The 115,343-nt window shown below is 41.5% G+C and carries 115 protein-coding genes, 2 tRNA genes and 3 pseudogenes (2 of these 120 running past the window's edge); 59 read left to right on the forward strand and 61 right to left on the reverse strand.

Features of this window, described 5'->3' with window-relative positions:
• The 3 genes from ACEYW6_RS05585 to ACEYW6_RS05595 form a co-directional block, all read left to right on the forward strand.
• Positions 1-328: the 3' end of a hypothetical protein gene (locus ACEYW6_RS05585; RefSeq protein ID WP_412978940.1), read on the forward strand. It extends 524 nt beyond the left edge of the window; only the last 328 of its 852 coding nucleotides appear in the window; its start codon lies beyond the left edge, outside the window; the stop codon is at positions 326-328.
• 2 nt (positions 329-330) lie between these two features.
• Positions 331-582 carry a hypothetical protein gene (locus ACEYW6_RS05590; protein WP_412978941.1) on the forward strand — a complete coding sequence of 84 codons (252 nt, stop codon included), beginning with the start codon at positions 331-333 and terminating at the stop codon, positions 580-582.
• Positions 583-821: 239 nt separating this feature from the next.
• Positions 822-1,724, forward strand: a complete 903-nt coding sequence (locus ACEYW6_RS05595) for an ABC transporter ATP-binding protein (protein WP_412978942.1) — start codon at positions 822-824, stop codon at positions 1,722-1,724.
• 2 nt (positions 1,725-1,726) lie between these two features.
• Here the strand turns inward: ACEYW6_RS05595 and ACEYW6_RS05600 are convergent, their stop codons facing one another.
• On the reverse strand, positions 1,727-2,407 hold the full coding sequence (locus ACEYW6_RS05600; RefSeq protein WP_190894007.1) for a tetratricopeptide repeat protein: 681 nt from the start codon (positions 2,405-2,407) through the stop codon (positions 1,727-1,729).
• Positions 2,408-3,092: 685 nt separating this feature from the next.
• Here ACEYW6_RS05600 and ACEYW6_RS05605 point away from each other — a divergent pair.
• Both ACEYW6_RS05605 and ACEYW6_RS05610 read left to right on the forward strand, forming a co-directional pair.
• On the forward strand, positions 3,093-3,419 hold the full coding sequence (locus tag ACEYW6_RS05605) for a YbjQ family protein (protein ID WP_412978943.1): 327 nt from the start codon (positions 3,093-3,095) through the stop codon (positions 3,417-3,419).
• A gap of 354 nt (positions 3,420-3,773) precedes the next feature.
• Positions 3,774-4,409 (forward strand): hypothetical protein, encoded by a 636-nt coding sequence (locus tag ACEYW6_RS05610; RefSeq protein WP_412978944.1) that lies wholly within the window; start codon positions 3,774-3,776, stop codon positions 4,407-4,409.
• Between the two features lie 75 nt (positions 4,410-4,484).
• Here the strand turns inward: ACEYW6_RS05610 and ACEYW6_RS05615 are convergent, their stop codons facing one another.
• Entirely contained in the window at positions 4,485-4,943 is a 459-nt protein-coding gene (locus ACEYW6_RS05615) for a YbhB/YbcL family Raf kinase inhibitor-like protein (RefSeq protein WP_412978945.1), read from the reverse strand.
• Between the two features lie 377 nt (positions 4,944-5,320).
• On the opposite strand from ACEYW6_RS05615, the gene ACEYW6_RS05620 reads away from it, so the two are divergent.
• Positions 5,321-5,650 carry a KGG domain-containing protein gene (locus ACEYW6_RS05620; RefSeq protein WP_196513010.1) on the forward strand — a complete coding sequence of 110 codons (330 nt, stop codon included), beginning with the start codon at positions 5,321-5,323 and terminating at the stop codon, positions 5,648-5,650.
• A 181-nt stretch (positions 5,651-5,831) separates the two neighbouring features.
• On the opposite strand, the gene ACEYW6_RS05625 is transcribed toward ACEYW6_RS05620, so the two are convergent.
• Both ACEYW6_RS05625 and sufR read right to left on the reverse strand, forming a co-directional pair.
• Entirely contained in the window at positions 5,832-6,092 is a 261-nt protein-coding gene (locus tag ACEYW6_RS05625; RefSeq protein ID WP_412978946.1) for a hypothetical protein, read from the reverse strand.
• A gap of 66 nt (positions 6,093-6,158) precedes the next feature.
• Entirely contained in the window at positions 6,159-6,842 is a 684-nt protein-coding gene (gene sufR / locus ACEYW6_RS05630; RefSeq protein ID WP_196513012.1) for an iron-sulfur cluster biosynthesis transcriptional regulator SufR, read from the reverse strand.
• Between the two features lie 241 nt (positions 6,843-7,083).
• On the opposite strand from sufR, the gene sufB reads away from it, so the two are divergent.
• The 6 genes from sufB to ACEYW6_RS05660 all read left to right on the forward strand — a co-directional run bounded on the left by sufB (position 7,084) and on the right by ACEYW6_RS05660 (position 13,026).
• Positions 7,084-8,523: a Fe-S cluster assembly protein SufB gene (gene sufB / locus ACEYW6_RS05635; protein WP_412978947.1), complete on the forward strand. Its 1,440-nt coding sequence runs from the start codon at positions 7,084-7,086 to the stop codon at positions 8,521-8,523.
• A 130-nt stretch (positions 8,524-8,653) separates the two neighbouring features.
• Positions 8,654-9,445, forward strand: a complete 792-nt coding sequence (gene sufC / locus ACEYW6_RS05640) for a Fe-S cluster assembly ATPase SufC (protein WP_412978948.1) — start codon at positions 8,654-8,656, stop codon at positions 9,443-9,445.
• Entirely contained in the window at positions 9,445-10,806 is a 1,362-nt protein-coding gene (sufD, locus tag ACEYW6_RS05645) for a Fe-S cluster assembly protein SufD (protein WP_412978949.1), read from the forward strand. The genes sufC and sufD overlap by 1 nt, the downstream gene beginning before the upstream one ends.
• 57 nt (positions 10,807-10,863) lie before the next feature.
• On the forward strand, positions 10,864-12,126 hold the full coding sequence (locus ACEYW6_RS05650) for a cysteine desulfurase (protein WP_412978950.1): 1,263 nt from the start codon (positions 10,864-10,866) through the stop codon (positions 12,124-12,126).
• Positions 12,127-12,185: 59 nt separating this feature from the next.
• On the forward strand, positions 12,186-12,392 hold the full coding sequence (locus ACEYW6_RS05655) for a hypothetical protein (protein ID WP_412978951.1): 207 nt from the start codon (positions 12,186-12,188) through the stop codon (positions 12,390-12,392).
• 1 nt (position 12,393) lies between these two features.
• Positions 12,394-13,026, forward strand: coding sequence for a Uma2 family endonuclease (locus ACEYW6_RS05660; protein WP_412978952.1), 633 nt, complete (start codon positions 12,394-12,396; stop codon positions 13,024-13,026).
• Positions 13,027-13,350: 324 nt separating this feature from the next.
• On the opposite strand, the gene ACEYW6_RS05665 is transcribed toward ACEYW6_RS05660, so the two are convergent.
• Positions 13,351-14,028, reverse strand: coding sequence for a Uma2 family endonuclease (locus ACEYW6_RS05665; protein ID WP_412978953.1), 678 nt, complete (start codon positions 14,026-14,028; stop codon positions 13,351-13,353).
• Between the two features lie 113 nt (positions 14,029-14,141).
• Here ACEYW6_RS05665 and ACEYW6_RS05670 point away from each other — a divergent pair, with 113 nt between their 5' ends.
• The gene (locus ACEYW6_RS05670; protein ID WP_412978954.1) at positions 14,142-15,716 is read left to right on the forward strand and encodes a type II CAAX prenyl endopeptidase Rce1 family protein; all 1,575 of its coding nucleotides are present in this window, start codon (positions 14,142-14,144) and stop codon (positions 15,714-15,716) included.
• A gap of 248 nt (positions 15,717-15,964) precedes the next feature.
• On the opposite strand, the gene ACEYW6_RS05675 is transcribed toward ACEYW6_RS05670, so the two are convergent.
• The gene (locus ACEYW6_RS05675) at positions 15,965-16,192 is read right to left on the reverse strand and encodes a hypothetical protein (protein WP_230966850.1); all 228 of its coding nucleotides are present in this window, start codon (positions 16,190-16,192) and stop codon (positions 15,965-15,967) included.
• 172 nt (positions 16,193-16,364) lie between these two features.
• Between ACEYW6_RS05675 and ACEYW6_RS05680 the strand changes: the two genes are divergently transcribed.
• From ACEYW6_RS05680 to ACEYW6_RS05695, 4 genes are all read left to right on the forward strand, one after another.
• A complete protein-coding gene (locus ACEYW6_RS05680) occupies positions 16,365-16,640 on the forward strand; it encodes a TM2 domain-containing protein (protein ID WP_190894018.1) in 276 nt (91 codons plus the stop codon).
• 453 nt (positions 16,641-17,093) lie between these two features.
• Positions 17,094-17,273: a hypothetical protein gene (locus ACEYW6_RS05685; protein WP_412978955.1), complete on the forward strand. Its 180-nt coding sequence runs from the start codon at positions 17,094-17,096 to the stop codon at positions 17,271-17,273.
• A gap of 135 nt (positions 17,274-17,408) precedes the next feature.
• Positions 17,409-19,859, forward strand: a complete 2,451-nt coding sequence (locus ACEYW6_RS05690) for a heavy metal translocating P-type ATPase (RefSeq protein ID WP_412978956.1) — start codon at positions 17,409-17,411, stop codon at positions 19,857-19,859.
• 203 nt (positions 19,860-20,062) lie between these two features.
• Complete coding sequence (locus ACEYW6_RS05695; RefSeq protein WP_190894021.1) at positions 20,063-20,560, forward strand: FHA domain-containing protein; 498 nt, start codon at positions 20,063-20,065, stop codon at positions 20,558-20,560.
• A gap of 71 nt (positions 20,561-20,631) precedes the next feature.
• On the opposite strand, the gene ACEYW6_RS05700 is transcribed toward ACEYW6_RS05695, so the two are convergent.
• Positions 20,632-20,979: a hypothetical protein gene (locus tag ACEYW6_RS05700; RefSeq protein ID WP_412978957.1), complete on the reverse strand. Its 348-nt coding sequence runs from the start codon at positions 20,977-20,979 to the stop codon at positions 20,632-20,634.
• A 153-nt stretch (positions 20,980-21,132) separates the two neighbouring features.
• On the opposite strand from ACEYW6_RS05700, the gene ACEYW6_RS05705 reads away from it, so the two are divergent.
• Positions 21,133-22,053: a TIGR01777 family oxidoreductase gene (locus ACEYW6_RS05705; protein ID WP_412978958.1), complete on the forward strand. Its 921-nt coding sequence runs from the start codon at positions 21,133-21,135 to the stop codon at positions 22,051-22,053.
• A gap of 138 nt (positions 22,054-22,191) precedes the next feature.
• On the opposite strand, the gene ACEYW6_RS05710 is transcribed toward ACEYW6_RS05705, so the two are convergent.
• The 3 genes from ACEYW6_RS05710 to ACEYW6_RS05720 all read right to left on the reverse strand — a co-directional run bounded on the left by ACEYW6_RS05710 (position 22,192) and on the right by ACEYW6_RS05720 (position 23,491).
• Positions 22,192-22,437 carry a hypothetical protein gene (locus ACEYW6_RS05710; protein WP_190894024.1) on the reverse strand — a complete coding sequence of 82 codons (246 nt, stop codon included), beginning with the start codon at positions 22,435-22,437 and terminating at the stop codon, positions 22,192-22,194.
• A 121-nt stretch (positions 22,438-22,558) separates the two neighbouring features.
• Positions 22,559-22,981 carry a tetratricopeptide repeat protein gene (locus tag ACEYW6_RS05715; protein WP_412978959.1) on the reverse strand — a complete coding sequence of 141 codons (423 nt, stop codon included), beginning with the start codon at positions 22,979-22,981 and terminating at the stop codon, positions 22,559-22,561.
• A 153-nt stretch (positions 22,982-23,134) separates the two neighbouring features.
• Entirely contained in the window at positions 23,135-23,491 is a 357-nt protein-coding gene (locus tag ACEYW6_RS05720) for an iron-sulfur cluster assembly accessory protein (protein ID WP_152588670.1), read from the reverse strand.
• Positions 23,492-23,819: 328 nt separating this feature from the next.
• Between ACEYW6_RS05720 and ACEYW6_RS05725 the strand changes: the two genes are divergently transcribed.
• From ACEYW6_RS05725 to ACEYW6_RS05740, 4 genes are all read left to right on the forward strand, one after another.
• Positions 23,820-25,466: a DUF6930 domain-containing protein gene (locus tag ACEYW6_RS05725; RefSeq protein ID WP_412978960.1), complete on the forward strand. Its 1,647-nt coding sequence runs from the start codon at positions 23,820-23,822 to the stop codon at positions 25,464-25,466.
• Positions 25,467-27,196: 1,730 nt separating this feature from the next.
• Positions 27,197-27,373, forward strand: a complete 177-nt coding sequence (locus ACEYW6_RS05730) for a CopG family transcriptional regulator (RefSeq protein WP_174710394.1) — start codon at positions 27,197-27,199, stop codon at positions 27,371-27,373.
• A 276-nt stretch (positions 27,374-27,649) separates the two neighbouring features.
• Positions 27,650-29,089, forward strand: coding sequence for a 9,9'-di-cis-zeta-carotene desaturase (zds, locus tag ACEYW6_RS05735; RefSeq protein ID WP_412978961.1), 1,440 nt, complete (start codon positions 27,650-27,652; stop codon positions 29,087-29,089).
• 94 nt (positions 29,090-29,183) lie between these two features.
• Complete coding sequence (locus ACEYW6_RS05740) at positions 29,184-29,627, forward strand: SRPBCC family protein (RefSeq protein ID WP_190894029.1); 444 nt, start codon at positions 29,184-29,186, stop codon at positions 29,625-29,627.
• Positions 29,628-29,693: 66 nt separating this feature from the next.
• Here the strand turns inward: ACEYW6_RS05740 and ACEYW6_RS05745 are convergent, their stop codons facing one another.
• The 5 genes from ACEYW6_RS05745 to ACEYW6_RS05765 all read right to left on the reverse strand — a co-directional run bounded on the left by ACEYW6_RS05745 (position 29,694) and on the right by ACEYW6_RS05765 (position 32,775).
• On the reverse strand, positions 29,694-29,912 hold the full coding sequence (locus ACEYW6_RS05745; protein ID WP_412978962.1) for a type II toxin-antitoxin system HicB family antitoxin: 219 nt from the start codon (positions 29,910-29,912) through the stop codon (positions 29,694-29,696).
• The gene (locus ACEYW6_RS05750) at positions 29,905-30,087 is read right to left on the reverse strand and encodes a type II toxin-antitoxin system HicA family toxin (protein ID WP_412978963.1); all 183 of its coding nucleotides are present in this window, start codon (positions 30,085-30,087) and stop codon (positions 29,905-29,907) included. Before ACEYW6_RS05750 ends, ACEYW6_RS05745 begins: the two co-directional genes overlap by 8 nt.
• A gap of 189 nt (positions 30,088-30,276) precedes the next feature.
• Entirely contained in the window at positions 30,277-30,513 is a 237-nt protein-coding gene (locus tag ACEYW6_RS05755) for a 2Fe-2S iron-sulfur cluster-binding protein (RefSeq protein WP_412978964.1), read from the reverse strand.
• Positions 30,514-30,622: 109 nt separating this feature from the next.
• Positions 30,623-32,107 (reverse strand): cobyric acid synthase CobQ, encoded by a 1,485-nt coding sequence (gene cobQ, locus ACEYW6_RS05760; protein WP_412978965.1) that lies wholly within the window; start codon positions 32,105-32,107, stop codon positions 30,623-30,625.
• A 263-nt stretch (positions 32,108-32,370) separates the two neighbouring features.
• The gene (locus ACEYW6_RS05765; RefSeq protein WP_412978966.1) at positions 32,371-32,775 is read right to left on the reverse strand and encodes an Npun_F0494 family protein; all 405 of its coding nucleotides are present in this window, start codon (positions 32,773-32,775) and stop codon (positions 32,371-32,373) included.
• Between the two features lie 195 nt (positions 32,776-32,970).
• On the opposite strand from ACEYW6_RS05765, the gene ACEYW6_RS05770 reads away from it, so the two are divergent.
• Positions 32,971-33,408 carry a peroxiredoxin gene (locus ACEYW6_RS05770; protein WP_190894035.1) on the forward strand — a complete coding sequence of 146 codons (438 nt, stop codon included), beginning with the start codon at positions 32,971-32,973 and terminating at the stop codon, positions 33,406-33,408.
• A gap of 79 nt (positions 33,409-33,487) precedes the next feature.
• Here the strand turns inward: ACEYW6_RS05770 and ACEYW6_RS05775 are convergent, their stop codons facing one another.
• The 4 genes from ACEYW6_RS05775 to ACEYW6_RS05790 form a co-directional block, all read right to left on the reverse strand.
• Positions 33,488-33,880 carry a hypothetical protein gene (locus ACEYW6_RS05775; RefSeq protein WP_412978967.1) on the reverse strand — a complete coding sequence of 131 codons (393 nt, stop codon included), beginning with the start codon at positions 33,878-33,880 and terminating at the stop codon, positions 33,488-33,490.
• 36 nt (positions 33,881-33,916) lie between these two features.
• Complete coding sequence (locus tag ACEYW6_RS05780; protein ID WP_412978968.1) at positions 33,917-34,804, reverse strand: ABC transporter permease; 888 nt, start codon at positions 34,802-34,804, stop codon at positions 33,917-33,919.
• A 126-nt stretch (positions 34,805-34,930) separates the two neighbouring features.
• The gene (locus ACEYW6_RS05785; protein ID WP_190894037.1) at positions 34,931-35,950 is read right to left on the reverse strand and encodes an ATP-binding cassette domain-containing protein; all 1,020 of its coding nucleotides are present in this window, start codon (positions 35,948-35,950) and stop codon (positions 34,931-34,933) included.
• Between the two features lie 259 nt (positions 35,951-36,209).
• On the reverse strand, positions 36,210-37,679 hold the full coding sequence (locus tag ACEYW6_RS05790) for an aminotransferase class I/II-fold pyridoxal phosphate-dependent enzyme (protein ID WP_412978969.1): 1,470 nt from the start codon (positions 37,677-37,679) through the stop codon (positions 36,210-36,212).
• A gap of 252 nt (positions 37,680-37,931) precedes the next feature.
• Here ACEYW6_RS05790 and ACEYW6_RS05795 point away from each other — a divergent pair, with 252 nt between their 5' ends.
• A complete protein-coding gene (locus ACEYW6_RS05795; RefSeq protein ID WP_412978970.1) occupies positions 37,932-38,639 on the forward strand; it encodes a M15 family metallopeptidase in 708 nt (235 codons plus the stop codon).
• A 5-nt stretch (positions 38,640-38,644) separates the two neighbouring features.
• Here the strand turns inward: ACEYW6_RS05795 and ACEYW6_RS05800 are convergent, their stop codons facing one another.
• Both ACEYW6_RS05800 and ACEYW6_RS05805 read right to left on the reverse strand, forming a co-directional pair.
• The gene (locus ACEYW6_RS05800) at positions 38,645-39,118 is read right to left on the reverse strand and encodes a TspO/MBR family protein (RefSeq protein ID WP_412978971.1); all 474 of its coding nucleotides are present in this window, start codon (positions 39,116-39,118) and stop codon (positions 38,645-38,647) included.
• Between the two features lie 90 nt (positions 39,119-39,208).
• Positions 39,209-39,682 (reverse strand): TspO/MBR family protein, encoded by a 474-nt coding sequence (locus ACEYW6_RS05805; protein ID WP_412978972.1) that lies wholly within the window; start codon positions 39,680-39,682, stop codon positions 39,209-39,211.
• A gap of 310 nt (positions 39,683-39,992) precedes the next feature.
• On the opposite strand from ACEYW6_RS05805, the gene ACEYW6_RS05810 reads away from it, so the two are divergent.
• Entirely contained in the window at positions 39,993-40,562 is a 570-nt protein-coding gene (locus ACEYW6_RS05810; RefSeq protein WP_412978973.1) for a DUF3611 family protein, read from the forward strand.
• Between the two features lie 706 nt (positions 40,563-41,268).
• Here the strand turns inward: ACEYW6_RS05810 and ACEYW6_RS05815 are convergent.
• Together ACEYW6_RS05815 and era are read right to left on the reverse strand one after the other, a co-directional pair.
• Positions 41,269-41,946: a response regulator gene (locus tag ACEYW6_RS05815; protein ID WP_174710379.1), complete on the reverse strand. Its 678-nt coding sequence runs from the start codon at positions 41,944-41,946 to the stop codon at positions 41,269-41,271.
• Positions 41,947-42,097: 151 nt separating this feature from the next.
• Positions 42,098-43,072, reverse strand: coding sequence for a GTPase Era (gene era / locus ACEYW6_RS05820; RefSeq protein WP_412978974.1), 975 nt, complete (start codon positions 43,070-43,072; stop codon positions 42,098-42,100).
• A 282-nt stretch (positions 43,073-43,354) separates the two neighbouring features.
• Between era and ACEYW6_RS05825 the strand changes: the two genes are divergently transcribed.
• Complete coding sequence (locus ACEYW6_RS05825) at positions 43,355-44,437, forward strand: ATP-dependent 6-phosphofructokinase (RefSeq protein WP_190894093.1); 1,083 nt, start codon at positions 43,355-43,357, stop codon at positions 44,435-44,437.
• Between the two features lie 274 nt (positions 44,438-44,711).
• On the opposite strand, the gene ACEYW6_RS05830 is transcribed toward ACEYW6_RS05825, so the two are convergent.
• A complete protein-coding gene (locus ACEYW6_RS05830) occupies positions 44,712-45,839 on the reverse strand; it encodes a succinylglutamate desuccinylase/aspartoacylase family protein (RefSeq protein ID WP_412978975.1) in 1,128 nt (375 codons plus the stop codon).
• A gap of 282 nt (positions 45,840-46,121) precedes the next feature.
• On the opposite strand from ACEYW6_RS05830, the gene ACEYW6_RS05835 reads away from it, so the two are divergent.
• The 6 genes from ACEYW6_RS05835 (at position 46,122) to ACEYW6_RS05860 (ending at position 51,621) form a co-directional block, all read left to right on the forward strand.
• Complete coding sequence (locus ACEYW6_RS05835) at positions 46,122-49,709, forward strand: tetratricopeptide repeat protein (RefSeq protein WP_412978976.1); 3,588 nt, start codon at positions 46,122-46,124, stop codon at positions 49,707-49,709.
• A 319-nt stretch (positions 49,710-50,028) separates the two neighbouring features.
• Positions 50,029-50,241 carry a hypothetical protein gene (locus ACEYW6_RS05840; protein WP_412978977.1) on the forward strand — a complete coding sequence of 71 codons (213 nt, stop codon included), beginning with the start codon at positions 50,029-50,031 and terminating at the stop codon, positions 50,239-50,241.
• A 47-nt stretch (positions 50,242-50,288) separates the two neighbouring features.
• Positions 50,289-50,561: a hypothetical protein gene (locus tag ACEYW6_RS05845; RefSeq protein WP_118164184.1), complete on the forward strand. Its 273-nt coding sequence runs from the start codon at positions 50,289-50,291 to the stop codon at positions 50,559-50,561.
• On the forward strand, positions 50,558-50,977 hold the full coding sequence (locus ACEYW6_RS05850) for a type II toxin-antitoxin system VapC family toxin (protein ID WP_412978978.1): 420 nt from the start codon (positions 50,558-50,560) through the stop codon (positions 50,975-50,977). The genes ACEYW6_RS05845 and ACEYW6_RS05850 overlap by 4 nt, the downstream gene beginning before the upstream one ends.
• Positions 50,978-50,996: 19 nt before the next feature.
• Complete coding sequence (locus ACEYW6_RS05855) at positions 50,997-51,449, forward strand: hypothetical protein (RefSeq protein WP_412978979.1); 453 nt, start codon at positions 50,997-50,999, stop codon at positions 51,447-51,449.
• A gap of 43 nt (positions 51,450-51,492) precedes the next feature.
• Positions 51,493-51,621, forward strand: coding sequence for a hypothetical protein (locus ACEYW6_RS05860; protein ID WP_412978980.1), 129 nt, complete (start codon positions 51,493-51,495; stop codon positions 51,619-51,621).
• Here ACEYW6_RS05860 and ACEYW6_RS05865 read toward each other — a convergent pair.
• A pseudogene (locus tag ACEYW6_RS05865) lies at positions 51,614-51,733 on the reverse strand (pentapeptide repeat-containing protein); the annotation flags it as partial. The gene ACEYW6_RS05860 and the pseudogene ACEYW6_RS05865 sit on opposite strands and share 8 nt — an antisense overlap.
• A gap of 531 nt (positions 51,734-52,264) precedes the next feature.
• Between ACEYW6_RS05865 and ACEYW6_RS05870 the strand changes: the two are divergent.
• The gene (locus ACEYW6_RS05870) at positions 52,265-52,630 is read left to right on the forward strand and encodes a hypothetical protein (protein ID WP_412978981.1); all 366 of its coding nucleotides are present in this window, start codon (positions 52,265-52,267) and stop codon (positions 52,628-52,630) included.
• Positions 52,631-52,895: 265 nt separating this feature from the next.
• Here the strand turns inward: ACEYW6_RS05870 and ACEYW6_RS05875 are convergent, their stop codons facing one another.
• From ACEYW6_RS05875 to ACEYW6_RS05895, 5 genes are all read right to left on the reverse strand, one after another.
• Positions 52,896-53,534 carry a histidine phosphatase family protein gene (locus ACEYW6_RS05875; RefSeq protein WP_412978982.1) on the reverse strand — a complete coding sequence of 213 codons (639 nt, stop codon included), beginning with the start codon at positions 53,532-53,534 and terminating at the stop codon, positions 52,896-52,898.
• Between the two features lie 249 nt (positions 53,535-53,783).
• Positions 53,784-54,305 (reverse strand): hypothetical protein, encoded by a 522-nt coding sequence (locus ACEYW6_RS05880; protein ID WP_412978983.1) that lies wholly within the window; start codon positions 54,303-54,305, stop codon positions 53,784-53,786.
• A gap of 113 nt (positions 54,306-54,418) precedes the next feature.
• Positions 54,419-54,856 (reverse strand): hypothetical protein, encoded by a 438-nt coding sequence (locus ACEYW6_RS05885; RefSeq protein WP_412978984.1) that lies wholly within the window; start codon positions 54,854-54,856, stop codon positions 54,419-54,421.
• A 319-nt stretch (positions 54,857-55,175) separates the two neighbouring features.
• A complete protein-coding gene (locus tag ACEYW6_RS05890; RefSeq protein ID WP_196512668.1) occupies positions 55,176-55,358 on the reverse strand; it encodes a CsbD family protein in 183 nt (60 codons plus the stop codon).
• A gap of 345 nt (positions 55,359-55,703) precedes the next feature.
• Positions 55,704-56,168, reverse strand: a complete 465-nt coding sequence (locus ACEYW6_RS05895) for a hypothetical protein (protein ID WP_190894906.1) — start codon at positions 56,166-56,168, stop codon at positions 55,704-55,706.
• 253 nt (positions 56,169-56,421) lie between these two features.
• On the opposite strand from ACEYW6_RS05895, the gene uvrB reads away from it, so the two are divergent.
• From uvrB to ACEYW6_RS05940, 9 genes are all read left to right on the forward strand, one after another.
• Positions 56,422-58,419 carry an excinuclease ABC subunit UvrB gene (gene uvrB / locus ACEYW6_RS05900; RefSeq protein ID WP_412978985.1) on the forward strand — a complete coding sequence of 666 codons (1,998 nt, stop codon included), beginning with the start codon at positions 56,422-56,424 and terminating at the stop codon, positions 58,417-58,419.
• A 131-nt stretch (positions 58,420-58,550) separates the two neighbouring features.
• A complete protein-coding gene (locus ACEYW6_RS05905) occupies positions 58,551-59,129 on the forward strand; it encodes a hypothetical protein (protein ID WP_412978986.1) in 579 nt (192 codons plus the stop codon).
• Positions 59,130-59,166: 37 nt separating this feature from the next.
• The gene (locus ACEYW6_RS05910; protein WP_412978987.1) at positions 59,167-59,361 is read left to right on the forward strand and encodes a hypothetical protein; all 195 of its coding nucleotides are present in this window, start codon (positions 59,167-59,169) and stop codon (positions 59,359-59,361) included.
• Positions 59,362-59,546: 185 nt separating this feature from the next.
• A tRNA-Met gene (locus ACEYW6_RS05915) sits at positions 59,547-59,622 on the forward strand.
• A tRNA-Met gene (locus ACEYW6_RS05920) sits at positions 59,622-59,696 on the forward strand. Before ACEYW6_RS05915 ends, ACEYW6_RS05920 begins: the two co-directional genes overlap by 1 nt.
• 646 nt (positions 59,697-60,342) lie before the next feature.
• Positions 60,343-61,866: a slipin family protein gene (locus ACEYW6_RS05925; RefSeq protein WP_412979039.1), complete on the forward strand. Its 1,524-nt coding sequence runs from the start codon at positions 60,343-60,345 to the stop codon at positions 61,864-61,866.
• 71 nt (positions 61,867-61,937) lie between these two features.
• Positions 61,938-66,860, forward strand: coding sequence for a DUF4011 domain-containing protein (locus ACEYW6_RS05930; protein WP_412978988.1), 4,923 nt, complete (start codon positions 61,938-61,940; stop codon positions 66,858-66,860).
• A 314-nt stretch (positions 66,861-67,174) separates the two neighbouring features.
• Complete coding sequence (locus ACEYW6_RS05935; protein WP_412978989.1) at positions 67,175-67,291, forward strand: hypothetical protein; 117 nt, start codon at positions 67,175-67,177, stop codon at positions 67,289-67,291.
• A 393-nt stretch (positions 67,292-67,684) separates the two neighbouring features.
• Complete coding sequence (locus ACEYW6_RS05940; RefSeq protein WP_412978990.1) at positions 67,685-67,906, forward strand: hypothetical protein; 222 nt, start codon at positions 67,685-67,687, stop codon at positions 67,904-67,906.
• A 69-nt stretch (positions 67,907-67,975) separates the two neighbouring features.
• On the opposite strand, the gene ACEYW6_RS05945 is transcribed toward ACEYW6_RS05940, so the two are convergent.
• A complete protein-coding gene (locus ACEYW6_RS05945; RefSeq protein WP_190893812.1) occupies positions 67,976-68,515 on the reverse strand; it encodes a DUF2267 domain-containing protein in 540 nt (179 codons plus the stop codon).
• A 287-nt stretch (positions 68,516-68,802) separates the two neighbouring features.
• On the opposite strand from ACEYW6_RS05945, the gene ACEYW6_RS05950 reads away from it, so the two are divergent.
• Positions 68,803-69,600 carry a dienelactone hydrolase family protein gene (locus ACEYW6_RS05950; RefSeq protein WP_412978991.1) on the forward strand — a complete coding sequence of 266 codons (798 nt, stop codon included), beginning with the start codon at positions 68,803-68,805 and terminating at the stop codon, positions 69,598-69,600.
• Positions 69,601-70,053: 453 nt separating this feature from the next.
• On the opposite strand, the gene ACEYW6_RS05955 is transcribed toward ACEYW6_RS05950, so the two are convergent.
• Together ACEYW6_RS05955 and ACEYW6_RS05960 are read right to left on the reverse strand one after the other, a co-directional pair.
• Positions 70,054-70,701 (reverse strand): class I SAM-dependent methyltransferase, encoded by a 648-nt coding sequence (locus tag ACEYW6_RS05955; RefSeq protein ID WP_412978992.1) that lies wholly within the window; start codon positions 70,699-70,701, stop codon positions 70,054-70,056.
• A 385-nt stretch (positions 70,702-71,086) separates the two neighbouring features.
• Positions 71,087-71,707: a tetratricopeptide repeat protein gene (locus tag ACEYW6_RS05960; protein WP_412978993.1), complete on the reverse strand. Its 621-nt coding sequence runs from the start codon at positions 71,705-71,707 to the stop codon at positions 71,087-71,089.
• A gap of 121 nt (positions 71,708-71,828) precedes the next feature.
• Between ACEYW6_RS05960 and ACEYW6_RS05965 the strand changes: the two genes are divergently transcribed.
• The 3 genes from ACEYW6_RS05965 (at position 71,829) to ACEYW6_RS05975 (ending at position 73,952) form a co-directional block, all read left to right on the forward strand.
• Complete coding sequence (locus tag ACEYW6_RS05965) at positions 71,829-72,305, forward strand: MEKHLA domain-containing protein (RefSeq protein ID WP_412978994.1); 477 nt, start codon at positions 71,829-71,831, stop codon at positions 72,303-72,305.
• Positions 72,306-72,434: 129 nt separating this feature from the next.
• Positions 72,435-73,154, forward strand: coding sequence for a rhomboid family intramembrane serine protease (locus tag ACEYW6_RS05970; RefSeq protein WP_196512654.1), 720 nt, complete (start codon positions 72,435-72,437; stop codon positions 73,152-73,154).
• A gap of 126 nt (positions 73,155-73,280) precedes the next feature.
• Entirely contained in the window at positions 73,281-73,952 is a 672-nt protein-coding gene (locus ACEYW6_RS05975) for a rhomboid family intramembrane serine protease (RefSeq protein WP_190893806.1), read from the forward strand.
• 169 nt (positions 73,953-74,121) lie between these two features.
• Here the strand turns inward: ACEYW6_RS05975 and ACEYW6_RS05980 are convergent, their stop codons facing one another.
• The 5 genes from ACEYW6_RS05980 to ACEYW6_RS06000 all read right to left on the reverse strand — a co-directional run bounded on the left by ACEYW6_RS05980 (position 74,122) and on the right by ACEYW6_RS06000 (position 80,988).
• Entirely contained in the window at positions 74,122-76,296 is a 2,175-nt protein-coding gene (locus ACEYW6_RS05980) for a GumC family protein (protein WP_412978995.1), read from the reverse strand.
• A 93-nt stretch (positions 76,297-76,389) separates the two neighbouring features.
• The gene (locus ACEYW6_RS05985; RefSeq protein WP_412978996.1) at positions 76,390-77,748 is read right to left on the reverse strand and encodes a polysaccharide biosynthesis/export family protein; all 1,359 of its coding nucleotides are present in this window, start codon (positions 77,746-77,748) and stop codon (positions 76,390-76,392) included.
• A 212-nt stretch (positions 77,749-77,960) separates the two neighbouring features.
• Positions 77,961-78,683: a cyanoexosortase B system-associated protein gene (locus ACEYW6_RS05990; protein ID WP_412978997.1), complete on the reverse strand. Its 723-nt coding sequence runs from the start codon at positions 78,681-78,683 to the stop codon at positions 77,961-77,963.
• Between the two features lie 106 nt (positions 78,684-78,789).
• Positions 78,790-79,686, reverse strand: a complete 897-nt coding sequence (crtB, locus tag ACEYW6_RS05995) for a cyanoexosortase B (protein ID WP_412979040.1) — start codon at positions 79,684-79,686, stop codon at positions 78,790-78,792.
• Positions 79,687-79,803: 117 nt separating this feature from the next.
• On the reverse strand, positions 79,804-80,988 hold the full coding sequence (locus ACEYW6_RS06000; protein WP_412979041.1) for a DegT/DnrJ/EryC1/StrS family aminotransferase: 1,185 nt from the start codon (positions 80,986-80,988) through the stop codon (positions 79,804-79,806).
• A gap of 562 nt (positions 80,989-81,550) precedes the next feature.
• Here ACEYW6_RS06000 and ACEYW6_RS06005 point away from each other — a divergent pair.
• On the forward strand, positions 81,551-83,104 hold the full coding sequence (locus ACEYW6_RS06005) for a GAF domain-containing protein (RefSeq protein WP_412978998.1): 1,554 nt from the start codon (positions 81,551-81,553) through the stop codon (positions 83,102-83,104).
• Between the two features lie 270 nt (positions 83,105-83,374).
• Positions 83,375-84,793 carry an IctB family putative bicarbonate transporter gene (locus ACEYW6_RS06010; RefSeq protein ID WP_412978999.1) on the forward strand — a complete coding sequence of 473 codons (1,419 nt, stop codon included), beginning with the start codon at positions 83,375-83,377 and terminating at the stop codon, positions 84,791-84,793.
• A gap of 62 nt (positions 84,794-84,855) precedes the next feature.
• Here ACEYW6_RS06010 and ACEYW6_RS06015 read toward each other — a convergent pair whose 3' ends face one another.
• Both ACEYW6_RS06015 and smpB read right to left on the reverse strand, forming a co-directional pair.
• Positions 84,856-85,137 (reverse strand): WGxxGxxG family protein, encoded by a 282-nt coding sequence (locus ACEYW6_RS06015; RefSeq protein WP_196510062.1) that lies wholly within the window; start codon positions 85,135-85,137, stop codon positions 84,856-84,858.
• A 181-nt stretch (positions 85,138-85,318) separates the two neighbouring features.
• Positions 85,319-85,786 (reverse strand): SsrA-binding protein SmpB, encoded by a 468-nt coding sequence (smpB, locus tag ACEYW6_RS06020; protein WP_190893799.1) that lies wholly within the window; start codon positions 85,784-85,786, stop codon positions 85,319-85,321.
• A 646-nt stretch (positions 85,787-86,432) separates the two neighbouring features.
• Here smpB and ACEYW6_RS06025 point away from each other — a divergent pair.
• On the forward strand, positions 86,433-87,116 hold the full coding sequence (locus ACEYW6_RS06025; protein ID WP_190893798.1) for a response regulator transcription factor: 684 nt from the start codon (positions 86,433-86,435) through the stop codon (positions 87,114-87,116).
• 68 nt (positions 87,117-87,184) lie between these two features.
• Here the strand turns inward: ACEYW6_RS06025 and ACEYW6_RS06030 are convergent, their stop codons facing one another.
• The 4 genes from ACEYW6_RS06030 to murC form a co-directional block, all read right to left on the reverse strand.
• Positions 87,185-87,670 carry a low molecular weight protein-tyrosine-phosphatase gene (locus tag ACEYW6_RS06030; protein WP_190893797.1) on the reverse strand — a complete coding sequence of 162 codons (486 nt, stop codon included), beginning with the start codon at positions 87,668-87,670 and terminating at the stop codon, positions 87,185-87,187.
• Positions 87,671-87,732: 62 nt separating this feature from the next.
• Entirely contained in the window at positions 87,733-88,080 is a 348-nt protein-coding gene (locus ACEYW6_RS06035; RefSeq protein WP_069070420.1) for a YbaB/EbfC family nucleoid-associated protein, read from the reverse strand.
• Between the two features lie 193 nt (positions 88,081-88,273).
• Positions 88,274-89,272: a UDP-N-acetylmuramate dehydrogenase gene (gene murB / locus ACEYW6_RS06040; protein ID WP_412979000.1), complete on the reverse strand. Its 999-nt coding sequence runs from the start codon at positions 89,270-89,272 to the stop codon at positions 88,274-88,276.
• A 124-nt stretch (positions 89,273-89,396) separates the two neighbouring features.
• The gene (gene murC, locus ACEYW6_RS06045) at positions 89,397-90,860 is read right to left on the reverse strand and encodes a UDP-N-acetylmuramate--L-alanine ligase (RefSeq protein WP_190893795.1); all 1,464 of its coding nucleotides are present in this window, start codon (positions 90,858-90,860) and stop codon (positions 89,397-89,399) included.
• Between the two features lie 403 nt (positions 90,861-91,263).
• Between murC and nadD the strand changes: the two genes are divergently transcribed.
• Both nadD and ACEYW6_RS06055 read left to right on the forward strand, forming a co-directional pair.
• Positions 91,264-91,890, forward strand: coding sequence for a nicotinate (nicotinamide) nucleotide adenylyltransferase (nadD, locus tag ACEYW6_RS06050; RefSeq protein ID WP_412979001.1), 627 nt, complete (start codon positions 91,264-91,266; stop codon positions 91,888-91,890).
• Positions 91,891-92,006: 116 nt separating this feature from the next.
• Positions 92,007-93,020, forward strand: a complete 1,014-nt coding sequence (locus ACEYW6_RS06055) for a type I glyceraldehyde-3-phosphate dehydrogenase (RefSeq protein WP_190893793.1) — start codon at positions 92,007-92,009, stop codon at positions 93,018-93,020.
• A gap of 101 nt (positions 93,021-93,121) precedes the next feature.
• Here the strand turns inward: ACEYW6_RS06055 and thiL are convergent, their stop codons facing one another.
• Positions 93,122-94,144, reverse strand: coding sequence for a thiamine-phosphate kinase (gene thiL / locus ACEYW6_RS06060; RefSeq protein WP_412979002.1), 1,023 nt, complete (start codon positions 94,142-94,144; stop codon positions 93,122-93,124).
• Positions 94,145-94,233: 89 nt separating this feature from the next.
• Between thiL and ACEYW6_RS06065 the strand changes: the two are divergent.
• Positions 94,234-94,482 (forward strand): annotated as a pseudogene (locus tag ACEYW6_RS06065) (Uma2 family endonuclease); the annotation flags it as partial.
• A 79-nt stretch (positions 94,483-94,561) separates the two neighbouring features.
• On the opposite strand, the gene ACEYW6_RS06070 reads toward ACEYW6_RS06065, so the two are convergent.
• On the reverse strand, positions 94,562-96,136 hold the full coding sequence (locus ACEYW6_RS06070; RefSeq protein WP_412979003.1) for a group II intron reverse transcriptase/maturase: 1,575 nt from the start codon (positions 96,134-96,136) through the stop codon (positions 94,562-94,564).
• Positions 96,137-96,687: 551 nt separating this feature from the next.
• On the opposite strand from ACEYW6_RS06070, the pseudogene ACEYW6_RS06075 reads away from it, so the two are divergent.
• A pseudogene (locus tag ACEYW6_RS06075) lies at positions 96,688-97,041 on the forward strand (Uma2 family endonuclease); the annotation flags it as partial.
• Between the two features lie 62 nt (positions 97,042-97,103).
• Here the strand turns inward: ACEYW6_RS06075 and ACEYW6_RS06080 are convergent.
• On the reverse strand, positions 97,104-98,210 hold the full coding sequence (locus tag ACEYW6_RS06080; RefSeq protein ID WP_412979004.1) for a peptidylprolyl isomerase: 1,107 nt from the start codon (positions 98,208-98,210) through the stop codon (positions 97,104-97,106).
• A gap of 204 nt (positions 98,211-98,414) precedes the next feature.
• Here ACEYW6_RS06080 and efp point away from each other — a divergent pair, with 204 nt between their 5' ends.
• From efp to ACEYW6_RS06095, 3 genes are all read left to right on the forward strand, one after another.
• Positions 98,415-98,972, forward strand: a complete 558-nt coding sequence (gene efp / locus ACEYW6_RS06085; protein ID WP_114083704.1) for an elongation factor P — start codon at positions 98,415-98,417, stop codon at positions 98,970-98,972.
• Between the two features lie 108 nt (positions 98,973-99,080).
• On the forward strand, positions 99,081-99,638 hold the full coding sequence (gene accB, locus ACEYW6_RS06090) for an acetyl-CoA carboxylase biotin carboxyl carrier protein (protein WP_190893789.1): 558 nt from the start codon (positions 99,081-99,083) through the stop codon (positions 99,636-99,638).
• 76 nt (positions 99,639-99,714) lie between these two features.
• A complete protein-coding gene (locus tag ACEYW6_RS06095) occupies positions 99,715-100,062 on the forward strand; it encodes an ArsR/SmtB family transcription factor (protein WP_190893788.1) in 348 nt (115 codons plus the stop codon).
• Between the two features lie 85 nt (positions 100,063-100,147).
• Here ACEYW6_RS06095 and ACEYW6_RS06100 read toward each other — a convergent pair whose 3' ends face one another.
• Positions 100,148-100,759 (reverse strand): GerMN domain-containing protein, encoded by a 612-nt coding sequence (locus ACEYW6_RS06100; protein ID WP_412979005.1) that lies wholly within the window; start codon positions 100,757-100,759, stop codon positions 100,148-100,150.
• A gap of 403 nt (positions 100,760-101,162) precedes the next feature.
• A complete protein-coding gene (locus ACEYW6_RS06105) occupies positions 101,163-102,977 on the reverse strand; it encodes a proline--tRNA ligase (RefSeq protein ID WP_412979006.1) in 1,815 nt (604 codons plus the stop codon).
• A 150-nt stretch (positions 102,978-103,127) separates the two neighbouring features.
• On the opposite strand from ACEYW6_RS06105, the gene ACEYW6_RS06110 reads away from it, so the two are divergent.
• Positions 103,128-104,510, forward strand: a complete 1,383-nt coding sequence (locus ACEYW6_RS06110; protein WP_412979007.1) for a 1-acyl-sn-glycerol-3-phosphate acyltransferase — start codon at positions 103,128-103,130, stop codon at positions 104,508-104,510.
• A gap of 49 nt (positions 104,511-104,559) precedes the next feature.
• Here ACEYW6_RS06110 and ACEYW6_RS06115 read toward each other — a convergent pair whose 3' ends face one another.
• From ACEYW6_RS06115 to ACEYW6_RS06160, 10 genes are all read right to left on the reverse strand, one after another.
• On the reverse strand, positions 104,560-105,141 hold the full coding sequence (locus ACEYW6_RS06115; protein WP_412979008.1) for a Uma2 family endonuclease: 582 nt from the start codon (positions 105,139-105,141) through the stop codon (positions 104,560-104,562).
• Between the two features lie 51 nt (positions 105,142-105,192).
• Positions 105,193-106,341, reverse strand: coding sequence for a PD-(D/E)XK nuclease family protein (locus ACEYW6_RS06120; protein ID WP_412979009.1), 1,149 nt, complete (start codon positions 106,339-106,341; stop codon positions 105,193-105,195).
• Between the two features lie 252 nt (positions 106,342-106,593).
• Positions 106,594-107,136, reverse strand: coding sequence for a (2Fe-2S) ferredoxin domain-containing protein (locus ACEYW6_RS06125; protein ID WP_412979010.1), 543 nt, complete (start codon positions 107,134-107,136; stop codon positions 106,594-106,596).
• Between the two features lie 124 nt (positions 107,137-107,260).
• The gene (gene nifT, locus ACEYW6_RS06130; protein ID WP_114083693.1) at positions 107,261-107,464 is read right to left on the reverse strand and encodes a putative nitrogen fixation protein NifT; all 204 of its coding nucleotides are present in this window, start codon (positions 107,462-107,464) and stop codon (positions 107,261-107,263) included.
• Entirely contained in the window at positions 107,439-107,726 is a 288-nt protein-coding gene (locus tag ACEYW6_RS06135; RefSeq protein ID WP_012407236.1) for a nitrogen fixation protein NifZ, read from the reverse strand. The genes nifT and ACEYW6_RS06135 overlap by 26 nt, the downstream gene beginning before the upstream one ends.
• On the reverse strand, positions 107,713-108,846 hold the full coding sequence (gene nifV, locus ACEYW6_RS06140) for a homocitrate synthase (RefSeq protein ID WP_190893781.1): 1,134 nt from the start codon (positions 108,844-108,846) through the stop codon (positions 107,713-107,715). The genes ACEYW6_RS06135 and nifV overlap by 14 nt, the downstream gene beginning before the upstream one ends.
• Positions 108,847-109,217: 371 nt before the next feature.
• Entirely contained in the window at positions 109,218-109,415 is a 198-nt protein-coding gene (locus tag ACEYW6_RS06145) for a DUF2949 domain-containing protein (RefSeq protein WP_190732974.1), read from the reverse strand.
• A 306-nt stretch (positions 109,416-109,721) separates the two neighbouring features.
• The gene (locus ACEYW6_RS06150) at positions 109,722-109,991 is read right to left on the reverse strand and encodes an Asr1405/Asl0597 family protein (protein ID WP_412979011.1); all 270 of its coding nucleotides are present in this window, start codon (positions 109,989-109,991) and stop codon (positions 109,722-109,724) included.
• Positions 109,992-110,051: 60 nt separating this feature from the next.
• A complete protein-coding gene (gene cysE, locus ACEYW6_RS06155) occupies positions 110,052-110,801 on the reverse strand; it encodes a serine O-acetyltransferase (protein WP_190893779.1) in 750 nt (249 codons plus the stop codon).
• Positions 110,802-111,396: 595 nt separating this feature from the next.
• Positions 111,397-111,768: a hypothetical protein gene (locus tag ACEYW6_RS06160; protein ID WP_412979012.1), complete on the reverse strand. Its 372-nt coding sequence runs from the start codon at positions 111,766-111,768 to the stop codon at positions 111,397-111,399.
• Between the two features lie 228 nt (positions 111,769-111,996).
• Here ACEYW6_RS06160 and ACEYW6_RS06165 point away from each other — a divergent pair, with 228 nt between their 5' ends.
• Entirely contained in the window at positions 111,997-113,376 is a 1,380-nt protein-coding gene (locus ACEYW6_RS06165; RefSeq protein WP_412979013.1) for an AAA family ATPase, read from the forward strand.
• Positions 113,376-114,095 (forward strand): chromosome partitioning protein ParB, encoded by a 720-nt coding sequence (locus ACEYW6_RS06170; protein WP_412979014.1) that lies wholly within the window; start codon positions 113,376-113,378, stop codon positions 114,093-114,095. The genes ACEYW6_RS06165 and ACEYW6_RS06170 overlap by 1 nt, the downstream gene beginning before the upstream one ends.
• A gap of 88 nt (positions 114,096-114,183) precedes the next feature.
• Here ACEYW6_RS06170 and ACEYW6_RS06175 read toward each other — a convergent pair whose 3' ends face one another.
• Positions 114,184-115,131, reverse strand: coding sequence for a glycosyltransferase family 2 protein (locus ACEYW6_RS06175; protein ID WP_412979015.1), 948 nt, complete (start codon positions 115,129-115,131; stop codon positions 114,184-114,186).
• Positions 115,132-115,211: 80 nt separating this feature from the next.
• Positions 115,212-115,343, reverse strand: partial view of an Npun_R2821/Npun_R2822 family protein gene (locus ACEYW6_RS06180; protein ID WP_412979016.1) — the 3' portion only. It continues 888 nt past the right edge of the window; the window shows 132 of its 1,020 coding nt (coding positions 889-1,020); its start codon lies off the right edge, out of view; the stop codon is at positions 115,212-115,214.

Below are 115,343 nucleotides of genomic sequence, written 5' to 3' on the forward strand. Positions count from 1 at the left end.
AGCACAACCTGAGTTAGCAAGGGCAGTTCTTGTGACTGGTGTAGTTCTAATTAGTAAGGAACCGCAGGCAATTATCAAAGTACCAGATGAGCCGACGAGTCGATATGTGCAGGCGGGACAGCGATTGGCGAATGGCGTACTGGTTAAACGTATTGAAATGAATCAGGGCTATAACCCTATCGTGATTTTGGAACAATATGGTATTGAAGTTGCCAAAATGGTAGGGGAAGGGGCTGTCAATTCAACGCCGTCAGCTGCATCTGCTATCGGCAATCCTATTTCAGTGACAACACCCTCCTCAAGTCCTTTTAATGTTGGAGCTTCATAGAGATGGAGACTAAGGAAAAAATTGAATTTGCTGGTTTGCCTTTAGCTGTCTATAGAGAGATAGCAGCTCATTTACATCAAGTTGAAGGGGTAGAAGTGGATTTAATTCCCCAATCATCCCAACAGTTTGATTACAATCAAAGTCAAATTGGTGCCTTGTCCATCTCGTGGACAGTAAATTATGGTTCAGAAAGTCGGCAACGAGTTAACCAAATTTTGGCTTACTATCAAAATCGCTATATGAATCCTATTTGATTTGTGAAAATCGAAGCCTCAGATTCCCGATTTCTTAGAGAAGTCGGGAATTTTGTTGTTCATGAATGATTAAGTAAGACTATGGTGTATAACGACTTCATACTAATTCTTTGTGCAACTGCACAAAATCAAAATGCAGGTCAGACTTGGGGCTTAAGTCCCAATTTCTGTAGAAACCTCACAGGTAATCAGTATAATTACTTCGGTGATTTTAAATTTTTAATTGGAGCAAAGTGACTATGACTGCTGCTGTCTTTCTAGAAAACGTCTACAAGTTTTACAACAATGTACCTGTAGTGAATGACTTATCATTCAAAATTGAAGCGGGGGAAATATTTGCTCTACTCGGTCCCAACGGTGCGGGTAAATCAACCACAATTCGGATGCTGACTACACTAACGAAACCATCGCAAGGACGGATAGAAGTAGGTGGATATGATGTCATGAGCCAAGCCATACTGGCAAAACAAAGTATTGGCGTAGTCTTGCAGCAAATCAGTGTGGATAACGATTTAAGCGTTTGGGAAAATATGGAACTGCACGGAAGGCTACATCACATTAGCAACCCGCAGCGACAAAAGCTCATTAATCGATGGCTAGAGTATGTTGAGCTAGCAGAAAAACGTGATGATTTGGTAAAAACCCTGTCTGGGGGTATGAAACGACGATTGCAGATAGCGAGAGCTTTATTGCATCAACCGCAAATTCTGTTTTTGGATGAACCAACGGTAGGACTAGACCCCCAAACCAGGCGACGCCTCTGGGAAATTATTCGAGATTTGAATAAGCAGGGGATGACGATGCTACTGACGACCCATTATATGGATGAGGTCGAATTTTTGTGCGATGCCTTTGGCTCTACCAAGCCAGGGCGCATCGGTATTATGGATAGCGGTAAGCTGATTTCTTTAGGAACTTTACAACAGCTCCGTTCCGTTCACGGTGAAGGTTTGGTGATGAAGCAATTGGGTGTGTCTGAAGTGGGAAGTGATAGCGCCCGTAGCTGGGAATATTTGTTTTTCCCATCTCTAGAAGAAGCGAACATCTACTTGAATGAACAGCCCGATAAAACCGGAATGATGGTGCGTCCCTCCAACCTAGAAGATATTTTTGTGGAATTAACGGGATGCCAGTTAGATTAACCTCATCCTCCTAACTGTCGCAGCATGGCTTCTACTCTGTCCACCCCTTCTGAGTCATTGCGCCGCTTGTACAAGTCACGCGCTTTCTGAAGCAAGCTGTTGGCTTGTTTGGTTTGTCGCCGCTGTTTATACATCGAACCCATTAACTCATAAGTCTGGGCGTTGTTCTTATCCAAGTCGATTGCTTGTTGATATGCCCAGGTAGCAGCAGTATAGTCTCCCATACGCGATTGCGTCACAGCCAATCCTAAATAGGCATTAACGTTGTTACGGTTCAGCTGTATGGCACGACGGTAGCCTTCCTTTGCCCCAGGTGTGTCGCCCAAATTGGCTTTGATGTAACCCACGGCGTAGTAAAAATCACTATTGTTAGGGTTGATGGCGATCGCACGACGATAAGCTGTTAATGCCGCCTGGTAATTTCCCTGTTGAGCATATAAGTAGCCAATACCTGAATGAATTTTAGCATTTTTGGGATCTAGCCTAGCTGCTTGCTGATAAACTGCGATCGCACCACCATAATCGCCAGTATCCACTAACCTCCGTCCTTCTTCTAGTAGTTGCTTTAACTCTGGGTTTTTGCCTTGTGCCACTAATACCTGAGCCTGAACCACTGAAGGTATAGTGAAGGCAAAACATCCTAATAACACCACACTCAACACAAATGATGTTGGCTTGTACACAGTAAATTTCCTGAAATTTTAGAGGACTTTTTTCTTGTACATTAAAACAAAAATATGGACTTTTGAAAACTGTATTTCCTCGCATTGATTAAGATGTTAATAGTTCATCCACTCTTTCCTTTACAATCAGCACTATAATACAGAGTTTTTACTGAATAATAAAGTGTAAGATATCAAGTTCAGATGAAGTGACCCTACATATAAATCAGTAGAATAGAAAAATGACACTTTTTAGATCAGTAGTTCTACGTGTCATTTAGAAAAATCTAACAGGCATCTAACTTAATCTTAGAGAGGCGATGCGCTAATCTCAGAGGGTTTAACATTCATTACTGTTTGTTATTTAATTTAATAATTTGCTGACTCTGTATCCAATTTCTCTTACATTTATAGTCTTTTATACTACCCTTTATAAAACTGCAATCCAGGCGTTTACACCCTTTTTTGGTCATTACACGGTAAGATCAATTTAACAAGTAAAGTGTTCCTTCAAATTCTAGTTTTTAGTCGGCAGGATACTATCAATGAGAGCGAATTTGCGATGTTACTTCGCTCCCGCTGGAAGCAATCGCAATCTAAACTTGTGTGAGAGGATGTTTATCAAACTTGTATCAACACAAACTAGTTTTGTATGTGTATTCTGAATAATAAATATTAACCTATATGCTATCTGGGAGGCTAATTTATGATTATAACTACCACTGATGTGATTCAAGGAGCCGTTATTGAGTCATATTTAGGCATTGTGACAGCAGAAGTAGTCTACGGCAGCAATTTCTTGCGGGATTTTTTGGCTGGTATTCGAGATATTATTGGTGGACGCACCGGCAGCTATGAACGTCTATTTGAGCAGGGTCAACGCAAGGCATTAGAAGAATTAGAACAACGAGCACAACGCTTAGGAGCAAATGCTGTGATTGGGATTGAACTTGATACTGGCACAATCAATATTGACCAGTCAGGAGTTCTTTTGTTGATTACTGCCACAGGCACTGCTGTAAAGATGCGTTAATTTTTTATTGGCGGTATATATTACTTTTTTATTCTTTTTTAAGAAGGGTTAAAAAGTTTTGTCTTGAGTCTAATTGTTTTGAAAACTCAAGCTAGATTATTATAGAAGTTAATAAATGTAATTTAAATTAAAAAATTCTGTGGGAAATCTCTGCAAAAACATTAAATCATAAATAAATCCTGAAGTCGATTAGTTTTCTTTTCAATCTGTTTGTTTTTTATTACTAAAGATAGATTCATTAACTATTTCTATTGATAGATATAAAAACAGGTGATTTTGCTATTTAATTTTAAGCATAAACATGAATATACCTTGAGAAAAACTTTGCTGAAACAGCACTGGAGAACATAAACTATGTCATACGTAAATCGGACAGGTAATGACGTTATTCCTACTGAGCCTGTGGTAGCAGGACGAGTAGCTGAATATCATGATCTTGTTCGCTGGGGACCTATTATTTCTGGTTTGTTGGTTTCTTTAGCCACTCAATTAATTTTAAGCGCTATAATTGGTGCTGTTGCCGCAGGCGCAGTTGAAGGTTCAGGTGCACCCAGAACAATTGCTCCTAATGCTGCGGGTAATGCAGGACTTTGGTCAACGATCGCTTTACTAATTTCTCTATTTACTGGTGGATGGGTTACAGCGCGTGCTTGTGGCCCGATGAACCGCAATACAGCTCTTCTTAATGGCGCAATTCTTTGGGCAACGACTTTGGCAGTTAGCTCGTGGCTATTTGCAAGTGGAGTATCGGGTGCTTTTGGTGTTGCTGCTTCCAACGCCGGGGAAGTAATAAATCAGGTACAACAGCAAGGTACTACCCCCAACATACCCCAAACAAACGTAACTGCTCAGCAAGCTCGTGAGATTGCAGCAAATGTACGTTCGGGATTGTGGTGGTTTGTATTTGGTTCCTTATTGGGTTTAGTAGCCGCAATGATGGGAGCCGTAGCTGGTGCTCGCAGTCCCCGGACTAACAATTACACTGCTTAAAGAATTGTCTGAAAAATCAAATGTTATTTATTTTAAATTAAAGCACCTTTTTTCAAGGTGCTTTTTGTTGATTATTTAAGACTGGCGTTTGTAGCGTCCAATTAATTCTGCCGTTGCCAAAATATGACTATCAATTGCTGCTAAAAGTTGGTTTTTGCTAGCCCCTGCTGATAAACCCAACTTTTTATCTATGGCATAAAGTTTGAAAAAGTAGCGATGAATGCCACTGGGTGGACATGGCCCACCGTAACCAAACTTGCCAAAATCATTTTTTCCCTGGACTCCGCCATTGGGTAGAGTTTTTACAGTCGCTATATGTTCTGGTAATTGGCGAACTGTCGCTGGAATGTCGTAAACAACCCAATGAACAAATGTCCGTCCGGGTGCATCAGGGTCATCAACAATTAATACTATGCTTTCTGTTTCTATGGGAACTTCATCCCAGGCGATGGGTGGGGAAATATCTTCACCGTCACAGGTGTATTTAGCAGGAATTAAATCATTAGCCTCAAAGACACTGCTTTCCAATTTCATAGTTTTACCTCTTTTTGGGATTTCCACTACTAGTCTGTCAAGTTGAAATTGCTGGGTGAGCCAGTTCGTAGTAAGTAATTTAGTCCTTACTAAAAGCTCCCAAAACTAGCTAGCAAAGTACTACTACGCAGGCTTTAATTCATATATTCATTCTCCATAATGCATTAATTTCTCCTTTTTTATATAGCAAAGAGTAACTTTAGTTGTATATCCAAAGTTAAGCATTAGCCCTTAATATTTCTTTCTAAAGAGCCATGAATAGAGAAGATTTGGTAGCTAAATTTGAAAAGTCAATGAATTGATGAAATCGAAAACTGATATCGGTTTGGACTTGCTGAAAAAGCCAAAAACTCTAGTTAATTACAAGGAGTACTGTCATGGCAGACACAAGCAAACGTGGTTTTGCTTCTATGGATGATGACAAGCAGCGCGAAATAGCAAGCAAGGGCGGACAAGCTGCCCATGAGAAGGGTACTGCCCACGAGTTTACATCGGAAGAAGCTCGTGAGGCTGGGCACAAAGGTGGTGAAACTGTGAGTCAGGATAGAGAACACATGGCTGAAATCGGTCGTGAGGGTGGCAAGAGTTCCCACAGTGGCGGTCGGAAACAAGATAGCGATGATGCCGACAGCGAAGAAAAGGGTACCCAAGGAGGCACACCAGAACAACATTCTAAGGCTGGGCGGCAGAGTCACAAAAATAAATAAATAGACTCATCGTCTGGCATTTAAAAGGTTCTCGCTTTAATATTGGGGTTCAGGCAAAATTGCCAACATATTTTATCTGTTAATATCCCGCTTCTAAGCAACAGAAATGTTTTTTAGAAGCGGGATATTTTACATGGCTATTTTTTTAAATTCAATGAAATGCAAACTTTACTACCAAAAATTACCATTTCAGATATGAACCTTCAATTCCCTCTTCACGGCGGATCTTACCGTCTTTTTCAAACCAGGCAATTACTTGCTGTGCTGTCAAATCTTCAATAGCAACACTATACTCTTGGGCGATATGCTTTAAAAGCTTAAGTGATGAAATTGTTAATCTTGTTAAAAACTTTTCTGGGGAAGACAACAAAGCGGCGTCTACTTTTGATGACTCTTCCAGGGTTAAAAATTGTGCTGATGGTTGTTGTGGTGGTAAGTCCATAAACGCTATCTAAAATTTATTTGGGCATTGGGCATTGAGCATTAGTTCTTAAAAAAGGATAAATGACTAATGACGAGCTTGTACCAAATAGCCACAACGATGTTGTCCATCAATAATCCAGTGGGTGCGTTCTACGGTACAATCTGGTAATACGGCTGCAAACATTTCTAATTCGTGACCACAAATGCTGGGGAAAGACTCGGCAACGTTAGAAATAGCACAGTTATGCTCCATTAAGATGAAGCGATCGCACTCAAAGGAGTCATTCACATCAACAGGGTGACACTCCGCCATGAAGCCTTCAGCTTTTCTCAATTCTACTAAGTTGGCTACCCGTTCTCGCAATGAACCGTTACCGACGCGATCGCGGTATTCTTGGGCTTTGCGCTGCCACTGTTTCTCTAAAATCGATTTGAATTGGTCGTCTCCTACCGTTTCCGCTAAAGTATCTAGCAACGAAACCGCAAAATTTCCGTGGCCATCACCAAAGCGATCGCTCATTGTTCGATGCAAGCGATCGCGTCCCTGACGACTCAGTTGATAAAGGTGCTGCGGACGCCCCATCCCCGCTACTTGCACTGATGTAGAATACAAAACTAGCTCCTCCGTCTCCAAATCTTTGAGATGGCGACGAATCGCTTGCGGGGTAACGTCTAAAACTTCAGCTAGCTCCAAAGCCGTTGCTTTTTCGTGTTTGTGCAGATACTCAAGGATATCTTGCTTGGTTGAGGACTGGTGGGTAGTCGCCATCTTCATTTGGTGCGAGGCGTTCAGCGAACGTCCCAAAAATTTCTTTGAAAATTTGACTTTGACAACATTGTTGTTGTTAATTTAGCGTAAAATGAAGATACATTAAACAACAAAGCTGTTGTTTTACTCTCCACCACTATTCTAGCAGCCGTGTAACCATTCCGTAACTGGAGATGAGAATCGGTTAGCAACAGCCCGCCTCCCATCCTAAAAGAGTTCCGAACACGAGAGATTATTACTGATGAGTGCCACTGTCAAAACCTTAGTCAACCAACCCTACAAGTACGGCTTTGTCACCGATATTGAAGCCGACACTATTCCGCGTGGACTAGACGAGGACGTTGTTCGCTTGATCTCCTCTAAAAAGAACGAGCCGCAGTTCATGCTGGACTTTCGCCTCAGAGCTTATCGCCAGTGGCAAAAAATGACGGAACCAACTTGGCCGAATGTCAAGTATCCGCCAATTAATTATCAGGATATCATTTACTACTCAGCGCCAAAACGCAAGAAAGACAAACTAAACAGCTTGGATGAAGTTGATCCAACCCTTTTAGAAACCTTCGAGAAATTAGGCATTTCTTTATCTGAACAGAAGCGACTGGCAAACGTCGCCGTCGATGCGATTTTCGATAGCGTCTCTGTCGCTACTACATTTAAAGAAAAGCTAGCGGAAGATGGGGTTATTTTCTGCTCAATTTCCGAAGCGTTGCAAGAACACCCAGAACTGATCAAAAAATATCTGGGTAGCGTCGTTCCCATAGCTGACAATTATTTTGCCGCCTTGAACGCCGCCGTATTTAGCGATGGTTCCTTTGTCTACATTCCTAAAGGCGTGAAATGCCCAATGGAATTGTCTACCTACTTCCGCATCAACTCTGGTGATACAGGACAATTTGAGCGGACTTTGATTGTCGCTGAAGAAGGTAGTTATGTTTCTTACCTCGAAGGTTGCACCGCACCGATGTATGACAGCAACCAGCTGCACGCCGCCGTTGTGGAACTCGTCGCCCTCGACAACGCCGAAATTAAATACTCCACCGTGCAAAACTGGTACGCTGGCGATGTCAACGGTAAAGGTGGTATTTACAACTTTGTCACCAAGCGCGGTTTGTGTCAGGGCGTAAATTCCAAGATTTCCTGGACTCAAGTAGAAACAGGTTCGGCAATTACTTGGAAATATCCTAGCTGTGTGTTGGTGGGTGATAACTCGGTGGGTGAGTTTTACTCGGTGGCGCTGACAAATAATATGCAGCAAGCTGATACGGGTACAAAGATGATTCACGTAGGTAAGAATACCCGCAGCACAATTATTTCTAAAGGAATCTCCGCAGGTAATTCTAGTAATAGCTACCGGGGTTTAGTGAAAGTTAACCCGACGGCGAAAGGGGCGAGAAATTATTCCCAGTGCGACTCAATGCTGATTGGGGATAATGCTCATGCCAACACTTTCCCTTATATACAGGTACAAAACAATACTGCGAAGGTGGAGCATGAAGCTTCTACTTCCAAGATTGGGGAAGATCAACTGTTCTACTTTGCTCAACGGGGTATTTCAGCAGAAGATGCCATTTCGATGATGGTTAGTGGCTTCTGTAAGGATGTTTTCAATCAGCTACCGATGGAGTTTGCTGTGGAAGCTGATAAGTTGTTGAGTTTGAAGTTGGAAGGCAGTGTTGGATAGCGCTTGTAGTCAGCACTTTAGTGCTGGGAAATCGCTAGGAACTGAAAAAATTAACGCTTGTAGTCAGCACTTTAGCGCTGGAGAAAAGCGCTAAAGCATCTACTACGAACTAAAAAAGAAGAGAGAAAACATGATTATTGAAAATAGTGAAATTGTGCTGTCAGTACGGAATCTGACGGCTAATGTTGATGGAACACCGATTCTGAAAGGTGTGAATCTGGATGTGCGATCGGGTGAAATCCATGCGATTATGGGGCCGAATGGTTCTGGTAAGAGTACCTTTTCTAAGGTGTTGGCTGGACATCCGGCGTATGAGGTGACTGGCGGTGAGGTAATTTTCCAAGGGCAAAATCTCCTGGAATTGGAACCGGAAGAACGCGCCAGAAGTGGTATATTTTTGGCGTTTCAGTACCCGTTAGAAATTCCGGGTGTGAGCAATTTGGATTTCTTGCGAGTGGCGTACAATTCCCGTCGCAAGGCGCAAGGTTTAGAGGAAATAGACGCCTTTGATTTTGACGATTTGATTGAGGAAAAGCTGGATGTAGTGAAGATGAATCCCAGTTTTCTCAGTCGGAGTTTGAATGAAGGGTTTTCTGGTGGCGAGAAAAAGCGGAATGAAATTCTGCAAATGGCGCTGCTAGAACCAAAGTTGGGAATCTTGGATGAAACAGATTCGGGTTTGGATATTGACGCGCTCCGAATTGTGGCGAATGGTGTAAATCAACTGGCAACTCCAGAAAATTCTACAATTTTGATTACTCACTACCAACGGTTACTCGATTATATTGTGCCTGATTTTGTGCATGTGATGGCACATGGGCAGATTATTACCAGTGGTGGTAAAGAACTGGCGCTGGAATTAGAGTCTCGCGGTTATGACTGGGTGCTGGAAGAATTTGCAGCTGCTGAGGTGGGTGTGTAATGAATATTCAAGTATCCCCTAGTCCAATTCCTAATTCAAATGCAGTCAGTTTGACATCAATGTTAGATAGAGATGATTATCTGACTGGGTTGTTAAATCAAGTAACGGCAAATAAAACAGAAGGTTGGTTGCAGGAATTACGCCAAAGTGCTGCAAATTGGGTACGTCACTCGATTATCCCGACTACCCGCGAGGAAGAATGGCGGTTTACTGATTTATCGTCTCTGCGAAAGGTGCAATTTAATGTAGAGACGTTGCATGCAACGTCTCTACAATTTGATATTTTGCCAGAAGCGGCTAATAGTCGTTTGGTATTTGTGAATGGCGTTTATGCACCGGAGTTATCAGCAGTTTCAGATTTACCATCTGGAATTGTGGTAAGTAATTTGGCTGGCTTACCTGCGGTTGAGCAGCAAGCTTTACAGCAGTATTTAGCTCAAGCTGAGGGAGCGCAAGAAGTTTTTACTGCTCTCAATACGGCTGGGATAACTGATGCCGCTGTGGTGTGGGTGAAGAAGAATGTGGTAGTTGAAACGCCAATTCATTTGGTGTTTATTTCGGTTGCGGGGAAGACTGCGACGATTTCGCAGCCGCGTTGTTTAGTGGTGGCTGAAAGTGGTTCGCAGGTGAGTTTAGTTGAAGAGTATGCAAACTGTAGAGGCGCAGAGGAAGGAGTTTACCTTACCAATGCAGTTACGGAAATTTGGGTTGGTGACAATGCCCAAGTGAGTCACACTAGGGTTGAGCAAGAAGGTGCAGAGGCTTTTCATATAGGCAAAACTGCGATCGCACAAGCTCGTGATAGTCGATATACTTGTCATGCCATAACTTTAGGTGCGAAGTTGTCGCGGCACAATTTGGAGATTTTGCAAACTGGCGAGCAAACCCAAACTACTCTCAATGGTTTGACGATAATCTCTGGTAAACAGTTGGCTGATACTCACAGTGCGATCGCACTCAACTATCCCCACGGTACAAGTGAGCAATTGCATAAATGTATTGTAGGCGATCGCGCTCATGCGGTATTCAATGGTAAAGTTTTTGTACCCAAACCAGCGCAGTTGACAAATGCAGTCCAGCTGAATCGCAATTTGCTGCTATCGTCTAAAGCCAGAGTTGATACCAAACCCCAATTAGAAATTACTGCCGATAATGTCAAATGCGCTCACGGTGCTACCGTTAGCCAATTAGAAGATGATGAAATATTCTATCTGCAAAGTCGGGGAATTGATGAAAACGATGCTCGAAAGTTGTTAATCAACGCCTTTGCTGCCGAAATAATCAACAAAATACCAGTTCCTTCTCTACGAGAAATCTTGTTAAGTACAGTCAATAATCTTAAGTCTCTGACTAATGACTAATGACCATTGTACAGACGCGATTAATCGCGTCTCTAATGACTAATAACTAATCTACCAATGACTTTTACTCCTACCAAAACCCTTGCTGATAAAGTTCGCGCTGACTTCCCGATATTGCATCAGGAAGTCAACGAGAAACCCCTGGTTTATCTCGATAATGCCGCGACATCGCAAAAGCCTTTGTTCGTATTAAATACCCTGCGGGATTATTACGAGCAATATAATGCTAACGTGCATCGAGGTGCCCATACCCTTAGTGCTAAAGCTACTGATGCTTATGAAGGTGCTAGAGATAAAGTTGCCAAATTCATCAATGCTGCATCGCGTCAGGAAATCGTCTATACCCGCAACGCAAGTGAGGCGATTAACCTAGTAGCCTACAGTTGGGGAATGAATAATTTGCAGCCAGGAGATGAAATTATTCTCTCGGTGATGGAACACCACAGTAATATTGTACCTTGGCAATTGGTGGCACAAAAAACGGGTGCAGTACTGAAATTTGTGGAATTAACACCAGAAGAAACTTTTGATTTGGAACAGTTTAAAAAACTGATTTCTGAAAAAACAAAGTTAGTGTCGGTAGTGCATATTTCTAATGCTTTGGGTTGTATTAACCCAGTGGAAGAAATTGGTGCGATCGCTCACAGTTACGGTGCTAAATTCTTAGTTGATGCTTGCCAAAGTGTCCCCCACTTCCCTGTCGATGTGCAGAAAATAGATTGTGACTGGTTGGTAGCATCCGGTCATAAAATGTGTGCGCCAACTGGGATAGGATTTCTATATGGCAAGTTAGAATTGTTAGAATCAATGCCACCATTTTTTGGTGGTGGTGAGATGATTGCAGAGGTGTATTTAGACCATTCAACTTATGCAGAATTACCGCATAAATTTGAAGCTGGTACACCTGCTATTGGAGAAGCGATCGCACTTGGTGCTGCGATCGATTATCTTAGCAATATTGGCATGGATAAAATCCACGCCTACGAAGCAGAATTAACCGCTTATTTGTTCCAACAATTAGAGCAAATTCCCCAAATTAGAATTTACGGCCCCAAACCAAATGCTAAAGGTGAAGGGAGAGCTGCTCTTGCGTCGTTCACAGCGGGAGAAGTCCACGCCAACGACTTATCTACATTATTAGATCAAGAAGGTGTTGCTATCCGTTCTGGACACCACTGCACACAACCATTACACCGTTACTTAGGTCTTGCTGCAACCGCACGAGCAAGTCTCTCTTTCTACAACACCCGTGAGGAAATTGATATTTTTATCAAAGCACTGAAAGAAACTCTCGACTTTTTTGCAGGTTTCCTTGCTTAAAGTTACAAAATATTCAGATACTAATTGTGCCAAATATCAGCAACATATCTTGCTAATAGTTGGCACAATTTAATTATCTGGACTTTAATGAACGCAAGGGCGATAACATTCAAAAAAATTATGGTATTGTCACTACTGGAACTAACTGGAAGTTTCTCAAGCTGATTGAGCAAGTGCTTGAAATTGATTTGGGCGAGTATTATATTAATGACATAGGTAAAATTATCGGGATTTTATCTAACATCCTGATGGAAAAAGGATTGTAATATGCTTGTCAAGTCAAACCTTGCGGAACAAAGAACAGTCCTACATAACGTTAGTTGGGAAACCTTTGAAGCCTTGCTGAGAGATACAGGTGAGCATAGAGGCTCTAGGTTTGCTTACGACTGCGGTGTTTTAGAAATTATGACCCCACTTTTTGAACATGAAAATCCTAAAATTCAGTTTGACCGCTTGATATTTGCTTTAGCTGAAGAAGTGGGAGTAGAAATTAAAAGTGCTGGTTCTACAACACTAAAGCGACGATTAGCACTTCGAGGTATAGAACCAGATAATTGCTATTATATACAGAATGAATTGAAAGTCAGAGGTAGGGTAACGCTAAATTTAGAAACAGATCCGCCGCCTGACTTAGCAATTGAGATTGACATTACTAGCAGTTCAGTTAACAAATTGGGAATTTATTCAGCGTTGGGTGTAACTGAACTTTGGAGATATGATGGACAAAATTTAAAATTTTATCAGTTGATAGAGGGGCAATATGTCGAGTGTCAGTTTAGTATTGCCTTTCCTATAGTTTCAGTGAGTGAGATAAGCAGATTTATTGAGCAGAGTAAAAGTATGGGGGAAATTGCTTTACTCAAATCATTTCGCGTTTGGGTTAAAAATAAAATAGGATAGTTACTTATAAATTATAAAGTAATTTTTTCCATTAATTTTTACAAGACGTTTATTATTCTCTTTGTCTTTAATTTCTACTTGGGCATAATGTAGCATTCTGTGATGATTGGGACATAAAATAACAACATTATTTTCGTCTTGTGAACCTTCTTGAGATAAAAGAGTTAAATGGTGTGCTTACGAATAAAAGAACAAGAATTAGATAGACGCTTGGAGATGCATCGCCAAAATAAAAACCAAGGTTCAACATGGCAATCCATCAAGCAAAAACTAGGTTTATCTGAATGAACTACTAGTTAATTAAAGCGATCGCACCTCACAAAATCAACTCAAAGAATCTGGATCTATCCCTAACTTTCGTAATTCTTGTGCCAGCCTCTCGGCGCGTTGCTCGGCAGCGATCGCACGTTCTTCTGGTGTTAAATATCTGACTCCTTGTTTGTCATACCAATACAACCAATCCCGCGTAATTCCCTGATAGGTTCCCCGTTCATAACCAATTGCTAAACCTATCTCTGATAACCAAACTAAATTTCCTGGTTGCAATACATATTCACCATTTACAAAGCGATAAACTTCTAAAGGTGGTTTTCTCCGGCGTTGGGGATTGTAGACAACATAATACAAAATCTCCATCTCAGCATAAAGTTTCTTTTTGCTGGTGTATTCCCCACGCCGTCTGTGAGAAACAACTTCTAATGCCATAATCGGCATCACCTTTTCTTCCCACAACACATAACTTAAACGCAAGTTCTCATCAAAAACTCGCTCGACTCCTAAACTTAAAAATCCATCAGGCACAATCGGCGGTAATTCGGGATCGTAATATATGCCCATATCAACGCCGAAAAACCAATCCATCCGGGTTGTCCACAGCCAAGCTAAGATGGCTTCTAACAAGCCAGGAATCAAATGTTGTAGTTGATTATCCACAGGTTCATCGTCAGAATCGGGCAGATCCTCGGCGGAGGGTAAGCAGTGCAATGGGTTGTAATTTAACATGGTGGGTGCGATTGCAAACTTATAATATTGATGATATCTATCCACCTCTGACTTTTTATTGCGATAATTCCCAAGGGGGACGCGCTCCCCACTGGTTAGTCAAAGGTGGATAGATGACACTCAAGCGGTTAGTTTTAATTTTTGTGCTGACGCCGATAGCAGTTCTGTTGGCGGTTTCCTCTTTATTCAGTAGTTGGCAACAACCTCAATTTCAAAGTCGCCTGGAACTATATCAAACCAATATTGCTTTACAAGCTCAAGCTTGGCAATCAGAAGATAGGAGCGATGACAATCTCCAAGGGATTCGGGAAGCAATACTTGGTGAGCAACCCCTGGAAAGCGCTACAAAGCAGTATCAGGAGGCGCGTCAATCAGTTCAAACTAATTTGGATAAAGTTAACAATAAACTTACACAATTACGCTCTCAACCTGAAATCACTCCCATACCTCCGAAACCTCTACCTGACGTTCCTCCCACGACTAAAACCTCTAAACAGGGACAGCAACAGTTAGAGCAGTCTTTTAAGCAATTACAAAAATTACTAGCTGAATTAGACCTGCGGCTGGGAATTTTACAAGCACAGCAAGGACAGACGGATACAGCTCTCAAAACTTGGAGCGAATTACAACAACGCTCAGATATTAATCCAGAGTTTGGAGAAACCGCAGCTGTATTAAGTGGACTGTGGAGCAATCCTCCCCGTCTGCTCCAAAATTCTCAAGAACGAATTCAAAAGAATTTAGAAGGTTGGTTTCGCTCTACTGCTTTGGTTCAACTATACCAACTTCAGCAACGACAAGATGCTTTATTAGCAGTTAAAGCTGCACAACAAGAATCTGCTGCTCAAGCAGTGTTGAAATTAGCGGTTATTGGCACTATTCCTACATTGGCAGCTTTAAGTGGTCTAATATTGCTGATTTTCTTATTTGCTCAACGCTTGTTGAAAGGAAAAGCCTCGTTACTAGCTCAAAATGCTGATATCCCTTGGTCAACGCCTTGGGATGGTGAAACGATTTTGCAGGTTTTTGTCGTCGGCTTTTTCTTTATGGGGCAAATTTTTGTTCCTTTAGCCCTATCCCTACTCCCTATCCCGCGTCCCGTCTCTGATGTGCGACTTCAGGCTTTTTCTGTTTTAGTTAGTTACTTATTGGTAGCATCGGGTGCGCTGCTAGTGCTGTATTTTTCTCTTAAGCGCTTTTTTCCACTACCAGAATTTTGGTTTCGCTTTCGTTTTCAAGATAAGTGGTTTTTGTGGGGACTGGGAGGCTATTGTGCGGCTTTACCTATAGTTGTGGTGGTCTCTTTAATTAATCAACAGCTATGGCAAGGACAGGGTGGTAGTAACCCCCTGTTGCAACTAGCCCTGGAAAGTCAAGATGGTATAGCACTTGGAATATTTTTCTCCACAGCAGCGATCGCAGCTCCATTTTTTGAAGAAATTCTATTTCGCGGCTTTTTGTTACCTTCTCTAACTCGTTACTTACCCGTATGGGGATCGATTCTAATCAGTAGTTTACTGTTTGCGATCGCTCACCTCAGCTTGTCAGAAATTCTTCCCCTCACCGCATTGGGGATCGTTTTAGGGGTAGTTTACACGCGATCGCGAAACCTCCTCGCTCCTATGCTTCTCCACAGCCTCTGGAATAGTGGTACACTATTAAGCTTATTTGTTTTGGGTAGTAATTAGCACAAAGATATTACTGTTGCTTAAAACGAAAATATTTGCTTTTATCTCCATAAGTAGGGACAATTTACGAATTACGAATTACGAATTACGAATTACGAATTATTTTAATTGTCCTCCCGAACCATTTTAGCTGTCATGAATTGGATTACAATTCCGTTTTGCGCTCATGGAAGATGCCTCTTGCACTTCTAGATTCCCATTAGCCACACAGTTGGTCTCGTCATTGGTGCGATGGCGTTTCACGCCCACTAAAAGCGATATCTACGACGGGCTACGCCTACGCAAAAAATCCGGAAATAATACTGATGAACTTGTAAAAAGTGGTGTAGCAGTTTTTGCTGATTATTGAGGCTAATTTTTCTCAAGATAAATAAATGTCTTACCTGAAAATCTGCAAAACTGCCATACCAAGGTTTGCGATCATCAAATCCACCAAAAGTTATCAAGGAGCGCCAGATTTTCAGGCTATTCCGCAAGAAACTTTAGCGTTTCCTCTGGTATAGAAGCACGCTGATTTTGGTTATTTGTCTTGGGATTTACTTGTACTAAAAAAATTAAAAATCTATTTATTAAGCAAATACATTTACTCGCTTTCATTACAATAAAGACTTTATTTTTATATCTCACTTATTAAGGAGCAGTACTCATATGGCAAATCTCAACCCTAGTCACCCTACCAAACAACTTCTAGCTGGTTACTGTGGCATTATTCTTGGAGCATTTGGGGTTCATAAGTTTATTCTAGGATACGCTCCAGAAGGCTTTATCATGTTGCTGATTTCTGTAGTCGTGGGTTCTTTCACCTACGGCGTTGCCTTGTTAATTATGCTACTTGTAGGTTTAATTGAAGGCATGATCTATTTGAATAAGTCTCCTGAAGAATTTGTAAATACCTACTTTGTGAATAAGCAGGGCTGGTTTTAAAAACTTATATTTCACACTTGGGTTCCTCTGTGAAGTTATGTATCTTGCGTATAACATTAAAAGATGTGTTATCAATTACTTTTATGAATCTATGTACGTAATACTTAATTGCTTATTTATTTGCTGAATTAGCTAAAATTTGACAATTTATTACTATGAGAGATATGAGGAACCCATGTTGAAAAATATGGGATTGTAGCAAGATACAAAGTGCGGAGGCCGAGACACTCCGCGCTTTGTATCTTGCCGCACTTTCCACTCGATCCAATTCTTTTTTTGACTGCACAATAACCCAGAACTAAAGTTTTCTTCCTTCTTCCTTCTGCCTTTCTTTGTAACAATTAATTAAAGGTGTTGTGTATTTTTTAAAGTATCTTCTGCCTTTCTTTGTAACAATTAATTAAAGGTGTTGTGTATTTTTTAAAGTATATAAAAATTCTGAATCCTACTACTATGCTAACCATCAAACGTAAAAAGCTGATCTGGATATTCTTCTTGCTGTTGGGCTTTGGCTATTTCAGTGCCATGTCTAATTTGGAAATTCACAATTTTTGGAAAAGCCTGATTGTCCTTATGCCAATACAGGTGGTAGCTATTATCTATGTGACTTATCTACGCTGGAGCCGTCATTGACCCTCAGCGAGATCTGATAAATTAAGAAATTTAATAGGGTTGACATACAGTCGTAGTTCCATATTTCGCCTACGCTCAAATTAGAGACGCTTTTAGTCAGGCGTTGAATTTCTGTAGCGAATCTAAAAACTTGCCATGCAACTCGTCCCGAAAACTAAGCTAGCCCCAGAACTTGACCCAATCCTAGAGAAAATTATTCTCGATGTTGGGGGTATGAAGTGTGCTGGGTGTGTGAACGCAGTAGAGCGACAGCTAACCCAACATCCAGGAGTCAAAAGTGCCTGTGTGAACTTGGCCACAGAGGTAGCTGTTGTAGAGTCAGAAACTGGTGTGGTAGATGCAGATGCACTAGCACAGCGATTAACAGCCGTTGGATTCCCGACTCAACCCCGAAAAGCTAGTGGTACAGTAGCAGGCGAGATATCTACTTTACTAGACCCAGCAGAACGACAACGCCGAGAAATGCGCTCTTCTGTATGGCAGTTGGCGATCGCTGCGGTGCTGCTGGTATTGTCGGGAAGTGGGCATTTTGGTAATCTTGGTAGCTCAGTGCTACCAATACTGAATAACATCTGGTTTCACTGTGGACTGGCGACAGTGGCCCTATTAATTCCCGGTCGCCCGATTTTAGTAGATGGCTGGCTAGGCTGGCGGCGAAATGCGCCTAACATGAATACCCTGGTCGGATTGGGAACGCTGACAGCCTACATTGCTAGTTTAGTAGCGCTGCTCTTTCCCCAAATGGGTTGGGAATGCTTCTTTGACGAACCAGTAATGATGCTGGGCTTTATTCTCTTAGGAAGGACATTAGAGAAACAAGCTAGAGGTCGCGCCGCTGCTGCCTTTAGGAAATTGCTAGCACTTCAGCCACAGGTAGCGCGATTGATTGCTAACCCAGAGAAAGGAGGAATAGGATCTTCTAGCGTAGAGATTCCTGCTGAACAGGTGCGTGTTGGTGAATGGTTACAAGTGCTGCCAGGTGATAAAATCCCCGTTGATGGTCAAGTGGTGGTTGGACAAACAACGGTAGATGAATCCATGTTGACTGGGGAAGCCGTGCCAGTGATCAAGCAACCAGGCGATCTGGTGACAGGAGGGACGCTAAACCAGTCAGGAGCGATCGCTATTCAGGCAACCCGGACTGGAAGTGATACAACTCTAGCTCAAATTGTTGCTTTAGTAGAAGCCGCCCAAACTCGGAGAGCACCAGTACAGAAATTAGCAGATACAGTAGCTGGTTACTTTACCTACGGTGTGTTAACAGCATCTGTATTAACATTTATCTTTTGGTACTTTTTCGGTACTCACATCTGGACTGATGTCACCATGTCTGGTGGCATGGAAATGATGAGCCACGCTACACATGAAGCCCACCACTCCCTACTCCCTAGTACAGACGCGATTCATCGCGTCTCTCCCCATTCCCCTTTATTAATTAGTTTAAAACTAGCGATCGCAGTTATGGTAGTCGCCTGTCCCTGTGCTTTAGGACTTGCCACACCAACAGCCATTCTTGTTGGGACTGCTATGGGCGCAGAACGGGGTCTGTTAATCAAAGGCGGCGACGTTTTAGAAAGAGTACACCAATTAGACACCGTAGTTTTTGATAAAACTGGCACTCTGACTACGGGTAATCCCATCGTCACAGATTGTCTGTTAATTTCGGAAATGGACATTGGGAATCCCTACACCCTCATCCAACTAGCAGCAGCCGTAGAAAGCGGTACTCATCACCCCCTAGCAAAAGCGATTCAGCAAGAAGCACAGGGGCAACAGTTATCTATTCCAGAGGCTGTGGACTTTCACACGGAACCAGGACTTGGGGTATCTGCTGTGGTAGAGGGTAAAGTTGTACTGTTGGGTAACTGGGACTGGTTGAGTTGGCACGGTATTGCGATTAACGAAACTGCACAACAGGTAGCACAGGATTTGGCAACAGATGGTAAAACAGTCGTTTGCGTAGCAGTTGGGGGGACTTTCGCCGGGTTAATTGCAGTTTCTGATACCCTGAGACCAGATGCCCAATCCACCGTAGACAAATTGCGTCAGATGGGCTTACGGGTAATGCTGCTCAGTGGCGATCGCAAAGAAGCAGCTAGCGCCATAGCCAAACAACTAGGATTAGACAGCGCTGATGTCATAGCGGGTGTTCCCCCAGCTAAAAAAGCGGCTGCAATACAGTCTTTACAACAAGCAGGGACAAAAGTAACTCCCCACTCGGTAGTCGCAATGGTAGGAGATGGAATCAACGATGCTCCAGCTTTATCCCAAGCAGATGTAGGAATTGCTTTACACTCCGGGACAGATGTGGCAATGGAAACTGCTGAAATTGTCCTAATGCGCGATCGTTTAAACGATGTCGTCGAATCTATTCAGCTTAGTCGCGCCACTTTCAACAAAATCCGCCAAAATTTATTTTGGGCTTTTGCATATAATACAGTTGGAATTCCTTTAGCCGCAGGTGTTTTGTTCCCTAGTCTAGGTTTTGTCCTTAACCCATCTGGTGCTGCTGCATTAATGGCTTTTAGCTCTGTTAGCGTTGTCACAAACTCAATATTATTACGGCGATTAGCTCATCACCCGTAAAATACTCTTTTTCACGTAAAATTTCCAAGCACAAATCTTGGTTATTCCCATATAAAGGTTTTACACAGTCCACAAAGCCTCTTGAGATACTTACCAAAGCTATCATAGCTACTGGAGTAGAACGAACAAGTTCTACTCTTTCAAGGTATTATGCAATTTTAAAGCTTATTTAGATTAGCACCACAGACTTATGGTGCGCGAAAATGGCAAGATACGATACTAAACAAATCTTGATTAATCACAGTTCCAGCGATTTGTCAATGGCAGCAGAAACTAATGAAAACCATCTACTGATTATTGAAGACGATCAAGGTCGCAAAGAATTTTCTCTGGAGCACCCCGTCTACTCTATCGGTAGAGACCGCGAGTGTAATATCCGTTTGATGTCGCAGTTTGTCTCCCGCCGCCATGCCACATTAGTGAGATTGCCACGAGAGCATAATAGTCATAGCTACTATTATCGGATTGTAGATGGCGATGCCAAAGGGAAGCCTAGTTCCAATGGTTTGATGATTAATGGACGCAAAATACCAAATCACGATCTAAAAAATGAAGACGAGATCGTTTTTGGCCCTCAAGTGCGTGCCATTTATTACCTTTTAAGAAACACTCAGCGTTTGGGACAAACGGATTCGAGTGAGTACGATATTACACTAATAAACCCCGGTATGGCCGAGGATTTAGAGGATGTGGGAGAGTGAATTATAACTACCAATAACAGTCTAAGCTCCCACGGATTGAAACCGTGGGAGTATCAATTCAAGCACCAAAGCTATCCTGCAAGACTTTCAATCAGATGCCAATGGCGGCTACTTTCAATAGCCTGCTTGATAAATTCAAACATTTGTCGGCAGTAATTATCTAGTTGGAGTGGTAGTTCTTCATTTTTAATCACAATACTCATTCGGGTTTCTGTTTCAGTAGATTTTGATTTATCAACCAGTACTTCTACTGTGATCAATTTGGGAAAAGGAACATTGCCGGGAATCTCACGAGCGATAATATAATCGCCCGTGTGGTATTGAATATCCAACTGACAGTCTTGTAGAAGTTCTACAAGTAACGGCTGGAGATGGTCACTAGGAACAGAAACAATAAATGAACAGGTATAGCGAGCCATAATAGCCCCACGCCTTGCAACACTCCGTCCATCCTATAATACCGAAGCATCTAAACGGAAAGTGATTAAATTTTGAGATCAGGCATTATCAAGATATACAGTCATGAAAGTTTGATCAAAAACTTTACAATAAAGGTTTGGCTGAGGTAGAAAATGAAAGTCGCAATTACTGGAGCAACAGGATTTGTCGGTAGTCATTTGGTACAACAACTCCACGGGGAAGGTCATAGAATAGTAGTATTAACTCGGAATACCGCCTTTGCTCAAAAGGTTTTTCCATCTGAGGCTTTCCCCAATCTAGAAATTCTTGCTTATACACCACATGCATCTGGTTCTTGGCAAAGTGTCATCGCTAGTTGTGATGGCGTAGTTAATCTGGCAGGAGAACCCATTGGCGAAGGACGTTGGACATCAGAACGCAAACAAGAAATCCTCAATAGCCGGAAGCTAGGTACACAAAAAATAGTTGAAGCAATAGCCAATGCTAACCCCAAACCATCTGTGTTAATTAACGCTTCGGCTATCGGCTACTACGGCACTAGTGAAACGGCAACCTTTGATGAAACAAGTCTATCTGGTAACGATTTTCTCGCCCAAGTCTGCCAAGCCTGGGAAGCAGAGGCGAGAAAGGTAAAAGATGCTGGTGTAAGGCTGGTAATTCTGCGTTTTGGGATTGTTCTGGGCAATGGCGGTGCTTTGGGTAAAATGATTCCGCCTTTCAAACTCTTTGCTGGTGGCCCAATTGGCAGTGGCCGCCAATGGTTCTCATGGATTCATATAGACGATTTAGTTAACCTGATTCTGCAAGCTTTAACTAAACCGGAAATAGAAGGTGTATATAATGCCACTGCCCCTAACCCAGTCAGGATGGCAGATTTAAGCCAAACTTTGGGACAAGTGATGAATCGCCCTTCTTGGTTGCCTGTTCCTGCTTTTGCGATCGAAGCTCTTTTAGGAGACGGGGCTATAGTCGTTTTAGAAGGTCAGCAAGTCCTTCCCAAGCGCACCGTGGAAACAGGCTTTGAGTACAAATATCCTAATTTGCAATCAGCATTAACACAAATTCTTACATAAGTCAAAAGGGAGCAGGGAGCAGGGAGCAGGGAGCAAGGGAGCAAGGGAGCAAGGGAGCAAGGGAGAAGAATTTTCCCCTCTGCCCCCCGCACCCCGCCCCTCTGCCTCTTTACCTATGCCCAATGCCCAATCCCTTAACTATTGACTAGATAGAAATTTTCTTGAAACCCAACTGATAATACCGCTGAGAATGGCACCGCCCATGAGGATGCCAATCGCTGGATTAAACACGGGTTGCCAGAGTTGATGCCACAAATCCAAACCCAGATTTACTCCTACAGAATCACCGATCGCAGCGATCGCTAACCAGACAAAGCCAAACAAAACTAAAAAAACATCTGCGACTAAAATCGTGTTTAGCCAATTTAACAATTTATCTTTCATTTATCCTTTGATCTAATTGCCCCAAATTTTACGACTGGTAACTAAGTGATGGGTAAGTTAGAAGTGAGGATTTGCCAACTTGAATTTCACTCCTAACTCCTCACTCCCAATTCCTAACTTCTCACTCCTCCAACAGCCAATTTTTGACTTTGATCAAACTCTGCCAATCTGGTTTTCTACTTAAACCGTCTTCAATACTGCTTTTTATTTCATCGCGCCATTCTGGGTTGACATAAACTAACTGTTGTACTATGTCAATATGTTCTCGTAAACCTTTTTGACCTGTTTCCAGCATTGCTAAGGCGAGATTGACTCTAGCCTGTGGGTCTTGTGGATTTAACTTGACTGCCTTCTGTGCAGCTTTATAAGCCAAGTTGGGTTTGTTATCGAGTAGATACAACCACGCCAAACAGATCCAAGCAGCACTCGTTTTAGGAGCGCGATCGCACACTTCTTTAAACACAGGGATTAAAGAATCTACTGCTTCTCCTGCTTTATAGCGTTCTAAACCTGTATCAAACAGGGATTCAACTGTTTGAGTCATAGTAAATTTGTCAATAATCATTAGTTAATAGTCATTAGTCATGATTCAATAGTCATAGGTCAATAGTCAAGAGTCAAAAAACCTTGACTCTTGATTCTTGAGGGCGAGTTGACTCAATGGTGGAAACCCTCCCATGCGACCGGCTCCTTTTGACTAAACCCCAAATGACTTGCCGCAACCGCAAGTTTGGTTGGCATTAGGGTTAGTGAATTGAAAGCCACCACCAATCATGGCATCGCTGTAATCGAGCATTAAGCCGTAGAGATATAACAAACTCTTGCGATCGCTGACAATCTTGAAGCCATCATAGTCAAAAACTTCATCCTGCGGGGTGATCTTGCTAGTGTCTTCAAAGTCCATCATGTAAGACATCCCAGAACAGCCACCCTGACGGACTCCTACCCGTAAGCAGAAATCTGTGCCTTGCCTGTCCCGGAGGGATTTTACCTGGTGCAATGCGGCTTCGCTCAACAGAATTCCGCGTTGTTGAGGCTGAATTGCTTGTGTCATCTGCTTTTTCAACTCCTTAATTAATCTAAGCTTTACCCTGTATCGGCTTGTTAATGCCTCTGGGTTGTCCTTGGTGTTTTTGTATTCATTCTAGCGGCTTAGATGTCGCTAGATGCCAAATTGTAAACACTCCGTTAAAAGCAGCCAAAGGTTTTTATTCTAGAATTGAGAGACTCAGTGTGTTTATAGATTCGGTATTTTTGGAGTTCAAGCCTGGCAGCAGTCTGAGAAGCAACTATTTTTTCAGGTGCAGCCATAAAAACCTAATCCGAGGCTAGCTATCCCCCAAAGTTTACTTCCAAATTGCTTCTTTTGATTAACTTACTCTATGACAAGTTTTAATCGCTCTACCAGTCGTCGCTTGAAGAAATTAACTCAAATTCCTTCTGTATGGGAGGGCGATCGCCGTCCGTTGTCATCACCAAACCAGCACTCAGACTCAGAGGAAAAGGGAGAATGCATTCTTTGGGTAGATTACTCCCAAGGTGTAGTTCGAGGAATGGATGTGGTAGCTTCAGATATCGGACCAGAAGCAATAGTTCGGACTTTAATGCGAGCAATGGAGCATCCCCACAGTCCGGCAAGACCTGCTAGACCCCAAAGAATTGTAGTCAAAGATCGTGAGATCCAATTTTACCTGCGGGGGGTGCTGCAAGATTTAGATATTGCCATTGACTACGTACCAGAACTGCCTTTAATTGACGAACTATTTCGCGGATTTGCTGACATCCTCGATAGTCAAACCCCCGACTTACCCCCACAGTATGCACAAATCTTGCGAGAGAAAGCATTTGCAATTTGGCAAGCAGCACCTTGGGAATTTTTGGAAGAACAGCAAATTTTGTCAATCGAGATTAATAAGTGGGATGTTGGCACACTCTACGCCTCAGTTATGGGAATGCTGGGAATGGAGTATGGGATTTTGTTTTATCGCTCAGAAGAGTCTTTAAAACGGTTTCGCGCCGCAGTTTTAAGAGATGAACAATCAACGGAGCATCTAGAAGAAGCGTTCCTCAAGCAAGATTGCCTGTTTCTCACCTTTGAGAGTGCTGACGAAACCGATGAAGATGAGGATGAGGATGAAGAAAGTGATTTGGCGGATCTGCCATTATCAGAAATTGACCCCACGTTCGGTAATATCCACCCCTTAGAAGGACTACGGTCTGTTTTGTATGACGAAGAAGCACTGGTAATCTTCGTTGCGATCGAAAGCCTAAGCCGCTTTATTCGCGATCACCGTCGCCAGCTTCATGAGGACATCTTCCCTACCCTCAGCCGTCGCTATCGCGTTTCTCTACCACAGCCGGAAGAATCAACTAAATCTGTGGCTGTGACAGTCTCTACGATGCCGCAGTTAGCAGCAGAATTAGAGGAAATGGCAGGCTTTGGTGTCGATAACGAGGAGATTGACAACCTTGGCTCACCGAATTTCCAATCATTGCAAGATGACTTGATACCGGAAGATTCCTTCCTCAGCTTAGGTGTAGTGTCCTGGGAAATGTTGGAGTACCTTCGTAAAGGGGTCAGCTACCATAAGGCTGGTGAAATCAAACAAGTGGGTGATGGTTTGCCGGTGATTTTAATTCAAACTTCCCGGCCCAAGGCTAAGACTGTAATTGAAAGAATTGAAGCAGCAGGTGGACTGAGAGCAATTTGCTTTAATCCAGGTGCCGACCCCTTCGATGGCGATCGCTACGACCTGGGTTTATTACAAACGCAAAATGGTGAATTGTTCCTATTCGGTGAATTTTTAGATGAAGATCCTATTCATGTAGAAGCCCGAAAAAAATGGAATCAGCGGTGTAAAAACACTAAGGGCTACTGTGGCTTAATCATTGCCAAAGGACTAACAGGAGCTTCCCGTGGCAATCCTCAGTTACGAGATATGATGGCTTTGTTTGAAGCGCGATCGCTTTCACCTAAAGATTTAGGTATTGGCACTCTCCAACTGATGCCCCAACTTAAATTGGAATAGTTGCACTAATCGCCGTAATCCTAAATGTCAGGTTACGGCTATGAGAAATTAAGTCGATGTGTATTTGATTCACAATATTGAGCAAACTCAGTGCTGAAGAGCAAGTGGTTTTACTGAGTGTTCAATAAATTGAAAAATATTTCGTACTATTCTATTGTATTTAGTACATATCCTGCACGGCAATACGGTCTTTTAACCGGAGCTTTCGGAGTCTCCGACTCCCCTCAGAACTCAGCACTTTTCATCCTTATTCATCCGCGTCTCTCTCAGAGCGCTGGATTTTGTCATGTATATGTCAACTCTAAAGTCAACCAGTGATTAGAAGTTAACTTCACCTAAATTTCATGAAGTATCTATATTTTCATAGTTTTCCAGTAATTTAATTTAAACATTTGACAGTATAAATAATTACGAAGTACTAAAAAATTATTTACGAAGTCCGGTTTAATCAAACCTAAGCGACGCACTTCAATATCAGAATCTTTTTTTAACAAGTTTTTGACCTTAGGATCTTGTTATATATCAATATCATTAAGCAAAAGGTCAGGTAATAAATTTTTCTTTGTAATTTTTTTATAAAGTATGAAAATGAGCTTATTTATAGTCTAAATAAAGTTTATTTAAAGCCCAAAAATCATGGATATAATGAATATACTCCCAAAAAAATTGAAGTATTAAATTATTTTTACGGTACATTTACCAATAAATAATAGTTGTGTTTCAAAATCTTTTTGGCAGTAATTTTTCTCTTACTTTAGATATAAAAGAGCAGTATATGTGGAATTTTTAGCCCAGTAATCAGCGAAAAATTATTTGTATAATCTTCTGATAGATGAATATGAACCATGCAAAAAATATCGTTGAGCTTAAGACAAACTATATCGCTAGGGGGAAGATAAAACACATCTAAAATTTCATCGTCGTATTTTTACGAGAAGTTAGTCTAAAAGCATGAAATAAAACTAAAATATTATTGGCAACAGCCAACTAACACCATATCTATTCTGGGATCATCGTCTATGTAAAATTACAGATAATATTGTTAAAATTCACCAAACAATTGGGCTATTTACACCCAGCGAACTGAGTATTGCCGCCTTTTTTATGGCTACTATATTGCCACAGAAAAACAATCAGCTTGATCGAGAGAAGCCAAAAATCATAAACGTTCAAGCAGATCTTAACTTCTTAGTTACAGTAATGGGTGCACATGGGTATTTGTTCTAGAGCGATCGCTTATTTGCTTGCTTTTAAGTGATTATTCACAATCTATACACACCACTTTAAACCACCTCTAAGCCAGCATTTCAGCATGATAATGATTCTACAGCTTTATTTTCTGATGTTGTATCAGATGTTCTCTCCAAGTGGTTTTGGCGAACTTGGTTAAGAGAGAAGGTCAAATGCTTTCAATGGAGAATAACTTTGTAAATCATCATTGAGTCAACAGTAGGTGTCTCAAATTCATTTATCAAATTTCATTGCCAGGCTTTACTGATGCTGTTAGTAGGGTTATTATCCTCAAAAGCAAGTATGTGCTCTTTCTACTGTCACAATAGTAACAAATAAAGTGTAGTTTTTTGATTTCTTTAGAAAATGATGAATACTTTGACAAAACGAACATTTTTAATATTAATGGTATTACTTGTTTCCTGAGACAAACTCTGATAATCTTATCATTTTCCTCTTTACTTAGACCCTTTCGAACATCTGAATATACAGCAAATAGCATGATAATGACAAATAAAAAATGGGCTGTGAAACGTATAACTGTCAATCTCGCAACACAGGAAGCGGAAAAACTAGAAAAATATTGTCAACAAACAGGTAGACCCGCAACCGATGTGATTCGTGAACTGATTAGAAGTTTGCCTGTCTCTGACGACGGCAAAGATGTAAACAAGTAAGAAGTTACTTTTACGACTTATCCAGATCACTGCTTTGCCACCAACAAAATAGCTATGATACTTTTTTGAGTCCGCTGCTATGGACAAGAGTTTGTCTAGCTGATACAGACGCGTTCTTCTCGCGTCTGGTCAATTACCGGGACTAAAAAGAGTGATCAAAGAGGTTTTAGTATCGACATTGCCATGCCTTGATACACTAATGGAGTTGATATTAAGTAGCAAATTCCGACACCAACCCAGTTACAATCTGTAAAGAAACTGAAAAGGAACGACGGAATGCGCGTTGCAATCGTAGGTGCGGGACTAGCTGGGCTAGCAACCGCAGTGGATCTAGCAGATGCTGGTTGTGAAGTAGAGATTTTTGAGTCTCGTCCATTTGTCGGTGGTAAAGTTGGCAGTTGGGTTGATGGAGATGGCAACCATCTAGAAATGGGATTGCATGTATTTTTCGGCTGCTATTACCAACTATTTGACTTGATGAAGAAAGTGGGGGTGTTAGAAAACTTACGCCTCAAGGAACATACCCACACTTTTATTAACAAAGGAGGGCGCACTGGTGCTCTGGATTTTCGCTTCCTTACAGGTGCGCCTTTCAATGGCTTAAAGGCATTTTTCACGACTTCTCAACTATCGTTGCAGGATAAACTGCAAAATGCGATCGCTTTGGGTACTAGTCCCATAGTTCGCGGATTGGTAGACTTTAACGGGGCGATGAAAACCATCCGCAACTTAGATAAAGTTAGCTTTGCCGATTGGTTTCGCAGTCATGGTGGGAGTAATGGCAGCATCAAGCGCCTGTGGAACCCCATTGCTTACGCATTGGGATTTATTGATTGCGAAAATATGTCTGCCCGTTGTATGTTAACCATATTCCAGTTATTTGCTGTCAGAACTGAAGCTTCAGTTTTGCGAATGCTGGAAGGTTCTCCATCTGAGTATTTGCACAAGCCCATTCTGGAATACTTAGAAGTTAGAGGTGCTAAAGTTTATACCCGCCGACAAGTGCGGGAAATTCAGTTTACTGAGTTAGAGGAACAAACCCGCGTCACTGGTATAGTAGTTGCCCAAGGTGATACAGTAGAAACTATCACTGCTGATGCTTATGTCTTTGCCTGTGATGTTCCAGGAATCCAACGCATCCTACCCCACGAGTGGCGTAAGTGGTCAGAATTTGACAATATTTACAAACTGGATGCAGTACCAGTGGCTACAGTGCAGTTACGCTTTGATGGTTGGGTAACAGAACTGAACGATGGAGAGCAACGTAAACAACTAAATCACGCGGCTGGAATCGATAATTTACTTTACACAGCTGATGCTGACTTTTCTTGTTTTGCCGATTTGGCGTTGACTAGCCCTGCTGATTATTATCGCCCAGGACAGGGTTCATTGTTACAGCTAGTGCTGACACCGGGAGATCCGTTTATTGCCCAAAGTAATGAAGCGATCGCACAGCATGTCCTCAAGCAAGTCCATGAACTGTTTCCCTCGTCGCGGGAGTTAAATATGACTTGGTACAGTGTGGTAAAACTTGCTCAGTCTCTCTACCGAGAAGCGCCAGGGATGGATGCCTATCGTCCCAATCAAAAAACGCCAGTAGATAATTTCTTCCTTGCAGGGAGTTATACTCAGCAAGATTACATCGACAGCATGGAAGGTGCTACTATTTCTGGACGGCGGGCGGCAAAAGTGATTTTAGAGAGTTTGAAGAATTGACTTAGACACGCAGTGACTTGCCGCAGACTACCGCAAAGGACGCGTAGACACGAAGTGGCTTCTCGAAAAGTAGGACGCGAAGGAAAAAGAGAGAATGTCAGATTGGTTAGAGCATACTGTGCAGGTAGAAGTAGAAGCTCCCATAGATTTAGTATGGAGCCTTTGGGCTGATTTAGAGCAAATGCCCCGATGGATGAAATGGATTGATTCGGTGAAAATTCCGCCAGATAATCCAGATATATCTCTTTGGAAATTAAAGACGGGCAGTCTAGAATTTAATTGGAAATCACGAATTCTTAAAGTTGTTCCCAACCAAATTATCCAATGGGAATCTGTTGATGGTTTGCCGAATCAGGGAGCAATTCGCTTTTACGATCGCCACGGTAGTAGCGTTGTCAAAATGACCATTTCCTACGCCATCCCCGGCATGATTGGCAAAATTATGGATAACTTATTTTTAGGGCGGATAGTTGAATCAACGATTCAAGCTGATTTAGAAAGGTTTAAAGAATACGCACTGAATGTTAAAGCTAATTGATATAGATACAAAATAACCTGCGATCGCGCAAATTGTTCAGCATTAGTTACCACCTACTCAATCGCGTTAACGCACTCTACTTACTGTTGGTTCTGGAAGTGGATCACCTACAGCTTCGTAAGCAATAATTAGAGACTCTAAAGCTTCAATTCCATTTACCACAGCCAACTCGTAAGTATCTCCATGAGTCCGCCAGCGTTGTCCTGGAAAATCAGGGAATCCTACTAAGAAGCAAGCATCTTCATCAGACCATTGAATAATCATTTGGTACTTAAGCTTACTCATCTTTTTCTTTCCCTTCTGCTTCCTCAATTGCCTGTTTCACTTCCTTCTCTTGGTAGTGTTTAGCATCTGCTCCGTCTTTGCCTGAAATCGTGATTTTTCCACTATAGAGGGGATGCACCCAGTTAGTATGACTTCCTTTTCCAGGGACTTCTGTAAAACCTACTTGGGAAAGCATTTGCTTCAGTTACCGGATTTTCTTTGGCATTAATTTTCTTAAAAAATGCGATCGCCACAGGCCACAGTAAGAAACAATGGTTCAAATATTCCTTGCTGTCTATCCAAAAAAATCTAATCATTAATTAGGTTTTTATTTATGCATTGACTTGTTTTACTATACTAGTCCTTGTCAATAACAGGGCTGACATTACCAAGTTGGGTCACTAAACAAATTAATCGTTAATTCCTCGCCTGGCGGGACTGCGGTGATACAAGCGCGGATGATCTCTCCATCCTCTAATTCGACGGTGCAAGCGTGACAAGACCCCATAAGACAACCAGTGGGAATAAATACTCCAGCCCGGTCTGCTACATCTAAGAGGGCTTCTCCCACTTCGGCATCTACTATGACATCATCTGGTAAAAAACGGACACGAACAACCATCAATGTTACGCATTTAATTTAGTATGGACTCCTAAGAGTTGTCCTTTGTTATTGGTCATTTGCAAATGACAAATGACCAATGACTAATGACACTTCAACGCATTTTAGCTTAAGACAAAAACAGACTTAAGTCTAAATGGCTTTCAACTTCAGTGGCTAAAGAATCCAAAATCTGCTCTCGCTGTTCCCGATAGTTAGCAACACCTGTGGGCAAAGATTTTAAACCCCGCTGTTGACGGAGGCGATTTAACCAAGCCCGTCGCCAAGGGCCGTTGTCAAAAAGCCCGTGGAGATAACTACCCCACACAGATTGACAACTATCCACTAACCCTAAATTAATATCGTCAAATAGGGCATGATACGATTGTGGATCTATGCCTTGCTGTTCGATGCGCGATCGCCCTTGGTGGATTTCAAAGCCATTAACTGGCAAGCCTTGTTGCGGATAATTTGAGCTAACTTGGCGCTGGCGGGCAATTTTTTGTCCTGTAATTACAGTTCTGATTGGTAAAAGATTTAACCCTTGATACCTACCAGCTTGTCCTTCTATCCCTTCTGGATCGGCGATGATTTGACCAAGCATTTGATAACCACCACAGATACCTAAAACAGTTCCACCAGAAGCAGCATAGTTTTGGATAGCTTCTGCCATACCGCTTTTTTGCAGTAGCAGTAAATCAGCAATGGTGGTCTTTGTACCTGGGATAATCACGGCATCGGGGTGTCCTAAATCTTGCTTAGGACTTAAATATTTAACTGAAACTGTACTTTCTGATTCCAGTGGATCAAAATCGGTGAAGTTGGCAATTCTTGGTAAGCGGATGACCGCAATATTGAGGTCAGTTTGGACTTTATTCGACGACGATTGACGTTCTAGCAGATCAAGGGAATCTTCTGCTGGAAAAACTTCTTGTAGGTAAGGTATAACACCGATAACGGGGATACCTGTGCGTTCTTCTAACCATTTTATCCCCGGATCTAGGAGCGATCGCTGTCCTCGGAACTTATTAATTACTACACCCTTTATTAAGGCGCGTTCATCCGGTTCCAATAACTCTAAGGTTCCAACAACATGAGCAAAAGCGCCACCCCGATCAATATCAACCACTAACATCGTTGACGCGTTCAAATGTTTTGCCACCCGCATATTAGTTAAGTCGCGGTGCTTGAGGTTAATCTCTGCTGGACTACCGGCACCTTCACAAACCAGCAAGTCAAATTCCGTTCCTAAATGCTGTAGCGATTCTTCAATTGTCCGCCACCCCAGTTCAAAATATTGCTCGTAGTAATCGGAGGCACTCACCTTGCCTACAGACCTGCCTTTAATAATTACTTGGGAAGTCATATCCCCTTGGGGTTTGAGTAAAATCGGGTTCATTTCTACCCAAGGTACGACTCCCGCCGCCCAAGCTTGTACTGCTTGGGCATAGCCAATTTCTCCACCACTGGCAGTGACATAAGCATTTAAAGCCATATTTTGACCTTTAAAGGGAGCCACCCGCCAGCCACGCCGCGACAGAATGCGACAAATAGCTGTAGTTAAAAGTGATTTCCCTGCATGGGATGTTGTCCCCACTACCATAATTGATTTCATAGTTGCTATTAGTTAGTTTTCAAGATACAGGGTGAATTTTTAAGAGGAAAAAAGAAACGGGGACATGGGGACACGAGAGAGGATTTGATAATTTTTCCGCGTCCCCGCGTCTCTCCCTCTCCGTGTCTCCCTTCTTTACTTGCTACCAACGCCATCACAAATTTCAATTAGATGATTATGGTAAAGACTTCATGAATAGATGTGATGTTTCCGTATATATTGTTCCCTTTGATTGCCTAATCCTAACTCTTTGGTTTTTTATTCTAAAAAGGTATCCGCAACCAACGAATCACAATATCGGATAAATGATCGCGCCATGAAGGTGTCCGCCAATTTTTTCCCTGATATTGTTCCACCAACTGGCGACCCAAAGGAGTGAGGCGAAAACTATCTGTAATTCCCTGACCATCGACTTCTCGTCGCAATACACCTACTTGGATTAGCCAGCCCAAGGCGTTGTCACAGGCTAATTCTGATAAAGGACGCTTAGTATAGCCTTGTTTGAGTCCATTTTCCAGGGCGATCGCAGTTAATGACACACTCTGGTGTCCCATCACTTCAAATAAAGATAAATTGAAAGGTGAACACACTAGCGATCGCTCGGCTCTTTCTACTGTGCTCTGAGGATAGATAAAAATATTTGGGTTTTGGGAATCAACAGCAGGCATTGTGTATGGGTAGAAATTTTTCTTCTGATAAAGATTAATCTAAGAATATATTTTTTCTTGTACCAACTACCTCATTTAACCAAAAATTGGTTACCTAAAGTATAGTTTTGCTATTTTTTAGTAATTATATTTAAACATTATAAATTAATGTAAAATTTCAAGTGCATCAACAATCTGAAACAGGAAAGGTTAATTATGCCTCTAGCAGTTGGTACGGATGCACCTGCATTTACCGCCAAAGATACAAACGGCAACACAATCTCTTTATCTGATTTTGCCGGAAAGACCGTCGTTTTGTATTTTTACCCCAAAGATGACACGCCAGGCTGCACCAAACAAGCCTGTAGTTTTCGGGATGCCCAGCCTCAATATCAAGGCAAAGATGTTGTAGTCTTAGGAGTCAGTGCAGATGATGAAGTCTCCCATCAGGCATTCACCCAAAAATATAATTTAAACTTTCCCCTACTGGCTGACACCGACAAATCCCTAATCACAGCTTTCGATGTGGATGGCGGCGGTTATGCCAAGCGTGTCACCTATGTAATTGACCCCAGCGGTAAAATTACCCATGTTGACACCAGTGTAAATACTACCACCCATGCTAGCGATGTTTTAGCTGCACTTGGGCTGTAGTTTTTTTACCTGATAACTAAGGATTTTTTAAATAGTCTTAGCCCCGAGCCTCCAGAGGCTTGGGGTTCTTCGTTTGAATTCAGTTACCTGATGCTGGTGTCACTGATGGCGGTGTCACTGATTGTGGTATAACCAGTGGCGAACGGGGAGTTGCTTGCTGTTGATCTTGAATTAGTTTTTCTTGCCTTGCTTTAAAGGCTGCTGCGGCTGAGTCTAGTTGTTCGTTCTGTTGGTCAGAATTCCAGTTGAGAGTCCCGAAATTTGCCCGATGAATCAGGTCAAACATGTTGAAATTATCTGAGTTCGTGCGGGAAAATGGATCGGTATTTTGGTCTGTTGTACTATTACTGGGAAAAGAATCCGCTGGGCTGACTTGAGCCGAACTAGGTTGAGCCATGAGCAAGGAAGCAAAGCTAATTCCTGCCACGGTAGCCACAAATAGTCTAGGAATTTGTAAAAATGGTTTTTTCATGGGATTTTGACCCTAAAATTGCTCTATTTTATCTCTTTAAGCAAGAGTCCGCCGCAGTTGGGGCTGAATACTCAGTAAGGCGACAAGGGCAAAGCCAAACAATATCAGCAATGCTCCCCCAAAGGTAACATCGCCCCAAGGGGCCTGCATCACTACACTACCTAGCCCCCAACTACTGTGGAGATAAAGATAGCGAATTGGTTCGATCGCATAGCTGAGAGGATTTAGGGTAGCCACAACCTGCAACCATTGAGGCATAAAGGATAGAGGAGCCAAGGCAGTACTAGCAAACAATAATGGCAGGTTAGTGACGAAAATTACTGCAATCAATTCAATGTGTCCGGGTAGAGCAAAAGCTAAACCAAGAGAGATTGCTGTTACGCCCAAAGCTAAGAGGAAGACAATTAAAGCGATCGCACTTAAACCCGCTACATCGGGTAACCCTGCCCCCAAGAACGCCGCCGCTGCTACAATCACCGCTGCTTGCAGCAAACTTTGGCTGATGATGAAAATTGCCGAAGCAAAGACAATGGAAAACCTTGATGCTAACGGTGCCACCAGCAAACGATTCAAAAAGCCGAATTCGCGGTCAAACATTACTGGCAAACCAGCATTCAGCGCCCCAGCAAAGGCTGTAAACACAATTATGCCGGCAGCCAAAAATTGACCGTAATTGGTTGTATTGCCAAATATACCCTTAGGAGCATTTTGGAACAAAGCGCCAAACAGTATCAACCACATTACTGGCTGAATAATTCCGGCAACTAAAGATGAAGGACGGCGTTGCAACTGAATAAACAAGCGACGAGTTAAAGCCAACGTCTCTTGTACCAATTCACCGAAAAAGTTAGGTGCAGCATTAGCATCTGCTTGTGGCGATGCTAGCGGCTGCCAATTTATATCAGATTTAGGAGTAACACTCATAGCAATTTTGGATTTTGGATTTTGGATTTTAGATTGGGCATTGGGATTAGGGGAGAGGTGACAGGTGACAGGGAATAATCTGTACCCTGTAACCTGTCACCTATTCCCTTCTTCACTCCCCATTCTCTATCTCATATTCTGCTTCTTCTCAGCCTTGGGATCGCGAGTGGCAACGGCTGCCAGTTCTGCATCCATCAGTGTGCGTCCTGTAGCGGCGAGGTAAACATCATCGAGGCTGGGGCGAGATTGGGCGATGCCAAATATGGGCAAGCCAGCGGTATTCAGCGATTGCTGTATGTTAATCAGAACATCGTTCTGAGGTGTAACTACCAAGTTGAGAGAATTACCTTGAGCGCTGTTGATGATGACTTCTTGGACAAACGGCAAAGATTGCAACAGGTTTTTGGCAATTTCTGCTTCCTCAATGGGGGAAAACTCGCGGATTCGCAAGGTGATGCGATCGCCCCCTACTTGATCTTTTAATTGTGAAGGTGTGCCACTGGCAATCACGATGCCGCGATCTATAATTGCCACACGATCGGCTAAAGCGTCAATCTCTTCTAAATAATGGCTGGTAATTACTACCGTCGTCCCAGAGGCGCGTAATTTTCTCAAGAAATCCCACACCACAAAACGGGTTTCTATATCAAGCCCAACAGTTGGCTCATCCAACACCAGAACATCCGGTGCATGGAGCAATCCAGCAGCCAAGTCTAGGCGCTTGCGTAAACCGCCTGAGTATGTCCCTGTCTTTTTATTGGCGTATTCTTGCAAACCGAGTAAATCTAAGACTGTCTCAATACGTTGTTTGGCTACTGCACCTGGGAGATGATAAAGTGCTGCTTGCAATTGCAGCAATTCTTTTCCAGTCAGTACCTTATCTATAGCGACTTCCTGAGCTACGTAGCCTAGTCGTTGTCTTGCCACTCTTGGATTATCTAACACAGAGATGCCAGATACTTCAATTTTGCCCGCATCCGGTGTGGTGAGTGTACATAAAGCACGCAAGGTAGTAGTTTTACCAGCACCGTTGGGGCCAAGTAAACCAAAAATTTCTCCTGGTTCTACCTGAAAGGAAACATCCTGGACGGCAACCACTGTACCGTAGCGTTTTTGCAGATTTTGAATTAAAACGGCGGGAGCCATGACAGCCTATCCCCAACTATACAAATCTCAATAAAGTCTATCTTTATTGTAGAAGGTAGGGAGCAAGGAAATAGCGCATGAGCGAAAATCTGTAATAAGTTCGCGTCATGCGCCATGCTGCCAAAAATTTCTGATTATTTTAGACAAGTTGCTTGATTGCGTTTGTAGCGAAATAAACCAAACAATACAGCAATTAATCCTAAACCTGGAAATAAATTAAATTTTATCAAAAATAATTAAAAAGCTTGGAGTTTGAAGATTATTTCACAACTTTCAAAGTTTTGAGGCTAGTATCAGCGCAACCGCTGATAAAACCTCCCATCGCCTGAATTTGTTGCAGATAGTCAAGAACAGATTTGGTAATGACTTCTCCCGGCATTAACACAGGAATTCCTGGGGGATAGGGACAGATGATTTCAGCACAGATACGTTTATTGGTTTGTGTCAAAGGTAGTATTTCACTGACAGCAAAAAAGGCTTCACGGGGTGAAAAATGTAAAGCATAATCCAGTGTTTTGCCCAGATTTTGCCAAACCTGGTTTTTAAGAGTCAAGTTGATTCGGCGATATTCTTTGGCAAGGGTGGTAAAACCTTGCACTAATTGCGCAATATCGGTTGGGGTGTTGCCTAAACTAATGATAAAGGTGAGATGTTGCAGTGAGGCGAATTCAGCAGTGACAGCAAATTTTTCATCAAGAATTTCATCTACTTCAAATCCGGTTAAACCTAAACCAGAAACAGTGACAGTTAATCGCGTTTCGTCTAAAGCTACAAAGCCGGGAGATCCCCCCAAAGCCGAGATTTCTAAAACAGATAATCCAGGAATTTGATTGATTCTGGTTCTAGCTTCTTCAGCAAGTTGCAAAGTGCGAGACATCAGTATTTTTCCCTGGAGTGCGATTTGCTGACGCGCTGCATCTAAAGAAGCTAAAAGTAAATAACTAGGACTGGTAGATTGTACGAGTTGCAAAGCTTTACTGATGCGATCGCAATCTATCCTATTACCTTGGACATGGAGCATCGATGCCTGTGTCATCGCACCGAGTACTTTATGGATGGATTGTACAGTTAAATCAGCACCTGCGGCTAAGGCTGGAGTGGGTAATTCTGGATGAAAGGCAAAGTGTGCGCCGTGTGCCTCATCTACGAGTAGAGGGATATTGTATTGATGGGTAATGTTGGCGATCGCACTCAAATCTCCACAAACGCCGTAATATGTTGGATAAACTGTCAACACTGCTTTGGCATCTGGATGTTGTTGGAGTGCAGATTGTACAGCTTCAGGTGTGATACTGTGGGCAATATCTAAAACTGGATCGTATTCAGGATTCAGAAAAATGGGTATTGCACCGGAGAGAATTAAACCTGCGATCGCAGAAGAATGAACATTTCGAGGCAGAATGATTTTATCGCCTGTGCCACAGGTAGCGAGAATTGCCGCTTCAATCCCACAGGTAGAACCATTGACAAGGAACCATGTTTGCGAAGCGCCAAATGCCTCAGCCGCCAGTTGTTGTGCTTCTTGAATAACGCCTTGGGGTGCAAAGAGATTATCTAAATCTGCTAATTCTGTTAAATCAGCACGAAAGACAGCTTTGCCAAATAAATCAGCCAAGGATTGATAAATTCCTTCACCTTGTTTATGTCCTGGAGTGTAAAAAGGCGCATGGGGTCTTGCTGCATTGATTTTTAAGGCATCTAATAAAGGTGTTTGATTTTGATTGAGCATTAAAATAATTCGTAATTCGTAATTCGTAATTCGTAATTAAAAAAAACTGTAAATTTGGTCAACAGCTTAAGGTAGATTGAATATTACCTGATGCAGACGGAATCAGGCTGCGGACAATATGGGAAACTACCGCTAAAAATCCTTATCCACGTTTGATTACATCTTAGTTTTACATTATGATTTGGCAATTGCCTAATGTACAGCATGGGGTAATAATTACGAATTACGAATTACGAATTACGAATTATTCACATGAGGCCTTATCATCAAATCCCAATTTTCGAGTGTTGTGAACCGCTAATGGCGATTCCTTTAGAATTATTTGCCGTGGAATCTCCCCATCCTTATGAAAAATTGGGTGCGCCCTATGGCGATCGCTCCCCTTATTATCTCCGTCAAAGCATTATTGAAAATTTGATCCAAGCGCAAAATTATCTTCAACTGCTGCATCCCAACTGGCGTATTCAAATTTTTGATGCTTATCGCCCAGTAGCAGTCCAGCAGTTTATGGTAGATTACAGCTTCGCCCAAGCAGTGCAGGATAGAGGACTGACTGAGGTGGAGTTATCACCAAACCAACGCCAAGAGGTTTGGGAAGCGGTTTATACAATTTGGGCTGTGCCAAGTTTAGATGAAAAAACTCCGCCTCCTCATAGTACAGGTGCGGCGGTAGATGTAACGCTAGTAGATGATGCAGGGCAAATAGTGAATATGGGTTCGCCGATTGATGAAATGTCAGAGCGATCGCATCCCGATTATTATGCCAATAGCGATCGCCCAGAAGCCCAAAATTATCATGCCCACCGTCAGCTATTGCAAGATGTAATGTTAAAAGTCGGCTTTCAACGCAATCCTAGAGAATGGTGGCATTTCTCTATTGGCGATCAAATGTGGGCTTGGCTGAATAATCAATCTAATCCAGCCAATCCTGCCACAGCACGTTATGGCCGTCTTGCATAGATGCGTTATGCATCTTGAGGATTTAACTCTTTTAACTCGTCGGTAGTGTAAGTACCAATAGGAGTCCAAATTAGATAGGGAAGGAGTAACAGCGCCGCCATTGGAGAAATCGGCAAAATGCAGATTGCCAGGACAACACCTGAAATCAAACCGATTAGCCCAAGAATTTCCCCAGCTTTGAGACTACGAAACCTCAACATTATAGGTATGTAGGCGACGGTGATAATTTCCACCAAGAGGTACAAAGCCATTAGTAGCCAAGTAACTAGGCTTCCAGGATTTTTTTCCCAGACAATATGGGCTGAAGCTGCACCGCAAATAAAAATCACAGTCCAGATGAGGGGAATTAACGGCTCAAAAACTAGCCAGCGAGGGCGACTTAACTTTGCAAACCATTTAACATCACGCGGCGTGATCAAGAAACTACCAAGGGCGATGAAGAAAGTTACAGCCCCAATTATTATCCAAGATGGAATCATAATGCACTCAAGCTTTGTGTATTTTGTCAAGTTATACACTGCAAGTTTGACAATTTAGGGCATAGGTTGAATCATTCGCTGGTGCGAATCTTAGGCATCTTGAGGATTGAGACTAATCATCTGCCAAGTGGTATAAGTACCAATGGGACTCCACAGGAAATAAGGAACTAGTAGCAATGCTGCCCAACCAGAAATGCTTAAGACTGCAAGTATTAATAAAGCACAAATGATAAAACCTGCACCACCAAGAATTGTTCCCACTTTCAGACTGCGAAGCCTAAACATTACAGGCGTATAGGCAATGGTAATAATTTCTAACAGCAGATATAAACCCATGATTAACCAGGTTGAGGTGCTTCCTGGATCTTTTTCCCAGATAATATAAGCCGACCAAGCACCGCAAATAAATATTACAGTCCAAATAATTGGAATCGCACCCTCAAAAGTTAGCCATCTCGGTCGTTGTAAGCGCTTGAACCATTGGCGATCGCTAGGCGTAATCACGTTAGCTGCTAAAGCAACTAAGAAAGCCACACCCCCAATCACCATCCAAGATTTAATCATGCCCGTTAGTCCTTTACAAGCGCTATCTCTCGCTTAATATCACTCTTTATAGTGTGATTTTGTCAATTTAGTTGCTAATTCCTCATCGTCCCTGAGTTTGAAAACTTTTCATCGTTTGGCAGGATTTTCAATTATGGGCACTGGGGACTGGAAAACAACTCTTATCCTAATCCCCAATGCCCAATGCCCATTAAGATTTTATTCCCCAAGATTTTGAGGTGATTATGTCTAGGGGTGGGGGTATAAGGCGAACTGAGGAAATATTCTTGGCAATAGGGGCATAAGGCAATTAAATTTAATGGTAATTTATATGCAAACTGAATCAGAAGCGCGATCGCTAGCACCAGAAACACGAGGAATTGGTAATACTATTCGCCTTACAGGCTGGATTACTTTCTGGGCACAATTGTCAATTGGAGTGGTTTCTGTCTTAGCTTTGTTGTTTGCCTTGACTGGTCGTGAATTTGTTCAGCAACAGAATGCTGGTCTTGGAATTGGCATATTTTGGGCTGTCTGCGGAATTGTACTATTGTTATTCAGTCTCTATTGGAACTTTCGTTACACTCACATAGGCAAAGCTTTAGAAAATTCCAATCCAGCTTTGCATCCCAGTAAGCCAAATACAACTAAAATCCTCCGACTGGGGATAATTGTGGGTTTAGTAGGAATATTATTAACTCTCTTAGGTGCTGGTTCAACCGTGTTCGTGCTAGTGGCAAAATCTATATCCCAACCTCCAGGAGTGGCAATCACCAACCCCTATAACATTATTCGACCGATGGATGTTTTTGTGGTTGTGGCAGACATCACTGGGATTGCTGCTCACTTTGTGGGTACTGTTGCTTCGTTATGGTTACTGGAGCGAGTGCATCAACACTAGTGCAAGAAGGGAAGAAATCTGATCTCAGTAACGACTATGGTAGTGGGCTATGCGCGGGCATAATCTAAGCTGCTGACACATAATAAGTAGCGATCGCATTTAGCGCTAAGGTCGCTAAACAGTTGTTCTTCTACCGCCATTAGGTCAGTTTTAAGTATTCTAACTTTTACCTAAAGATTCAGTTTCAAGGTAGATTCTTATTACTTATGACAGTTTCTTTGAATCATCCTGGTGAGTGAAAGTATATATACTTACATAACTGAGGTTCAAAGCATGGACTCAACAGGTAAGGTTCAAACTGTGGACTCGTCCTGGTCTCTTCCACTGCCGTTGAAAGAGTATGCAATGAGCCGAGTAACTGTCTACTTTTATAGCGACAGATGGGTTCCAATTAAATATTGTTATTTGGAAAAGGCAATTTTGCTTCACCAGAAGGCAAACTTAGAAGGTAAGGAAATTTTATTATTTCCTGCTAATCTAGACCCGAATCAATTCACAAACTCTTTTAACTAAAATGCATTGAGGTAGACTATTTTTCAAAATTCTTGGCAACAAATGAATCGGCTAGAAAGGCGTACATAAGTACGCCTTTACTTGTAAATGGGATTGAAATATTCACTCATAAATCCTACACTTTCTAAGTTTGGATACAGCAGTAATCTGACTTTTGCTGAGGTTTGTCTCTGTATTTTGCTGCATTTGTTTGCTAAACCAATCCAGAACGTAGTGCCACAACTGCTGCTTGCACGCGATCGTCTACTGCTAATTTATTCATAATCCCTCGGACGTGAGTTTTGATGGTGTTGGGACTGAGATAAAGTTTTTCGGCAATCTCTGGGTTACTCAAACCGTCTACCATGAGTTTCAGTACTTCTAACTCGCGCCCAGATAAGTTGGCGTTGTTGCTTGTGGGTGTAGGCGGTTTGAGATTGTCAATCACTCGCCGCGCAATTTGGGGATCGAGATAGGCTGCACCATCAACTGCGGCTGCGATCGCACTTAACAATCGTTCCACACTTGCACCTTTTATACAATATGCATCTGCACCGCTAGATAGTGCCGCAATAATTTCTGTCTCTGTTTGATGAGATGTCAGCATCACCACATGAGTTGCTGGCAACGCCGCCTTAATTTGCTGTGTCGCGGCAATGCCATCCAATCGTGGCAATCCAATATCCATCACCACCAAATCAGGTTTCAGTTGCAGTGCTGCTTGAACTCCCAAATAACCATCTTCGGCTTGTCCAACAATCTCTAACTGAGGATGAGCCATTAACGATTGCTCTAATCCTAGTTGCATCATCGGATCATCTTCGACAATTAACACGCGCAACGGCGGAGCATTGGCTGGTAAATTCAAGGGATAGCGAATATCTAAAGACATTTTTATTATTTAGGAGTTAGGAGTCATTCAATTTTAGATTTTGAATTTTGGATTTTGGATTGAAGGAAAAATCTAAAATTGTCCGAGTTAAGAGTTAAAAGTTATCATAAGTTTTTAGTTTAAAACTACTAACTTTCAACTCCTAACTTTTCTATTCTTCCACGCGATAGCCTAACTCTGCTAAACTGATCCGCGACTGTCGCCATTTTGGCTGGACTTTGACAAACAATTCGAGGTAAACTTTACCAGAAATTAACTTTTGGATTTGTTCGCGAGCTTCGCTACCAATCGCTTTGAGCATTGCTCCGCCTTTGCCAATAAGTATGCCTTTTTGGGAATCGCGCTCAACGTTGATGGTAGCAAGTACACGAGTAATGCTGGGAGTTTCTTCTACTAAATCAATAGCGATCGCTACTGAATGGGGTACTTCTTCACGAGTCAATAATAAAATTTGTTCTCGGATTAATTCACCCATAATAAAGCGTTCTGGCTGGTCAGTTACCAAGTCTGGCGGATAGTATAATGGCCCAATTTCTAAATGTTCAATTAATAATTCTTGAAGTTGCGGTAATCCTGCACTAGTCTTGGCAGAAAATTTCACGATTTCCCATTCATGGGACTGGGCCATCTGAGCGTAACTATCATCTAGAAACTGAGAATCAGCAGGTTGTTGGTCGCTTTTGTTCACGCCCAGAATCACCGGGGTTTTGCTGCGACTGAGCAATTCGGCAATATAGCGATCGCCTGAACCACAAGCCACGGCTCCATCTACCACAAATAAAACTACATCTACCGATTCAATGGCAATTTTGGCATTTTGCACCAGTACTTCACCCAATTGATGATGGGGCTTATGAATTCCTGGTGTATCTACAAATATTAACTGCGCCTCTGGTGTAGTCAAAATGCCGCGCAAACGGTTACGTGTTGTTTGCGCTACTGGTGATGTAATGGCGATTTTTTGTCCTACCAATTGATTCATTAAAGTAGATTTACCGACATTTGGACGACCAACAATGCCGATGAAACCTGATTTAAATTCAGGAGGAGCTTGTGGGATGCTTACTTCTCCTGAAAAAGAGAAAGTGTAATTTTCAATACTAGTCACCTTTGGCTCCACCCTCATATTTTACAGCTGGGATAACTTGGTTTTTTCTTAGACACAAAACAAGCATAAAATTACCCTGGCATTTTTAGGGATTGCTTTTGCCGAGGTTTAATCTACTACTGGCTCTACACCTATATTTTACAGCTGAGATAACTTTGTTTTGTTTTTAGATACAAAACAAACATAAAATTACTTTGGCATTTATAAGGAGTGCATTTGCTTAGATTTAATTTGCTGCTAACTTTGGCTTAAGTTTCATCGACTACTCAATATATTTGAATCAAAATGTCAATAAAAGAGATGGGAGAACGCAAACGCATAGGAATTCTTACCAGTGGAGGTGATTGTTCTGGTTTAAATGCTGTGATTAGGGCTGTAGTAAATTGTGCTGTAGATACTTACGGCTGGGAGGTTTTGGGAATTCGTCAAGCGACTTTAGGATTAATGGCGCGTCCGCCACAATTCACAAAGCTGGAAGTTGATCAAGTTGACTCGCTGTTAACTGCGGGTGGCACAATGTTAGGGACAACCAATAAAGGCGACCCTTTCGCTTTTCCAATGGCGGATGGAAGTTTATGCGATCGCTCCGAAGAAATCATTGCAGGTTATCATGAGCTAGGTTTAGATGCTTTGATTGGTATTGGCGGTGATGGTAGTTTGGCAATTCTCCGTCGCCTCGCCCAACAAGGCGGAATTAACCTAGTTGGTATTCCTAAAACGATTGATAACGATATCGGCGTTACTGAACACGCCATCGGTTTTGATACAGCAGTAAATATTGCCACAGAAGCACTAGATCGATTACATTTTACTGCTGCAAGTCATAGCCGAGTCATGATTTTGGAAGTAATGGGGCGTGACGCAGGACACATAGCAATAGCTGCGGGGATTGCGGGGGGAGCAAATGTAATTTTAATTCCCGAAATTCCTTACACAGTTGAGCACATTTGCCACAAAATCAAAGAACGCCAAGAGAAAGGCAAAAACTATTGTTTGATTATTGTTTCCGAAGCGGTTCGTACCCACGATGGGGAGAATGTGACGGTTACAAATCGCTTAGGTCAATCTCGATACGGTGGAATTGGCGAATATTTAGCAGATAAAATTATTGAACACATCGGTGTAGAAACGCGAGTCACTGTTTTAGGACACATTCAACGAGGTGGAACTGCTTCACCACTAGATAGATTAGTTGCTACAGCCTTTGGCGTTGCGGCGGTTAATCTAATTGCAGAGGGTAAATACGATCGCATGGTGACATGGCAAAATCGCCAAGTATTAAGTGTACCAATTACCGAAGCGATCGCTCAATATAGTGCCGTCGATCCCAATGGCACTTTAGTAAAAACCGCTCGTGGTATGGGTATTTATTTAGGAGACTAAACTCAATACTGTTCGGTTAAGGCAAGAGACGCGATGAATCGCCGTCTCTACAATAATTAGTCTTTTGTAGAGACGGCGATTTATCGCGTCTTTGTGATGATTTATCGCATTTTTGTGATCTAGAATTTTCATTAAAAAACCTTAACTAAACTGTTTTGAGACTAAACTGACTGGAGAGTGGAGAATAGAGAAAAAAATTTTCATGTAAAAATTTTCATGTTTAGTTAGTATGTGATGATAATTACATGAATCTCTATGCCCAATGCCCTATGCCCTAACTTACAATTCCCAATACAAACTCGCCTTCATTCACAGCTTGATTGGTTGCGACATCATAAACCAATCCATCATGTTGAGCGCAGACATCAATTACACTAGGTAACTTACCTTCTTTATTAAAACTGAGAATTTGATACAATTTTTCTCCAGCTTTTACTGTACTGCCTAGTTCAATTCTGGATTGAATCATACCACCTGCGATCGCATAATATTTTTTCCGATTGCTGCTAGATGCAAAAGTCATGTCATGGGTTTTTGTGTCATCCGATAAATTAGGACTTTGTAGTACACCTTTTTGCACTAAATAATTTTTTATACCCCGTACACCTTTAGCGACTGAATCAGGGTTCATTTGCATTCCTGTTCCTAATTCCAGTGTCCAAGCTTCCACATCAAACTTGATTTCTCTACCCAAATCTTTAAAACAAGCTTCCAGTGCTAACCAAGGTTTGATAAAAGCTTCATCAAAAGCATCACCATCGTATTTATCAAGTAAAACTCCGAAATCAAACCCGAAGTATTTTGCACTGTCTTCTCGATTTTGGAAGTAATAAACGTAGTCTAAAGCTTGATTGGTAGAACTATGTAAATCAATTAAGTAGTCTGCATCTAAACTGATATTTTGTAGTTTACTGCTAAAAACTTCAGTGTAAGGAACACCACTAGGAGAATTAATTTTTTCTAAAACTTTTGCAAATTGTTGCTTAATTATAGTTAAATAATTTTGTCGAACAACCTCTAGATCAATATGAAGTTGAGATTTAGTAAAAGCTACTAAATCATCAGCTTCTTTTTCGTAATCCCAAAAGATGCGATTCCAGTCTTTAGCTTCGTAAATACAGTAACGCCCAGGAGAAAAATGATGAGCGCGTTCATTCGTCCCCATTGGATTACAAACGGGAACCAACCAAATTTCTCCAGTTAAATCTGTATCATTTACTGTTAATAAAAACTCAATTAGCTGGTGAATAACGGCATTACCAGCAATTTCTGCACCGTGCAGATTAGATTGAATATAAACCTTTTTACCAGGTTGAGCGCCGATGAATTTGTATAGTTGTAAATAGAGGCGATCGCCCGAAGCCATTTGACGTAATACAATGCTTTCAATAACTGGCAGCATGAAACAACTCGGTGATGATTTGAGTAAATTATCGCTGTATCTGTACTGAATGAAAAGCGTAGTATAACATTTGATTAATTCGTAGCAAATTCTCTGCGCCCCTTTGCGTTTACCTTTGCGAACCTACCCTGCGGGAAGGCGAAGCGCCTATGCGTTTAAATTTAAACCCTCAATTCACCACAATTTGACACAAATTAGCTGATTTCATTTGCGTAATCAGCTAACCTCTGCGTGAATTACAAGGATAAGGTAACATCACATTAACTAGTGTTGGCAGTAGCTATGGCGCAGAATTGGTTGCGGATTACGCATCAAGACGACAAAATCCAACTTTCTTGGCAACGCGGATATGAAAGTCCTCGTTTTGCGTCAGAAGTCGTCTTCCAGCAACCCTTCGATGAAGAAAACGCAGCTGAGTTGCGCTGGTATTTAGAAGATTATCTGAGTTTTCCTTACGGTATTTTTCCTGATAACGCTGTAAAAATTGAACAAAAATTACAGCATTGGGGACAACATTTATTTGAGCTAGTATTTCGCAGTACAGAGAAAGGAAGAGAGTTTTTTCAAGAAGCGACACGGGAAGGACTAGATAACTGTGAACTGGGCATCATTTCTGATAACGCCGAAGTGCTGAATTTGCCTTGGGAGTTGCTATATTCCCCCGATTATCAATTTCTTGCACCTTCACTGGCGGGGATGTATCGCAGTCTCAGCAGTCAGGGCGTAAAAGCACCATTGCCAGCAATGCCCGATGACCAACTGAATATTTTACTAGTTATTGCCCGTCCTTACGATCAGCAAGATGTTGGGTTTAAAACCATTGCCCGTCCACTGCTGGCGGCGCTGCAACCGATACGTCAGCGAGTCAATCTTAAGGTATTGCGTCCCCCTAGCTTGAAAGCATTTGAAGCAGAACTGCAAGCGAATAAGGGTTTTTATCATATCGTCCATTTTGATGGACATGGGAATTTTGACAGCGAGACTCAGGGAGTTTTAGTTTTTGAGGATGAACAGGGAAATGAGCAAGCTGTCAGCGCTAGGGAAATTGCCCAATATTTAACAGATTGCCGTGTGCCAATTTTTGTGCTGAATGCTTGCAAATCTGGACAAGTAGGGGAAGAAGCCTTTTCTTCAGTGGCGGGACAGTTGGTGAAATTGGGGGCTAAGGGTGTGGTAGCGATGGCGTATTCAGTTTACGCCAAAGGTGCAGAACACTTTATTGGACGGTTGTATGGGGAATTAGTCAGGGGCGAGTGTATCGCCACAGCAGTTGCAGCAGGGCGTAAGTCTATGTCTATTGACAAAATGCGCCCCAGTCCCAAAGGAAATTTACCTTTACAAGATTGGCTTGTGCCGGTGTTGTATCAACAGGAACCCTATACGCCTTTCGTTCCTAAAAAGACAGCACCCAGTTTTGCCGATTTGATGGCGCAAGCAGACAACACCCCAGAAAGCAGCAAAGCTGTAGGTTTACCTGATGAAAGTGCTTATGGTTTTATTGGGCGGGATTATGAGATTTTGCGTTTAGAGAGAGCATTTCGGCAAAATCATGTTGTGTTAGTGCAGGGAATGGGCGGCGTTGGTAAAACTGAGTTAGCCGCAGGTTTCGCCCGGTGGTTAAATGACACTCAAGGACGTACAGGCGGTATGTTCTTCACCTCCTTTGAACAGGGTGCGGGGTTGAGTCAGGTAATTAACCAAATTGGTAGGGTGTTAGGAGGTGAGAGATTTTCCCAAATGATGCCAGATAAGCAAGAGGATGTGGTGCGGCAATATCTGCAAACTAATCCTTGCTTGTTGATTTGGGATAACTTTGAACCTGTCAACGGTTTCCCTACGGGGAATGAACCATTATTGACTGGGGAAGAAAGAAACAAGCTGAAGCGGTTTCTTAAGGAATTGCGGGGTGGTAAATCTTGGGTATTAATTACCAGTCGCCGCGAAGAACTTTGGCTTGATTGCGGGTATAGTTTAATCAACTTGCGGGGGCTGTCTCAAGCGGATGCCCAAGAGTTAGCCGCGAAGATTCTGCAAACGGTGGGTGTGGAGAGAAAGAACCTACCAGCAGAGTATTTGGAATTGTTGAAATTGTTGGGGGGACATCCGTTGTCTTTGCGGGTGGTGTTGCCGCATTTAAAGACACAGACACCTGTGCAGTTAATTGAGGCGCTGCGGCGGGGGCTGGATACTTTTAGGGGACTAGAGGAAGAAGGGAGAGAGAAATCTCTTACTGTGTCGTTGGATTATTCCTTTGGTAAGCTGTCAGAACGAACACGCCAGCATTTACCATTTTTAGCTCTGTTTTGTGAGCGAGTTAATGCAGAATGTCTTCCTAATTTCTCTTCAAACAATTTAAATCAGTCTTTTGGACAAGCATATCAAGCTGTATTTGGGGACAACTTACAAAAAGCTGACTGGCTAAGGATTTTTAAAGAAGCAGCAGAAGTAGGAATCTTAGAACATTTTTGTGAAACTCTTTATAAAATTCACCCTGTGCTACCTTGGTATCTACGCCAATGTCTATCTCAATTTCACACTGAAGTTACCATAAGTGAACTGGAAAAAAAATTACTACTTTTTTATGCATTTAATGCTTTAGCATTTGATCCACAAATATGTCAAAATGATGAGCGAGCAACTATATTTCTGCTATTTGAAGAGCCAAATTTGTTGCAAAATCTAAGAATTGCAGAACAATTGCAATGTTGGGAAGAAGCGCGGGTAATTTTAAGAGCTTTGGGACAGGTTTATGATCAGCTAGGTCGTTTCGCTGAATTTCTGGCATTGCGTCAAAGAGCATTCAGTCATATTGGCATGAATTTGGCTCAAGCTAAAGCAAAAGGGCAAAGCGCCCTTGAATATTGGATATATTTACGGGGTATTGATGCTACTGAAGCAGTTCGACTAGGAGACCCTAAAAAATCTAGGATAATTCATCAAGAAATTTTAGATGAATTAACTGCATTAAATGACCCATCCAAGAATAAAGATATTGCTATTGCTAATTATAGTTTAGGTCTAGCAGCAAGGGAAGATGGAGATTTTTATGGAGCTTTACATTACTATCTAAACGCACTAAGAATTTTTGAAGATGCTGGTGATTTTTACAACGCTGCTGGAGTATATTATGAGCTTGGCGTTGCAGCGAGAGTACAATATAATTTTGAGTTAGCATCTCAATATTACCAAAAGGCTTTTCACATATACCAGGATTCTCAAGACTTGTATAGACTTGCAGGCATTTATCAAGAACTGGGTGTAATAGCACGATATAAAGGAGATTATACACAAGCAATTTTAAATTATCAGAAAGCTTTGCATATTTGTGAAAAATTGGGACATGATTATTTTACTGCTGCTATTTTTCATGAATTAGGTGAGGTAGCAAAGCTTCAAGTAAATCTAGATTTTGCAAAACAACTTTACTATCAAGCTCTTCAAATTTATGAAGATAAAGAGGATTGGTATAATGCTTCAGATGAGTACCAAGGATTAGGTGAAATTGCAAAATTAAAAAGGAATTTTGACGAGGCAATAGCCTACTTCCAAAAAGCTCTTGGCATTAGAATAGAACTAAAAATATCGAATAAAATATCGGCAACACTCATAGAATATGGTAAAACTTTAGAGCAGCAGAATAATTACGCTGATGCCTTACAATTTTATATTCAAGTCTTAGGTAATGATATTAAGCATCGGCATAATGAAGAATGGATTTATGAAGATATTCAATGTTTAGCGCGTATGCTCCATCAATTAAAAGAAAGCCAGTTTCAAACCATTTGGCGCGATGCGACGGGTGAAGAATGCACTGGAGAGATGCGAGAGGCAATTTGGACAGCGCGAGATAGGCTAGAAACAGAGTCGTAGGGTGCAGTGCAAGATTTATTGCCAACGTCAAATTATTCATAAGTTTTATTTAAGCATTGCTTGCGATCGCACAGAGCGCACTACCCTAAAGAGCGATCGCATAAGCTTTTGTCAAAAAGTTGTAACCTTAAGCCTTAATGTCGTAACCTTAAGCCTTAATGTTGTAACGTTAAGCCTTAAGGTTATAGCGTTAAGCCTTAATGTTGTAACGTTAAGCCTTAAGGTTATAAGGTTAAGCCTTAAGGTTATAAGGTTAAGCCTTAAGGTTATAGCATTAAGCCTTAATGTTATAACCTTAAGACTTAATGTTGTAATGTTGGTGACGACAAGACATTCACTTATAACTGCGATCGTTGATTCAGGTACTATTTTGCAACTAGTTCCATCCTTTGAGTCACAGCCAGAGAAGCCGAAAAGACAAACAAAAATCAAAGCTTTGCAAGGCTGGTTTGAAAAAACACAACCCACGCCTTCTGATTTTGACCCAGACCAAGCCAGATGGGAAGCTTTAAAAGAGAAACATAAGCTGTGAAATTGCCTGAAATATTATTTAATTATATATAGATGAGGAAAAGCAATATGCAAGCCTATAAGCTAAACGCCACAATTGACGAATCAGGTCATTTAATTATTGACGAACCTCTAAATATTGCTCCTGGAAAAGTGGAAGTGATTATTTTGCAGCCAGTTCCATCCTTGGAAACTTCTACTGAGTCACAGCCAGAAAAGCCGAGAAGAAAGTCTAAAGTAAAAGCATTTGAAGGTTTATTTGAAAATGCCCCACCGACACCACCAGACTTTGACCCAGACCGAGCCAGATGGGAAGCTTTAAAGGAGAAACATAATCTGTGAAAATCTTGTTAAACACCAACATCATTATAGATGATGCCCTTGAACGTGAACCTTTTCTAGAGGCAAGCGAACAAGTATTGGTGCTAGTTGAGCAAGGACAGGTAGAAGGTTATATTTCTGCTTCAACTTTTAGTGATTTGTATTACATCATCCGCAGGGCAAGAGGTCGAGAGTGGACACTTACTTATTTAAGGCAGTTGGTCAACTTCTGCCGTGTCGCTACCGTAGACAGTACCGCAATCAATATGGCACTAAACCTTAACTTTAGAGATTTTGAAGACGCTATTCAATACAGCGCTGCGGTACTTAATCATTTAGATGCTATTATTACTCGCAACCCAAGAGATTTTCCAGTTGCTATTCCTAGAATTATCACACCTGAAGAATTGATTCAGGAACTAACAAATACTCCATAAATAATTAAGTCAAATATATATGAATGCCCAATTAACCCCTATCGAAATCCAAGAACTTCAGCAACTTCTGCCAAATGACACGCCAGCTCAACAAGCACTTACTACCCTGCAACAACACAATGGCAATCTAGAAACGAGTTTTGATGCACTTTGGCAGGAGAAAGTCGGCAAAACAGATTATAGTAGGGGCAAAAAATCTCTCTTGCAACTCACCCTCAATGAAATCCGCGCGGAAATCTGTGGTGATGATGGTTTACAGGGCAAAATCAAAGAATACACCAAGAACCCTGGTAGTGCTTCTCTGCTCAATAGTATCATTGGCTCATTGGTGGCAGTTGCAGCAGTAAATGGAATACCGATGGATGGAGCGATCGCAACAATTGTCGTATTATATATTTTAAAAATTGGGATAAATGTTCTCTGCAAATATACTGATCCAGCAAGTGAGGGGGACAAAGATAATAATTCCTAACTCCTAACTCCTAACATAGTGGGCTTGATGCAAGAAAAAGCCGATGCAAGAAAAAGCCCAAGAACTCTGGCATGTCGTGAATCATCCGCAATGCAATTACTACGTCTGTGGTGATGCCAAGATAGCAGATGATGTATTTGAGGTGTTTATGGCGATCGCTAAATCAAATTAGACCCATTAAAATCCGCCCCTCGGATATCTGCATAACTAAAGTTTGCTCTAGACAGGTTTTGACCTTTGAAAGAACGACCTCTGAGATTTTGACAGGAGAAGTCTGCGGGCATAGCTAGACTGCTGAAAGCAAGGATTTAGACAGAATACATCTCAATACTTGTCGGTTAAGGGGGAAAAGGGAAATAAAAAACCCTTAACCCTTACCCTTTAACCCTTTCCCAAAACCAAACTTTGGGTTCAAAATGCAAAATCCGAGTAGTATTGGAATACATCTAGACTGCAACACCGTGCGGTATGAAACAGAAGAATCACAACAGTGGTAACAGCTACCGTCTCTAAATTGCTGCAAAACTACAAAATACTTGACCAATACAGAGTCAGCAGCATGATTATATTGCTTAACAAAAACAAAAGTAGGAGCCACAAGACACTACTAATTAACCTAAAGTTCACTTGATAAAAATGAGTGTTTTTGATGAATTGCTGCTTCTACCAAATTTGCCAAACTCAAACTTTTTCACATTTAATATAAGTACTTTTAATACTTTTGCATTACTCAAATTTGTGAATTCTGAACTATATAGTTGTTCAACTTAAGTATTAAATAAGATTATTACCAATAGTCTAGGGAAAGCAAAGACGTGAACCGTTTCAAAAAGCTATCCTCAATTGTGTTCCTGCTATTAGCCTTCATATATCCACCTGCTTTGGCTGAAGCCAAGGATAATACTCTAAATAATGTTCTCAATGAACACACTCTTGACGCACAGACAAAATTAGTTGGAGAGCAAAGTGAAGAGCTTTTATTAGCTCACCGACGGACTCGACGACGTTATCATAGACGGCAACGGACTGGAAAATATTACTATCAACGCCAGCGGAATCGACGACATTATTATAGACGACGCTATCGCTCTGTACGTTATCACGGACAACCATATCGTCGTGGAGAATGGGAACTAGTTCGTGATCGTCATGGACGATTAATCTATGATTGGCAGCGTTAATAGTAAACTTTTCAACCAATTCTCCCACAAAATCTTTATGCGTAAATCCTAATGTAGGCAGACTCGTTAGCAAATGCGTCAATCCATTAGTTATTAGTTCAAGTCTTCTTTTCCTCTCCCAAAGCTTGATAAAATCGATGCAATTGTAGTGACTAAAATTGTGATCAGATATGGTTTTTTCTGGTGAAAGGTATGAAATCAATGCCTGTAGCTTTCAATCCCTAAAATGATCCCTTGGTGAAAGCAATGCGATGCAAGTAACCCCTCACGTTCCTGGTAAATTCCGCAACTGCTCATCCAAATGACTACGGTCTGCCAAAAGCTTTAACAGCGGCCCATGTGAGGTAAATTCTACAATACTGACTGAAGCTACAGGGCATCCTAAACGAAAACGGAAGCGTCCCACATCAATCCCTAGTAAACTACACAGAATAATTCTGATGGTTGCTTTGTGTGAAACAACTAAAACATTACCACTAGTGTAATTTTGCTTGATTTCTTCAATCACCTGCAAGGCACGAGAAGCAATTGTAACTGCCATTTCTCCACCAGTTGGAGCATTCCAAGCCGGATCTGCTGACCAGCGAATATAATCATCGTGATATTCACGGCTAATTATTTCTGGCGTTTTTCCTTCCCACTTGCCATAGTTGATTTCCTTTAAACCATCTCTGAGTTGTGGTTCCATTCCTATTGCTGCACATAAGGGTTTTGCTGTCAATACAGTTCGCCGCATTGGACTACAAAATATTTCTGTCCAAGGGATATAACTATATGCGTCAGCAAAAGCCTTTGCCATATCCAACCCTTCTGGGGTAAGTTCTGAGTCTATGGAACCGCAAAAGGAATTATTGCGGCTGCATTCTGTTTGTCCGTGACGGAGAAAATAAAGAGTTAGGCTCACGGTATGTTCTCATCGATTGTAAATTTAAGAGCATTAACAATCAGATGTAGCTGAAGATAGTTAATTACTGTGGTATGTTACTACATTTTTTTGAGATTTTGAATAATTTTTAGGGCAAAGTTGCCGCAGTTAGTCCCATCGTAGAAATTGCCATTGTGCGATCGCTGATTTGGGTCATTTTGATCAAAAATAAAGGTGGGTAATACCCACCTAATCTCTTAGTCATCCTCCAAACTTAAAATTCAGAATTTACTTGCGACTACCTAACCACTTAGCCGCCGCAATTCCAATAATGCCTGCCACTACAGGATTACTGAGAAACTTGATAATCCCTGGTTGCTCCGCCAGCACTTCGCGGAAAATATCGGGATGGTTGTGATAAGCGAAAGACGCTAGTTTGCTAACATCATCAGCAGTCATCCGGTTGGAGTTGTGTGTAGATAGTCCCAACTGTTGCTCTAGATACTTCTCGTCTAGTTTTCTTTCCTTCAAGTGTTTGAAAAAGGCTCTTGCTACATCATCCCGTTCATTGGGTTTAATTTGTGCGATCGCCTGTTGTAATTCTGGCTCCATTTGGCTGGTTGGAATCCGATCTGGATGTAAAGATCGACCAAATAACTGCCGACGTTGATCTGGTGTTGTCCTTTGAGCGAAATCATCAAAATTTTGATATTCTGCTGTTGATTCGGCTGTAGTATCATCTAAAGATTCAACATCGCCCTGAGCCAAATCTTTCATTATTTGACGTTTATACTGTTCGCTGCTGGCCACTTTACTTATCTCCTTTTTGCCGTCAATTTATTTTGAGAGATGGTATTTCCAAGCTATAAATCCAAATCCCAATTCATCAAACTCTCTTCAAGCTCTTATTGCAAATACAGCACTTAGCTATATTTAACTTGATTAGTCTGAGTGTCATATTCGGTAGTCAAAATCAATTGCTTATCAGGCGCATAAATCAAAACCTTTAAGTCTTGATTGGGGAAATTTTTATGAAAACCTTGAACCAAGGATTTTGCTAATGGTCGCACTTCGTTAGGACTAACTTTAGGGGAAATAACAACACCTAATTTGTTGTTATCACGAACATAAGCGTCCTGAACTAATCCGCGAGATGTTTGCACAACCCAGGTACCAAAGGTTTGTCCTCCTGGGGTATTGCCTCGCTCTAACTCTGCATAAGTTACATCTCGACCAATTGCTGAGGGGGTAGTTGGACGCTCAACTTGTGATACCGTACCGCCACAGGCAGTAGTTATCATCAGGACTCCGATTAAAAGGAAAGTCGCCAATATTTTGCGACTTTGCTGAAGCAGAATCATTTATTTACCTCCTAAAAAACACTTTAAACAATAAATAGAATAGGTTGTATTTTCAAACTAATTGATCGCATTTATAAGGTTGGAACTGATAGAGGTTATTCCTCTAATTTGTAATAAAGTTATTCTGGAATGCAGAGACGTAATTTATTACGCCTCTACAATATTTCTCTCAATCCAAGCTAGCCCTTTAACTTTCCACGCTTGCTAAGAAAAGAAGAAAGGGGTATAGCGTTGAATCTTAAATACTTCATCCTTTTTTGCAAAAGTGGAATCCACCCCATTTATATCCCTAAAGTTTCTGCAAAAAAATTATGAATTATTAGTCAATCTTTTTCTTCACATTATCTTTCACGTCTTCAATACCGTGACGGACTTCGCTTTCAGCTTGTTTTGCTTTGCCTTCAGCTTTATCTTTTGGATCGCCGGTAACTTCTGATGCTGCTTCTTGGACTTTACCTTCGATATTTTTAGCAGTTGCTTTAGCCCGTTCTTCTAAGCTCATTTGGTACTCCTTTTTTTATGAAAAGTTTATTTCAAAGCTACAAAACTAACTTTGAAATCCTTTGTTATCACCCTTACACAGTAGCTTAAAGTTTTTGCTAAAGCCTTCCACCACAAGGCATATTCAAGAATTTGTAATTCGTAATTCGGAATTCGTAATTCAGAAAGGTAATTGTAGTAAGCGTTCTGGCTGTTGGTTGAATATAAAATAAAGTAAAGATAGCTTAGTTATCTATGCTAAAAGACATAGAAAAAGTGCAAATATTGAATCTTTACTTTTTTTAGCTAAAAAAAACCAGTTCCATATAGGAACTGGGTTAATAAAGTTATGGGGATATTTTTTTATCTAATCTAGAAAACCCATTAGGCTTTCTGAATTGTCAATCTCATTTGATGCTATTGGACGATTACCGAATGTTGAATAGCTTTCATCAATTACCAATAAACTTGAGCCAATTGGACGAATCCCAGAGAGATTGATACTTTCAACAACTTGGAATGTATTAGCGCCAATTGGACGAATACCCATTGAGTTATAGGTTTCAACTACTTCTAACGTACTGGTGCTAACGGGACGAATCCCAGCAATTGAGAGTTTTTCAGCAACTTCTAAGTCGCTAGGGCCTATGGGACGAATTCCAGAAATTGCAAGTGTTCCAGAAGCTCCCACTGGCAGTTCATTAACTTCCTCGACTTTATCAGCATTCAAGCTCTGGTCTGGTTGATTTTCAACTCCCTCTGTAGTTTCCCCTGGAGACTTGGCATTGTTTTGCCGAGAACTGATTGCTTTGCCAGCGCTGCTAATAGCCATAAACGAAGACCTCTGGTTTGTTAATTGAATTTTACAATAATTAAGGAAAGATGAAATTTTTTCCCATATACTTTAGAGTTTAACCTTAAAAAACCTCATATAGATATAAGTATCTTTAAAACTGATACATAAGTAAATTTTAATTATAAATTTTTGTAAAAAATTATTACCATTTATTTGGTCTAATAAGCCAGCTAGAATAGATACAGGGCGAAATCGTCACCATGAGATCGGGTATTTCCAGCAAAACTGTATGACAGAATTTTGTCTTCAAGCTCCCTTTAGTCCCACAGGCGATCAACCACAAGCGATCGCACAACTAACCGCTAGTATCCAAGCTGGTAATCGTTACCAAACTTTGTTAGGAGCTACTGGAACTGGTAAGACATTTTCGGTAGCAGCAGTTATTGAGAAAATTGGCAAGCCTACCTTAGTTCTGGCGCATAACAAAACCCTGGCTGCACAGCTTTGTAACGAGTTACGAGATTTCTTTCCCAACAACGCAGTCGAGTATTTCGTCAGCTACTACGATTACTATCAGCCAGAAGCGTATATTCCCGTTACCGATACTTATATTGAAAAAACGGCAGCGATTAATGATGAAATTGATATGTTGCGGCATTCAGCGACGCGATCGCTTTTTGAACGCCGTGATGTCATTGTCGTTGCTTCCATCAGTTGCATCTACGGTTTAGGAATGCCAGCAGAATACCTCAAAGCTGCCATCCCCCTTCAGATAGGTATGGAAGTAAATCAACGCCAAATTTTACGAGATTTGGCAAATGTTCAATATAGCCGCAACGACATAGAAATGGGTCGGGGAAAGTTTCGCGTCCGAGGCGATGTCTTAGAAATTGGCCCAGCATATGAAGACCGAATAATTCGTGTCGAATTTTTTGGTGATGAAATTGACGCGATTCGCTATATTGACCCGGTTACAGGGGAAATTCTCAAGAGTTTGGAAGCGGTGAATGTTTACCCGGCGCGTCACTTTGTCACACCAGAAGAACGTTTAGAAGGAGCTTGTCACGACATCGCCGCCGAGTTAAAACAGCAAAAACTAGATTTAGAACAAGCTGGGAAACTATTAGAAGCGCAACGCATAGATCAACGTACACGCTATGACCTAGAAATGCTGCGCGAGGTAGGTTACTGCAACGGTGTCGAGAACTATTCCCGTCACTTAGCAGGAAGGCAAGCTGGAGAATCACCAGAATGTTTAATTGATTATTTTCCCAAAGATTGGCTACTAATTATCGATGAATCTCACGTTACAGTGCCTCAAATTCGCGGCATGTATAATGGTGACCAAGCGAGAAAAAAAGTTTTAATTGAACATGGATTTCGTCTTCCTAGCGCTGCTGATAACCGTCCTTTGAAAGCAGAAGAATTTTGGCAAAAGGTGAATCAGTGTATTTTTGTTTCAGCAACTCCAGGAAATTGGGAATTAGAAATTTCTGAAGATCATGTAGTTGAACAAGTAATTCGACCAACTGGGGTGATTGATCCAGAAATTTCCGTGCGTCCCACAGAAGGACAAATTGATGATTTGTTGGGAGAAATTAAAGATAGAGCCGATCGCCATGAACGAGTGTTAATTACCACATTAACCAAGCGGATGGCGGAAGATTTAACAGAATATTTGCAAGACCGCAGTATAAGGGTACGGTATTTACATTCCGAAATTACTTCTATTGAGCGCATTGAAATTTTACAGAACTTGCGCGAGGGGAAATTTGATGTATTAGTTGGTGTGAATTTGCTGCGGGAAGGCTTGGATTTACCCGAAGTTTCCCTAGTAGCAATTATGGATGCAGATAAAGAAGGTTTCTTGCGAACCGAGCGTTCCTTAATTCAAACTATTGGTAGAGCCGCGCGTCACGTTCAGGGACAAGCGATTTTGTATGCCGATAACCTGACAGGTAGCATGATTAAAGCCATTGATGAAACAGACAGGCGGCGTGGGATTCAAACGGCACATAATCGACTGCATGGGATTACACCACAACCAATTGTGAAAAAATCAAGTAATGCGATTTTGGCTTTTTTAGATGTATCTCGGCGGTTAAATGCAACTGACTTGAAAGTTGTAGATGAACATATAGATGAACTGCCATTAGAACAGATTCCAGGGTTGATTACTTTGTTGGAAGCGCAGATGAAAGAGGCGGCGAAGAAATTGGAATTTGAAGAAGCGGCAAAATTGCGCGATCGCATTAAGCATCTCAGAGATAAAATGTTGGGACGTTAACCTGAATCTTGTGTTCACGGAAATCATGCAATATTAGCCAGCTAAGTGAGATTGAGTATTATCCAATACCAAGTGATTTTTTGTAGGCCATATCTACCACGGACACTGTTGAGTAAACTTGCAAAAATACTATGGCAAAGCGTAAAAAAAGCAATCTCCAGTGGATTAAAGAAACGCTTGAACTAAAACCTGACCATCGCTGGGAATCTCCATCAGGCTACAAAATTTTTGTAGCAGATAGAGGCGCTGTTCGCTTCAACGTTCCCCAGAATTGGGTTTTTGAGCCACAAGAAAAATCCTTCAAGTTCCTTGATAAAAAACCGCCCAACGATGATTGCTGTCTGGAAGTATCTTTCAATCGTTTGCCACCCAATGACTGGAGCCAGTTTCCGTTAAAATCTACTTTAAAGAAAGTGATGGAAGACGACAGTCGTAACATCATTGCTAAGGGAGAAATTTTTACCATCAAGCGCCAAACTGCCAGGATTGTGTGGACAGAGATGAAGTTCATTGACACTCAGGAAGAACCACGGGAAGCTTTTTCACGGACTTGCATTGGTTTGGGGTCAAATGTTCAGTGCTTGATTACATTCGATTATTGGGCAGATCAAGCAGAACAATTAATACCCGTTTGGGATGAAGCGATCCGTAGTCTCACATTAGGGTTGTATATCCGTGACCCCATGACTGGTCTAGCTTTTCCAGACTGAAGCCTAAAAATTATTGCTCCCAACTTTCTTGGCAAATATGATGAAAATGCTATTCATCTTAGTTGGCCCAAAAGGAGCGGGTAAAACTGACATTCAGTTGAGATTTTCTGAGACTAAATATATAGCGATCGCCCATCAAATTATTACCGAAAAACACAATGGTTGTATAGAAGTTCACTTCCTAGTGGGAGCCGGAACTGTTTTTGTACTGACGCTACCTGTTAAATCGTAATAATTTACTGGAGTTTATTCTATGTCTGTCCTCGCTAAACAGTCATCACTCCCAATCCCTTTATGCTAAATTTGGAGCGGAATAGTAACAAAGTTACAAAGCTATAGTTTAGGTTCTATATGCCTAACTGGTGCGCCAAGCTTTTGCATAAGCGTATACCGCCGAGTCCTTTAAACTATACCATCGTTTGATTAGCTCAGTTGGTAGAGCGATCGACTCATAATCGAAGGGTCACAGGTTCGACTCCTGTATCAAACTCCAGGAAGTTAGCTCACTGGTAGAGCAATCGACTCATAATCGATGTGTTGTAGGTTCGATTCCTATACTTTCACCCAAAACCCTGTCCGGGTCAAAAGACAATACCCTGTAAAGGTAGCCAATATGGTACGAATCTCAACAGATTCGAGACCCCTCATTTTCTCAACTCTGCGGTGTAAGTGTTTTGCTGTCGGTCATCACTCGTAAGGGTGATGTTCGGTAGCCACAGTCAAGGAGTAAGCGCAACTGCATTTATCCCTAACTTGAGTATGTTCCTTCCTTTCTACATCTAGTTTTCCTTCAGGATTCTAGATTGGCAAACGAACGGCATATTTGAGCGCGGTTCTTTTTTCTAGATTGCCATTGAGCAGTCTCTTGAAAAGTAACGGCAATCTTAATCCAGCTTTGGAGAAGCTTTTGCCCACACCTGAATTGTAAACACTTGCACTGGCAGAGTTAAAAAATATTTTGTAGTATTATAGTAGTACAAATAGCTAAAATAAATTCTTTAGCCTTTTTCCACAAGGTTGCAAACTCCGATAACTCCAGTACTTAAGCTGTAAGAAAATAGGTGGTATTTGAGTTCAAGGAAGGTTATAAATGTCTTGATCAAATCTTCTTAGCTAGTTGCGTTGGCGTAGCCCGTCGTAGACATCGCTACGCTCGTTGCAAGCATTGCATAGCTTATCTAAAATATCGCGTAAATTATCTATGCAAATTACTATGTGGGAAACATTTTATATCAAACCTAACGAAATCGGCATTTTATATCACCGCAGTGACTTTAAAAAAATCTTGCAGCCCGGTACACATACTTATTTTGGTCGGCATTGGCAAGTTAAAATTTATGACCTTAACCAGCCACAAGCTCAGATTGAAAACCTAGAACTGTTGTTGCGAAATCACGAAGCGGAACTACAACAACATTTATTGATTGTCAGAACCGCATTCAACCAAGCTGCTTTAGTCCGCTGCGGTCAGGATTGGGTAAGCGTTGCACCAAATCAATTGATTGCTTTTTGGCGTGGTTTTATTGAAGTAGAATCTTATGTGTTCAACTTGGAAGAAAGTTTAGAATTGCCTGCTTCTTTTGTGCAGCAATTGCGCTCAGTTACGTTGAATGGACTCAAAAAGTTTCAAATCTCAGAGTATGAGATTGGTTTACTATATCTGCAAAATAATTTTGTGCGACCTCTAGAACCAGGAGAGTATGCTTTTTGGTCGGTAAATAGAGATGTAACAGTCAGGACTCTCAGCCGAATTATCCCTAACCCAGATTTTCCTCTGGAAGATGTACTCATTGAAAAACATCCCGACTTTATTGCTGCTTACTGTGAAACCGTGCAATTACTGTCTTCGCAAGTTGCAATTGTGCGGTATAGAGGTAAAGTGATTTCTATTTTGCCACCTACCAGCCGCAAGCTATTTTGGCAGGGTGTTACAGTGGAAATTCTCGACATCAGCGTTGATGCTCAGTTACAGCCTAGCTTAGTCGCTGAGTTAGTTGAAGGTTCAACAGAAGTGAAATTGCTCAGTCGCAACTGTTTACATATTTGTCAAGTTCCCGCCCAGCACGTTGGACTAGTATACATTAATCAAGAGTTTCAAGGACTGCGATCGCCAGGGGTACATGCTTGGTGGTTATTTGGCCGCTCTTTTCAAACCGAAACCATCGACCTGCGACTCCAAAATATGGAAGTATCCGGTCAAGACATCCTCTCTAAAGATAAAGTACCTCTGCGGTTGAACTTGACGGCTGGCTTCCGCATTCAAGACCCATTGAGGGCAAAAAACGGGTTATCAGATATTTCCGGCTTCTTATACAAAGAATTACAGTTTGCTTTGCGTGGTGCAGTTGGCGAACGCAACTTAGATGCTTTATTAGAAGATAAAGGTGCAATTGATAGAAGCATCTCTGAATACATTCGCCAAAAAGCCGCAGACTATGGAATTGAAGTAGATTCTGTAGGTGTCAAAGATATCATTTTACCTGGTGAGATTAAGACTATCTTGAGCAAAGTAGTCGAGGCAGAAAAAGCTGCTCAAGCAAACGTAGTCAGACGTAGAGAAGAAACCGCTGCTACTCGCAGTATGCTAAACACTGCCAAAGTGATGGAGGATAACCCCGTTGCATTGCGTTTAAAAGAACTCGAAGTGTTAGAACGCATTGCAGAGAAGATTGATCGGATTCAAGTTAACGGTAGTTTGGATAGTATTTTGACAGACTTGATTCGGATGAATCCGTAGCGATCGGGCAAATACTTACGCAGTCAAAGATCAGTATAATAACAGTAAGTCTATTTACGAAAAGAACGAGTATGCGACAGTCAGCTTTAGACTCTCAACAAAACCTTGCTCAAAAAATTGCAAAGTGGAAAGCTGGGCTGGCTGACTTGGGACGACGAAATCCTCTCATCAAGTTTCGGGAAGATAGTCCTCGAACTTTAGAAATTCTGACAGAAGAACCAGATTTTATCTTTACAAAGCTAACAGAAGAGAAAAAATCGCTTCGTTTTCTAATGATTGAGAGCGAACATCAAGATATTAACCAGCAGAAAAAACCTAAAGCATTATCAGGAGAAAAAAATCCTCTCGAATTAATTACTCGTCAAAGAGGAGATGAGCAACTAAAACGGCTAAATAAATTGCGTCTTGAGGCGCGACGCTCATTTGAAGAAAGAGGGGTAAACAGCTTATTTATCGCATTTGGAACCTTGACTTGGTATGACAAGGATAAGCCAGATGATGCTCTGTTATCACCACTAATTTTAGTACCTGTAGAGTTAATTAAAGAACCTAGACGAGATGTTTATAAGATATCTCTATTAGATGAAGATGTTGTATTAAATCCAACCCTGACACAAAAATTAAAGCAAACTTTTGGGATTGAGCTTCCAGAGGGAGAAGCAGTACAAGGAAAAACTTATAACGAATTAATTACCCAGATTCGCCAACTGTTAGCACAAAAGACATGGCAAATTAAAGAGAATCTATTTCTCTCGCTATTTTCTTATGCAAAGGCTGCAATGGTTCGGGACATTATCGAAAATGAAGCTCTAATTTTTGATCACCCAATTTTGCAAGCTATTAGTGGCGATTTAACTACTTATCAGTCTAATTATAGAGAACCCCTATCTGCATCTGCCCTAGATTCACAAGTTAAACCTGAGCGAATATTTCAAATTCTAGATGCTGACTCTAGCCAGCAAGTCGTAATTGAAGCGGCAAAAGCTGGTTCTAGCTTTGTTGTTCAAGGGCCACCAGGAACAGGCAAAAGTCAAACTATTGTAAACATGATTGCAGAACTGATTGGTGATGGCAAATCAGTTTTATTAGTTGCAGAAAAAGAAACAGCGCTGAGTGTAGTTTATAAGCGCATGGCTGAATGTGGTTTAGACCATATATGTCTTAATCTCCATCACAGTGGTACAACAGATAAGCGGGAGCTTGTAAACAATTTATCGAAAACTATTGAATATCTTAAACAGATTTACGGTGAAGAAAATAATCATCTATTTTTTGAGCGGCTTGTTTCTAGTCGTCAATCGCTAAAATTATATCTGACAAGTTTACACTCTAAAGAAAAACCTCTAGATAAATCACCATTTGAGATATTTGGTGAGCTTTTGAAAAAAGAGCGCGAAGCAATTCCCAATATTAATGTCATATTTTCCAACTTTAGCCAATGGAATCCTAGTAGATTACAAGAAGCAAAAGATTTATTAAATCAATTGGCGCAATTTTTACCTTTCTTTAAAGGAGAGAAAACAACTATTTGGGCAAAAAGTTCTCTAAATTCTTATTCTTATGAGATAGAATTGGAAATTACGGAGAAAATAGAGCAATTTCAGCAAGCTATTTTTCTAGTCCAAAAGATTAATCAAGAATTGCAAGAGACTCTCCAAGTTCAACCTTTCTTGAATTTAGAGTCTCTAGATAAATGTTATCCAGCTATCGACTACATACGAAAAGCTCCATTAAATCTGCCAGAAAACTGGACTGGAATAGATATTGCAATTGCTCAGAATGCTTTCACTATTCTGCAAACAGACGTTCAAGAGATTGAAAAAAATAAGCTTTCGCAAGAAGCGCAAAATTTGCTGGATCGGCTATCTTCATTTATACCATTTTTAAGAGGAGAAAAAACAACTATTTGGGCGCAAAGTACTTTAAACTCTTGCTCTGAGACTCTAGAGCTAGAAATTAAGAATAAAATCAATAAATTGAAACAAGCAATTTCTTTGATACAGACAGCTAGCCAACAGCTTCAAATGATTATGAGGATTCAACCCTTATTAAATTTGGAAAATATAGAAGCTTGCTTTCCTGCTCTTAAACATATACTACAAGTTCCAGATAATTTACCCGAAAATTGGCATGAATTGGATATTTCAACTGCTCAGAATGCCTTCAGTAAGTTGAAAGGCGATATTAAGTTACTAGAAGAAACTGAGCCAATTTTAAAACAAAAATATAATCCTGAATTTTTCTCTTCAGAATTACCTGCTTTAGCTAACAGATATCAAAAATATAGTCGCTTTTGGTTGATTAGAATTTTTAATCCCCAATATAGGCGCGATATCAAGCTTTTGAAGAAACTAAGCACTAAAGAGGGACCGATTTCTCACAACGAATTAAAACGTGATTTTACACAAGCCGTTCAAATACAAGCTGCACGAAACAAGCTATATCAAAGCAATTACCCAGCCCGCCAGATTTTTGGATCTTTATTTAACCCGGAAGTTTCTAGTGAAGAAGAATTAAAAGCAATTGAAAAGGCTTTAAGTTGGTTGACTGGCTTACAAAAGTATTCACTTCCTGCTGAGTCAACCCAACTGATTGTAAATTCTCCCTCTGGACGGCGTGAACTGAATCAATTAGTTAAGAAACTTGAATCCATTCCTGAAGATATTAAAGAGGGTATGGATTTCTTATTCTCATACTTTAATGAGAATGATATTATTGGGCAATATCAGCCTCATAATCAAATTTCATTTACTGAACTGGCAAATTTTCTAAATTTAGCTCAATTAGACTTACCAGAATTTCGCCAATGGTTGACATATAAAGAAATCTATGAGCAACTAGAAAGTTTAGGAGTCAAAGTTTTCTTAGATGCTTTGCGCGACAATAAACCTAATCCTCTTCAGTCTGTACAAAATAGGCTACGTCATATTAACTACCAGCCTCGTCAGGTTTTTGGATCTTTGTTTAATCCAGAAGTTTGTGGTGAAGCAGAGTTAAAAGAAATTGAACAAGCTTTAAATTGGTTGATTGGCTTACAAAAGTTTTCGCTTTCTGCTGATTCCGTCCAGCGCATTCTAAATACTCCTTCTAAACGGCGCAAAATGGCTGAATTAGTTAAGGAATATGAGTCAGCCCATCAGAGTATTAGGCAAGGATTAGATTTTCTTTTATCGCACTTTAATGAAAGTGACATTACAGATTATTACTTACCTGGTAATCAAATTACTTTTGTCGAGCTAGAAAGCTTCTTAAACTTGGCTCACTCTGAATTGTCTTATTTTCAAGAATGGCTGACTTATAAAGAAACTTACCAGAAACTGGAAAATCTGGGTAATAATAAGTTTTTAGATTATTTACGTGATAATAAAATCCCCCCAGAGCAATGGTTTCCAGTTTTAGAAAAGCGAATTTATCAAATCTGTCTTGATGCTATTCTTGCCAGAAAGCCTGAGTTAAAGAACTTTAATTTGGAAGTACACGAACGACAAATAAAAGAGTTTTCTAAACTAGATTCTAGCCAACTAGATACTGCTATAAAACGTCTAAAGCAGCTTCATGTGCAACGCTGGCAAAACTGGGAAAAGACTTCACTTGCTCTAGCTGAGATACCAAATTTGAGAAAAGAAGCGACTAAGAAAAGCCGACATTTGCCCATCCGTAAACTCCTCAATGATAGACAAAAAGGAATACCAAATCTCGTCAAAGCTTTAAAGCCTTGCTGGATGATGAGTCCACTTTCTGTTAGTCAATATATCAATCCAGATGTAATTCATTTTGATGTTCTCATCTTTGATGAAGCATCTCAGCTTCGGACTGAGGATGTTGTTCCTTCAATTATCCGTTCAAATCAAGTGATTGTGATTGGGGATAATAAACAGCTTCCTCCCACTTCATTTTTTTCAACCGGAGATAGTCAAGAAGATATCGATGATGAAGATGATGAAAGGTATGAAAGCGTTTTGGATGAATGTTCAAAATTTATGTTTGGACACATGTTGAAATGGCACTACCGCAGTCAGGATGAGCGTTTGATTGCTTTCTCCAACCTTTATTTTTACGGCAACCAATTAGTTACATTTCCAAACCCAGTTCAAAATCCAGATTTGGGAGTTTGGTTTAAGCATGTTCCTAATGGTATTTACGATCGCGGTAAACGCAGAGATAATCGACGTGAGGCTGAAGTGGTTGCTCAGTTGGCGTTGGAGCATTTTCAACGATTTCCCGAACAATCCCTTGGTATTATTGCCTTTAGCGAAGCCCAAGCCGACGCGATTCGAGAGCAAATTGAAATTTTGGGAAAAGAATGTCCCGATCTAGAGACATTTTGCACTGATAACTCACCCCAGTTTTTTCTGAAAGCATTAGAAAACGTTCAGGGTGATGAGCGAGATGCTATTATACTCAGTGTTGGGTATGCTCGTGATGATCAAGGTAAACTTTCTCTCAACTTTGGCCCCTTAAATCGGCAAGGTGGAGAACGACGGCTCAACGTCGCTGTTACGCGGGCAAAAAGTAAAATTACACTCGTTTCTTCGATTGTGGCTGGTGAAATCAACCAAAAACTTGCCCAAAGCAAAGGTGTAAAATTACTGCACGATTACCTGGAGTACGCAGCCAGTGGTGGAAAAAAACTGCAAGGTAACTCTTACACAGATACTCTCCATTTTGACTCGCCATTTGAAGAAGATGTTTACCATGTCTTAGTCCAGCAGGGATACACTATCCGCACCCAAGTTGGATGCTCAGGATACCGGATTGACCTTGGTGTAGTTAATAGCGATCGCCCTGGTGAGTTTTTACTGGGGATTGAGTGTGATGGTGCATCTTACCATAGTTCACCTACTGCCAGAGATCGTGATCGCCTCAGACAACAGGTGCTTGAAAGGCTAGGTTGGAAAATTCACCGCATTTGGTCAACAGATTGGTTTCGTAACAAACCTGCTCAAGTTCGTCTGTTGACAGAAAGGATTAAACAATTACAACAAATCAGATAGAATCTCGTTGCTCACAAAGATCCAGAAATTGCATATATCTACGTAAACTGGTTGCGATCGCCTATAGCTGCTCTCTTAGCCAATTTGGATTCTGGATAGTGCCGTCGAAAATTAATCAATTATATTACCTTGGTAGAAATTGCTTTGAAAACAATAACAAGTACAGAACGCCGGAAGTGACAGAAGTTTATTGAAGTTTATCAACCGTTGGGGTTTTGATGCTATTGAAGGTACGATTTAAGCCCTAACCATGAGAGTTCGTGACAAATTGCTGAAATAAAAGTGCAGACAATTGAAGCAGAGACTAATTAAATTTGGGTATTTCAAACTGGGGCATTTGGAACAGCGGCACTTGGAACTGCGGCACTTGGAACTGGGGCATTTGGAACTGCGGCACTTGGAACTGTGGCACTTGGAACTGTGGCACTTGAAACTGTGGCACTTGAGACTGTGACACTGGAGGCAATAATGTCCCTCCTCTGACCCATTTCATCTCTGCATCAGAAAGTTCTTCCATTTCAACTTGGTTGAAAGTTAGCTGTGTATAGTTTTTTATTTTGGCCATAATTCTCCTTCTAGCGTGAAAAAACACAATACATCAATAATATATCTCGAATGGCTTCGGTCGCAGGTCTTCCTGTTTATGCATATTAGGATTACAGCAGTGGATTCGTTGTAGATGAGTTGCCAATCAAGCTGCTTGATAATGCAGGATTATAATCTGTGATTTGACGATCGCATTCGCTATTTAGAGCGATGTCTACTTCTTGTGCATCTCACACACAATTTCTAAATATGTAGTAGCATATTGTCGAGTTGGGGCGATGTCTACAACGGGCTACGCCTACGCTATCATTCAGTTTCACAACATCTCAGTGAAAATAGTATTTTATTTAAAAATGACGGGTGATTGCCGATACTACATAAAAGCAATTACATCATCTGGCATTGCATTAACTAGACAAAAAGCGAAAGTCCGCTACTCAGTAGTGCGGGCAGTTTTGAGTATTTATGATTACTATGCTTACCAAGGGGTTAACCACTAGCTCCCCAGTAAATATAGAAAGCCTGTTTGTGACTATCCGCAAACAGACTTGAGTTTTTCACATTTCTAATTAAGCTTGCTCCCAAAGCTCACGGATACGGTCAGGGAGCCAGCCAGCAATTTCCTGAATCCGCTCTTGGGAAAGTTCGTCTTTGGTGGCAGAAAACACTGCTTTAACCGCCTGCTCTGCCTCGACTGTTCCTGGAACTCCTCCTTCATTCGCAACCCGCGTGAGAAATAGATTGGAATCAATTCCAATGGGAGCCGGGCCTCTTAAAGGTTGACGGATTCGACTTAAAAATCTCACAATTGGATTGGTGTCTTTCCAAAGTTCTGCCACTTCAAACTGGAGTGCTTTTTCATCCGTAGGGACAGCTTCTGTATGCAGTTCTGCCTCGACGCGATCGCTAGCTTCTGTAGTCATTAAGTCGCGCATAACGCGAAATACAACTTCGGTAAAGTCTCTTGCGTCATACAAATCCGCAAATCCGCTTTGAACCATGACCTTTTCAAGAAACGAGCGATGTTCGTCTGCGATCGCAGTTCGAGTATCTTCAATTTCTGTTGGGTCAATTTCTGGAATGTTTGTTCTAAAACTTTGATCGGGCATTGTTTTTGCTTGTGGTTATTAATTTTGAGTTTTTATGCTTACTTTATGTAAGGTCGCACAAATCAAAAACCCTTAACATCATCCAGAAGTTTGAACTACGATCTATTCAAAAGTTAGAAATTCATCTAATCTGCGTCGCAAAGTAGGAAGGTCATGCTTGAGGGTAAGCAATTTCCCTTCACCGAGCAGAGCAATACTCGTGCGTTTATGCTCATTGTAGACATCACCCATTGGTGTCGAAAAACAGTCAGAATAGATGAATTGGTATAAAATCAACCGAAACAAAGATGGTAGAAACAACAAACATCGAAATTAACACTTGCTATGTCAAAGTACCTAACAATGACTTAGAAATCGATGCGTACTTAGCTCAACCAGCACATAAAGGAACCTTTGGCGCGGTTATAGTTTTTCCAGAAATTTTTGGAATCAACAGTAATATTCGAGATATCACCGAACTCATCGCTAAACAAGGTTATGTAGCAATAGCTCCAGCCATGTATCAACGTATTGCTCCCGGTTTTGAGGCTGATTTTAGCCCTGAAGATGTTGGGTTTAGTCCAGAAAGCTATAGGCTGGGGTTGGAATACTATCAACAAGTAAAGTATCAAGATATCTTAAGTGATATTCAAGCTGCGATCGCCTACTTAAAAACTTTACCCAATGTCAAAAATGATGCAATTGGTGTCATTGGTTTTTGTTTTGGCGGTCATGTTGCTTACATTGCTGCGACTTTCCCAGATATCAAAGCAACAGCTTCGTTTTACGGTGGTGGGATTACCACTTCTAGTTATAGTGAAGAGACTCCAACCATTAATCGGACTTCAGAAATTAAAGGTACTATTTATACCTTCTTTGGTACAAGAGATACATTAGTTTCCCAGGAAGAAAACGAGCAAATTGAGGCAGAATTAAAGAAACATCAAATCAATCATTGTGTATTTCGATACGATGCCGGACATGGATTCTTCGCGGGATTTTTCAAAGACAAGTACCCATTTATGGAACAACACCCAAGTTACAATCCTGAAGCTGCTCCTGATGCTTGGAAACATGTTCTAGAACTATTTCAAAAACACTTGTAAAACACAGTTTAAGGTTTACTTTATAAATCACCTCTCAGAGGATATTTTAAAAGTCCTCTTCTTGGTAGCAAAACGTTCTAGATCCCCCTAAATCCCCCTTTTTAAGGGGGACTTTGATTCCGGTTCTCCCCTTTTTAAGGGGAGCCAGCGCGGTCTTTTCCCTTGGCGCTAGCCTCTCCCTTTGGGAGAAGGGGAGACGCCAAAAGCGATGGGGTCTCCCTAAGTGGATCAACTGGCGTGGGTTAGGGGGGATCTAGAAGTGCCTAAAATCATAGCTAACCACTTTTAAAACATCCTCTCAAATATGCGATCGCAGTAATACCAATTTTATGCGAAGTTGCACATTATTTTGACCCCTCCCAACCTCCCTTTGATAAGGGGAGGTGTCGCAGGCGGTGGGGTTCTTTCTATGCGTCTTCATACGGAAATGTTATGAGCACGATATTATTGCTTTTAAGCTTTGGAATTTTTAAGCAGTAATTGACAACCACATAAGAATGGGTTTGGACTTTCTGTGCGATCGTCCACAAGCACTTCAATGGGAAGCTTACTGTTGTAAATCAATTCGTCATAATCCATCAATGCATCCCACTTGATCTTGCCAGTTGGGAAGCCTAGCTGTGAAGTAGCATCAGATATTAATTCTTGCCATTTCTGAATCTCTGGATCTTGGGATTTGCAGTAATCGAGAATGGCAATAAATGCACCAGGCTTGGTAACTCGTAGGATCTCCTCAAGAGCACGAACTGGGTCATCAACGACACAAAGGGTAAATCCCGACGCTGCTGCATCAAAGCTATTATCAGGAGAATCAAGATTGCACATATCTGATATCTTAAAGGTGATGTCTGCGGATACGCGCTTTTTACGTGCTTCATCCAGCATCTTTTGAGAAAGATCAACACCGAGGACATGGACACCTTCAGGGTAAGCTGAAAGATTAAGACCTGTTCCTACCGCAGCATCGAGTACGGTTTGTCCTGGCTTAAGCTGTAAGGAACCAATTAGGGGTTCGCGCTCGATGTGCCAGTAACGCTTCATAATTGCGTCATAATCCACTGCTCCCTGATTGTAAGCTTCAATCACCTGATTTATCTGCATAGGTTTCTTAAGAGATAAGACTACTTATTTAACTATCTGTTCAAATATGTGGTGTATGAGCACCAAAACCTTGTATATCATACTACCAGCGAGATAACTTAACAATAGGTAAAGTATTGAAAGTTGCTAACGCAGAAATTGAGCAATAGTTAGTAAAAATACGTCCAGTAGCGTACTGAACTATGGTCAGTCTGGTTAGTTGTGAGTGGCATCTTTAGCTTTGTGCCAATCAACCTAATTGCAGATATTGCAGATTTTTCAACACGATATTTGGAAGAGAACTCTGAAGGTAAAATCTTGAAGGCAAAGATCCGAAAGCAGGTTGCAGATAAACTGAATGCTGTTTTAGAGACTGGAACGCTTAATTTCTTTACTATTGAGCAAATCAACACCATCTTCGTAACTTCTTATGTACCCATGCTAGATACCACATATAATCATCAATTTTGTAATTATCAGCAGCTTTAACTATATAATCCTGAGCTAAATCAAGATTATTCTCGGCTTCATAATATAATCCCAAGTAAAGATGACTGTAAAAATTTCCCTTTATCCCTTCTGATTGACCAACAGTTAAAACATCATCTGTTGTACAATTTCTTGCATACAAATCATATACGCACTGCATGATTTGTCGAGGGTCATTTTTCACAGTTAGTAAAGAATTACGTGCCTCTTCAACACCTAACGAACGAGCTATGCAGAGATATCGCCATACTGTTTCTTCTACATCTTGAGCATTCACAGTCAAATCTATTTCAAATTGTTGAGCGCCTTCAGCATATCTTTCTGCATAATAATACGATAATCCCCGTTGCCAGAGGTAAGGTTTAATACGGGCATCCAATTGCTCTGCCATGTCAAAATCTTCAATAGATTCATCAATTTTGGCTAGTTGAAAGTTAACCATGCCCCGGCGAATGTAAGCATTAGGGTTTTTCGGCTGATTGCGAATGGTTTCATTCCACCGCTGGAGTTGATTTTCCAGAGAATTTGAAAAAAACATGAGTTTGCCTAGCTAATATACATTAAATAGAATATTTTCAGGCTTGGGGAGAACTCGTCAATCCCTAAAATGAGTAAAGTTTTGTCATACTAAATTCTTGGCGTTATATTTCCACTTTTCCATGACCAGCGTGATTGAATTTCCTTGGCAGCAAGAAGCAATTATTCTCCACAGCCAATACCTAATAAATAGTTTTCAGCATTGGACGGGAAATTCTTTGCTGCATGTCAATGATTTACCACTTGAAACAGCACAGGCATTATTTGAAGCGCCCTTTGCCCTAGTTTCTCACGGCACCGAGTCCGACCCCATTTTTAACTACGGTAATCGTAAAGCATTAGAACTATGGCAGCTTTCTTGGGAAGAATTTACTAAAATGCCTTCCTGCAAATCGGCTGAAGAAGTAGTACAGGAAGAACGCAATCGCCTTTTAGCAGAAGCAGCAACTAAAGGCTTTAGCTATTTTTCTGGTGTGCGGATCACCAGCACTGGTAAACGCTTTGAGATCCAAGATGGCATCCTCTGGAATCTCCTAGACGAGCAAAATCAATTGTGCGGTCAAGCAGCGGTGTACTCTAAGTGTACGTTTATCATATAATCACTACCTCATAAATATAAGTATTAATTATTTACTTAGTTAAAGGGAGATCCATCCACGAGGTAGAAGAAACTACTTACGAAATTCAGTATTGTGGTACTACTGTCTTAAAATCTGGAAAAAACGCCCGTGGTACCCATTAGAGATAATAATCCCACAGTAATCACGCCTTATGTAACTTATGGACTGATTGCTGCAAATGTCCTTGCTTTCCTTTATGAAGCAAGTCTTCCGCCACAAGCATTAAATGGATTTTTACACCTTGCGGCTGTAGTACCACGAGAACTTACCTTAAGCTTTGGTGGTATCTCTGTAAATCAACCAGTGCCAGAGTGGGCAACTTTGATTACCTCGCAATTTTTGCACGGTGGTTTATTGCATTTAGGCGGCAATATGTTGTTTCTCTGGATTTTTGGTAACAACGTTGAAGATAAGTTGGGCCATGCCAAATATTTGCTGTTCTATTTATCTTGTGGAGTTTTAGCATCCTTAACCCAGTGGTTCTTCGCTCAAGATTCTAGCATTCCTTCTTTGGGTGCAAGTGGTGCGATCGCAGGTATTCTAGGAGCATACATTCTGCGCTTTCCCAACGCCGAAGTTCTCGGCATAGTGCCGTTAGGCATTTTCTTCCCGACTTTCCGTGTCCCGGCATATTTCTTTTTGGGATTCTGGTTTCTCGAACAAGCCTTCTACGGGCTTGCTAGTCTCGAAACACGTACCAACATCGGCATGGAAAGCGGCGGTATTGCCTACTGGGCACACGCAGGCGGGTTTATCTTTGGGGCAATTCTTGGCCCATTGTTGGGTTTGTTTAACGATAAATCACAGGAAGAATCTTGGTATAATTAATTTTTCGGTACATCATTATGACTTTCAATCAAGCTGATTGATTAAATAGGTGAAATTGCCTAAGCTTCGCAACTGCTAGCCTTACAAGCTATATTGCAGTTAGTGAATAAATTAGGAAAAACACCTGTGTTTCCCCTCTACGACGAAAATCCGACGCGAATCACCCCGTATTTCACCTACGGGTTAATTGGCATGAATATTTTAGTTTTTCTTCACGAGGTGAGCCTGTCAAATGCACAATTGAGTCAGTTTTTAAATCAGTATGCAGTGATACCTCAAGAGTTAACCACCAATTGGAGCGCAGAGTGGATAACGTTATTTACGTCGCAATTCTTACACGGTGGTTGGTGGCACTTAATCTCAAATATGTTGTTTCTCTGGGTTTTTGGCAACAATATCGAAGACCGATTAGGTCATGCCAAATATCTGGTTTTTTATTTGGCATGTGGTGCTTTAGCTGCTTTGTGCCAATGGTTTATTGGCATAAATTCTGAGATTCCTTCCTTGGGAGCAAGTGGTGCAATTTCTGGGGTTTTAGGTGCCTACATTATCCGCTTTCCCCAAGCTAGAGTCATGACCCTAGTATTTTTGGGGATTTTCGTCACCACAATTAGAGTGCCAGCGCTAGTAATAATTGGACTTTTCTTTGTGCAGAATGTAATCTCCGGTCTTGCTACGCTGCAAACAGCGGCTAACATGAGCGTACAAACTGGTGGAGTTGCCTATTGGGCGCACATCGGTGGTTTTGTTTTTGGGGTGATTCTCGCTCCCCTATTTGGGTTGTTTAGGCAGGACTAAGTATATAATTTCCGAAATTTATAGCAGAATAATTGCTACCTATCAATCCTCTGCGTATCCTCTGCGTTGAAATTTTCACCCTCGATTCATCACGGTTTTACCCAAAGCTGTACTAAGCAATTCAAAATGAGGAGATGCTATTTTGGCAATCCACTATTTGGGAAACTATTTAGTTTTTGGCGGCAGCCGCTGAAACTTCTTCTGATTCTTGTACTTCAGATGTAAAGGTTGATGATTGTACGACTTCTTCAGGTAGAGAAACAATGATATCAGCACCGTTGATAATTGCTCCCAATAACCCCAGTTCCGATTCAACCAATTGATCAATAGCTTCACCTAGCATGTTCTCTTGTGTATAGTGGGGTCGCGCCACTAGTACGATGCCATCGCTGTAGGGTTGGATTAACAAAGGGTCATTAGATATGCTGAGGGGGCTAGTGTCTAAAATAACTAAATCGAAGCGTTCGCGGACATCCTCAATCAGCCGCCGCATTTCGCTAGATTCAAGAATTGCAGCTGATTGCCGCACAGGACCAGGACTCGGAAGAATGTATAAATTTTCCACATCAGGGACTAAACGAATACATTCACTTAAATTAGCGTAATAACGCAGGGGTTCAATAGTGGCATCGGGGTCAGGAATTACATTCAAGGATGTACAACGCGAAGGCGATCGCAAATCTGTTTCGATTATCAAGGTTCTTTTACCAGCACGGGCTGAAGCTATACCCAAGTTATATGCACTTGCCGTTTTACCCTCTAGGCTACTGGTGCTAGTAATCAACACCACCTTTAAGGCTTTACCACCAATCCGGCGCAGATTACTGCGGAACTTCTCATAATATTCTAAATAAGGAGAATCCGCAGAGAGTACTACCGGCACGGCTTCTTGATCCAAATCATCAACTGGCATTAAAGGCAATTCTCCCAACAGTGCCACTTCCCGTTGCTTGAGGCTCTCGCGGATATCCTCCCTGGTTTTGAAAGTACCTTCCAGTGATCCCAACAAAAATATCACCCCGCCACCAATCAACACACCTAAGAACCCACCCACAGCAAGGGTAATAGGCACACTCTTGGGGGGTTTGATGTCCGCAGCCGCTGTGGGACGTCTGGCAATGCTGAGGCTGCTGGTAGTTTCGGCCTCTGCGGTTTTAGAATCGGTTAGCTTCGCCTGCATTTGGTCATATATGGCTTTTTTGAGTGCAACCTCTTGTTCTAAACGCGATCGCTCTAATTGCTTATTGGGTATCAGAGAATACTCTCGCCGTAGTCGCGCTTCTTGTTGGATCTCTTGAACTAGTTGTTGTTGCAGCGTCTCCCGTTGGGTTTGCAAAGACACCATTTGGTTTGCCAACTGCTGACGGGCTGGATCTAAGCTACTTTGGGCGCGAATACCTGCAATGTTACCCCGAAGCGGAGCCGCTGTTCCATCACCACCTAACACCTCTGTAGCGCGTTGTTGCAGCAATTCCTCAGCAGCTTGTTTCTGACGCAACAATTGAACCATCGTTGGGTGTTCCGGTCGCAAATCTTTTCTGAGTACGGCGATTTGCGACTCACTTTGATAAATTTGCGATCGCAAATTACCAATAATTGGATCTGCACTCAAAGCAGAAGAAATATAAGCCTGTCCGACTGTTAAGCCTAACTTATTTTCTAAACTGTTAACTTGACCATCAACCCCAGAAATAGTTAATTGAATTTGCCGTTGTAGATTTTGGCTGGTAGTAATGGCATTTAGCAAGCTGCCATTCTCCGCTGCCAATATTGCTGTTCGTTCTATGCGATCGTACTGTTCCAGCTTCTTTTCAGCAACTTGCAATTCCTGTTTAGCTTGTGGTAAGCGCTCGTTAATCTTTTCAATAATTGCTTGTAATCGCCCAGTATTGATCTCACTGCTCAACTTAATCATTGATTGCATCAATTCCCCCAAGACCTCTATGGCTCGTTTGGGGTCGCTATCTACATATTTCAGTTCAAAGATACTCGATTCTAATTCTCCAGTCCTGGCATTTTTTTTAGGTAGAGAAAGGACAACACTTGTACCTAACTGTTTTGGTTTGATGTTTACTTTTTCTGCCACTGTCGCAATTATCTGGTTTGATAATAAAACTTCCTCATTCAGTTCCTTTCCTTGCTGTTGGATTTGAGTACCAGTTGCAGAGAAAGAAACTGGTGGGCCAGAATAGGTAAGTGCGGCAGATGCTATATAGTTAGTAGCTGGCTCTGGCTGCATAGCCACCACCGTTGACCCCGCTACAACTAAACCAAAACTAGCTAGTCCAATCCACTTGTATTTTTCAAAAGCAATAAGATAGCGCTTAACAATTGGTGGGGTCATGGTAGGGGGATATAGAATCAGTAATCAGTTGTCAATTTTTATTTACTATTGGTCACAATTATGTCTTCCATCTCGGACAAGAGGTAAGAGTCACTAATTTGAACCACTACCGAAGTTGTCAAAAAATCGGAGAAAGGACTGGACATTGAAGAAGGGTTGGGTAATGGTAGTCAAGAAATTAGTAATTTTACCGATGAGGTTCCGACCAACAACAATAACATCATTATCTTGAAGCGCCACATTTTGAGATGCATCGCCTCCTAGAGCTTTTTTAGCATCAAGTTTCTGGGTAACAGCTTTACCTTGTTCAGGATCAAAACGAACCAGAGCGATATCTCGCAGGTTAGCAGTGTCGAGATTTACTCCTCCCAAAGCATCTACAAATGTACTGCCGTTAGGCAGTGCTTGAATGGCAATACCTCCCGCAGCGTAGTTTAAAACCCGGACTCTAATCTGTGGTGTAGCCAAGGATGAACGTGCTACCAAATTGCGATCATAACCATCATCATTACCAACTTCACGACGGGGGATGAGTATCGCATCTCCGTCTTGTAAGCGTAAATTAGGAATTGAACCGCCATTTTGCAGTGCTGCATATAAGTCAATAGTTTGTGAAATCACAGAACCATCGATTAATTTCCGGCGTACTTGCACTTGTCGCAGGTCTGCATTTAACGTTGAACCACCAGATACTAGCAAGGCATCAGCAACACGGGGTGTTGTTGAATTAATCGGATAAATTCCTGGTCTAAATATTTCTCCACTAATGGTAACTTGAACTGGTCGCGTCCCTGCCAAGGATACTACTACGATTGGATCTGGTAAAATTCGACTTAAACCCAAGCGAATTTTTTCTTGAGCTTCTTCCAAAGTTAAACCTTGTAATGAAACCGTTCCCACTTGCGGTACTACGATGTTGCCTTCTGGACTAATTACAGCTTGAAAACTTAAGTCTTGACGCTGCGATGCTAGACCTAAAACTATTACTGGATCAACTACATAACGATTTAAACCCAAGCGAATTTTTTCTTGAGCTTCTTCCAAAGTTAAACCTTGTAAAGAAACTGTTCCCAGTAGCGGCACCACAATATTACCTTCGGGGTTGATTAAAGCTTGAAAGCTCAAATCTGGAAAGCGCTGAACCGAAACGCTAATTCCATCTCCTATTCCTAAGCGGTATGGGCCAGGAGGACGCTGAAGCACAACACCAATTACATCTCCTGGCCCCAATAGGTAGCGGCTGAGTTGGGGGGAAATTTCGTCATTTGCACCTGGAGGCACAACCTCAGTACCTGGCACAGGCGAAGGGGGTTGCCCTGGTGATTGTCCTTGAGGTGGAAAAGGCTGGGCAACAACAAGCTGGATAGGTGTTGTTAAGAAAACTCCGACTTGAAGACTGACAAAACACAGGGCGCTGAATCCACGCATATAAGAATTAGGATCTATGAACATCGGTGCAGGAAAACTGAATATAAAAATTAGTCGCGCCGAGTGGTAATCTTACTCTAAAAATTTCCTAAATGTCTTTTTTATCTGCAAGTATTTTACCAACAAAAAGTAGAAAACTTTTGCCAATTTTAATTTATAAGTTCATATTTGTAACCTGAACGCAATTGTAGAGGTACTTCTGAATAATCTTTGCATAAATGCATTTCTAACAGGCTCTACAAAGGGCCTGCCATCAATACAGCTTGCACTGTTTCGCCGATAGACTCGGCTAAAGACCAAGATGTTTCTACCTGTCCCAAAGGTTCCATTGGAATCAGAATACTCACGCCCACCCAAGGAGTGCGTTGCTTACGCCACTGGGCCAATTGATCTGCCAAAAACCAGTGGAAAGGTGATGGATTTCCGCCGTCTGGCATAGCGTACCATTGTAAGACAGCGAAAGTTTGCTGTGGTGTGGAGGCGCGAAAAAACCTAGCTTCTACTTTTGTATCGCCATTTGAAGCCAACTTTGCAGACGGTTTTACAGTAAATTCAGCAGAACGAGATTGAGCTACATCCCACTTTCTCCAGCGTGATCTTCCCCAGCCGTTAACGTCTGTCCACTCCACCTCTGGTTGATCCATAGGGCCATTTTGTGGCAGCAAAAGCAGGATTGCCTGGAATTGGGAAGCTTCTTTTTTAATTACCTGCAAAGACCATTTATGTTCGCCAATTTGCTGTTCTGCTTGTTCAATAGTTTGCCAACCAGGAAGGGCTAACCCAGTCTTGCGGATCTGCCTTAACTCGTTGAGGGTAGTAACAGGTGGCGGCTGTTTCCATTGCCAGCGCCCTGTTAGGTATCCGGGAACCCCTCCTATTGCCAACAATAGTAGCAATAACAAAAGTGCTGCTACCTGACTCAGTTGGTTTTCCTTGAAAAACTTGGAGATGGAAATCATCAGTAAAATTTATAATACTTAGGCAAAATTTTACTTCATAAAATCACACCATGAGTTCAGTAATATTTATGAGTAGAGAAGAAGCAGGGGAGCAGAGAAGAAATGACTAATGACTTTCCCCTTCTTGCTGAGTTTCTAGAGATGCTGAAAAATAGCTATTAATCCAATTCAGTAAGGGTACTAATGACACCAGCATACAAGCAGAGTAGAGGTCACCACCCCAACCATCGTGCAGCCATTTAAAAGCCGCTTCTTGACCTGTGCCGTGAAAGAAAGTCAGTAAAGTATTACGAATGATATTGGCAGTAGTACTAACGATCGCAGCAAGAGATAAAAACGATATAGTTGTACGGCGTGAAGACAAAGCGTCTGTCCAATACAGCAGCATCAAGCCGACGTAGAGAGTAGTAAACAACATTTTCAGCCCTGCACAATAGGGGGCAACTTCCACAATCCGTCCTCCTACGTAAAGATTTATCTCATCTACGGTTACGTCCATACCAAATTGATTCAGTATAAAGCCTGCTGTGCCAGCGATGAAGCTTTGGAGAGGCAAGGTATAGGGAGCAATGAGATAGGGGACTGCCGTTGGGGTTGCCAGAAATACTAGTAGCAGGGGGAATCCTTGCGATCGCAAACCTGCTATTCCCTTAAACCACAAGCATAATCCTGCTAGCATAACGGGCAAGGAAAGGTTAACCCACTCTGTAACACCACTAAGATAAAAAACTGCCCCTAATAACAAGAAAACAGTGCTCAAAGGATGCATGGTATCTGGTAAACGTGTCCACTGTTTCCGGTTTATCCACACCAGATAAGCCGCAAATGGTAAACCAATAATCCCGTGGCTGAAATATTCGTGTTCTGTACTGATATTTTTGTGCAGCCAACCATCCAGCCAGTGTAGCAATATAGGAGCATAAAGCAGCAGCAAAACACCTAAAATAGCTAGATTTAATAAGCCTGAGGCGTTTCTGTTTTTAACCTGTTGCCGGAGTGCCATGATTTTCAGTATTTCAAAAACTTTGGTCATTGGTCATTAGTCATTGGTCATTAGTTTTAGACAAAGCACATAATGACAAATGTCTAATTTTAGATGCACATTAGGTATGAATTAACTTTAGGCTACCACGCTTCCAAGTTCAGTAGGGGAGGGTTTATCTGCCTCAGAAATTGTTGAGACTGCATTGGCGATCGCTGCTACAACTTCTTTGACTTGGCTACTGCTCAAACCAGGATACATTGGTAATGATAATATTTGCTGTGACAGTTTTTCTGCTTGGGGAAAATCTCCAGGCTGATAGCCTAAATTGGTGAATGCTGGCTGGAGATGACAGGGAATTGGGTAGTGAATGCCAGTTTGAATTCCTACTGCTGTGAGTTTTTCCTGGAGTTGGTGGCGTTCTATTGGGCAAGAGTCATCTACTTTAATGACATAGAGATGATAAACGTGTCCTGTACCACTTTGGTTTTCCATAGGGATAATGCCAGCAGTTGCCAAGGGTGCTAGTTCGTTATCATAATGCTGGGCAATAGTCAGGCGATCGCGATTCCACTGTGGCAAATATGGTAGTTTCTCGTGCAAAACTGCTGCTTGTAAAGTATCCAAGCGGCTATTTGTACCTGGTTCAGTATGAAAATACTTTTGCGATGCGCCATAATTTCGCAAGCGCACCATCTTTTGGGCTACATCTGAATCTCGTGTCAGCAGCATTCCCCCATCCCCAAATGCTCCCAAATTTTTGCTGGGATAGAAACTAAAAGCTGCTGCTATACCTACTGAACCAGCGTGATATCCGTCTCTTTGGGCGAGGTGTGCTTGGGCTGCATCTTCAAAAATTAGTAGTTTGTAGGTATCGGCAAAGTTGAATAGTTCAAGTGGTGATACCATCTGACCATAGAGATGTACAGGGATAATTGCTTTAGTATGAGGCGTAATTGCTTTTGCTGCTTCTCTTAAGTCAATTAAAGCAGTTTGGCGATCGCAATCTACCAGAATTGGCTTGGCACCAGCGCGTAGTACCCCAATTAAGGTTGCTACAAAAGTGTTTGCTGGTAAAATCACTTCATCGCCAGCACCAATATTACACGCTTGCAATCCCAGAGCGATCGCATCTGTTCCTGATGCAACACCAACTCCATAAGCTGCCCCAGACGCTGCTGCAAATGCTGCTTCAAAATCTGAGACTGCTTGCCCTAAAATAAAATCTCCCTGTTCCAATACAGATTGGATTGCTTCTTGCAATTGCATTTGAATTGGTTCGTGTTGTAACTTCAGGTCAACAAAAGGAACTCTAATAGTCATTTGATTCATTACCAGTTGTCCTCAAAAAGAGATTTACTCGGATGAAAAATATAGAAAAGCCTGCACAATTTTCAGTGTGAAATTGTAATAGGTTCAATCTATCGGATGAAGAGTTTTATTAACTATCTAGGATTGTTAGTCATCGCTACTAGCTGTCATGAGTAAGAATGGCTATAAAAACTACATAAATATAATTATTGTAAGTAAAATTACGCTGAATATCGCAATAAGATTTTTCCCTTCTGTACATAAACAATGACAGACCTTTGGTATTGTATCCTTAGCCTTAGGTTACCCTGACTAAATCCAAATCTAACGCAGTCTGATTGCAAAATCTCAAGCAATAGAGACTAAAACAGTGCTAAACAGAGAACATTCAGCACCAGTAACTAGTAACTGGTAAAGGCCGCATTACCGACTTAATGGAAGCGGTAGAAAATTTTTGCCCCCAACTTGTTTGTCAGAGGCAAAATTAGGGAATGCTTAAAAATAGCAATTGATAACCTAGAAATAGGACTTATATCAATTACAGTATCGAGAAATTATTAAGGTAGCAGTGGCAATGGTAGAGCCTGAAAACAAATTATTTGCCCTAAAGGATGGTTGGGATTCTCATGAAACAAGAGAACAACAACGCCTCAAAGCTTTGTCAGATTTAGGTTTGCGGCAACCAGAAACGATTCCGGTTTTTGAAGAAGCTACACAGACTGCTGCCCACTTTTTGGAAGCACCAATTTCCATATTGGGATTTGTGGATCAAGAACGCCATTGGTTCAAATCGGCGGTGGGCTTATCTAGGTTAGGACTCATGAATCATTTGGCACAAAGCCGCCAACTAGCACGCCGGGAATCCTTTTGCACTCAGGTAGTAGAGAGTTTTCAAATATTTGTAATTAATGATACGCATAAACTTACAGACCCAGTACTTGCTAGTAGCAAATTGGTGCAGGATTATGGTATTCGTGCTTACTTAGGAGCGCCACTGATTGATGCTGAGGGACATTGTTTGGGTGCATTGGCGGTGATGGATTTAGTACCGCGCAATTTTACAAACCGAGACATTGAGTTTTTACAAATTATAGCTCGTTGGAGCATGAGTGAATTTGAGCGTAACCGACTCCTGCAAGGGAAACTCGAATCAAGCACTCCCAAGAGCGCTCCTATATTTTCACTAAATGACGAACGTAACACAGAGATTAAAATCACCCCAGCCACTAAAGATAGCGACTCTGTTTCTACCAAGCAACTGAAACTGGAACTTTTGGATCAGCTAACTCAGGAACTACGCACGCCCCTAACATCTGTACTCGGTATGGCTAGTGTTTTAGGACGTGAGATTTATGGGCCTTTGACGACTAAGCAGAGAGAATATTTGGAAATTATCCAACACAGTGGTCGGTACTTACTTTCCCTAGTAAACGAAATTACCGAACTAGGAGCTATGGATGAAAACTCAACTGTGCTGAATATAGCTCCTGTGGATATTGAAATGCTCTGTCAACAAGCTATCAATACCCTAGAAGAAGCGGCTAATCGCCGCGAGCAAGATATTCGCCTCTCTATTGAACCGGGACGCAATCGCATTTGGCCTTTAGATAAAGACAAGGTGCGGCAAATCCTCTATCACCTAGTTTTCAGTGTGATTCAACTGTCGGCTACAGGTAGCATTGTTCGTATTCATGTCTCTTACAAGGAAGATACGCTCAACATTACTATTTGGGTTTCCCATCCTTGGCTGGGGGACGGCATCACTGAGGTTGATCCCTACTTCCGTCTCAATTCTTTGTCGCTGCTGGAGCTGACAGGTGAGGTAGCAACTTATAATACTCACACAGAAAGCCAGGAGCAACGAGATATTTCATCAGTAGCAGTGGATAATTCCCAAAACTTGAGTGAGAATCACTCAAATTTCTTTGCTGCTAGTTCAGGTATAAATTTAGCTAAATCACATGGAAGTATTTCTCGTGAAAGCTTAGGTCTATTGCTAAGTTGCCAACTGGCAGAGTTGCATAGTGGACACATTTTAATTCAAGGTTCACCAGAATCAGGATATCGTTATGTGCTTTCTTTACCACTGCAACTGGCGACTCCCTCACAAGCAATTGGCGATGTCTGATTAGAGTTAGTAGGGAACAGATTACAGGTGATAGAGGATAGGGAAATACAGATTCATGCTTTGTTATGTACTAAGTACGTGAAGGGTTGATCAACGGCTGTCTTCACTTAGTATTAATTGAAGTGCTTTAGATTACAGGTGGTGGCTGATGGCTATGAGTAAGAACATCATCACTAAATTGCAATCTACATTATTACCTTTTTATAGCCATACGCATTATGATCAATTCCAAGTTCTGCGTCGGCAGGCTAATTGATCGCAATGTTTTTTATGAATTTAGTCTGGCAACGATTTACTTTATCATCTTTATCGGTCAAAGAATATCTTGCTACCAGTTACGTACACCGTTTTCTGGTGGGACTGTTAAGTTCTTGGCGGCAAACCAGCGTCTTGATTCAGTGGGGAGATGCGATCGCAGCTGCTTTACTCAGCTTAGTATATGCGCTTGCACCTTTTGCTTCGAGTACATTGGTGGGCTTGTTGCTGGTGGCTTGTGTAGGATTTTGGCTGTTGTTGACTTTATCTGATGAAGCAACACCAACAAATGTCTCTTCAGTCACTCCCATTCACCTACTGGTATTGCTGTACTGGGGAATTGCCGCAGTAGCAACAGCATTATCACCAGTCAAAAAGGCGGCACTTAACGACTTGGCAACGTTGACCTTGTATTTGCTACTATTTGCCCTTTGTGCGAGGGTACTAAGGTCGCCTCGCCTCCGCTCTTGGATTATCATCGTTTACCTGCACATATCGTTAATTGTCAGTGTATATGGGTTGCGGCAATGGTTTTTTGGAGCCACAGCCCTGGCAACTTGGGTTGACCCAGAATCTCCTCTGTCTAAAACTACAAGAGTCTACAGTTATTTAGGTAATCCCAATTTATTGGCTGGATATCTCCTACCAGCAGTAATTTTTAGCTTAGTGGCAATTTTTGCATGGCAAAGCTGGCTCAAAAAAGCTCTAGCATTAACAATGCTACTTGTCAATACTGCTTGCCTGATCCTCACTTTTAGCCGTGGCGGTTGGATTGGACTGGTGGTGGCAGTTTTGGCTGTGATGGCATTGCTCGTTTATTGGAAAAGCGTGGAAATGCCTCGTTTTTGGCGTACTTGGTCGCTACCGATTGTCTTGGGAGGTTTGCTCGGGGTATTAGTGCTAGCGGTGATATTTATACCCGCATTCAACCAGCGAGTGTTCAGTATTTTTGCTGATCGTAAAGATAGCAGTAATAATTTTCGCCTAAATGTTTGGGATGCTGTCTTTGAGATGATTCGCGATCGCCCGATTTTCGGCATTGGCCCTGGTCACAACTCTTTTAATAAAGTTTATCCCCTTTACCAACGCCCTCGTTTCACTGCTTTGAGTGCTTATTCGATTTTCTTTGAAGTGACTGTAGAAACTGGCTTTGTTGGTTTAGCCTGCTTTCTCTGGCTAATAATTGTCACATTTAATACGGCATTTCTACAAGTGCGACGACTGCGACAATTCAGAAGTGTAGAGGGATTTTGGTTAATTGGAGCGATCGCTATTTTGTTGGGTATGCTAGCTCACGGCACTGTAGATACTGTCTGGTATCGTCCTGAGGTTAATACCCTCTGGTGGCTCATTGTTGCCTTAATTGCCAGCTATTGGACACCTTTAGCTCAAAACCAAACAAATTCATCTAACTCAGAACCAACAGTAAACTAACATGACTAAATTGTCAGTTGTTTTTCTACTCAACAACTGACAACTTTTAAATTTTGAATTGTCTAGTCCCTGTAGGTAGTGGCTCCTGGAGCATTAGGGTCACGATAACGGGTCGGTTCATCGTCACGCTTTTTGCCAGCTAAACCAGCTAGACCTAATAGACCAATTAATCCTAGCCAACCCCAATCAAAACCATCGCGATTATCGTAAGTGGTCGTTCTTGGAGTAGTATTTACTCCGGGGTCAGTTGTCGTCTGAGCTTGTGCGGATAGAGTTAAGGGTAAAATTCCCATACTCAAGGTGAGAACGCCAGCACCAACAGCTGTAATGAAATTACTTTTCATAAGTTGTGACAATTCCTTATGCCATCCGAAGTTACTCACCACTGTATCGATTCCCAACCCTAACAAAATCAATCTGCGGCTATAAACTGGGCATTTTCATAACTCACGCTGTGGATATACAACATACTTTTTACCCCAATCCGTTTCTCACTCTGGTGTGGTAGTTCGGCGATACTGATGCTTAATAGTTTTTCATTGCCCGTTGAATGTCACGCTGGTCTTGGCGTCGTTTCAGGTCTTCTCGTTTATCGTGGAGCTTTTTACCTTTGCCAAGGGCTATACTCACTTTTACCCAGCCTCGTTTGAGATACATTTTCAAAGGGATTAAAGTTAAACCCTGCTGTTCTACTGTGCCAATTAGCTTGCGGAGTTCTTTGCGATGCAACAGCAGCTTGCGTGTACGCCGTGGTTCATGATTAAAATATTGTCCACTAGCGTTATAAGGCGAGATATGCACATTGATCAACCATGCTTCACCATTGCGAAGCAAAGCATAGCCATCTTGGAGATTGACTTTACCCGCACGAATCGACTTAACCTCGGTTCCTGTCAATTCAATTCCAGCTTCGTAAGTTTCCAGAATTTCATACAAATAACGGGCTTGACGATTGTCGCTAATAACTTTGTAACCTTCGTTCTTGTCGCTCATTGATAATTTTGTGTGCTTTAAATGTACCTAAAAAATTATTTGGATTGGCTTGTGAATTATGGGGTGGATCTTAGAACCGCTATAAATGCTGAACTGTATATCACTAATTTAGCTTTTCTAAGTTCATAATTAAGAGTTTTCCGGCAACTTTTAAGTTATCTGATACCGAGATTACCTGTGAGGTTCGATAGAACCAGTTGCTCAAGCACCAAGTCTGACTAAGCTTGATTTTGTGTAGTTTCACAAAGAATTGGTATGATACCAATAATCATTAGTGATTGGCGAAAGATTAATTACAAAGGATAAAAAACAAAAGATATTTATCCTTACTTAGCTTTTGGGAAATTATTGATTAATTTAATATTAATTTACACTATAATGAGTATTTACTCTGCCTTATTGATGAGTTGTTACAAATTACAAAGCTCTCTATGCCTCCCAAGCAGAGCGACTCAAAGGAGAGTTTAACTTCGTTAACCCTTCCTAAAGTTTTAAGATTTTCTTTATAAATCAACCCTGTAGGCAGTCATTAGCTGGTAATCCTGTCATAGGATGAAACATAAGAACACTATTTTTGCCTGTGTTCACTGATGAAGCGCGTAGAAGCAAATTTCTGGGTAAAAAAAATGCTAGGGGTGTATTGTCCATGCCCTTGACGATCCTTGTAGTAGATGATGATTTGGGCACTCGTCTGTCTGTTAGTGACTATCTTGAACTGTCTGGCTACTCTGTGATCACGGCTAATGACGGCCAAGAGGCTTTGGTCATGGTGGATGAGTATCATCCGGATTTGATTGTTACGGATATCGTGATGCCGCAGATGAATGGCTACGAACTAGTGCGCCGGGTGCGTCAACAACCAGTGTTTCGGTTATTGCCTGTAATTTTATTAACCGCCCGGACTAAAACCCAGGAAAGAATTTTGGGCTACCAATCAGGGTGTGATTTATATTTACCCAAGCCTTTTGAACTGGAAGAGTTAGCAGCAGCAATCCGCAATCTTTTGGAGCGATCGCAAATTATTCAATCGGAGTATAGATTTTCTCATAAAGAGAGTTTGGGCATTTCCGCCTCGACAAAAGCGGGGGATGCCCATAATTCTCTGTCCACTCAAATTCAGAAATCCCATCTGCACTCATCGCTGACTCATAGAGAACAGGAAGTTCTAGAGTTATTAACTCATGGTCTTTCTAATGCTGAAATGGGTCATCAGCTACACCTGAGTCCTCGAACAGTGGAAAAGTACGTTAGTAGTTTATTGAGAAAAACTTCAACCAGCAACCGAGCGGAATTAGTGCGTTTTGCAATGAAGCATGGTTTGGTGGAATAAAAAAGTTATGAGTGAGGAGTTAACAAGAAAAGAGGTAACTCTTAACTCCTAACTCCTCACTCATAACTTTAAATTATCGATTGTTGGCTATTAACGTATGTAAGCAGACCTTCACAAGCATCGATCAGTAAATCAATAACCCGATTAAATCCCTCTTGACCACCGTAATAGGGATCTGGAACTTCCTTCAGCGTATGTCGAGAGCAAAACTCGCATATCAAACGCACTTTATGCTGATACTGCTTAGTTTGATCAAGAGTGAGGATGTTCTCATAATTTTCTTGATCCATCGCTAAGATCAAATCAAAGTCTTGAAAGTCTAACTTTTGAAACTGGCGTGCTCGACCACGCAGCTTAATTCCCAACTTTGTAGCAGCCGCAGCACTCATGCGTCTGTCAGGTGGGCTACCAACGTGATAACTAGATGTACCAGCAGAGTCACAGAGGATGCGATCGCTCAGACCAGCCTGCTCAATTAGATGATGCATGATGTTTTCTGCCGATGGCGATCGGCAGATATTACCTAAGCAGACAAACAGCAACTTGTAAGCCATAGATATTTTTTGTCCTTTGTCAAGAGTCATTTGTCATTTGACCAATGACCAATGACTCTTGACTAAAATCCAGGAAGTTCCAGTCCACTGGTCAATTCTTCCATACGTTCGCGCATTGTTGCTGTGGACTTGTTGTAGGCTTCTTTCATTGCCACTGTCACGAGATCAGAAAGTACTTCTGCACCTTCCCCTAGAGCATCTGGAGAAATTTCTACTCGTTTGGGTTCTTGGTTACCACTGACAATTACCTTCACCAGACCACCGCCAGATTCTCCTAGAATCTCCATTTGCTCCAATTCTTCTTGGAGTCTCTTTGCGCCTTCTTGAACTTGCTGTGCTTTCTTAAAAGCTTCGGCTAGTTCCTTCATTTTTCCTAAGCCAAAGCCGAATCCCTGTCCTTTTCCTGTCATAATTATTTGTACGCTTGTGCGTTGAATAACAAATCAAATTCAATTATAGATGCGGTAAGTAATTTGCCTCTTTTTTTACCAATAATTAATGCATTCTTGAATACGGAATAGGGAATAAGGAGTAGGGAGTAGGGAATAAGGTATAAAGTTTCTTCCCCAATTCCCCATTTCCTCATTCCCTGAATTAAAAGTTTCAACAAGCACCTTGAAACTCTCCGAGCATTTTGACTTCTGGCTCTAAATTAATAGACCAACGTTCTTGTACTTGATGTTGGATGTGGCGAATGAGACAGAAGATATCACTAGCTTTTGCCCCACCACGGTTAACGATAAAATTAGCATGGAGTAGTGCTACTTGTGCTCCACCAATTTGGTAACCTTTCAGACCAGTTTGTTCAATTAACCAGCCAGCACTGTAAGGTTTGGGATTGCGGAATACACTGCCACAACTGGGGAAATTGTATGGTTGGGTGCTCAACCGATGCTTTTTGTGTTCTTTGGTGATTGCCACAACTTTTGCTGGGTCTGCACCTGGCGCAAGTTGTAAGGTGGCTTGGGTAACTATGCGATCGCCACCTTGCAATAATGAAGTTCGGTAACTATAACCTAACTGTTCAGGGGTAAGAGTTTCCAGTGTACCATCGGGTGAAAGTACCTGGGCGCTAACTAACATATCTGCAATACAGCTATTATGTGCCCCTGCATTCATCACCACGGCACCTCCGGCTGTTCCAGGGATACCAACAGCCCACTCCAATCCTTGCCACCCTAATTCTGCTGCTGCCCATGCCAAGCTAGGAATTGATTCTCCAGCAGCAACGGTTAATTGACCTGTATTTGGGTTAAAGTTGCTGAAGCGGAGATGACGAGTAGCAATCACCAAACCTGATATACCACCATCGCTCACTAGCAAGTTAGAACCTGCTCCCAGTGTTGTCACCTTTAAATCATGTTCTTTCGCGTATTTAAGACTTGCTTGCAGTGCTTCTAAGTTTCGGGGGGCAACGTACAAATCAGCTGCTCCCCCAACTCTATAGGAAGTGAACGCTGACAAGGAAGCCTGGGACTTAATTGCACAATCAGTACTAGGTAAGTAAATTACTTCACTCTCCACCGAATTAGTTGTTTGATGTTTCTTTGTATTCAAAGCAGAAACTGTGCAGACGTTTCCAGCTGCCTGGGAAATTGTCATCTTTACTTTGTATTGGTAAAATTTTTACATTTATTTACCGTTAATATACGGTAATAGAGTTAACCTAGGGAACCGTTGCTAAAAGGGCACTTTGCTCAGAAATAAAACTTCGCAAAGTTTCCACTTAAGATGTGGCTTTAGCAGGCTCACAAAGTGCCGTAATTATTTCAGGAATTACCTGATTCAAGTTCCCAGCCCCTAAAAACAGCGCCAAGTCTCCTGGGCGTAGTGTTTGCAGCAAGAACTCACACACTGAGGGTAAAGTTGGTTGATAAACTACCTGCGAATGCTGTTTAGCAATTTCCGCCGCCAGATCTTCACCACTAATTTGCCCTAAATTGGGTTCACCAGCACTGTAAATATCAGTCAGCACAACCAAATCAGCATGGGTAAACGACTCGGCAAATTCTTCTAAAAAGGTCAGTGTACGGCTATAGCGATGGGGTTGGAAGATGGCAACAACTCTTTGCCCTGGTCTTGCTTGTAAACGTGCTGCGGCGAGAGTAGCGCGAATCTCGCTGGGATGATGAGCATAGTCATCTATGAAGGTAATACCATCGACTTCACCCCGGAACTCAAAGCGGCGTCTTGCTCCTTCAAAGGTGGCGATACCTTTGGCAATTTCTCCAAATTCTAAGCCCAAGGCGCGACCAACAGCCACTGCTGCTAGAGCATTGCTGAGATTGTGTCGACTTAGCAGGCGCAACTTCAACACGCCCAAAGCTTTGCCTCTTTCCCAAACTAGAGCCGTAGTGCCATCAGCACGATAATCGATATTAGTAACGGTGTAGTCAGCGTCGGTATCTGAGTGTAAGCTGTAGCTGATTGTGGGTTTCAAGCGATCACGCACTGTAGCACAGTCAATGCTACCTATTAACGTTTTACAACCCTTAGCAAATGTCTGGAAGATATCAATGACTTCTTCTAATGTATCGTAATGGTCAGGATGATCGAGTTCAATATTGGTGATGATGCCAATCTCTGGAGCGTGTTTTACCAAGGAACCATCAGATTCATCTGCTTCGGCTACCAAATATTGGCTTTGTCCCAATCGAGCATTACCTTCCCAAGCATTGACTTCGCCACCTACTAAAATAGTTGGGTCTAGACCTGCTTCCAGAAGCATATAGCCAATCATGCTACTGGTTGTAGTTTTGCCGTGTGTTCCTGCCACTGCAATACTGTGATAATCGGCAATTAAAGCTGCTAGTACATCTGAACGATGTAGAATTGGGCAACCTAATTCCAGGGCTGCTTTGTATTCTAAATTATTCGTGTTAATTGCTGTTGAACAAATGACTTGAGGCAGTTTTGAGTTAGTAACAGTAGATAATTCTTCTTGTGAATTTAATACTACTGCATTCGCCAATACCTGAGGGCGAAAGAATTCAAGATTGCTTGCCTCTTGTCTACCAAAAATATGAGCACCGATAGATTCCAACTTGTGCGTAATGTGGTTAGGACGAAGATCCGAACCTGATACTGGAAATTGACGCTTGGCGAGAACGTATGCCAGAGCAGACATACCTATACCACCGATGCCAATGAAATGAAATGGTCTACCACTAAAATCTACAGAATTACTCATTTATTGCTCCTCTTACACCACACCACACCATAATCACAAATGACACGCGTATCATAACAGGAATTTGATTTTTACCGTAACTGCTCCTATATCATGTTCATGTTTAATGCCCAAAAGATGTTTCTGCTCTGGTTTTCCTTGTTCAGAATGATTTTACCTTGGTTAGAGGTTTTTGCTATTTCTGAACTGTTGTTAAGATTATTCTGAAAATTTTTGCAACATCGGGAAAGAAATTCTTGTAATGTCAAATACATATTTTTGGCTACCTTACTGGAATTGGCTACATAATACATTGTTTAGTGAAACTGATTTTAAATTGCATCAAGTATAGGCATGAATTGACTACAATAGTACATTGGTAATGAAACTATTTTTCAATTGCATAAAACCCACGCACAACTGGATGCAGCAACTAGCAATTTTTGGTGGCACATTTGATCCAATTCATTGGGGACACCTGCTTGTAGCCGAGACAGCAATGCAAGAAGTATCTCTTGAAAAGGTAATTTGGGTGCCATCCCTAAATCTTCCCCACAAAGAAGCAACTTTGTTTGAGCATCGTGTGGGAATGCTGCAATTAGCCATAAAAGATAACCCAGGGTTTACTGTCTCACTAGTGGAGGCAAATCGCTCTGGGACTTCCTATGGCATTAACACCCTGATAGACTTATCTGCTTCTTACCCAAATACTCACTGGTACTGGATTGTGGGCTTGGATACTTTCCAAACCCTACCCCGTTGGTACCGTGGACACGAACTAGCACAAATGTGTGATTGGTTAATCGCACCCCGACTGCTAGGTGGTGAGACTATAACTCAAAGCAAATTAATCTGCAAGCAAGTGGAGCAACAACTTAAGGAGCAGTCACATACCATTCACTGGCAACTCTTGAATATACCTTTAGTAGGAGTTTCGTCAAGTCTAATTCGCAAATTTTGCCGTGAAGGCAAGTCAATTCGTTATTTAGTCCCGGAATCGGTTAGATCATATATCACTAACAACAATCTCTACTCCCACAAATCTGAATAAATTATGTGTTTTTTTATTGATCTAACACTTTATGGTTAAAAGTGCCCCCCCCCTTTGCGATATGATTGGGGTCAACGATATCAACATATAAGCATAAATACAGAGGGCAAGACACTGTGATTAGAGTTGCAATCAACGGTTTCGGGCGGATTGGACGTAACTTTGCGCGTTGCTGGGTGGGTAGAGAGAACAGTCAAATCGATCTTGTCGCTATTAATGACACTTCAGACCCTAGAACCAATGCTCACCTGCTCAAGTATGACTCAATGCTAGGGAAGATCAAGGGTGCTGAGATTAGTGCCGATGATAACTCTATCATCGTTAACGGTAAGACCATTAAGTGCGTATCCGATCGCAACCCAGAAAACTTGCCCTGGAAAGATTGGGGAATTGACCTAATTATCGAAGCAACCGGGGTATTTACTAGCAAAGAAGGAGCGCTCAAGCATGTGAATGCTGGAGCCAAGAAAGTTCTGATTACCGCTCCTGGTAAAAACGAGGATGGCACTTTTGTGGTTGGTGTGAATCATCACGACTATGACCACAACAAACACCACATTATCAGTAATGCTAGCTGTACTACCAACTGCTTGGCACCAATCGCCAAGGTGTTGAACGATAAGTTCGGCATCATTAAAGGTACGATGACTACCACCCACAGTTATACAGGTGACCAGCGTTTGCTAGACGCTTCTCACCGGGATTTGCGGCGGGCGAGGGCAGCAGCGATAAACATTGTACCCACCTCTACTGGTGCAGCAAAAGCAGTGGCACTGGTTATCCCAGACCTCAGAGGCAAGCTAAATGGCGTTGCCTTACGCGTACCAACCCCGAACGTCTCAATGGTAGATTTCGTAGTTCAGGTTGAGAAGCGTACTATTACTGAAGAAGTTAACCAAGCTCTCAAAGATGCTGCCGAAGGCCCACTTAAAGGCATTTTGGACTATAGCGAACTAGAACTGGTATCTTCCGATTATCAAGGCAGTGATGCTTCTTCGATTGTTGATTCCAGCTTGACTTTGGTTATGGGTAATGACCTAGTGAAAGTTATGGCGTGGTATGACAATGAGTGGGGTTACAGCCAACGAGTCTTGGATTTAGCAGAATTAGTAGCTGCAAAGTGGGTTTAATTAAAAAGTTAGGAGTGAGGAGTGAAGAATTAGGAATAAGGAGTCAAGAGTGAGGAATTAAAACTCATAACTCCTAACTCCTAACTTCTAACTTCTAACTCCTAACTCTTGAAGTGTTGAAATCCCTGGCTAAGACTTAGAACTTGGTCAGGGAATTTTTTTTGTTCGTCGTGCAATAGTACTGTTGATCCGGGTGTAATTTTGCCTACGATCGCAGCACCTTGACCAAGATGTTGTACTAAGGCTAACGCTGACTCTTGTGGCAAGCACAACACTAATTCAAAGTCTTCGCCACCATACAGAGCATATTCCAATGCTTGCTCTTGTGTGAGCCAATTGTCAAAAGCTGCTGGCAAGGAAATTTGTCTGCGTTCTAGGACAGCGCCAACACAACTGGCGCGGCAAATTTGGATAATCGCATCTGCCAAACCATCGCTGCTATCCATACCAGCAACGGGGAATTGGGAGTTAGGAGTTAAGATTTTCAAGAGGATTGGCAAGACATCTAATCGTGGTTGTGGGCGCTGGTGTGTGCGGATTAGAGCCGTCTTTTCTTGATCTTTGAGGCTTTGTTGTAATTCGGGATGCAAGAGCAGTTCTAAGCCAGCATGGGAGGCTCCATGAACGCCTGTAACGACGATTGCATCTCCCACTATAGCAGCAGAACGCCGGATAATTTGACTAGGGTTAACTTGACCAAAAGCAGTAATTGCCAGAGTAGTCACAGGCGATCGCACAACATCACCCCCGACAATTGAGGTATTGTATTTTTGCAGGCATTCTGTCATTCCTTGGTACAATCGCTCAACCCAACTTACTCTAACTTCACCGGGGAGTCCTAACCCAACGGTAATTCCCAATGGGGAAGCGCCCATTGCTGCTAAATCTGATAAATTGGCAGCAGCAGCTCGCCAACCAGCATCTTCTGGGGAAGTGGTGACATTGCTAAAATGTACGCCGTCAATCAGCACATCTGTAGTCACCACCAAAGATTGCTTTGGTGCTGTCACAATTACAGCTGCATCATCGCCGATAATTTCTGGAGGACAAAAGCGCTGCAATCTTTCTAAAATACCTTGTTCACCAATGTCTTTTACTTGTTGAGAAGATAACTCACTGTTCACAATCGGTTTTCCGTGTTGCAAAATTACTAAGAAAACTGATGATTTACTTTACTGTTTAAGATAAGGGTATCGTTTAGGAGACAGTTGGGATGGTCAGTACACCAGTAACCAGCATCACCTTTGAAGAGTACTTAACCTATGATGATGGCAATGATTTCAATTATGAATTGGTGGATGGCAAGCTGGAGCTAATGAACCCGCCTACTATTGAACATTTCTTGATTGCCAAATTTCTTGAGCAATTACTAGATGCAGAAATCAAACGTTGTAGCTCACCTTTGCTGAGTTTTCGGGAAAGTGGGGTGAGGACTGGTAGAAATAAATCTAGGTTGGTTGAGTCGATGGGGAGTATTATCTCCCGCACCTCTCAGTTAAATCTGGGCGTGCGACTTTCACCGCACCCAGCTTCCGATGTTCTCAGCTTGCGCTTTTGCTCATGTGTTTGTAATCGTGGCAACTCTCATGAATTGCTTCAAGATTATTTCTCTTCCAGTTGGTGTGATTTTCATCGATGTGATGCAGGTGTACCTTTTCTTCATCAATGAACTTTAAGCCGCAGGAAGCACATCTATGGTTTTGCTTTTTAAGAGCAATAGAAGTTCCGCCGTCATAGAGCTTGCTGTTACGTTCGCTCCAGTAGGCTATATCTCCGTCATAGGGGGATTTTATTCCTTTAACCATGACGTGTTTGTTTTCGGAGAAAGGAATCGCCGGGAACGCTTTATCTAGTAATGTTTTGCTAGAATAGCGTGTTTGCTTGGTTTCCTTGTTGAATACCGTGTAAGCTCTTTTTTCAATGTGGTATAACGAGTTTCTAGACCCGTCCATCTTGCAGAACTTATGGTAATTTCTCCACCCTCTAACTACCGGGGCTAATTTCTCAGCCTTCGTGGTAGCACCATAATTCGAGTTGTTGACGATGTGTTTTACTTTCTTACGGAATGCTTTGAAGTTGTCCACCGAGGGAGTGCTTCTAAACTTTCCGTTTTTCTGGACTTTGAAGTGCCATCCGAGGAAATCAAACCCATCTGTCGCGGCGGTAACTTTGGTTTTCTTTTGGCTTACATTCATTCCGCGTTTGCGGAGGAACTCGCTGATTCTTTCAAGTATCTCTGTCGCATCATCTTCGGGTCGGAGTATAATAACCATATCGTCCGCGTATCGGACTGATGGTTCTCTGATATCCTTGGCTGAGGTTTTATCAGTGATTCTGTATCCCTGATTCGCATGATGCCTGTGTATACTCTCAATCCCGTTGAGTGCGATGTTGGCAAGCAAAGGACTGACCACTCCCCCTTGTGGGGTTCCTTGTTCAGGGAATTCTGGATTTACTCCTGCCTTGAGGCATCGGAAGATACCGAGTTTTAAGCCTTTGGGGGCGATGAGTTCGTCCATTATTGCTGAGTGGTTAATCCTATCGAAGCACTTTTCGATGTCGAGTTCGATAACTCGTTTTTCTATTCCATTGACTAAGGAGCGAAGGTTGTTAAAGATGTACGTTTGTGCATCATGAGCAGAGCGCCCAGTTCTGAACCCGTAACTCCTGGCGTGGAAAGTTGCTTCGTGTGCTGGTTCTAGTGCATATTTTGCGAGGCATTGCCAAGCTCTATCCGAGATGGTAGGTATCTTGAGTATTCTGGTAGTTCCGTCCTTTTTAGGGATGGGAATTTCCCGTAGTCCCTGATGCTTCCAATTCCCGCTATTCATCTTTAGTAGTTCTTCAAGGTTGAAGCGTTCTTCAAATGAGAGGGATTTCTTACCATCAATACCAGCCGTCTTTTTACCAGCATTTAGCTGAGATACAAGTCTAATTGCAAGAAATCGAGCCGAGGTGGATTTTAGAATGAGCTTCTGGAGTGACCTAGCTTTCCGCTTGTCTCCAACTTGAACAGCTTTGAATACGCGCTTTTGAAGGCGGAAAAGGTTACGGCGGAATTTCTTCCACGGTAAAGCTCTCCAAGATTCACTAGTATTTTTACTGTGTCTAATCATTTTCTCTTCTAGAGTTTGTATTTTCTGAACACCTCAGACCAATTACGGTCTGTCCTACCCGAATTGTGGGGATTCCTCCGCTCGTCTGGGCTACTTGGGGAACGAAAACCCCTAGACCCACAACTCGTTTTTATTCGTTCCCTCGGAGAGATTGATAATTCCGTTAGGTGTAGCCAATTCGACTACTGGATTCCCTGGACTCTTGCCGTTATCTCATTCATAATTCGGCGGGAATAAGCTCCATTTAGGTCAGGGATTTTGCGTTGCGCCCTGCCCCACGATAAGTCGCTTTTCTAGGCTCTGTTTCACCATAGGAACTCCCTGTTAGCGCCAGTGTCAACCCGCAACGGTCGTCTGATTGCGCCCTGTTCCCAGCTTCACTCTACAAGAACCGAGCTTGTTCGGTGTGGGCAGGTAAGGAGTCAATTCTGAGTCTGAATGGCAAGGCTTACACTTGCATCAATCCGAGAGTTCAGCCTTTAATGACAGTAATCTGCTGTCGGGCTGGCTTAGTTATGTATGGACTGGATACCAAGATTCACTAAGCAACGAATCGCACAAAAGACTTGTGTGTAGTTACAGTGGAACAAGCCAGAGAATTGTTAAATGCCTCAGCAGTATTTGAGTCACCTCCGTTACTAATTGTGGAGGTAGTCAGTCTAGAGTCGGTGAAACGGGACTATCGGTATAAGCGATCTGAATATGCGGCGTTAGAGGTTCCTGAATATTGGGTTGTAGACCCACTTGAAACGAAAATTTCGATTTTATTGTTGGAAGATGGATTTTACGAAGAAACAGTTTTTACAGATAGCCAGCAAATTGTGTCACGGACTTTTCCAGAATTAGCGGTTGCAGTTGATCAGATATTCACCGCCGGAAATCTGAATCAGGGGAGACGCGATTAATCGCGTCTGTACAGGAGTTAGGAGTTATTAATTAATCTCCCTCATCTCCCCCTGCTCTCTTCTTATGCTGCTTGCGGCTCAACCAGATTTTCTATTCCCTTAACCACTTTTGCCGATTCAATTTTGTCACCCGCCTTCAGTTTATCTAAAACTTCTCTGCCTTCGGTGAGATAGCCAAAAACGGCATAACGACCATCTAATAGGTTACGTCCGGCGGGGGTGAGTTCTGGTTCAAAGAGGAAGAAGAAGAATTGCGATGAACCTCCATTCACTTCACTTTCGGGACGAGCCATCACCACTGCTCCAAAAGCAGAGAAAGGCAAAACTGGCATATCGATGTAACGACCAGCTTCTTCTAGTGTAATGCCGTATGTAGGTGCTTTATCACCCTGAACTAAGACTTCTAAAGGAATAGCGCGATATTTACCCGTTTTTGGATCAATAAAACCCACGTCTTTGCCGACAGGATCTCCAGTTTGCAGAAAGTAAGATTCTTCAGAACGGGTAAATTCTAAGCCATTATAAAAACCCCGCTGCACCAAATCTACAAAATTACCAGCAGTGACAGGGGCACTATAACCATCTACTACGAGGGTCAAATCGCCTTTGTTGGTTTTGATTTCTACGGTGGCACGACCTTTAAGTTGTGGCAGGTTGCTGTACTCAGTAGGCACTTCAAAAGGAAATTCTTTCACCATTGACTCTTCTAACTGAGTTACGAGATTCAGAAGTTTGCCTCTCTCTTGCAGAATTTGTTCTTTATCTTTGCTGTTTGCCAATTCTTCCAATTTACCCACCCCAGATTTCAACTCGTTAATCCAAGCTTCGGCTTGGGGTTGGCGTTCTGCGGGAACGCTTGTTAAGATTTGGGAAGGTTTATCGAGAATGCGGGATGCTTTGCTGATGTCTTTGGAAATAGCACCCCAGCGCCGATTTGCCCGAAGTTGGGCAGAGATGTCCTCTAAACTGGCTTGTAGTTGCCGCACAGGTTTGTTATCTATCGGGAGTGCATACCGCAACAAAGCTTTGCCATCGGTAATTGCATTGCCGGCTGGCAGTGCGGCGCTACTGGAGGGAGTCCACCCAGCTGTAGTTATGCCTAAAAATATTGTTACCAGCAGTATTGCCATTAGGCTGTTCTTCAGCCAGGATTTTAATAAGTTAAGCATGGGATAACTCAAATGCAGCATTAAATTGTTGACTGGACGTAACCCATAAATAATCTTCCCACGTTAGGTGATGAGTGGAGCAGAGGTCTAGTCCAGGGGAACAAATGACAAATGACAAATGACAACTAACTAATGACAAATGCCCAATGACGACCCTAGAAGGGTACAATAAATGCCGATTGTCTTCCAAAATTTGAAAGTTTCATGATCTCCAGTAACGACTTTCGACCCGGTGTTTCCATTGTATTAGATGGGTCTGTATGGCGAGTGCTCGAATTCTTGCACGTCAAGCCAGGCAAAGGTTCCGCCTTTGTACGAACTAAGTTAAAAAATGTCCAGAGTGGGAGCGTGATGGAAAAAACGTTCCGAGCAGGGGAAACAGTGCCGCAAGCCACGCTAGAAAAAAGCACGATGCAGCATACCTATAAAGAGGGCGATGAGTTCGTCTTTATGGATATGGAAACCTACGAAGAAGGCAGATTGACCCGTGCACAAATTGGCGATCGCGTCAAGTACCTCAAGGAAGGTATGGAAGCTGAAGTTATTAAGTGGGGCGACCAGGTGCTGGGAGTAGAATTGCCTAAGTCTGTGGTTCTGGAAATTGTACAAACAGATCCAGGTTTAAAAGGTGACACTGCCACAGGTGGCTCAAAACCAGCAACTCTGGAAACTGGTGCAATTGTGATGGTTCCTTTGTTTATTTCCCAAGGAGAACGCATCAAAGTTGATACTCAGGAAGATAAGTATATCAGCAGGGAATAACTTTCATCTCTATTGAGATGCAAGTCCCCATTGAAATCCCTATATAGGGATTAAATCCCTGCCACACTTAAGATGCTAATTTACAGATAGGTCGAGGTAATAAAAACTGTGCCATTGGACTTTAATGAAATTCGCCAACTACTGGCAACTATCGCACAAACAGATATTGCAGAAGTCACGCTCAAAAGCGATGATTTTGAACTAACAGTCCGTAAGGCTGTGAGCGTCAGCAATCAGATGTTGTCGGTAGGTCAAGCGACCTTCGGCGGTGTGGTAGGTTCGGGCTTGACATCGGGTTCATCTGGGGGAAACCAGGTGAACGCGAGTCAGGTAACGGAGGTATCCACATCTCGGGTGTTTGAGAATACTGGAACTAGCACACAATTACAGTTGTCAGTAAATGCCCCCTTAACTATTGACCAGAGATTATTAGAAGTGCCTTCCCCAATGGTGGGAACGTTTTATCGCGCTCCTGCACCGGGGGAAGCGGCATTTGTGGAAGTGGGCGATCGCGTCCGCAAGGGTCAAACAGTCTGTATTATTGAGGCCATGAAGCTGATGAATGAAATCGAAGCCGAAGTCTCTGGACAGGTGATGGAAATTCTCCTCCAAAATGGTGACCCAGTAGAATATGGTCAACCTTTGATGCGAATTAACCCTGATTAAGTATTAATCTATATATCAAATGAGTCATCCCAAATGAGTCATCGTTAAAATTTTCAGTCCTTGTGGGTCAATCCTGATGAAACAAACGTTGCCTTTACCACCAGAAGTGGTGCAACAAGTAGCTGAATACTTCAGCCTGTTAAGTGAGCCAATGCGCCTGCGGCTGCTCCACTTATTACGGGATGAAGAAAAATGCGTGCAAGAGTTGGTAGAGGCAACACAGACTTCTCAGGCAAATGTATCGAAACACCTGAAGGTAATGTGGCAAGCGGGTATTCTTAGCCGCCGCAGTGAAGGAACTTGCGCCTATTACCGGGTGGAAGATCAAATGATTTTTGATTTATGTAATCGGGTTTGCGATCGCCTCGCCACAAGGTTAGAAGAACAAGCCCGTAATTTTCGTGTTTTAAATAGCAAACGGTAATTCTAAGAGAGTTATGAGTTATGAGTTATGAGTTATGAGTTATGAGTTAAAACTCCTCACTCCTAACTTGTAACTCCTAACTTTTTTAAAGCGGATAGTTTTTCTGAAAGCTTTCACGAGTTAGCGGTTGTTGTAACTCTACACCTTCACCGCCTAAAACATCTAACGGTTTGCCGTTCACATCAATGTACACTTTGGCTTTGGGATTTAAAGTTGTCGCAGTATAAACAACTTGTCCCACACGACCCATCATTGAGGTGCTACCACCACCGCTGGTAAAATCTTCGGATAAATTAACGTGAACCTCATCATTTTCCGCCTTCAGCCCCAACAGCTTTGTTCCTTTGGGGATGGTTGTTGAATCTGTTCCTTCTGTTGGGCCTGCTAACAAACTTTGAAAAGCTGATTCTAAAGGCTGATTGGGTCTTATAGAAGCTACTTTCAGAGGCTGGGGAACCAAAACAACACTTTTATCTTTTGGTCTTAGCCAATAAACGTTAGGGGTTTGCTCATTACTTGGCTGCCTAGTTGATGGCTGTGCTGGTTGAGCGATTCGCCCAGAGGGGTTTGACGGTGTGGGAGTATTGCTGGATTGTGAAGTAAACCAAGCTACGCCACCACCCACCGCTACAACCGCCGCTGAGACGGCTGCAATTACGCCTGAAGAAATACGATTAGATCCTTGTTGGTCTTTCATGTTCAAAACCTTCCTAACTGAGGGCTGATATGGTAGTTATGTGAGGAGCAGCCTGGTTAAAGACGATACTTATAGGTGGAGAGTTTCCCACAACCTAGAGGAGACTTTATGTCTCAAAGGCGATTATTTTTTAATTTTGCAAGTCCTTGATTCAATTTTAGAATTTTTACTTCTAATCCGTCACCTGCCAAATTATGTAAGTTTTGGGGAGTGGGGAGATGAGGGGGATGAGGAATCTGACTTTTCAGGGTATCTGGAAAACCTCTCTCAAAATCTCTCTCCTTCTAGGAGAGAGACTTTGAATTTTCCCCTTCTGTTGTGAGAAGCAGGTTTAGGGGGTTAGGTTTTTTGTGGATCTTTCCAAATGACGTGAAAAGTTAGGTTGGGAATGGAAAATTTTCTACTATCTACTTCCTTCTATTGCTTCAGTAATCCACTGTTTGAGTGTAGTTGTAACTTCATCAATGACAATTTCTTGAGATTTACGGGTAGCTCTTTCTACAACTTCGACTTTTCCATTAGCGATCGCACGCCCGGTTACAATCCTATAGGGGATGCCAATTAAGTCAGCATCTTTAAATTTCACTCCAGCCCGTTCATCGCGGTCATCGAGTAGGGTTTCAATTCCCGCTTGATTGAGTTCTGTGTAAAGTTTTTGGGCGATTTCGATTTGTTGAGCATCCTTAATGTTGGGAATCGTGACGATCGCGTGATAAGGTGCGATCGCAACTGGCCAAATAATCCCATCTTTATCGTAAGATTGCTCTACGGCAGCTTGCGCTAATCGTGATACACCTACGCCAAAACAACCCATAAATAGCGGTTTTTCTTCACCCTGTTCATTGGTATAAGTTGCACCCATCGCTTGGGAATATTTAGTGCCTAATTGGAAGATGTGACCTGCTTCAATTCCACGGGCACTTGCAAGAGTTTGTTCTGGATTATGGATGGCGCGATCGCCTGATCTTGACTTACGAATATCTACTACTCGCTCTGGTAACTTAAATTGCTCACCCCAATTGGCACCAACTACGTGATAGCCAGCTTCATTCGCCCCTGTAACAAAGTTTTTTAAATCAACAGCTGTTTGATCCACTAAGCGCAAAAACCTGGGATGAATCTGTTTGTTGGCGGTAATATACTCATCTGCGATATCTGGCGCAATGTAGCCTAAAGGTAGAGATTTAGCTGTCCATGCTTGCTGTGCTTCTACGTTTGGTACATTCAAACTAATAATAGTTTTAGCACCATATTCAGAAGCTAATTTGGTCAATTCATTTTGCAATTTGACTTCATTAACTTCCTGATCGCCTCGGATGCTCACCAGAACTAATACCGTTATACCATTATCATAAACGGTTTGATAAAGGACGTTTTTCACCAATTGAGTGGGAGAACAGTTGAGGAGTTGACACACCTTTTCAATCGTTTCTGTTCCAGGTGTATCGCGTTTCTCGTAGGTTGTAAACCGTGAGGTTTCGGCGTCAATTGGTAAAGAAACAGCCTTTTCTACGTTAGCGGCGTATTTACCATCCTCAGTGTAGAGAACTTCGTCTTCGCCAGCTTCCGCTAAAATCATAAATTCTGTGGAACCAGAACCACCAATTGCACCAGAATCGGCTTCCACTGCGCGAAAAGCTAAACCAGAACGCCGCAGGATATTGCTGTAGGCTTTATACATATCCTGGTAAGTTTCTTTGAGGCTGGCTTCATCGGTATGGAAAGAGTAGCCATCCTTCATGATAAATTCCCGTCCGCGCATCAAACCAAAGCGGGGACGAATTTCATCGCGGAATTTGGTTTGAATTTGGTAGAGATGTAGTGGTAGTTGGCGATACGAGCGAATCATATCACGAGCGATCGCTGTGATTACTTCTTCATGAGTTGGGCCTAATCCTAATTGTTGCTCACGGCGGTCAATTAGGGAAAACATGATCCCCTCGGCTTTGGTGTAAGTATCCCAGCGTCCCGATTCCTTCCATAAATCGGCTGGTTGTAATTGTGGCAAAAGACATTCTTGTGCGCCTGTAGCGTTCATTTCTTCCCGCACAATCTGGGAAACTTTTTGCAATACCCGCCACATCAGCGGGAGATAAGCATAGATCCCACTACCGATGCGACGAATGTAACCTGCACGGAGTAATAATTTATGACTGGGAATCTCAGCATCAGCTGGATCGTCCCGGAGTGTAACGAATAACATTTGTGAAAGTCGCATCGTTTATAGCCTTTCCAGAATCACTAATTTCTATGTCAACTAAAGTATGAAGTATTAAGGATGAAGTACAAAGTACACAGCGTTATTTCTTTTTCATTTTTACTTATAGCCTTCCGCCTTTTTTGATCGCAACTTTAGGAGAAAACTACCTTGGCAGATGTAATTTATCAAGCACAGGCACCCTTAGAATTTATTCCTCCGGCGTTTAACCCCTTATTTCTACGATTCGTCCATCTGTTGCTACCCAGTTGGATAAACTGGCAAACAGCTATTACCCAAATTGAAGCAGACAACGTAGAGGTTCTGGTGGATCTCTATCGCCAGTTTCAGGAGGGTAAGATCCGTTTTATGCTGGCATTTCGCCATCCGAAAACAGACGATCCATATTGTTTGACCTACTTGCTGTCTCAACTCGTGCCAAAGGTAGCGCGATCGCAAGGCACAGCACTACAACATCCCATTCACGCTCATTTTATCTACGATCGCGGCATTCCTCTATGGGCAGGTTCCCACGTTGGCTGGATTGCTTCTCATTTAGGTGGTACTCCGATTCAGCGCGGTAAGGCTGACTGGACGGGGTTGCGTTCGGCGCGTGACTTGTTCGCCAATGGGAAATTCCCAATGGCGGCTGCGCCAGAGGGTGCAACCAATGGTTTATCGGAGAATATTAGCCCCTTAGAACCCGGTATCGCCCAATTAGGCTTTTGGTGTGCTGAAGATTTGCACAAAGCTGAACGCCCCGAACAGGTTCTAATTGTACCAGTTGGGATTAAATATAGTTACGTTGATGCTCCTTGGGGTGCGATCGCAAATCTTTTAAGTGAATTGGAAGCGGCTAGTGGTTTACCTGTGAATTCATCAGAACATGCTTCTATAGAGTCGCTTTATCCCCGGTTGTTAACCTTGGCAGAACATTTACTTTCGCTGATGGAAAAATTTTACACGCGATTTTATCATCTAAAGCTGGCAGATCCCAAAACAGCAGTAGGAGGAATTGAAGATAGAAATGAAGCGTTAGCAGTTCGTTTACAAGCTTTGTTAAATGCTGCACTACAAATATCAGAACAGTATTTTAATTTGCAGTCAAAAGGTAGTTTAAGTGACCGTTGCCGGCGAGTAGAACAAGCAGGTTGGAATTATATATTTAGAGAAGAATTTAAGGATGTAAAAGGGGTATCTGCTGTTGAAAGAGCTTTAGGCGATCGCGTTGCCGAAGAAGCGAATGCGCGGATGTGGCACATGCGTTTAGTAGAAAGTTTTGTGGCTGTTTCTGGTAATTATATTCGTGAAAATCCAACGGTAGAAAGGTTTGCTGAGACAACTTTAATTTTATGGCAAATGATTGCTAAAATCAAAGGTAATAAAACTGTGCAGCGTCCGCAATTGGGTAAGCAAAAAGTTAAAATTACTGTGGGTGAACCCATATCTATTTCTGAGCATTACCCAACGTATAAGGAAAATCGTTTGGGTGCTAGACAAGCTGTTGCTGATGTGACAAATGATTTGCAACACGCATTGGAAGGATTGATTTAAATTGGTGTCCAGCGTAGACGCACAGTGACTTGTGATTAGACATAGCCTTTTATACATTAACTGGAAACACCTTAGATAAATCCAGAACTAAATCAGAAAAATATGGCAAATTAACTGACTCATTAGGCAGAAAAATTAACTTACGACGATAACCAAATTTACCTTGCAAATCTTTATAAGGTTCACTGTAAGATTCTAAATAGTTATCTAGTAAATTAAATATCCAATAGTTGGGAATACCAGCTTCTGCATAAACAGATAATTTTACATCTTGGTCATATTTCAAAGTGGAATTAGAAATTTCAATTACCAACAATACATCAGAGGGGTTAGGATGAGCTTCTAAATAGTCATCAGGACGATTTCGCACAATGACTAGATCGGGTTCTGGTTCGCTGTCATCAGGTATAATAATTGGTTCTTGTCCTCGAAGAACCGCCTCTTCTAGAACCAGCTTGAACAACTCCCGATATAAGCGGGTGCTGCAAACAGAGTGTGATGTACCTTTTGCTGCCATCTGGATTATTTCACCCTTAATTAGCTCAACTCGGTCATTCTCTTCAAAGAAGCCGAGTTCAGCTAGACGGTGATATTCAGCTATAGTAAAGCGTTTAGCAGTGGTAAGGCTCATAACAACTACGAGAATGCAGATTTATTTTTATCTTAATATAGCTGTAGCGGATTAAAGTTGTGTGACAGAGGATGATGAGGTGTCTAGGTCTTCTTTATCAGCTTCTATACTTACACCCTTCCAAGGAAAATCAAAATATTCTTCTTGAACCGTTTTTAATTCCTTTATTGACTCTTGGAAAAATAATTTAATAGCAGATAACTGGTCTTTTTCAGATAAAAACTCTTGTAGGCTTTTTTGATAAAAAATAGCTGACCATGCTGGCAAAATTGTTAAATTAATAGGAGTCCATATATTAGGCTTATCGTTAATTACTTTCTGCATTGATTCAATAATTTTTGGGCGTTGTGCAAACTTATGAGAAACCTGCAAAAATATACCTAAATATGGATAATCAGTTAAATTACTTGGATTTAACCCGAAGTATCCAACACCACAACAGAAGTCCCATTTTAAAGGACAAAGGTGAGTGTAGATAATATATCTCTCGTCCCATTTCCATTGAGTCCTACTTGCTGCGCCGTTGATAACACCTCCAAAAGCTACCTTGAATTCTTGCTGTACTTCATCATTGAGGGTTGATTCCATGAGATTGAGAGTTTTGTTAAAATTCACCATTGTCAATAAGTCAACCGATGAAAATTGATTTATGTGAGACATTCCATTTTTCCTCATGAAAATTAATATTTCTTGGACTAAGATATCAGTTGGGTGTTGTTGTAAACGGGCATAGAATTGATGCCACCTCAATTGATAAAAACTTATTTTTGGCTCTAAATTAAATGCTGGAGTTTTGATTTCTTCTTTTGGGTCATAATCACGGGTAATGTAAATTAAAATTCGATGTCTTACATTTGGTAAATTACTCAAAATCTCAGCATATTTTTTTAAAGCATTATTTCCATCCTTCGCGCCAATTTTTGATTCAATAAATATTACATCTGTATTTAAACCAGTTGAGAGTTCAACCACAATATCAAGTCTGCTATCCTCTGTATGGCTTTCAAGTCCTTTGTGTTCTTGTTGGGTTGAAATCTTGACGCTGGAATAATTATCATCACTAATGATTGAGTGATGTTTTAGCCAATCAACTAAAATATCATTATTCAGGGATAAAAAATAAGCAACAATTTCAGTAAAAAAATCTTCAAGCGGCTTACTTCCTGAATGTAGGTTGAGTAAATTGCTAAACAAAGACATTGATTTTTAGCTATTTAAGATATTTATGGAAAATGTATACGCAATAACTAGCGTTTTAGTCTAGCTTGAACAAGGCTACTGGAAAATTTTATACGTTCTGTTTGTATTCGGTATTACTAGCAGTGCAGCAGTTATAACTTAGCCGATCGCAGTTTGCCAAGGGTGCTACACAGACGATACTTACAACAAATAGGGGTAAAATTTTACCCCTCCAAGATTGCGTATTATTTTAAGAATAACTAGAGAAGATTATTACTCTGTTAAGTGACTTTCTAGCAAAGTTGCGATCGCATCAGGATGAATATTCTTGTATTTCTTTTTACCAAGGTGTAAAACACAGTTGGGAGCGCTGCCACAGCATTTTTGGCAACTCGTATGTTCAATGGTAACTTTGTCTAACAAACCGCGATCGCACAAAGTTTTTTCTAATTCTGATAATAACCCTTTACCACCACGTTTCAGGCAACCGCCCTTTTGACATACCATAATCCTCGCTTTGCTTTGAGGTGGTAACTCTTGCTTTGGACACCCATCGATTGGTGTCACCCGATAGGCTTTAATTTTTATTTTACTTGTGCGCGAATCTATCTTACTATGGCCACAAACGCGAATTTGCTGGCCAGGAATTAAAGATGAACTTAGTAATCGGCGCAACTCTTTAGGCAGTTTAATTTCCACATTTCCAGATGGAACTGCCAATTGCATATATTTATATTTTCCTGGTTCACCACCAACAAAACCTAGTAACTGTCCCTCAAGATTCAATTCTGATAACGTCAAATACTTGTCACCCATGATTGATAAAAAGTTATTGGGGATTGGGGATTGGGGGAGAGGGGAGAGGTGACAGGTAACAGGTTATAGGGAATAATCTGTACCCTGTAACCTATAACCTATTCCCTTCTTTACTCCCCATTTTTTAAGCGAGGCGTTTAGCTTCTACTGTTTGGGGTAAATTTGCTGTGTCTGGCAAATCACGAAATTCCAATTCCCAACCATTTGCTAGGGTAAGAATCTTGCCATCATTTCCATCGGTTTGTTTGACTACTTCTTCTTCAAGGTCTTTTTTAGCAACGTAAACTACTAAAGTACCGGCATCATTCATGCGTAGCATTACTTTCATGAGATTCCTCAACAGATTCTAGTTCTTTTTTCTTACAGCCGACGACGAATCCTGTTTCCAAGAAATGCACAGCATAGATATAGGAAGTCTGCAAATATGTTCCTATACTGGCTATGTAGCCGATATCTCCTTTGTTCACTAAAACTTGCCCGACTTCTTTACCAGGAAAGGTACCATCGTTTTTGAGCAGTTTCCGAACTCTGACTTTTTCACCAATTTCAAAAGCAGGTGGCAAGTTTAGTTCTAATTCATCGCGTTGCATGAGAGTACCTCTGTTCTCTGACCAAATTCAATAGTTCTTCTGTCGTCAGGCTGCGTTTTTTCTGTACCGATTGATGGCGCACTGCGTCTAAAACAGATTGGGTTTCTTGGGAGTTCAAGAAAATTCCATGCTGCTCTAGCAAGTTTGAAACCAAATGCCGTCCAGAATGTTTACCTAATACTAAACGCCGTTCCCAACCCACCTCTTCGGGAGCAAATGGTTCATAGGTAATAGGGTTTTGCAATACCCCGTGAGCATGGATGCCAGATTCGTGAGCAAAGGTATTTTCGCCAACGATCGCTTTCCAAGGTGGTACGCTAGCTCCTGATGCGGCTGCAACTAGTTGAGACAGTTCCAGCAAACTGGGAGTGTCGATGCCTAAATCAACGCCATAGATGCGTTTAATCGCCATCACAACTTCTTCTAAAGCTGCATTTCCCGCCCTTTCACCTAATCCGTTGACTGTGGTATTCACTGATAAGGCTCCAGCTTTGATACCCGCAAGAGCGTTGGCAGTTGCCAGACCAAAATCATTGTGGGTGTGGATTTCTAGGGGAATCATCAAAGCTGAAACCAGCCGTTTAACCTTGGTGTAGGTGGTGAAAGGGTCGAGAACTCCTACGGTGTCGCAGAAGCGGAACCGGGATGCACCCCATTCTTGGGCATAAAGCGCTACATCTAAAAGGAAGTTTTCATCAGCCCTGGAAGAATCTTCTCCGCCGACTGCTACCCAAAGACCTTGATCGACGGCGAAGCTGATACAGTCTTTGAGCTTTTGTAAACTTACTCGCCATTGACCGTGGAATTTGGCGGCGATTTGGATACCAGAAACCGGAATGGCAATATGCACCCGGTTCAGACCGCAAGCGATAGAAGCCTTAATATCTGAGATGACAGCACGGTTCCAGCCCAGGAGTTTTGCTTGTAAACCCAAGTCAGAAATTGCTGCGATCGCACGGGTTTCTTCGTCACCCATTGCCGGTATACCGACTTCTAATTCTGGGATACCAATAGCATCGAGAAACTTAGCGATCGCTACTTTTTCTTCTAGGTTAAAAGCAACACCTGCTGCTTGTTCGCCATCACGTAATGTAGTGTCATTAATTATGATTTGATTCATTGCAAATATCCCTCTCTTGGAAGTATTCTTAATATCCTTTCTCTCTACAATTCCCCGCGATGGTAAATGCTAAAAATATCACAATTCATAATGTAGGATACATGATCCTTAATTATTGACCTATTAGCAGCATCACATCTGTATGGCAGGGAACTAAAACCATGTATAATTTACTAATCGTTTTTACCGATGTCAGGTGAAATTTGTTCGAGTAGCAATGAACTAATATAACTATTAGCGAACCCTGAACAAAGTAAAACACAGAATCCAGCAATTAATGATGTAATCATCTTAGTAACCTCAAATTTTCTAGAGCATTGGTGTGTAATTTAGGCAGGTAATGGTACTTAAAGTTAAAGGGTTCAAATTAGCTAACTTTGTTCTGCTAGCCAATCAAAAATCTTTCCTAGCTGCTCCAAGTCAACTAAACCATACTGCCAGAGGAGCATCGGTAACGGGCCATTTTCTAATTCACGGTGTCGCAGAGCTACAGCAATATCGGCATTTGAAAGTTCAAGTTCGTTGTGCAAAAAAGTGAGGAGTTTTATATCTCTGTTACGAGTCGCCATAATTGATTGAACTTTCAATTTCTTAATTTGGGAAAAAATTAAAAATCAGAAATCCCCAGTCTGGTTTAGTAATTTCGCCTTTTTAATTGTTGCTATATGTCAGGGAAATTTCAGATTTAGTAGACTGGATAAAATCTAAAACTCGGTTAATCTCCCTCAGTCTGCAACAAATTCTGCTAGCTTACAGTAACTTCAACTTCTAAACCTATTCGAGCTTTGTGCATCTATGAACAAAAAGGATGAAGTGCAGTCAGTGCGTCATGAATTCAAGATTAATCGTGTCTGAATTAGATATTTTTGAAAGACTCATGACTCATCACTGTAATCCCAGCAACGCTCTAACCACTCTAATAATTCATGACGAGAAGCAAGAAATTGCATAACAGTACTGCGAATTAAAATCGCTTCTACCAAATTGTTCACTTGCACTCGTAAAGAACCATCGGGGGGACAGGAACTCTGAATTTTTAACTCTTGCAATCGGTGATGGATTCGCCAGCGATCGCTCAAAGGAATCTGCAAAACTTGATCGCCTAAAGAATCGGAATTAAGTTGTGAGGCGTTTAATTTTCTCATTTTGGCAGTGGGGGGAGTGAGGTAGATGAGGAGGATAAGGGAGATGAGGGAGAATAATTACTAACTCTTAACTCCTAACTCTTGTCTTAAAGTTTGCAGTTGTTTTTCGAGTTGCTCAATGCGCGAGAGCAAAGAACGAATCACGGTTGCTTCTACATCGGGTAGCTTTCCATGTTCTAAAGGAGAAAGGCTGGCGTTTTGATTCCGAGAAATAATTCGACCGGGAACTCCCACAACTGTGCAATCGTTGGGGATATCCCGCAAGACAATGGAACCTGCGCCAATACGGACGCGATCGCCAATTTGCAGATTACCCAAAACTTTCGCACCCGCCCCAATCACTGCATTTTTACCCACTGTGGGATGACGCTTACCAGTTTCTTTACCAGTTCCGCCAAGGGTAACGCCCTGGTAAATCAGTGTGTAGTCGCCCACGATCGCAGTTTCGCCAATGACAACACCCATTCCGTGGTCGATAAACACACCCTGACCAATCTCTGCACCTGGGTGAATTTCAATTCCCGTCAAAAATCGTCCCAAGTGAGAAATAAACCGGGGGATAAAACCGACTCCTCGACCATGTAACCAGTGAGCAAGACGATGCAAACAGAGTGCGTGCAATCCTGGATAGCAAAACACCACCTCTAGCCAATTCCGTGCTGCTGGATCGCGCTCAAAAATAATGCGAAAATCACTCAATAATGGCTCAAAAAAAACGCCAGAGAGTAACTTTTTCAGCATGGATGTATGTGCAGAATCCTGCGTTTTGGTAGTTGGGGGATCGCTAATACTGTCTAAAGACTGTTGCATCGGTAATGTCTATCTGGTAGAAAGAGCCATGTGCTATTTTTATGCTTATATCAGGCGACTTCCAACTCGATAGGAAACCCAATGCTGATTGGATTTATTGGATTGATTAAGGTTGTACTCAAACGCCGAAACCCCGACTCAAGATAAACTTAAAATTTCTCTTGGGGTAGGGGCGCTAGTGTTTAAGGATGGGGGTGCTAGTATTTTGGGGGCAGGGGTTAAGAATTTCTGTGCTCGCTACAAGAAACTTTACCTGTAAGCTTTTACTAAGATTTCGTCAAGATATTTTGCAATATATTAAGCTGTACTCAGATGCACTCAAATATGAGTTTTATGGGGCTACAAATTGATTTTCTGTATATGCTACTACTATTAGTATCTTATTATTTCGTGAGGCGAAAGACAGGTTTCTTTATTTTCTTTTATGATTTCCTGTCTGTATGTATATATACGTTTCAAAATATAGCGATCGCTCATAGTGACTATTTTATTATTATATAGATGTATTGGAGTTGCGAGGACTGGGGCTGGGGGTTAGGTCTGTATTGGACTCATCCGATAAGCGCTATATTCCCAACTTCCTAGTCAACACAAATCAAGACCTTAATACAACAAACAATAAACAAACCAATAATAAACCTAATAGCAACAGCAAACCCTGATTGCGTTTTACCCAAGTTTTCACAGTTACCGCAAAACTGTTAGTGTAACGCTGCTGTTGCAAATCCAACTTTGTCTCTTCAATATTTTGGTAGAGGGTACAGTCTTTGGCATAGGGACGCTGGGGAAAATTGCAAGTATCATCAGCGTGATAAGTGCAGGTGTCGCACAGATAACCGTCCCCAGTGGCGCGGTGCAATGGAATACCGGGATGACCGTAAGCTTTGAGTGTCGTCCGGCAATAGGGACAACTAATAGCTTGTCTATCAACGAGTTGATGGCAGTGGGGACAAGATACAGTAGCCAAAACTTTTAGCGCAAATAGGTAAACACTTTGATTCTATCCATTTATAAAGGTAATGGGGAAATACATACGTAGCCTGTTTCTTTTGAATATGGCTAGCTCTCAGAATATGATGATTATTCCTATCTTTATAAGTGATTTATATCACTCAATACAATTAAGGCTATGTGATAATCTAGCAAATATCAGGTTTTATCCCAAGTCCAATAATTATTTTGAGGTAGAAAAATATTGCCCTTTAATCCTGAGCTATGCCGTAACGAAAGCGAAGTTGAAAGCAAACTCATAGTGCAATATTTGCTACCACAGCTAGGTTATACTCCTGACACCTGGCATCAAGAAGTTGCCGTTGGTAGCATCCGCTTAGATTTCTTAGCATTTGCCGCACAAGTGATTCCCTTTGTGTTAGATGCTAACTCGCCGTTGAGTGTCGTTATGGAGGCAAAGCATCCCAAACAAAACTTAAATAATCATGTACCCCGACTTAGGCATTATTTAACCAGCTTGAATGTCAGGTATGGATTATTGACCAATGGCAAAGAGATTAGAATTTATGAAAAATTACAATCCGATATTCAGTTAATATTTCAATGTTCTGGCAAGGAAGTTGAGATAAAGTTAGATGAAATTCAAACTTTAATTGGTAGAGAAAGTCTAAAAGTAGGGCAGTTGGGAGGTAAAGCAGAACTTCAAATAACCGAAAATAATTTAAATTTTGAAACAAAGAGGAAACATTCAATGAAAATAATTGCGGTTTACCATAATAAAGGCGGCGTAGGAAAAACTACGGTTGCAGTCAATCTTGCAGCAGCATTGAGTAAAAAGGGTAAAAGGGTACTATTAATTGATATAGATTCCCAGGCAAATACTACTTTTGCTACAGGATTAATCAAATTCCAATTTGAAGAAGATGATAATTTAAGAGAGCAAAACGTATACCATTTATTAGAATCAGGAGATTTTAACTTTATCCCAGAATTAGTGCGTACATCTGATTATTTCAACAATCCAGAAATTGATGTTATTCCTTCACATATTACATTGATTGAATATCAGGATAAACTGAATAAAATATTAGCTAGTAGGAGCAGGTTAGTAACAAAACTAAAAAAGGTAGAAACTAACTATGATATTGTAATTATTGATACTCCTCCCTCAAGAGATTTGTATGCTGAAGTTGCACTGATTGCTACTGATTACCTGATAATTCCATCGGATTTGAAGCCATTTGCTAACCAAGGTTTACCAACTGTCAAAAATTTTGTTAATCAAGTTAATGAATCCAGAGAAATTATGGGAAAACCGCCCATTAGTATATTGGGTGTTCTTGCTTCTAAAATCTCAACAAATGCTAAATTTTTACAATACAATTTTCCTAAACAGAGAGAAGTAATTTCAGAGCGCTATCAACTACCACTTATGGAAGCTGTAATTTATGACAGAACAGCATTATCAGAATGTATGAATCAGACTATCCCAGTGGGAGACTTAGAATATCCTGACCCTAAGTCTATTATTAAATTTGCCGAATTAAAAACTTCTGCTCAAATTTCTGCTGAAGAATTTAATGTATTAGCAGATGAAGTTATCCAAAAAATGGGTGTTTATTAATGATTAATTTTTCCTTAGTGGATGTCAAAAGTATTGCTTCTAATGAACCTCGTTCAAATTTTGCAGAAGCTGATTTAGAGAATCTTGCAGACATAATTATAGAAACTGGAGGAATTATCAGACCATTAGTTGTGAAAGTAACAGGGGTAGAAAGTTATACGGTAGTTGATGGACATTTTGAATATTATGCCGCTGTCAGAGCAAGAGAAAAAAATCCTCGACAAGGTGAAATGGTTAATGCTCTTGTCATTGCCCCAAAATTAGAGGATTTAGTAGTAAAGCAAGTTGCATCTCTCAAAGAAATTGATTCTTCTACTAAACAAGTAACACCACAGCCTGAAACAACAAAACTAGAACCACGTCTGGCAAATTTAGAATTACGTCTTGAGAAACAATTTAATGAGTTTAAGTCAGAATTTATACAAGAAAGACAGAGAATAGATAGTCAGTTCAAGCAACTTGAAAACCTTATTCCCCAAAAGGGTGAACAGAGTAATCCGCTTAGTTTATTGAATTCTTTGGATAAAGACGAGTTATCTATAAAGTTACAACGCTCTAGAATTCGTGGGGCTGAAAAACTTGCAAAAGACATATTTGATGCTCGACGCAAGAAACCGAAGCAAGAGTTTGAAGATTATCGTGATGTAGTAAAATCTGTTAAAAACTTGGGTGATAAAACAATTTTGACTATTATTGATGAATGGTCAAGAAGTTATTAGAACTGTAGGTTGGGTTTCGTTCCTCAACCCAACCTACACAGGTTAAGGTTTTTGGCTCTAACTGAACCGTATTGCAATATGTTAATGTCTAACCCCGCACTTGCCGCAGTAAATTAAAAGCCTTACCTCGCCACCCAACTGGTAACAGCGATAATCCTAAACCAGTCCAAGCTTTAGTAGTTGAAAAAGACTGTCCCGCCAAAACTAGCTCTCTGCCTTTTTGCGTTTCACCCTTTTCAATTAAACGCAAACCTAATAATAATTGCGTTTCAGTGAGACGATTTTTCCTAATTTTCTCTATTTTGTCAGATTCAAATTTATAACTTTCTAAATATCGCATTTTATCAAATAAATAAGGAATGGCTCGATTGATACCTTGCTGTTCTGCATGTGAGCGATATTCCATCAATAATTCTGGTAGGTAATAGCCATTTTTGCCAGCCAAGGCCAGACGCACAAATAAATCATTGTCCTCACAATTTTGCAGATTTGGCTGCATATATCCTAATTCTTGCAATGCTTTACGGCGAAATAATGTTGCTCCAATTTGAAAGCTTTGCTGAATAAATACAACTTCCAACAAATTATCTACAACACCTACTGGTAAATTCTTCCTACCCCAACGATGAGAATTTTCTTGAGTTTTTACCTCATCTCGCACATTGTTAATATCAATTATCCAATGGTCTGTGCCAACAAAATCAATGCTAGAGTCTTGAGTAAGAATAGCTGCGGTACTTGCGAGAAAATCGGGTGTTAACCGGTCATCATCATCAAATTTAATAAAATATTCACCACTGGCAGCATCAAAGCCAGAGCGCATATTATTACTTTTACCAATATTTTGCAGATGACGGATATATTTAATGCGTTGGTCTGTGTACTGTGACATCAACTCAGATGTACCATCGCTAGAACCGTCATCACAAACAATTAGTTCAAAATCTTGCTCAGACTGATTGAGTACACTCTCTATGGCATAAGGAAGGAGATTAACACGATTAAAAGTAGGAACGCAAACAGTAATTTTAGGCATATTATATATTAATCTATAAAATATACAAAATAGAAAGTTTAATCAATTGTTAATTTAATCTATCGCCAATAAAGCTATATTTAGCGGATAGCTCTTTGAATTTTATTCATTGTTCTGTTGAGAAATTTATTAGTTTTTGCAATCATACTAAGTGGTCTTAGCTGCTTTGGTTTTTGTTCTGGCTGTTTGAGAAAGCGATAGTGTAAAAACTC

The sequence above is a fragment of the Nostoc sp. UIC 10607 genome (assembly GCF_047228265.1).
Lineage (GTDB): Bacteria > Cyanobacteriota > Cyanobacteriia > Cyanobacteriales > Nostocaceae > Nostoc > Nostoc foliaceum_A.

Bases quoted from the DNA above. Each gene is read 5' to 3' on its own strand.
- ACEYW6_RS05590 (WP_412978941.1), top strand. From the start codon at position 331: ATGGAGACTAAGGAAAAAATTGAATTTGCTGGTTTGCCTTTAGCTGTC.
- ACEYW6_RS05595 (WP_412978942.1), top strand. From the start codon at position 822: ATGACTGCTGCTGTCTTTCTAGAAAACGTCTACAAGTTTTACAACAAT.
- ACEYW6_RS05605 (WP_412978943.1), top strand. From the start codon at position 3,093: ATGATTATAACTACCACTGATGTGATTCAAGGAGCCGTTATTGAGTCA.
- ACEYW6_RS05610 (WP_412978944.1), top strand. From the start codon at position 3,774: ATGTCATACGTAAATCGGACAGGTAATGACGTTATTCCTACTGAGCCT.
- ACEYW6_RS05615 (WP_412978945.1), bottom strand. From the start codon at position 4,943: ATGAAATTGGAAAGCAGTGTCTTTGAGGCTAATGATTTAATTCCTGCT.
- ACEYW6_RS05620 (WP_196513010.1), top strand. From the start codon at position 5,321: ATGGCAGACACAAGCAAACGTGGTTTTGCTTCTATGGATGATGACAAG.
- ACEYW6_RS05625 (WP_412978946.1), bottom strand. From the start codon at position 6,092: ATGGACTTACCACCACAACAACCATCAGCACAATTTTTAACCCTGGAA.
- sufR (WP_196513012.1), bottom strand. From the start codon at position 6,842: ATGGCGACTACCCACCAGTCCTCAACCAAGCAAGATATCCTTGAGTAT.
- sufB (WP_412978947.1), top strand. From the start codon at position 7,084: ATGAGTGCCACTGTCAAAACCTTAGTCAACCAACCCTACAAGTACGGC.
- sufC (WP_412978948.1), top strand. From the start codon at position 8,654: ATGATTATTGAAAATAGTGAAATTGTGCTGTCAGTACGGAATCTGACG.
- sufD (WP_412978949.1), top strand. From the start codon at position 9,445: ATGAATATTCAAGTATCCCCTAGTCCAATTCCTAATTCAAATGCAGTC.
- ACEYW6_RS05650 (WP_412978950.1), top strand. From the start codon at position 10,864: ATGACTTTTACTCCTACCAAAACCCTTGCTGATAAAGTTCGCGCTGAC.
- ACEYW6_RS05660 (WP_412978952.1), top strand. From the start codon at position 12,394: ATGCTTGTCAAGTCAAACCTTGCGGAACAAAGAACAGTCCTACATAAC.
- ACEYW6_RS05665 (WP_412978953.1), bottom strand. From the start codon at position 14,028: ATGTTAAATTACAACCCATTGCACTGCTTACCCTCCGCCGAGGATCTG.
- ACEYW6_RS05670 (WP_412978954.1), top strand. From the start codon at position 14,142: ATGACACTCAAGCGGTTAGTTTTAATTTTTGTGCTGACGCCGATAGCA.
- ACEYW6_RS05680 (WP_190894018.1), top strand. From the start codon at position 16,365: ATGGCAAATCTCAACCCTAGTCACCCTACCAAACAACTTCTAGCTGGT.
- ACEYW6_RS05685 (WP_412978955.1), top strand. From the start codon at position 17,094: ATGCTAACCATCAAACGTAAAAAGCTGATCTGGATATTCTTCTTGCTG.
- ACEYW6_RS05690 (WP_412978956.1), top strand. From the start codon at position 17,409: ATGCAACTCGTCCCGAAAACTAAGCTAGCCCCAGAACTTGACCCAATC.
- ACEYW6_RS05695 (WP_190894021.1), top strand. From the start codon at position 20,063: ATGGCAAGATACGATACTAAACAAATCTTGATTAATCACAGTTCCAGC.
- ACEYW6_RS05700 (WP_412978957.1), bottom strand. From the start codon at position 20,979: ATGGCTCGCTATACCTGTTCATTTATTGTTTCTGTTCCTAGTGACCAT.
- ACEYW6_RS05705 (WP_412978958.1), top strand. From the start codon at position 21,133: ATGAAAGTCGCAATTACTGGAGCAACAGGATTTGTCGGTAGTCATTTG.
- ACEYW6_RS05710 (WP_190894024.1), bottom strand. From the start codon at position 22,437: ATGAAAGATAAATTGTTAAATTGGCTAAACACGATTTTAGTCGCAGAT.
- ACEYW6_RS05715 (WP_412978959.1), bottom strand. From the start codon at position 22,981: ATGACTCAAACAGTTGAATCCCTGTTTGATACAGGTTTAGAACGCTAT.
- ACEYW6_RS05720 (WP_152588670.1), bottom strand. From the start codon at position 23,491: ATGACACAAGCAATTCAGCCTCAACAACGCGGAATTCTGTTGAGCGAA.
- ACEYW6_RS05725 (WP_412978960.1), top strand. From the start codon at position 23,820: ATGACAAGTTTTAATCGCTCTACCAGTCGTCGCTTGAAGAAATTAACT.
- ACEYW6_RS05730 (WP_174710394.1), top strand. From the start codon at position 27,197: ATGATAATGACAAATAAAAAATGGGCTGTGAAACGTATAACTGTCAAT.
- zds (WP_412978961.1), top strand. From the start codon at position 27,650: ATGCGCGTTGCAATCGTAGGTGCGGGACTAGCTGGGCTAGCAACCGCA.
- ACEYW6_RS05740 (WP_190894029.1), top strand. From the start codon at position 29,184: ATGTCAGATTGGTTAGAGCATACTGTGCAGGTAGAAGTAGAAGCTCCC.
- ACEYW6_RS05745 (WP_412978962.1), bottom strand. From the start codon at position 29,912: ATGAGTAAGCTTAAGTACCAAATGATTATTCAATGGTCTGATGAAGAT.
- ACEYW6_RS05750 (WP_412978963.1), bottom strand. From the start codon at position 30,087: ATGCTTTCCCAAGTAGGTTTTACAGAAGTCCCTGGAAAAGGAAGTCAT.
- ACEYW6_RS05755 (WP_412978964.1), bottom strand. From the start codon at position 30,513: ATGGTTGTTCGTGTCCGTTTTTTACCAGATGATGTCATAGTAGATGCC.
- cobQ (WP_412978965.1), bottom strand. From the start codon at position 32,107: ATGAAATCAATTATGGTAGTGGGGACAACATCCCATGCAGGGAAATCA.
- ACEYW6_RS05765 (WP_412978966.1), bottom strand. From the start codon at position 32,775: ATGCCTGCTGTTGATTCCCAAAACCCAAATATTTTTATCTATCCTCAG.
- ACEYW6_RS05770 (WP_190894035.1), top strand. From the start codon at position 32,971: ATGCCTCTAGCAGTTGGTACGGATGCACCTGCATTTACCGCCAAAGAT.
- ACEYW6_RS05775 (WP_412978967.1), bottom strand. From the start codon at position 33,880: ATGAAAAAACCATTTTTACAAATTCCTAGACTATTTGTGGCTACCGTG.
- ACEYW6_RS05780 (WP_412978968.1), bottom strand. From the start codon at position 34,804: ATGAGTGTTACTCCTAAATCTGATATAAATTGGCAGCCGCTAGCATCG.
- ACEYW6_RS05785 (WP_190894037.1), bottom strand. From the start codon at position 35,950: ATGGCTCCCGCCGTTTTAATTCAAAATCTGCAAAAACGCTACGGTACA.
- ACEYW6_RS05790 (WP_412978969.1), bottom strand. From the start codon at position 37,679: ATGCTCAATCAAAATCAAACACCTTTATTAGATGCCTTAAAAATCAAT.
- ACEYW6_RS05795 (WP_412978970.1), top strand. From the start codon at position 37,932: ATGAGGCCTTATCATCAAATCCCAATTTTCGAGTGTTGTGAACCGCTA.
- ACEYW6_RS05800 (WP_412978971.1), bottom strand. From the start codon at position 39,118: ATGATTCCATCTTGGATAATAATTGGGGCTGTAACTTTCTTCATCGCC.
- ACEYW6_RS05805 (WP_412978972.1), bottom strand. From the start codon at position 39,682: ATGATTAAATCTTGGATGGTGATTGGGGGTGTGGCTTTCTTAGTTGCT.
- ACEYW6_RS05810 (WP_412978973.1), top strand. From the start codon at position 39,993: ATGCAAACTGAATCAGAAGCGCGATCGCTAGCACCAGAAACACGAGGA.
- ACEYW6_RS05815 (WP_174710379.1), bottom strand. From the start codon at position 41,946: ATGTCTTTAGATATTCGCTATCCCTTGAATTTACCAGCCAATGCTCCG.
- era (WP_412978974.1), bottom strand. From the start codon at position 43,072: ATGAGGGTGGAGCCAAAGGTGACTAGTATTGAAAATTACACTTTCTCT.
- ACEYW6_RS05825 (WP_190894093.1), top strand. From the start codon at position 43,355: ATGGGAGAACGCAAACGCATAGGAATTCTTACCAGTGGAGGTGATTGT.
- ACEYW6_RS05830 (WP_412978975.1), bottom strand. From the start codon at position 45,839: ATGCTGCCAGTTATTGAAAGCATTGTATTACGTCAAATGGCTTCGGGC.
- ACEYW6_RS05835 (WP_412978976.1), top strand. From the start codon at position 46,122: ATGGCGCAGAATTGGTTGCGGATTACGCATCAAGACGACAAAATCCAA.
- ACEYW6_RS05845 (WP_118164184.1), top strand. From the start codon at position 50,289: ATGCAAGCCTATAAGCTAAACGCCACAATTGACGAATCAGGTCATTTA.
- ACEYW6_RS05855 (WP_412978979.1), top strand. From the start codon at position 50,997: ATGAATGCCCAATTAACCCCTATCGAAATCCAAGAACTTCAGCAACTT.
- ACEYW6_RS05860 (WP_412978980.1), top strand. From the start codon at position 51,493: ATGCAAGAAAAAGCCCAAGAACTCTGGCATGTCGTGAATCATCCGCAA.
- ACEYW6_RS05885 (WP_412978984.1), bottom strand. From the start codon at position 54,856: ATGATTCTGCTTCAGCAAAGTCGCAAAATATTGGCGACTTTCCTTTTA.
- ACEYW6_RS05890 (WP_196512668.1), bottom strand. From the start codon at position 55,358: ATGAGCTTAGAAGAACGGGCTAAAGCAACTGCTAAAAATATCGAAGGT.
- ACEYW6_RS05895 (WP_190894906.1), bottom strand. From the start codon at position 56,168: ATGGCTATTAGCAGCGCTGGCAAAGCAATCAGTTCTCGGCAAAACAAT.
- uvrB (WP_412978985.1), top strand. From the start codon at position 56,422: ATGACAGAATTTTGTCTTCAAGCTCCCTTTAGTCCCACAGGCGATCAA.
- ACEYW6_RS05905 (WP_412978986.1), top strand. From the start codon at position 58,551: ATGGCAAAGCGTAAAAAAAGCAATCTCCAGTGGATTAAAGAAACGCTT.
- ACEYW6_RS05910 (WP_412978987.1), top strand. From the start codon at position 59,167: ATGATGAAAATGCTATTCATCTTAGTTGGCCCAAAAGGAGCGGGTAAA.
- ACEYW6_RS05925 (WP_412979039.1), top strand. From the start codon at position 60,343: ATGTGGGAAACATTTTATATCAAACCTAACGAAATCGGCATTTTATAT.
- ACEYW6_RS05930 (WP_412978988.1), top strand. From the start codon at position 61,938: ATGCGACAGTCAGCTTTAGACTCTCAACAAAACCTTGCTCAAAAAATT.
- ACEYW6_RS05940 (WP_412978990.1), top strand. From the start codon at position 67,685: ATGTCTACAACGGGCTACGCCTACGCTATCATTCAGTTTCACAACATC.
- ACEYW6_RS05945 (WP_190893812.1), bottom strand. From the start codon at position 68,515: ATGCCCGATCAAAGTTTTAGAACAAACATTCCAGAAATTGACCCAACA.
- ACEYW6_RS05950 (WP_412978991.1), top strand. From the start codon at position 68,803: ATGGTAGAAACAACAAACATCGAAATTAACACTTGCTATGTCAAAGTA.
- ACEYW6_RS05955 (WP_412978992.1), bottom strand. From the start codon at position 70,701: ATGCAGATAAATCAGGTGATTGAAGCTTACAATCAGGGAGCAGTGGAT.
- ACEYW6_RS05960 (WP_412978993.1), bottom strand. From the start codon at position 71,707: ATGTTTTTTTCAAATTCTCTGGAAAATCAACTCCAGCGGTGGAATGAA.
- ACEYW6_RS05965 (WP_412978994.1), top strand. From the start codon at position 71,829: ATGACCAGCGTGATTGAATTTCCTTGGCAGCAAGAAGCAATTATTCTC.
- ACEYW6_RS05980 (WP_412978995.1), bottom strand. From the start codon at position 76,296: ATGACCCCACCAATTGTTAAGCGCTATCTTATTGCTTTTGAAAAATAC.
- ACEYW6_RS05985 (WP_412978996.1), bottom strand. From the start codon at position 77,748: ATGTTCATAGATCCTAATTCTTATATGCGTGGATTCAGCGCCCTGTGT.
- ACEYW6_RS05990 (WP_412978997.1), bottom strand. From the start codon at position 78,683: ATGATTTCCATCTCCAAGTTTTTCAAGGAAAACCAACTGAGTCAGGTA.
- crtB (WP_412979040.1), bottom strand. From the start codon at position 79,686: ATGGCACTCCGGCAACAGGTTAAAAACAGAAACGCCTCAGGCTTATTA.
- ACEYW6_RS06000 (WP_412979041.1), bottom strand. From the start codon at position 80,988: ATGACTATTAGAGTTCCTTTTGTTGACCTGAAGTTACAACACGAACCA.
- ACEYW6_RS06005 (WP_412978998.1), top strand. From the start codon at position 81,551: ATGGTAGAGCCTGAAAACAAATTATTTGCCCTAAAGGATGGTTGGGAT.
- ACEYW6_RS06010 (WP_412978999.1), top strand. From the start codon at position 83,375: ATGAATTTAGTCTGGCAACGATTTACTTTATCATCTTTATCGGTCAAA.
- ACEYW6_RS06015 (WP_196510062.1), bottom strand. From the start codon at position 85,137: ATGAAAAGTAATTTCATTACAGCTGTTGGTGCTGGCGTTCTCACCTTG.
- smpB (WP_190893799.1), bottom strand. From the start codon at position 85,786: ATGAGCGACAAGAACGAAGGTTACAAAGTTATTAGCGACAATCGTCAA.
- ACEYW6_RS06025 (WP_190893798.1), top strand. From the start codon at position 86,433: ATGCCCTTGACGATCCTTGTAGTAGATGATGATTTGGGCACTCGTCTG.
- ACEYW6_RS06030 (WP_190893797.1), bottom strand. From the start codon at position 87,670: ATGGCTTACAAGTTGCTGTTTGTCTGCTTAGGTAATATCTGCCGATCG.
- ACEYW6_RS06035 (WP_069070420.1), bottom strand. From the start codon at position 88,080: ATGACAGGAAAAGGACAGGGATTCGGCTTTGGCTTAGGAAAAATGAAG.
- murB (WP_412979000.1), bottom strand. From the start codon at position 89,272: ATGACAATTTCCCAGGCAGCTGGAAACGTCTGCACAGTTTCTGCTTTG.
- murC (WP_190893795.1), bottom strand. From the start codon at position 90,860: ATGAGTAATTCTGTAGATTTTAGTGGTAGACCATTTCATTTCATTGGC.
- nadD (WP_412979001.1), top strand. From the start codon at position 91,264: ATGCAGCAACTAGCAATTTTTGGTGGCACATTTGATCCAATTCATTGG.
- ACEYW6_RS06070 (WP_412979003.1), bottom strand. From the start codon at position 96,136: ATGATTAGACACAGTAAAAATACTAGTGAATCTTGGAGAGCTTTACCG.
- ACEYW6_RS06080 (WP_412979004.1), bottom strand. From the start codon at position 98,210: ATGCTTAACTTATTAAAATCCTGGCTGAAGAACAGCCTAATGGCAATA.
- efp (WP_114083704.1), top strand. From the start codon at position 98,415: ATGATCTCCAGTAACGACTTTCGACCCGGTGTTTCCATTGTATTAGAT.
- ACEYW6_RS06095 (WP_190893788.1), top strand. From the start codon at position 99,715: ATGAAACAAACGTTGCCTTTACCACCAGAAGTGGTGCAACAAGTAGCT.
- ACEYW6_RS06100 (WP_412979005.1), bottom strand. From the start codon at position 100,759: ATGAAAGACCAACAAGGATCTAATCGTATTTCTTCAGGCGTAATTGCA.
- ACEYW6_RS06105 (WP_412979006.1), bottom strand. From the start codon at position 102,977: ATGCGACTTTCACAAATGTTATTCGTTACACTCCGGGACGATCCAGCT.
- ACEYW6_RS06115 (WP_412979008.1), bottom strand. From the start codon at position 105,141: ATGAGCCTTACCACTGCTAAACGCTTTACTATAGCTGAATATCACCGT.
- ACEYW6_RS06120 (WP_412979009.1), bottom strand. From the start codon at position 106,341: ATGTCTTTGTTTAGCAATTTACTCAACCTACATTCAGGAAGTAAGCCG.
- ACEYW6_RS06125 (WP_412979010.1), bottom strand. From the start codon at position 107,136: ATGGGTGACAAGTATTTGACGTTATCAGAATTGAATCTTGAGGGACAG.
- nifT (WP_114083693.1), bottom strand. From the start codon at position 107,464: ATGAAAGTAATGCTACGCATGAATGATGCCGGTACTTTAGTAGTTTAC.
- ACEYW6_RS06135 (WP_012407236.1), bottom strand. From the start codon at position 107,726: ATGCAACGCGATGAATTAGAACTAAACTTGCCACCTGCTTTTGAAATT.
- nifV (WP_190893781.1), bottom strand. From the start codon at position 108,846: ATGAATCAAATCATAATTAATGACACTACATTACGTGATGGCGAACAA.
- ACEYW6_RS06145 (WP_190732974.1), bottom strand. From the start codon at position 109,415: ATGGCGACTCGTAACAGAGATATAAAACTCCTCACTTTTTTGCACAAC.
- ACEYW6_RS06150 (WP_412979011.1), bottom strand. From the start codon at position 109,991: ATGAGAAAATTAAACGCCTCACAACTTAATTCCGATTCTTTAGGCGAT.
- cysE (WP_190893779.1), bottom strand. From the start codon at position 110,801: ATGCAACAGTCTTTAGACAGTATTAGCGATCCCCCAACTACCAAAACG.
- ACEYW6_RS06170 (WP_412979014.1), top strand. From the start codon at position 113,376: ATGATTAATTTTTCCTTAGTGGATGTCAAAAGTATTGCTTCTAATGAA.
- ACEYW6_RS06175 (WP_412979015.1), bottom strand. From the start codon at position 115,131: ATGCCTAAAATTACTGTTTGCGTTCCTACTTTTAATCGTGTTAATCTC.